We start from the raw sequence: 114,407 nt of genomic DNA, 5'->3' as shown, positions 1-114,407 counted from the left end.
GCGTGATGGCTTCGTGCTGTCCGATGGTGCCGGTGCCCTTGTGCTGGAAGAGCTGGAGCACGCCAAGGCGCGTGGCGCCACCATCTACGCCGAGCTGATCGGTTTCGGCATGAGTGGCGATGCCTATCACATGACTTCGCCGCCTGCCGATGGCGCCGGCGCCGCTCGCTGCATCGCCAACGCCCTGCGCGACGCCAAGCTCAATGTCGATCAGGTGCAATACATCAACGCTCATGGCACTTCGACCCCTGCCGGTGACCTGGCAGAAGCCGAAGCGATCAAGACGGTGTTTGGCGAGCACGCCTACAAGCTCGCAGTCAGCTCCACCAAGTCCATGACCGGTCACCTGCTGGGTGCTGCCGGGGCGATCGAGGCGATCTTCAGCGTGCTGGCCATCAATAGCCAGGTTGCGCCGCCCACCATCAACCTGGATGAGCCGGATGAGGGCTGCGACCTCGATTTCGTGCCGCACACCGCGCGCAGCATGGACATCGATGTGGTGCTGTCTAACTCCTTCGGCTTTGGTGGCACCAACGGCTCCCTGGTGTTCCGCCGGTTCTCCGAGTGATGCACTGCTGGGTCGACGGTCGGCCGGCTGACGCGCTGTCGCTCAAGGACCGCGGCCTGGCCTATGGCGATGGTCTGTTCGAGACCATCGCTGTCAGATCCGGGCAGCCGCAACTGTTGGAGCGGCACTTGCAGCGTCTGGCCGAGGGCTGTCGACGTTTGGCGCTGAATGCGGATCAGGCGCTGATTCGCCACGAAGTGCTGGCCTATGCGGCGGCGTTGGGGGAGGGCGTGCTCAAGCTGATCCTGACCCGTGGCGACAGTCTGCGGGGTTATGCTGCCGATCCGGCAGCCATGGCGCGACGCATTCTCCAGGGCGCTGCCTTGCCGGCCTATCCTGCGGCGAATGCCGAGCAGGGTATCGTGCTGTTTCCCTGCGCCACGCGTTTATCCGAGCAGCCGTTACTGGCGGGCCTCAAGCATCTCAACCGCCTCGAACAGGTGCTGGCTCGCGCCGAATGGCGTGATGCCGAACATGCCGAAGGCTTGATGCTCGATGGCGCCGGGCGAGTGATCGAGGCGGTGTTCAGCAATCTGTTCCTGGTCAGTCAGGGGCGCTTGCTGACAGCCGACCTGAGTCGTTGCGGGGTGGCCGGGGTGATGCGCGCGGAAATTCTGTTTCAGGCCGCGTCACTGGGAATTTCCGTGGAGGTTACGGATATCAGTCTCGATCAGTTGCAGCAGGCGGACGAAGTCTTCGTCTGCAATAGCGTCTATGGCATCTGGCCGGTGCGTGCCTGTGCCGGGATGCGCTGGTCGGCCGGACCGCTCACCCGTAAACTGCAGGGCATTACCCGCGCACTACTGGATGCTTGATTCGTGAGACGTAAATTACTGCTCCTGCTGGAAACCGGACTGGTCCTGGCAGGGCTGCTGCTGGGCGCGAGTGCCTGGAAACTGCACTCGGCCCTGGAACAACCGCTGAACCTCTCCCAGGAGCAGTTGCTGGATGTTCCCGCCGGTTCGACGCCCACCGGCACCTTCAATCGTCTGCAAGCCGATGGCGTGATCCGGGATGGGTTCTGGTTGCGTCTGTACTGGCGCTTCAATCTTCAGGGCCAGCCTCTGCACAGTGGCGAGTACCGCATGACGCCAGGCATGACGGCCGAAGGTCTGATCGGTCTCTGGCAGCGCGGCGAGGTGGTGCAGTACAGCCTGACCCTGGTGGAAGGCTGGAACTTCCGCCAGGTGCGCAATGCCTTGGTCAAGAGTGACAAGCTGCAGCAGACCCTGGCTGGCCTCAGCGACAGTCAGGTGATGGAGAAACTCGGCCACGGCGGGGTGTTTCCCGAAGGACGTTTCTTCCCCGATACCTATCGTTATGTAAAGGGCATGACCGACGCCGAGCTTCTGGAAAAAGCCTTCGACCGTCTGGACGATGTGCTGGCCAAAGAGTGGAGCAAGCGAGCTGATGACGCGCCTTACAACGACCCTTATCAGGCGCTGATCATGGCGTCGCTGGTGGAAAAGGAAACCGGCGTGCCACAGGAGCGTGGACAGATCGCCGGGGTTTTTGTCCGGCGCATGCAGATCGGCATGCTGCTGCAAACCGACCCGACGGTGATCTATGGTCTGGGCGAGCGCTATACCGGCAAACTGACCCGGGCCCATCTCAAGGAGGCCACGCCCTACAACACCTACGTGATTGCCGGGCTGCCGCCGACGCCGATTGCCATGGTCGGGCGCGAGGCGATTCACGCCGCCCTCAATCCGCTGCCGGGCAAGAGCCTGTATTTCGTTGCCCGGGGCGATGGCAGCCATGTGTTCTCCGATGACCTGGATGCCCATAACAGTGCCGTGCGCGAGTTCCAGCTCAAGCGCCGCGCCGACTACCGCTCCAGCCCGGCGCCGCTGGCCGCTCCGGCCACGCCTGAGAGCCCGACGCCAACCGTCACTCCGAGCCCGGACAGCGCGTCGCCAGCGCCCGCCGAAGCTCCCGTTGCGGTGGACCCGGCGCCCGCACCGAAAAGCCCGCAATGACTTTGATTAAGGACTGCCTGTGACTGGCTTGTTTATTACCCTGGAAGGCCCGGAAGGCGCCGGGAAAAGCACCAACCGCGAGTACCTCGCCGAGCGCCTGCGCGCCGCGGGCATTGAAGTGGTGTTGACCCGTGAGCCCGGCGGCACGCCCTTGGCCGAGCGGATTCGCGAAGTGCTGCTGACGCCGGGTGAGGAAGTCATGAATGCCGACACCGAGTTGCTGTTGGTGTTCGCTGCCCGTGCCCAGCATCTGGCCACGGTGATTCGCCCGGCACTGGCCCGCGGCGCGGTGGTCTTGTGTGACCGTTTCACCGATTCAACCTACGCCTATCAGGGCGCCGGTCGTGGCCTTAGCCTTGAGCGCATCGAGGCCCTGGAACGTTTTGTCCAGGGTGAGCTGCGCCCGGATCTGACCCTGGTTTTCGACTTGCCGGTGGATGTCGGCCTGGCCCGGGCCAGTGCCCGCGGTCGGCTGGATCGCTTCGAACAGGAGGGGCAGGCGTTTTTCCAGAAGGTGCGCCAGGCGTACCTGACCCGCGCAGCCGCCGCACCTCAGCGTTATTGCCTGGTGGATGCGGCGCAGCCCCTGGCCCTGGTCCAGCAGTCCCTGGATGCCCTGTTGCCGCAATTGCTGGAGCGCGCCCGTGGCTGAAGTCTTTCCCTGGCAGGACGGCCTCTGGCAGCAGTTGGCCGGGCGCACGCAACATGCCCACGCCTATCTGCTGCACGGCCCGGCGGGCATTGGCAAGCGAGCGCTGGCCGAACGCCTGATGGCGCGTCTGCTGTGCCAGCGCCCGAACGGGCTGGATGCCTGTGGCCAGTGCAAGTCCTGCCTGCTGCTCCAGGCCGGTAGTCATCCGGACAACTACGTACTGGAGCCCGAAGAGGCGGACAAGGCGATCAAGGTCGACCAGGTGCGTGAGTTGGTGAGCTTCGTGGTGCAGACCGCGCAGTTGGGGGGGCGCAAGGTGGTGCTGATCGAGCCGGTGGAGTCGATGAACATCAATGCGTCCAACGCCTTGCTGAAAAGCCTTGAGGAGCCTTCCGGGGATACCGTGCTGCTCTTGGTGAGTCATCAGCCGAGCCGCTTGCTGCCGACCATCAAGAGTCGCTGTGTCCAGCAGGCATGTCCCTTGCCCAGTGCGGCGATGAGCCAGCAATGGCTGGCCGGGGCCCTGCCCGAATGTTCCGATGAAGAGCGCTTGGAGCTGCTGACCCTGGCTGCCGGATCGCCGCTGGCCGCCGTCGGCTTGCAGGCCCAGGGGGTTCGCGAGCAGAGGGCGCTGGTGGTGGACGGGGTGAAGAAGTTGCTCAAGCAGCAACAATCGCCGACCCAGCTGGCCGAGGCCTGGAACGCCATTCCTCTGTTGCTGTTGTTCGACTGGTTCTGTGACTGGTCGAACCTGATCCTGCGTTACCAGTTGACCCAGGACGAGGATGGCCTGGGTTTGCAGGACATGCGCAAGGTGTTGCAGTACCTGGCGCAGAAGTCCGGCCAGGACAAAGTGCTGGCGATCCAGGACTGGATCCTGGCCCAGCGCCAAAAGGTCCTGAGCAAGGCTAACCTCAACCGCGTGTTGCTGTTGGAGGCGCTGTTGGTGCAATGGGCGGCGTTGCCGTCCCGGCACTGAGCGGCCTGTTCCTGAATCAGGCTGGTATCCGGTCGGACGACAATGCCCGGCCCTTTCATTGATCGGATGTAGTTGTAGGCTCCCATGCTCGTAGATTCCCATTGCCACCTTGATCGTCTCGACCTCGCCGCCCATGCCGGTTCCCTGGATGCGGCACTGGCCGCTGCCCGCCAGCGCGGTGTCGGGCACTTCCTGTGCATTGGCGTCAGCGGCGACAACGCCGCGGACGTCAAGGCCCTGGCCGAGCGTTACGACGATGTCGATTGCTCGGTAGGGGTGCACCCGCTGGACGTGCAGCCCGGCGCGGCGCCGGCCCTGGACTGGCTGCTGGAGGAGCTGAATCACCCGCGAGTGGTGGCCATTGGCGAAACCGGTCTGGACTATCACTACGAACCGGAAGCGGCCGAGCTGCAGCAGGCGTCTTTCCGTTTGCATTTGCAGGCCGCGCAGCAGACCGGCAAGCCGGTGGTGGTGCATACCCGCGGTGCTCGCGCCGACACCCTGGCGCTGCTGCGGGAGGCGGCATTGCCCAATGCCGGCGTGCTGCATTGCTTCACCGAGGACTGGGACATGGCCAGGGCGGCTCTGGATTTGGGGTTCTATATCTCGCTGTCGGGTATCGTCACTTTCCGCAATGCCGATGCCCTGCGCGATGTGGCTCGCCAGGTGCCTGCCGATCGGCTGCTGGTGGAAACCGATTCGCCGTACCTGGCGCCCATCCCGTATCGCGGCAAGCCCAACCTGCCGCAGTACGTGCGTGAAGTGGCGGAGTTCCTGGCGATGTTGCGTGGCGAAGCCTACGAGGCCTTTGCCGAACAGACCACGGCCAACTTCAAGCGCCTGTTTCCCCTGGCTCGAGTCAAGGGCGAGGCCTGAGCCGTTAGTGGATAGCCTGAATTTCAGGCAAAAAAAACCCGGGTTCTGGGGGGTGAATCCGGGTTAAGACCATTAGGAGTAAAACTAAGGCACGCGGTCCATCGGTACCTAAATCGGCGTTTCACTTGGGGGAGATGTCCCGCCGACAGTTGAAGTATTGATCACTATTGCAATCAGTCCAGCTGCCCTCGCTTGGTTTTTAAACAAATTTGGAATACGCGCGCTTCGCTTGGGTTCTCATTTTTCGAGGTTCAGCGCTTTTATTCCTGAAGTTCCGCTGTTTTTCACTGTTTTTGGCGCAGTTCAGGGTAAAGCGACGACTGTTGTCGCGCGTTTTGCACACAAGCTGTTGCAGTTTAGCCCAGCACCCAGGCTGATCCTGATCAATGGCAACGGCGTTTTCAGAATGTTCGCCCTTTCTCGATGTCTTTTTCGATGCTTTTCAGGGCTTTTTCCAATCCCGATAAAGCAACGAGGCTGACGAGTAATGACGTCATTGCGACTCATGAATGTGTTTTCGTCGAGTAGGGGGCATAGGTGGGGATCGGGTGCCCGTTATGGAAAAGGTCTAGACTTTGCGGTCTGATCTGAGCCTCGAAGCCCTTGGGCGTTTGCTATGTGAACCGTGCGCCGGCCCCGTATTCACGGGATTTCCCAGCTTTTGGCAACCCATTCAGGGGCGGGTGTCAGGCGTGCTTTTGCGCCAGAAACGGCTGCAACGAAGGATGATCCGTGCATTTTGGCGCAAGTTAGGCATAATACGCGGCTTCGATTTTGACCCCGAACAGACCTTTTCTTATGCAGAAAGAACCTCGTAAGGTCCGTGAGTTTCGTCGCCGCGAGCAAGAAATTCTCGATACCGCGCTCAAGCTGTTCCTCGAACAAGGTGAAGACAGTGTCACCGTCGAGATGATTGCGGATGCCGTGGGTATCGGCAAAGGGACCATCTACAAGCATTTCAAGTCCAAGGCGGAGATCTACCTGCGCCTGATGCTCGACTATGAGCGTGACCTGAACGAGCTACTGCACTCTGCCGATGTCGACAAGGACAAGGAAGCCCTGTCCAGGGCCTACTTCGAATTTCGCATGCGCGACCCGCAGCGCTACCGGCTGTTCGACCGCCTGGAAGAGAAGGTGGTCAAGGGCAATCAGGTGCCGGAAATGGTCGAGGAGCTGCACAAGATCCGCGCTTCCAACTTCGATCGCCTGACCTTGCTGATCAAGGGCCGCATCAGTGAGGGCAAGCTCGAAGACGTACCGCCTTACTTCCACTACTGCGCCTCTTGGGCGCTGGTGCATGGCGCGGTGGCGCTGTACCACTCGCCGTTCTGGAGCAATGTGCTCGAGGACCAGGAAGGCTTCTTCCAGTTCCTGATGGATATCGGCGTGCGCATGGGCAACAAGCGCAAGCGCGACCCCGACACCTCGAACAGCTAAGGCATTCAGCCGCTGTATTGCGCCATCGACCATCTGTATGGCGCAGTGTCCGAGGAATATACTCAGGCATGGGACTTGCCAGAACCTGATTTTTGAGTCAGGTTTTGGCCGGTTCTCCCTTCCTACGCCGGAGTCATCCATGATCGTTGATCGTCAAGGCAGGCGCTTTCGCAATTTGCGGATCAGCCTGACGTCCGCCTGCAATTACGCCTGTACCTACTGCGTGCCCAACGGCAAGCGGCTGGTAGCTGCCCAGGACGAGTTGTCGGCCGAGGCGATGGCTCGCGGCGTGGCGTATCTGATTGAAGCGGCCGGTATTGAACGACTGCGCATCACCGGCGGTGAACCGCTGGTCAGTCCCAAGCTGGAAACCTTCATGACCGCAGTCGGGCGCATGGGGCTGGAAGACATCAGCCTGACCACCAACGGCCAGTTGCTGGCACGCAAGCTGCCATTGCTGGTGGAGGCGGGGATCCGCCGGATCAATGTTTCTCTGGATACCCTGGATGCCGCGGCTTTTCGCAGCATCGCCCGGGGTGGCGATCTGGCCAGCGTGCTCGATGGCATGCAGCAGGCACGCGCGGCCGGGCTGAAGATCAAGGTCAACATGGTGCCGTTGCGCGGTCAGAACCTGGACCAGGTCATGCCCCTGCTCGATTACTGCCTGGAGCGTGGCTACGAGCTGCGCTTCATTGAACTGATGCGCATGGGGCACCTGGCCAGCGACGGCAATGCCTTCCTGCAGCAGTTTGTCAGTCTGCAGCAACTGCTGGAGATCATCGGCCAGCACTATGAGTACCTCCAGGCCGATGCCCCGCTGGATGCGACCGCGGTGCGCTACGAGATTCCCGGGCTCGGTCATTTCGGCGTGATTGCCAACGAAAGCGTGCCGTTCTGCCGGACCTGTTCGCGCCTGCGGCTGTCCTCTACCGGTTGGTTGCACGGCTGCTTGTCGTCAAGCAATCGCCACTATGTTGGCGACCTGCTGGACAAGCCGCGCCATCAAGCCTTGCCGGCGCTCCAGCGTTTGCTGGTCAAGGCCCTGGGCGACAAGCAGGACCTGGCCTTTTCCGGTGGCGCCACGGTGATGAAAATCATCGGCGGCTAGATCGGGTGGCGCTGGAGTTTCCTCCATTTGCCTAGCTGGCGCGGAAGCTGCATCTCGTGGCCATTCGCCGGTTTTCCGTCACCGGTTTTTGGAGGGTAGGATGCGTAGCCTGGTTTTGCTGCTGGCCTTTTTGGCACTCGGCGGCTGCATGAATGTCAGTGATATGGGCGAGGGGGTGCGCTATCACCTGAGCGATGCGGGAGTGCTCGATCACAGCGATACCCGGCGTACCAGTTCATTCCGCATTCAGCCGGATTCGTTCATTTTCATCGCCCAGGGACACTTTGTACCGCCGGGTGGTGCCTATCCTCGACCCAACGTGGTGGCCGAAGAGGCGTTCAACGGCTTTGTCGAGTATTTCCCCATGGTGCGCCGGGCCAAAGCGCCCGAAGGCTTGAACGAAGCCATGGCCGAAGCCCGGGAAGTGGGCGCCCACTATTTGCTCTACGCTCGTTTCGCCAAGGCCGACGATCGCATCGGCAACTCCGATGAGTGGCTGGATCAGGAGGCGGTGGATCGCCTTGGGGTCGATACCAGTACCATCCAGATCATGCTGATCGAAACCAGTACCCAATACCTGATCGATACGGCCCGTATTCGCAGTCGTGGCGGATTACTGACGCTCCACGACAACAAGCCCCAGGATCTGCTGGGCCCACCGCTGCAGCAATATGCTCGCGGTTTGCTGGGCCTGAGCGACTGATTGAACGAGGAGAGCGGTATGAGTGGTCCAGGCAAGGCCAACGACCTGTTGGCACAGATTCCCAAGGCCGAGAAGGGCCTGCCGCCGGTCCACCTGTGGAATCCCGATTTCTGTGGCGATATCGACATGCGTATCGCCCGTGATGGCACCTGGTACTACCTGGGCTCCCCTATCGGTCGCAAGCCGATGGTCAAGCTGTTCTCCACCATCATCCGCCGCGATGGCGACGACTACTTCCTTGTTACCCCGGTGGAGAAGGTGGGCATCAAGGTCGACGACGCCCCTTTCGTCGCCGTGACCCTGGAGGTCGAAGGGCAGGGTGAGGCACAGGTGCTGCGCTTCACCAGTAATGTCGACGAGCAGGTGGTGGCCAACGTCGAGCATCCGTTGCGGGTGGTGATCGATCCGCTGACCCAGGAGCCTGCGCCCTATGTTCTGGTACGAAACAACCTTGAGGCGCTGATCCATCGCAATGTGTTCTACCAGTTGGTGGAGCTGGCGCAGACTCGCGTTCTCGATGGCCAGCGCTGGCTGGGCGTGTGGAGTGCAGGGGTGTTCTTCCCCATTGGTCTTGAGCCCTGAAGACATTTCAATTTCGATTTCGAGATATTTCTTGATCTTGATCCCGGGTTTCATGTATCAAGCCGGACATGCCTAAACATGTTCGATTCGATAAGAAAACAAGAGTGGTCGACGAGCTGATCCGGCGCATTGAAAGCGGTCTGCTGGAAGACGGCTTCCAACTGCCTGGAGAGCACCAGTTGGCCGGGGAGTTTGGTGTCAGTCGAGGCACCTTGCGTGAAGCCCTGGCCGAGCTCAAGCGGCGCAACTACATCGCCACGCAGAGCGGGGTGGGGTCCATCGTCACCTTCGACGGCGTTGCCCTGGATCAGCATCACGGCTGGGCCCAGGCCCTGGCCGAGAGCGGTGCTTTGGTCAACACCGAGGTACTGCGCCTGGAGGCCGTGCGTCGACCGGAGCTCAAGCACCGCCTGGGCACCGAGCAGTTCATTGCCCTGGATCGCCGCCGGCGCAGTACCGACGGCAGGGTGCTGTCCCTCGAACGTTCCCTGATCCCGGCCTCCGGCGAGCTGGAAGGCTTGCCCCGGGTCGGCCTGATCGATGATTCCCTGACCATTACCCTGGCCGCCTACGGCTACATCGGCGAGCGCGGCGATCAATGGATCGGCGCCGAACCCCTGAACGCCGAAGATGCCCAACTGCTCGGGCGGGCGCCGGGAGATGTGTTTCTCAAGGCCCTGCGCACCACCTATGACCGCCAGGGGCGGTTCATGGAACAGGTCGAGAGCCTGCTGGATCCGCAGCATTTCCGCATGCACCTGCAATTCGGAGAGTCGCGGTGAGCCCGCTCCAGCGGGCACTTGGCGCTTTCTATGGTCTGGCCCTGGGCGATGCCCTGGGCATGCCGACCCAATCCTTGAGTCATGAACAGATTCACCAGCGTTTCGGTGTGATCCGCACGCTGGAAGATGCGGGCCCCGAGCAGCCGATTGCTGCCAACCTGCCCGCAGGTTCGATCACCGACGACACCGAACAAGCGATCCTGGTAGGTCGCCTGCTGGTTCAGGGCCAGGGTCGGATCGATCCGGCGGACCTGGCCCGGAGCCTGATCCAGTGGGAGGCGGCCATGCAGGCCAAGGGCTCCCAAGACCTGCTCGGCCCTTCCACCAAGCGCGCCATTGAAATGATCCTCGCCGGTGAATCGGTGGAGGAGGCCGGGCGCTATGGCACCACCAATGGCGCCGCCATGCGTATCACGCCGGTGGGCATCGCCGCCGATGTCGCCAGCGCTCAAGGCTTTGTCCAGGCGGTGGTCGAAGCCTGCCAAGTCACGCATAACACCAGCCTGGGAATCGCCAGCGCGGCGGCGGTAGCGGCGGTGGTGTCCGCCGGCATCAATGGCGCCTCGCTGATCGAGGCCCTGCCCCTGGGGGCACAGTTTGCCCGCCAGGCACAGGCTCATGGCCACTGGGTGGCCGGGGCCACCATCGCGGCGCGCCTGGAGTGGGCCGGCACCCTGAGGATTGAAGGCGACAAGCAAGCATTTGCACGAATGCTGTATGAACTGATCGGTACCTCGGTGGCCTCCCAGGAGTCGGTGGTGGTCAGTTTCGCCCTGGCCCGGCAGGTTGCCCTCGGGCAGCTTGAAGCCTTCGAGGCACTGTGCATGGCCGCCGGTCTTGGCGGCGACACCGACACCATCGCGGCGATTCTTGGCGCCATGCTGGGCGCCTGCCTGGGTTTGGAGGCCTGGCCCGCGGAGTTGATCCATCAGGTGCAGCAGGTCAATGAACTGGACCTGCTACCTCTGGTAGAAGCGTTGCTGGCGCTGCGTTAAGTCGTCGCGCCCAGTACCGAGCCCCAGGCTCGCTATACCTTTCGGCCATACTGCCGATCGCTAGGGAAAGCTGGAACACGGCCAGGAATGCCGGATTGTTCTGTGACTTCCGAAATTGCCAGCCCCCCCAATAACGGCAACAGGAGTTTCATTCATGAGTTCATCGACGGTCGGCTCAGGCGCCGGGCAACTGGAAACCCGCGGTATCGAGCCGGTTCCCGAGGCAGAGTGCAACGGTCATCCGTTGCAGCTGTTCTGGGTCTGGTTCGCGGCCAATATCAGCATTCTCGGCTTGCCCCTCGGGGCGACGCTGGTGGCGTTTCGTGGCTTGTCGATCTGGCAGGTGCTGCTGGTGGCGATCCTCGGTTCAGTGGGCTCGTTCGCCGTGGTCGGCCTGATCTCGGTGGCCGGCCGCCGCGGTCGGGCCCCCAGCCTGACCCTGTCCCGGGCGATCTTCGGCGTGCGTGGCAACATCGGGCCGACCCTGGTGTCGATGCTGTCGCGGGTCGGCTGGGAAACGGTGAATACCACCACGGCAGCCTTTGTCCTGCTGTCCCTGAGTTCGATCCTGTTCCAGACCCCGGCTTCGGCCAAGGACGCGCCGCTGCTGACCCTGCTGTTCATCGGCATCTTCGTGCTGATGACCCTGAGCGTCTCCGGCCTGGGCCACGCCACCTTGCTGGTGATCCAGAAGTGGGCCACTTACGGTTTTGGTGCGCTGAACGTCCTGGTGGGCGGTTTCCTCTGCGCCACCATCGACTGGACGGCGGTGTTCAATGCGGCGCCGGCCCCCGTGAGCGCAATGATCATCGGGGTCGGCACCATGGCGGCCGGTACCGGGATCGGCTGGGCCAGCTCCGGGGCCGACATGTCGCGCTACCAGCATCGCTCGGTGACGGCCGGACGCCTGGTGGCCTCGGCGGCGTTCGGCGCCGGTATCCCGCTGGTGCTGCTGATCACCCTGGGCGGCCTGCTGTCGGTGGGCAATGATCATCTGGCTTCGGCGGTGGACCCGATCATCGCGATCCGCGACATGCTGCCCACCTGGATGGCCGTGCCTTACCTGATCGCGGCCTTTGGTGGCCTGCTGCTGTCCAACAACCTGTCGGTGTATTCCGCCGGTCTCACCGCGCTGACCCTGGGCCTCAAGGTCAAGCGGGTCTATGCGGTGCTGGTGGATATCGTCGCGATCTTCCTCGGCTCGATCTACTTCATGCTGATTGCCGACAGCTTCTACGGGCCCTTTATCAGCTTCATTTCCCTGCTGGCGGTGCCGATCACTGCCTGGGTGGGGATCTTCGTGGTGGACCTGATCCATCGCCATTACTACAGCGCCGATGATTTGTTGAATGTCGGGCCGAGCAGTGCCTACTGGTATCAGGGCGGGATCGAGTGGCGGGCGTTCGGTGCCTGGGTGCTGGCGATCATTCTGGGATTCTGTTTCACCAGCATCGGCACCACCGCAGAAGACGTCTGGTTCACCGGGCCGCTGGCCGATTCCTGGCTGGGGCATAACGGCCTGGGCTGGATCGTCACCTTCCTGGTGGCCGGCGGTGGATACGCTCTGCTGGGCGGAGCCCGTGATCGGCGTGGAGCCTTTGTCGAGAATGCCAATGCCTAGGTTGCTCCATAGCGGGCAGGTGATCGTCGACCTGGTGATGGCCGTGGATCGTCTGCCGGCTGCCGGTGGTGATGTCCTGGCCCAGTCGGCGAGCTTCGAAGCTGGCGGCGGCTTCAATGTCATGGCCGCGGCGGCGCGCAATGGCTTGCCGGTGCTCTACCTGGGGCGCCACGGCCAGGGGCGCTTTGGCGATCTGGCCCGAGCGGCGATGCAGGCAGAAGGCATTGGCCTGAGCCTGCCGCCCAGCCCGGGCGCCGATACCGGTGTGTGCGTGGCCCTGACCGATGCCTCGGCCGAGCGCACCTTCATCTCCCATATCGGCGCCGAGGGTGAACTGTCGGCCGAGGATCTGGCAGAGGTCAGGGTCCAGGCGGATGACTATCTGTATGTCAGCGGCTACAGCCTGCTGCAGGCGAGCAAGGCTCAGGCCCTGGTCGACTGGCTGCTGGCATTGCCGCGCTCGGTGCCCGTGATGTTCGATCCGGGGCCTCTGGTGGACTCCCCCGACTCCCCCCTGATGGCGGCCCTGTTGCCGCGGATCGATATCTGGAGCAGTAACCGCGCCGAAGCCTTGGGCTTTACCGCCAGCTCGAGTATCGAAATGGCCTTGCAGCGGCTTGGCGCCTGGCTGGCCCCCACGGCTTTGCTGCTGCTGCGCGACGGTGCTCGGGGCTGCTGGATAGGACGCCAGGGGCAGCTGGCGCAGGTGGGCGGATTCAAGGTCCAGGCGCTGGACAGCAATGGCGCCGGCGACGCCCATGCCGGAGTCTTTGTCGCGGGGCTGGCGGCGGGGCTTGAGCCACTGGCGGCCGCCCGCCGAGCCAATGCCGCAGCGGCCATTGCCGTGACCCGCCGTGGTCCGGCCACCGCACCTGGCCATGCTGAAGTGGACGCGTTGCTGCAGGCTCAGGAACCCCAGTAAGTGCACGGCGCAGGCCGGCTCGGCTTGCGCGATGCCTCGAACGGCGCCTGGCGGAACGAACTCCGGCCCAGGCAATGAGTCAGGCCAAACACCACAGCAGGCTGTGGCCGAACCCCGGCGTTAGGGCAACCCCCGGGCTGGCCATCACTAGGAGGCAGACGAACACTGCCACCGAGCGGGCGGCGCCGAGCCAGTCCGAGAGGTGACGGGAGCCGACCATGGCGACGCCGGTTGCTTGTGTTCCTGGTGGTTTCAGGGTTAGCCGCCAGCGGAGTTGGCGTGCAGGCTCATTCGCCGATTTCCTCCAGCAATTCCTGCCTGAAGCGTTGCAGGCGCGCATGGCGGATCTGCGCCAGGCGGGCGCCGCAGGACGTTTGGAAACCTTCGGCCAAATGCAGCAGCTTGGTCTGGAAGTGATCCAGGGTGAAGCGTGCGTCATCGAGTTCGCGCTGCCGGGCCGTGGGATCGGCGGGGTCGTAGAGGGCCAGGCCCAGGCGGCCGGAAACGTAGAAGGTGCGCGCCACGCCCAGGGCACCGAGGGCATCGAGGCGGTCGGCGTCCTGCAGGATCCTGGCTTCCAGGGTGGCCGGGGCGAGGGCGGCGGAAAAACTGTGGGCGGCGATGGCGTGAGCGACCGCTTCGATCTCGGCGTCGCTCCAGCCCAGCCGGGCGAGAATTCCTCGGGCCTTGTCCGCCGACAAGCGTGAGGCCTGGGCGCGCAAGGGCGAGTTTTTTTCCACGCTCACGCAATCGTGGAGCAGGGTGGCGGCCAGCAGCACTCTGAGGTCGCCGCCTTCTTCGTCGACGATGCGTCGCACGTTGTGCCAGACCCGTTGCAGGTGGGACAGGTCATGGGAGCCGTCTTTGGCAGGTTCGAGGGCGTGGGGTAGTAAGGTTTCTGCCAGGTTGTGCAGGGGAGTAAAGTGCATTCGGCGGTCCAGTTTATCCAGTTCGGCGTGCTGCATGATCGGTGATTGGCCGATTCCCATAAATGCCCGTGCAAGTCTTTCGGCTGTCGTTCTAATATGACCGCCTGATTCCGCCATGAGAACCGTCGATGTCCGTCGAAATCCGTCCTGCACTGCCCAGCGATGCCCCGCAGATTCTTGCCTTTATCACCGAGCTTGCCGACTACGAGCGAGCACGTCATGAGGTGATTGCCAGTGTTGCCGACATCGAGCGCAGCCTGTTCAGCGAGGGTGCCACGGCCCACGGCCTGATTTGCCTGCGGGACGGGCAGCCGATCGGCTTCGCGGTGTTTTTCTTCAGTTACTCGACATGGTTGGGCAGCAACTGCCTGTACCTGGAGGATCTCTACATCACTCCGGAACAGCGCGGCGGCGGCGCGGGCAAGCAACTGCTGCGGCACTTGGCGCAGATCGCCTGTGACAACGATTGCGGACGCTTCGAATGGAGCGTGCTGGAGTGGAACGAACCGGCCATCCAGTTCTACAAGTCCCTGGGGGCTCAGCCCCAGGAAGAGTGGGTCAAGTACCGCATGGACGGTGAAGTACTACGCGCCTTTGCCCGCGGCTGATCACAGCCGCTGTTCGCGCATACCTGCGCGCAGGAGCCGGCTTGCCGGCCAAGGCCGCTCCATGGAGCGCCTGCCACCGCCAAGCCGGGTCTGCATGACGCCGGGATTCAGCTCTTCAGGCTCGCCATGTCGATCACGAAGCGGTACTTCACATCGCCCTTGATCATGCGCTCAAAGGCTTCATTGATCTGGCGGATGTCGAGCATTTCGATATCGCAGGTGATGCCGTGTTCGGCGCAGAAGTCCAGCACCTCCTGGGTTTCGGCGATGCCGCCGATCAGCGAGCCGGCCAGTACCCTGCGGCTCATCACCAGCTTGCCCGCGTGCAGCGCCGGGTCCACCGGCTCGATCAGGCCCACCAGAATGTGCACGCCATCAAAGCGCAGGGTATCGAGGTAGGGGTTGAGGTCGTGGGGCACCGGAATGGTGTCCAGCAGGAAGTCGAAATGCCCGGCCACCGACTGCATCTGCGCCGCGTCGGTGGACACGATCACGTGATCGGCGCCCTGGCGCCGCGCTTCTTCGGCCTTGCTCGCCGAGCGGGTGAACAGGGTCACTTCGGCGCCCAGGGCCTTGGCGAACTTGATGCCCATGTGGCCCAGGCCGCCCATGCCGAGAATTCCCACCTTGTCGCCGGGCTTGACCCCGTAGTGCTTGAGCGGCGAGTAGGTGGTGATGCCGGCGCAGAGAATCGGCGCGGCGCTGGCCAGGTCGAGTTTCTCGGGGATGCGCACGACAAAGTGCTCGCTGACCACGATGCTGTCGGAGTAGCCGCCCATGGTGTTGCTGCCGTCGACCCGGTCCGGGGTGGCGTAGGTCATGGTCGGGCCTTGCAGACAGTACTGCTCCAGATCCGCGGCGCAGGCTTCGCAGTGGCGGCAGGAATCCACCATGCAGCCGACGCCCACCAGGTCGCCGACTTTGTGCTTGCTGACGTTGGCGCCGACCGCGGTGACCTTGCCGACGATCTCGTGGCCCGGCATCAGCGGGTACACGGCGATGCCCCATTCGTTGCGGGCCTGGTGGATGTCGGAGTGACAGACGCCGCAGTAGAGAATCTCGATGGCAACGTCGTCCGGGCGCGGGCTGCGGCGCTGGAAGCGCATGGGGGCGAGGGGAGTGGTGGCCGACTGGGCGGCATAACCGATGGCGGTGTACATGATGGACCTCGCGAAAACGCTGACGATTGAGGCGGGGCATTCTCGGCGTCGAGCCCGGGGCCAACCATGGCGATTCCTCGGCATGTCATGCCTATTCCTCCGTCATTGGCGGTTTTCACACGGCATTGGCGGACAGACCTGCGATGATGTTTTCATCCCTTTTTCCGTGAAGTTTTTCCCATGCTGCTGACCCGTCATCTGGACGCCAATGCCACCCTGGTTTCGCTGATCCGGCCTCTTGCCAGCCGAGATGGTTTCGTGGCTACCGACTTGCCCGGAGTCCAGGTGCTGCGGGCCAGCTGCGATGTGGCGCGCGGCCCGCAGATCTATGAGCCGAGCCTGATGATCATTGTCCAGGGCAGCAAACTGGCCTATCTGGGCACGCGGACCCTGGAGTACGGCGCCGGGCACTACCTGATCCAGGCCCTGTCGGTGCCCTTCGAGTGTGAAACCTTCGCTATGCCTGATGCGCCGCTGCTGGGCATTTCCATCGCCATCGACCGGGCGGTCCTCAGCGAGTTGGTGCTGGCCATGGGCATCACCGAAGGCCGGGCCGCTTCGGCGCAGACCCTGGAGTCCATGACCTCGGCGGTGCTCGATGACAGCATGCGTGGTTGTGTGGAACGGCTACTGCGCTGTCTGCACGATCCTCTGGAGTGCAAAGTCATGGGCGCGTCCAGAGTGCGCGAGCTGCTCTTTGCTGCCCTGCGTGGGCCCCAGGCCGATGCCCTGCGGGCGCTGGTGGAGCAGCAGGGGCATTTCGCCCGGGTCGCGGCATCGCTCAATCATCTGCACGAGCATTACACCGAACCCCTGAGCGTCGAGACCCTGGCCCGTTGCGCCAATATGAGCACTTCGACCTTCCACGAGCATTTCAAGCGCAGCACCTTGCTGTCGCCGGTGCAGTACCTCAAGCGCCTGCGCCTGCTCAAGGCCCAGCAGTTGCTGCTGGGTGAAGGACTGGGCGTGGCCCAGGTAGCGCATCGGGTGGGCTACCAGAGCACCTCGCAGTTCAGTCGTGAGTACAAGCGCTACTTCGAACGCAACCCCGGCGAAGAGCGCGCGGCCTGAGTGCCAATCCCCTTGGCGCTGGCTGCAGGGTCGGCGAATGCCGGGCATGAAAAAGGCCCCCATATCGGGGGCCTCTTTCATGGCGTGGCGACTTACATGTTCGGGTAGGTCGGGCCGCCGGCGCCTTCCGGCGTGACCCAGGTGATGTTCTGGGCCGGGTCCTTGATGTCGCAGGTCTTGCAGTGCACGCAGTTCTGCGCGTTGATCTGGAAGCGCTTCTCGCCATCTTCCTGGGTGATCACCTCATACACGCCGGCCGGGCAGTAGCGTTGGGCCGGTTCATCGTACAGCGGCAGGTTGCGGCCCAGCGGGATGCTCGGGTCGGTCAGCTTCAGGTGGCACGGCTGTTCTTCTTCATGGTTGGTACCGGAGATGAACACCGAGCTCAATTTGTCGAAGCTGAGTTTGCCGTCGGGTTTCGGGTAGTCGATCTTCGTGCAGTCCTTGGCCAGCTTCAGGCAGGCATAGTCCGGCTTGGTGTCGTGCAGGGTGAAGGGCAGCTTGCCGCCAAAGATGTTCTGGTCCATCCAGTTGAAGCCGGCACCGATGATCGGGCCGAACTTGTGCATGGCCGGGCCGAAGTTGCGGCTGGCGAACAGCTCTTCATACAGCCAGCTGGATTTGAACGATTCGACGTAGCTCTTGAGTTCTTCGGCGCCTTCGGAGCCGGCGAACAGCGAGTCGGCCACGGCGTCGGCGGCCAGCATGCCGGACTTCATGGCGGTGTGGCTGCCCTTGATCTTGGCCACGTTCATGGTGCCCAGGTCGCAGCCGATCAGCGCGCCGCCCTTGAACACCATCTTCGGCAGCGAATTGATGCCGCCCTTGGCCAGTGCGCGTGCGCCATAGCTGATGCGCTTGCCGCCTTCCAGGTACTGCTTGAGCACCGGGTGATGCTTGAGGCGCTGGAACTCGTCGAACGGCGACAGGTAGGTGTTGGCGTAGGACAGGTCGACGATCAGGCCCACTACCACCTGGTTGTTCTCCAGGTGATAGAGGAAGGAGCCGCCGGTGTTCTCGTTGCTCATGATGTCCAGCGGCCAGCCGGCGGTGTGCACCACCAGGCCTGGTTGGTGCTTGGCCGGATCGATTTCCCAGATTTCCTTGAGGCCGATGCCGTAGTGCTGGGCGTCGGCGTCGCTGTCCAGGTTGAAGCGCTTGATCAGTTGTTTGCCGATATGGCCGCGGCAGCCTTCGGCGAACAGGGTGTATTTGCCGCGCAGTTCCATGCCGGGGGTGTACATGCCGTCTTTTGGCTGACCTTCGCGGTCGACGCCCATGTCGCCGGTCAGAATCCCGCGGACCACGCCGTTTTCGTCGATCAGGGCTTCCTGGGCGGCGAAGCCCGGGTAGATTTCCACGCCCAGGTTCTCGGCTTGCTGGGCCAGCCAGCGGCACAGGTTGCCCAGGGAGATGATGTAGTTGCCTTCGTTGTGCATGGTCTTGGGCACAAAGAAGTCGGGAACCTTGGTGGAGGTTTCGCCGCTGCGCAGGACATAGATGTCGTCGCGGGTCACTGGAGTGTTGAGCGGAGCGCCCAGTTCCTTCCAGTCCGGGAACAGTTCATTCAGGGCCCGTGGTTCGAACACGGCACCGGAAAGGATGTGAGCACCGACTTCGGAGCCTTTCTCGACCACGCAGACGCTGATTTCCTTGCCGGCTTCAGCGGCCTTCTGCTTAAGGCGGCAAGCGGCGGACAAGCCTGCGGGGCCGGCACCGACGATGACCACGTCGAATTCCATGTATTCGCGTTCCACTAGGCTATCTCCTACTCAAGGCTCAACGGTTTTTTCTAATTGGAGGTTTGGCATTGCATCCGCGCTTTCTCCCATCGCAAATGGCGGGAGGAGGGGGGATGGCCGACCTTTCTCTCTGGGCGGCGCATTATATCTACACCACTCTCAGCGTCCAATACAAACGTTTGTTTGAAATTGCTGCAGCCCAGATAAATCAAAGAAGCGCGGCTTATAAACGGCTATTTTGCCGTATTGACCAGAAAAGGCGTTCCGGTCAAGATACGGTCGGTTTTGCGCTCGCCGTAGGCTGACTGTTGGTTTCAAGAGCACCTCTAAAGACAGGGCAAAGGCAGTAAAGGTGATGCGCCGCGCAGCTTGAAAGTGCGCAGTTTACACGCCGCGATAATGAATGACTCGCCGGTCACCACTGACCAGCGGTCATCACTCCCGTGAGCAAGGTCATCCTTTATCGACGCCAGCGTTTTTGGAGGTGCCCTTGTGCCGATGAGCATCAACCGCCAGGTTCTCGCCTAGGCGACTTTCTTTTCACCGGAGAGTAACGAGGAATCCATGAAGGTTCTTGTAGCTGTCAAACGAGTGGTCGACTATAACGTCAAGGTTCGCGTCAAAGCGGACAACTCCGGCGTCGACCTCGCCAACGTCAAGATGTCGATGAACCCTTTCTGCGAAATCGCAGTGGAAGAAGCGGTACGCCTGAAAGAGAAAGGTGTAGCGACTGAAATCGTCGTCGTCTCCATCGGTCCTGCTACTGCTCAAGAGCAACTGCGTACCGCCCTGGCACTGGGTGCCGATCGCGCAATCCTCGTCGAGTCCGCTGAAGAGTTGAACTCCCTGGCCGTGGCCAAGCTGCTCAAGGCGGTGGTCGACAAGGAACAGCCACAGCTGGTGATCCTTGGCAAACAGGCCATCGATAGCGACAACAACCAGACCGGCCAGATGCTGGCGGCCCTGAGCGGTTACGCTCAAGGCACCTTCGCCTCCAAGGTCGAGGTGTCCGGCGACAAGGTCAATGTCACTCGCGAAATCGATGGCGGCCTGCAGACCGTTGCACTGAACCTGCCAGCCATCGTCACCACCGACCTGCGTCTGAACGAGCCGCGCTACGCGTCTCTGCCAAACATCATGAAAGCCAAGAAGAAGCCGCTTGAAACGCTGACTCCTGATGCTTTGGGCGTTTCCACCGCCTCCACCAACAAGACCCTGAAAGTCGAAGCGCCGGCTGCACGCAGCGCGGGTATCAAGGTCAAGTCGGTGGCTGAACTGGTCGAGAAACTGAAAAACGAAGCGAAGGTAATCTGATCATGACTATCTTGGTAATCGCCGAACACGATAACAAGGCGCTGGCTCCGGCCACCCTGAACACCGTTGCCGCCGCCGCCAAAATCGGTGGTGACATTCATGTGCTGGTCGCCGGTCAGGGCGTTGGCGCTGTGGCTGAAGCCGCGGCCAAAGTCGCTGGCGTGGCCAAAGTGCTGGTGGCCGACAATGCCGCCTACGCTCACCAACTGCCGGAAAACGTTGCGCCGCTGGTCGCCGAACTGGGCGCTGGCTACAGCCACATCCTGGCTGCCGCGACCTCCAACGGCAAAAACATCCTGCCGCGGGTTGCCGCCCAGCTGGACGTTGACCAGATCTCCGAGATCATCTCGGTCGAAAGCGCCGATACCTTCAAGCGTCCGATCTATGCCGGTAACGCCATCGCCACTGTGCAGTCCTCGGCTGCGGTGAAAGTCATCACCGTGCGTGCCACCGGCTTCGACGCCGTTGCCGCTGAAGGTGGTTCGGCTGCTGTCGAAGCCGTTGGCGCCGCTCACGATGCAGGCAAGTCGAGCTTCGTTGGCGAAGAGCTGGCCAAGTCCGATCGTCCTGAGCTGACCGCTGCCAAGATCGTCGTTTCCGGCGGTCGCGGCATGCAGAACGGCGACAACTTCAAGCACCTGTACGCCCTGGCCGACAAGCTGGGTGCTGCTGTCGGCGCTTCCCGCGCGGCAGTGGACGCAGGCTTCGTGCCGAACGACATGCAGGTCGGCCAGACCGGCAAGATCGTTGCGCCACAGCTGTACATCGCGGTCGGTATCTCCGGCGCGATCCAGCACCTGGCCGGCATGAAAGACTCCAAAGTGATCGTTGCGATCAACAAGGACGAAGAGGCGCCGATCTTCCAGGTGGCCGATTACGGCCTGGTGGCGGACTTGTTCGAAGCCGTACCCGAGTTGGAGAAGCTGGTCTAATCCGGCGTCTTAACTTATAAAGAGCCCGGCCTTTTGGCCGGGTTTTTTTATGGGTGTTTTTTGTTGGGGGAGGGTATCGCCATGGATCTGCACCGCATGGGGGGCTGGGCAGTGCTGTTGAGCCTGGCGTTGTCGCCAGCGCTGTCACTGGCAGCAGGCAAGTGCGAGCGTCTGGTGGTGACCGGCAGCCCGGACGCGCCGCCGTACCTGTGGCAAGACCCGCAGAACCCCAAGCACCTGATGGGGGCCAGCGCCGACCTGCTGCAGCAAGTGGCGGGGGAGCTGGGACTCAAGGTCGAGTTGTTGTACGCCGGCAAACGTTCCGAAGCCCTGGATGAAGTTCGTAGCGGGCGCATGGACCTGCTGGCCGATGCGCCACTGACCTTCAATGAGCTGGAGTCTCTGGACTACATCCACCCGGCGCTGGTGCAGAACGACTATCTGGTGTGGACGCGCAAGGACTCGACCCTGAGCTACACCCAGGTGGCGGACCTTGCCGGTCATCCGGGAGCGGTTTCGGAAAAGGCCCGCTTGACCCAGCCCTTTCAGCTCGTGGCCAAGGAGCACTTGCAACTCAAGCGCCTGCCGAACCTGACCCAGGTCTTCCAGACCTTGCTGCTGGGGGAAGTGGACTATGTCCTGGCACCGCGCTATGCGGGCATGGCCATGGCCCAGTCCCTGGGGATGGCGGCGGATCTGCAGGCGTTTCCCCAGGCCATCGACAAACCGGGACTGTTTCTCGCGCTGTCCCACAACTCCGCCTGCAATGACCCATGGTTGCGCGGACAGCTGGCAAAAAAGATGACAGAATTGCCCGCGTCCGGTCTGACGGAGGCCTTGCTGCAGCGCAATCTGGAGCGCTGGAAGGCCCAGTTGCAGCAACCCGTCAGCAGCCCAAAACCGTAGGAATCACGTGTGACTATTCGACCTCTTTTCCCTGCCCTGGCCCTGTTGGCCATGGCGGGTTGTGCAACCGATCCGGCGCCCACCGAGCAAATGCGCCTCACTGCCCAGGCACTGGAGCAAGCCAAGGCCGTGGGAGCCTCGGCCGAGGCGATGCCTGAGTTGAAACTGGCCGAAGACAAGTTCTCCCGGGCTCAGGGCAATATGCAGGATGAGTCCTACAAGAAGGCGCGGATGCGTGCCGAACAGGCAGAACTGGATGCTCGGCTGGCCGAGGCCAAGGTCCTGACCCAGAAGAGCCAGGAACAGGTGAACGAGCTCAACACCCGCATCACCCGCCTGCGCAAGCAACTGGGAGATGCCCAATGAGCCTGTCGACCCGGATCTTCGGTGGCGCGTTGCTGTTGGCCTGCGCCGGTCTCTATGGTTGTGCCGGCCAGCACAGCGAGGAAGCCCTGCAGCAAGCCGGTGCCGACTTCCAGAAGGTCAAGGAGGACTCCAATGTGTTGCGGATCGCGCCCAAGGACGTGATACGCGCCGGAGAATCCCTGGCCCGTGCCGATCGGCTGTCGACCTACTGGGGCAGCGGTGCCGATGTGGAGCACTATGCCTACCTGAGTCGTCGCTACAGCGAGATTGCCCGGGAGCACACGGATCAGGCGTTGAACCAGGAGCGCGCCGCCAAGCTCGAACTGGAACGACAACGCCTGCAACTGGCCCTGCGTGAGGCCAAACTGTTGAGTGTGCAACAGCAGGGCAAGTGGCTGGAGGAGCAGATCATCAGCCTGGCGACCACCCAGACCGACCGTGGCCTGGTGATGACACTGGGCGACGTGCTGTTTGACACCGGCGAGGCCGAATTGAAGAACTCGGCCAATCGCACTGTGCTCAAGGTGGTGCAGTTTCTGCAACTGAACCCAAAGCGTGTCGTGCGCATTGAGGGCTACACCGACAACACCGGTGAACGTCAGAACAATCTGCAGCTGTCGCGCGATCGAGCCCAGGCCGTGGCAGACGTGTTGGTGGATCTGGGGATCGACGAGAAGCGGATCCAGGTCGAAGGATACGGTGACGACTACCCGGTGGAAGCCAATGCCTCCGAGCGTGGCCGGGCGCAGAACCGGCGGGTGGAGATCGTCTTCTCCGACGAAAAGGGCCAGCTGGGCGCCGCTCGCTGAAACGCCTCTTGTCCCCGAAAAACCCGACGTCCGCTAGGCGTCGGGTTTTTTTATGTCTGCCAAGGTGCTCACAAAAACCCTACAGTTCTACTTTTCACTGCCCGGTGTCCTCGACTATTGTAGGAACTGTCCCAGTACACTTCTAAACTGTGCCGGTATTGTTTCACACAAGAATAAAACGCCGTGAAATCGAGTGCTGTGCCATGACCAATCTCTTGCTCTATCAACGTATCGCTCAGCAGCTGGCTGAGGATATTCGCCGTGGTGTCTACCAGCCGGGGGAGCGCGTGCCGTCGGTACGCAAGATGAGCTCGCAGCTCAACGTCAGCCACGCCACGGTGCTCCAGGCCTATGCCAACCTCGAGGACCAGGGGCTGATCCGCGCGCGTCCCCAGTCCGGTTACTACGTGCACCAGACGCCGGCGCTGACTGCGCCCACGCCGGACATCGCCCGGGTCGAGCGTCCGGGGCTGGTGACCCGCAGCAGCATTATCCAGCAGGTGTTGGTGGAGTCCCGTCGCGAAGGGGTCTTTCCTCTGGGGGCGGCAGTGCCCAGCGTCGACTACCTGCCGGTGCGGGCATTGCACCAGCAATTGGCCAAGGTCACGCGGTTTCACAGCCCACGGGCGTTCAGCTACATGTTCAGTCCCGGCTTCGAGCCACTGCGACGCCAGGTGGCGATTCGCATGCGTGACGCCGGGGTGGTGGTCGACCCTTCGGAAGTAGTGATCACTCACGGATGTGTCGATGCCCTGCAGATGTCGCTGCGGGTCCTGACCCGGCCGGGAGATCTGATTGCCGCGGAATCGCCGACCTATTACGGATTGCTGCAACTGGCGGACTTGCTGGGGCTCAAGGTCATCGAGATTCCCAGCGATCCTTCCACCGGGATGAGCCTCGAAGCGCTGCAACTGGCGGCCAACCAGTGGTCGATCAAGGCCCTGGTCCTGACGACGCGTCTGAGCAACCCCCTGGGCGGCACCATGCCGGAGGAACGGCAGAAGCAGTTGCTGCGTCTGGCATCGGACTTCGATATCCAGGTGGTCGAGGACGATATCTACGGCGAGTTGATGTTCGAGGTAGGGCGCACCAAGGCCCTCAAGGCCTATGACCGCCTGGACCGGGTGATCTACTGCTCGAGTTTCTCCAAGACCCTGTCACCGGGGGTGCGCATCGGCTGGATGATCGCTGGCAAGTACCAGCAGGAGATCCAGCGCCTGCAGACCTTCAGTACTCATTCGGCGTGCAGCGTGACCCAGATGGGCGTTGCGGCGTACCTGGAGAACGGCGGCTATGACCGGCATTTACGCTACATCCGCCAGGAATACCGCAAGAACCTCAGCGCCTTTCAACTGGCGGTGCAGCAGTACTTTCCGGAAGGCACGCAGATTACTCGGCCCAATGGCGGTTTCATTCTCTGGGTCAGCCTGCCTGGGCGGGTCAACACCCAGGAACTGCATGTGCGGGCCCTGCAACAGGGCATCAGCATTGCCCCGGGGTTGATCTTCAGTAACACCGAGCAGTTCAACCACTGCGTGCGGCTCAATTGCGGCACCCCCTGGAATCGTGAGGCCGAGCGGGCCTTGATGACCCTGGGCATGCTCGCCAGCCAGTTGTGCCAGGAGGCAGCCGGCGGTTTTTAAACAATGCGGCCCTGTGCTTGTCATGGGGCTTGCAACAAGCGAGCATAGGAAACCTTTTGTCGATCTACCTGCCTTTATGAATGCCTTTTTTCCTGCCATCTGGTTATCTGCCTGCCTGTTGGGAGTTGTCGCTGTCACGCCTGTCCAGGCAGCCTCGGCCACCGATAAACCGGCTGCCAGCAGCACCCACCCGAGCAAGCCAGCTACCGCCAAGCAGACCTCGGCGAGCAAGGCCAAAGCCCAGGCCAGCGCTGGCAAGAGCAAGCCGGCAAGCAAGAAGGCAGCAGCCAAGCCCAAATCCAAGTGGGCCTATCAAGACATCAAGACGCCGTTGAAGAGCCCCAAGCTGGACCTGAGCCTGCCGCCGGAAATGGTCAAGCATCTGCAACCTGTCGGCAGTGTGCCATTGCCCAAGCGCGAACCTTTGCTGCCGCAGATGTTTGGCGAGAAGCCCAAGGAAAGCAGTCCGTTCCAACTCAATGGTCGCTTGCTGAGCAACGAAATGCAGTTGCAGTTGCGCAATGAGGAGCGTCGTGAAATCGAAGGCGCGGCCCTGGATTTCGAATTCAAGCAGTAAATTCTTCAACCTGTTTGTGACTGGCTGCAGCGACGCTTTGTCGGAGACTGATCAGTCACGCACGGTTGTGCGTCAAATCCGTTCTTTGAGTAATTTTAAACGGCTGTTTTAGCGGTTACTCTTGTCCGGCGTCATTCAACACTATGCTTGTCGCGAGGAGCTTTCGTCATGAAATGCCGTGAAGGTTGTGGCGCCTGCTGCATTGCCCCTTCCATCAGCTCACCGATCCCCGGAATGCCCAATGGCAAGCCGGCGGGAGAACGTTGCCTGCACCTGTCTGTCGAACACCTGTGTGGCTTGTTCGGTAGGCCGGAGCGGCCAGCGGTGTGCGGCGCGTTTCAGGCAGATCCCGAGGTGTGCGGCGAAAGCCGGGAAGATGCCATCCGCTTGCTCGGATGGTGGGAACAAGTGACAGCGGCTTAGAGTGTTCTTAATGAACGGAACTTCAACAATAAGGAATAAGACAATGGGTTCGCTGTATCGAATGGCTGTGCTCTGTGGCTTCACCGTGCTGTTGTCGGCAACGGCCCACGCCGAAGACTGGCAAACGGCGAAGGACGAAGACGGCATCAAGATTTCCTTGAGTGAAGTGGCCGGCTCCAAATACAAGGCCTACCGTGGTGTTACCACCATGAAGACCTCCATCGGCAAGCTGCGTGCATTGCAGGAAGACGTGGTGGGTGCCTGCGCCTGGATCCATGAGTGCAAGACCCAGAAACTGCTCAAGCACGAAGGCGATCAAACCTGGACCTACACCCAGTTCAACACGCCTTGGCCGGTCACTGCGCGTGACTCGGTGCTGCACATCACTACCAGCGAAGCCGCAGACGGCAGCCTGACCCGCAAGCTGGAAGGTGTGCCGACCTACATCCCGGAAGAGAAAGGTTTCGTGCGCGTATCCCAGGTCGAGGGTTACTGGAAGTTCGTGCCCAAAGGTGCCGATCAGGTCGAAGTGACCTATCAGGTGCACACCGAGCCTGGTGGCAGCGTGCCGTCCTGGTTGGCCAACAAGTTCGTGGTGGACGCCCCTTTCAACACCCTGAAGGCGCTCAAGACCCGTGCCGAAAAGCCGTGACCGGCTGACGGTCCAAGGGTTCGATCAAGGCCGCCTCCGAGCGGCCTTTTTCTTGGCTGGCCTGCCCGTGTCGCGGAACGTTTGCCTCTGGCTCAAGGTCGAGATGCTGTAGGCCCACTGACAGGGCTATCGAGGAGGCGCTGATGCAAAAGTGGCAAGTCACTTTCGTGGATGATCATGGTGTCCAGTCCGTCGAGGACTTCGATTGCGAGCAGGAGCCGACGCTGGAGCGGGCCGCGCAGCTGGTTAGGGCCAAGTTGCTGCCGGTCAGTGCCGAACTGGATCTGAATGATCTGGACGGACGTATCGAAGCCCCCACTCTCAAGAGCCTGAAAGAGCAGAACAGCATTCAGATTCTGCGCATCACGCCGATCTAGAGACGACAGAGATTGCTTGCGCAGCTATTTCTGGCGGCGCCCAGACGTTGGCGCTAATCTGCAAACGAGATCAGCAAATTCTTCGCCTAGCTCTGATCTTGTCAGCTCCATGCTTGTTTCCTGACGGCCCGCCCCCGGGTCGTGATGCCGATCACTGTGGTCGGCGAGTCGGGAAGCGCGGAAAGTCTATCCATCGGTTTGAGGAGGACGTTTCATGAGCACAGCCGTTCAAGAAGACCTCAGCAGCAGTGTGCTGCGCCGCATGAAAGAAGGCGGTTTTGATTTTTCACGATTCCATCCCATCGAGTTCTACGCCATTTTTCCGGACGAGGAGCGGGCGCGCAGGGCGGCAGGACAGTTTCGCGGTGAATCCTTGAACGCCCAGGTCAGCGTGCGTGATGACGGCGCCTGGTATCTGGAACTGAGCAAGGTGATGTACGCCACCCATGGCGGCATCGGGGATTTTGAGCAGGACTTCGAGGCCGTGGTCGAGCCTCTGGGCGGCATCATTGAAGGATGGGGGGTGAAGCAGGAGATTCGCGGGCGCCTGGTATAACCCGGCGTCATTGGCATCAAGATCGACAATTGGCTGGCCCTCGGGTCGGCCAATTGCGTTTCAAGGGCGCTCAAAGTTAAAAAAAGCCACCCAAGAGGGTGGCTAAAAGGGAAGACCGGTCAGGAGAGGGAACCGGTCGGGAGAGCCCGGACCCGGTTGTCATCGGCGTCATCAAGGTTGCAGCAGCGACTTCATCAGGCTTGGCGAAGTGTTTGCTCGATGGGCGCGATTATCCGCCGGCCTGGCCGGACCGTGAAATCAACTCTGGCTATCCAGGCGATAGGCAACACCCGGATCAGCTCAAGGCAACTGCTTGCGCCCCGCCATGTGCCGCAGATAGCCCAGCAACAACTCCAGCTCTTGATCCGGCAACACGCTGCTGTCGAACCCGGGCATCTTGGCCTGGGGCCAGTGCCTCAGGCTCTGCGGATCGCGGATGTAGCGCTTGAGAAAGTCGCCACTGAAATACTCGGTAGGGCTGTAGGGAATGTTCAAGTCCGGCCCGAACTGCGAGTCACCGGCGGCATTCAGGCGGTGGCAGGCCAGGCAGTTCTTCTGGAACAGGCTGAAGCCCTGGTTGACCGGATCATTGCTTGCCAGCTTCGGGTCCGGAGCCAGGGCCGGAAAACGCTCCGCCACCGGCGCCAGGCGCTGGATGCGCGCCACCTGGAATGGCCATTGCTCGGGGCTGATATGCCCGGCTTGCGGGTCCGTCCACACCAGGTAGAAAGGCCCGGCGCCGGGTTTGTCCGCGGCGAGTCGAGGCCAGGGTTTGTCCGGGTCTTCGATGGCCAGCCAGGCCTGGGAGCCCTGGGTGTCGAGCAGAGGCGCGGCGTTCAGTTCGGCGGCGAAGCCGTCCAGGGCCACGGCCTGCACATGGTCATCGGTCTTGAGTCCCTTGAGCAGGGCCGCCATGGGCACGGCCCGGTATTGCATGTCGCGGTGGTAGGACACATCGTCCTTGATCTTGATGGTCTGCGCTGCGGGGTGCTTGAGCAGTTCTTCGGTCTGCCAGGTGCGGCTGCCGGAGCCCAGGTCGATCAGCAGTTGGGCGGCGTACAGCGGGCTGCTGGTCAGGAGGGCAGCGCAAAGGAGGAGAGCTTTCAATGGATGGCCGTCGGATCTTCGTCAGTGGGGGAGGCTTCACCGGGCTGCAGGTCTTAGGGTGGCGACACTGGGTCGACCAGGCGTCCCGGAGTTCTTCGTGTTTGGCGTGGTTCAAGATACCGAAATAGTCGCGCTTGGCTAGCGGGTCTTGGCCCTCCCGCACGAGCGGGTCGGTGGCGACATGAATCCTCCTCCTTGCCGTGGCTCAGCAATATGGGCAGACGACAGCGTGCCCCCGGCGAGAACCGGGGGCTGGGTGCTGGTCGGTTGGTCGAGCAACCACGTATCAGCCGATCACTCTGGTGAGGTTCGGCAAGATCAACAGCAATGTGGTTGCGAAGAGGATGAGCCCCGCCTGACGTACTTTCGAATGTTTGAACATGGCTGAATGCCTTTTGTTGTTATTCCTGAGCATCAATGCATGCCGGTCCTGAAGATGATTGTGGGCCGGTTATGTGTCCTTTTTTTGACCTGTCCCGATGCAGAGTCCGTCCGGGACTTCCTACAGTTTCTACCTTAGGGGCCTTGAATCCTCTGGCTTAGATCCAATTTGCGGATTTCGGTGAACGTGACCGAGCGTTTCGCTAATACGTGACCGGTGCTTCCACCCCGGTTGCGCGGGTTCTGGATTGTAATCGCATCGGTCACGATGCGGCTTGTTCCTCGGCTTTTTTTCGGCGCAGCGACTCGCCTTTCATCGTCAGTCGGTAGGCGTTGTGCACCAGGCGGTCGAGGATGGCATCGGCCAGGGTCGGGTCGTTGATCCAGCCGTGCCAGTGCTCGATGGGCAGTTGGCTCGTCAGGATGGTGGAGCGGCTGCCAGCGCGGTCGTCGATCACCTCCAGCAGGTCATGCCGGGCTCCTTCCTCCAGCGGGGCTAGCGCCCAGTCGTCCAGCACCAGGACGTCGACCTTTGCCAGCTGTTGCAGGGTACGGCCGAAGCTGCCGTCGCCATGAGCGATGCGCAGTTGTTCCAGCAGGCGCGGGGTGCGCAGGTACAGGGTGCTATAGCCCTGGCGGCAGGCCTGGTTGCCCAGGGCGCAGGCCAGCCAGGTTTTGCCGGCACCGGTCGGGCCGGTCAGCAGCAGGTTGTGCTGCTGGCGGATCCAGTCGCCACTGGCCAGGGTGGCGATCAGACGCTCGTCCAGGGCGCGTCCGGTGCGGCGGTCGAGATCTTCCAGGCAGGCGTTGGCGTACTTGAGCTTGGCCTTCTTGCGCAGCCGTACCAGGCGCTGGTTGTCACGCCAGGCCAGTTCGCGGTCGAGCAGTAGGCCGAGGCGTTCATCGAAGCTCAGGCTGTGGCTGGCCGGCAGCGTCCATTGCTCTTCCAGGGCGCGGGCCATGCCGTCCAGGCGTAGCTGGTGCAGTTGATTCAGGGTGTGTTGCGGCATCATCGAACAGCTCCTGTTGCGGGGGTTGGTAGTAGTCGGCGCCACGGACGTTCTCGTGGTCGCCGGGTAAGGTCGTTTCGGCGGCACGCTGGGGCAGCGGCTGTTGATCCAGGCCTTGCTGGAGCAGGTTGCGCACGCTGCGCCCGGTGAAGGCGCGCAGGTGTACGGCACGTTCGGCAGCGGCTTCCAGGCGTGCATTGCCATAGCGCCGGGCCAGCGAGAGCAGGCCGAGGCAGGCGCGGTAGCCCATCTCCGGGTGCGGCTTGTGGGTCAGTTGGTGATCGATCAGTTGGCGCGTGTAGGGGCCGATCCGCGCGCCCCAGTCGAGCAGGCGTTGTGGCGTCCATTCGCGATGCGCCTGGTGCGCCGCGGGCATGTGCTCGCGCTGGGTACTGTAAGCGCCGCGTCGCCCCAGCAGCAGGTGGCTGGCCACCCGCCGGTTGCCATGCAGCACTTCCAGGGTGTGTGCCGTCAGTCGCACGTCCACGTTCTGCCGGGCCAGGGCGGAGGGCACGCTGTAGAAGCTGCCATTGACCTCGATGTGGTAGTCGATGCTGACCTTGCAGCGCTTGAAGGTGGCGACCTCGTAGGGATGCACCGGCAGCGCTCGCAAGGCCGGGCGATCCAGGCGCTCGAACCAGTCGCGCCGGCAGCCATCGAGCCGCTTGAACGGGCGCCGATTCAGATCCTCCAGCAGCTCGGCGATGGCCTGGTTAAGCGCATGCAGGCTGAAGAACTGCCGATGGCGCAGCCGCGCCATGATCCAGCGCTCGACCACCTGCACCGCCACCTCGGCCTTGGCCTTGTCCTGAGGCTTGCGTGGCCGTGCCGGCAGGATCACCGTCTGGTAATGACGCGCGCACTCCAGCGTGGCCCGGTTCAGGCCCGGCTCGTAGCGATCCGGCTGGGCGACCAGGGCGCGCGGATTGTCCGGCACAACCATTTCCGGCACGCCGCCAAAGTAGGTCAGAGCCTGGCCCAGCGAGGTCAGCCAGTCCACCTGGGTTTCGCCTGGCGTCGCGCAGGCATAGGTGTAATTCGAGGCGCCCAGGGCGGCGACGAAGATGTGCGCCCGGCGCACTTCGCCGGTGGCCGGGTCGACCACCGGCAGCGTCGGCCCGGCATAGTCGATGAATAGCTTCTCGCCCGCACGGTGCAGCTGACGCATCGAACGTTTGAGCGTCTGGGCGTAGCGCCGGTAGTGCTCGACGAACTGGGTGTAGCGGTAGGTCGGCTGGCCCGCATGCGCGGCGAGATATTCCTCCCACAGCAGCTGCAAGGTCACGCCCTTGCGTCGCAACTCGCGGTGGATGCTCAGCACATCGGGCAGCACTCGCTCACCGCGCGGCTTGTTCGTCGACGTCGGTGCAAACAAGGCGGCCGCCAGCGCGGCCTCGTCCATGGCCACCAGCGCCGGCCAGTCCAGCCCGGCCACCCGCGCCGCCGCGATGTACTTGCTAACCACGCCCTTGGACAGCTGCAAGGCACGGGCAATCTTCTCGTGGGACAAGCCGGCCTCAAACTTGAGGCGCAGACATTCTTTGATGTTTCGCATGGCTACTCGCGGCGCCGCCATCTTCCTCTCCCGAAATCGGTCGAGGATGGCGGCGCATCAGGTCATGCGCAACGAAGGGGAAGGCTTTCGCTAAGTCGTGACCGGCGATTTCGGTAAGCCGTGACCACCTGTTTCGGAACAGGCGGAAAATCGGTCACGTTGCTACCGAAATGAGCGGTCACGCGTTAGCGAAATGACCGGTCACGATCAACCGAAACGGCCGGTCACGGTGCTCCGAAATCCGCATCCAATTCGTATGAAGTTATAGCTGCAATCCCTGAAAACGCTATAAATCCACTGACATACAGGGTGGTCGCCCTTTGGCTAGACAGCTCGCGACCCTTCATCGGGCGATCGCTTAGCTGCCTACCGTTCGTCTGAGCGTCAGCGTCAAGGCGGCTGAGCGCATCGGTCATTGAATCCACGGCTGTCGCGCCTAAGGTGAGGGCTCGACATTTTCCCCTGCACAGCGGTTCGAGGACGTCATGACCCAAGCGTTGATATTCGATGCATTACGCACGCCCCGTGGTAAAGGCAAGGCCGATGGCGCCTTGCACAGCGTGAAACCGGTGAACCTGGTGGGCGGCCTGTTGCGGGCGCTGCAACAGCGTTGCGAACTGGACACCAGCCAGGTGGACGACGTGGTCCTGGGTTGCGTGACGCCCATCGGCGATCAAGGGGCCGATATCGCCAAGACCGCCGTTCAGGCCGCGGATTGGGATGTGAGCGTGGCCGGCGTGCAGATCAATCGCTTCTGCGCCTCGGGGTTGGAGGCGGTCAATCTCGGTGCGATGAAGGTGCGCTCGGGGTTCGAGGAGCTGGTGGTGGTCGGTGGCGTCGAGTCCATGTCCCGGGTGCCCATGGGCAGCGATGGTGGGGCCTGGGTGCTGGACCCGGAAACCAATATGCACAGCCATTTCACCCCCCAGGGCATTGGCGCGGACCTGATCGCGACCCTGGAGGGCTTCTCCCGCGAGGAGGTCGACCGCTTCGCCCTGCAATCCCAGCAGAAGGCGGCCCGGGCCCGGACCAGCGGTGCCTTCGCCAAGTCCCTGGTGCCGGTGCAGGACCAGAACGGCATCGTCTTGCTGGAGCATGACGAGTTCATCCGCGCCGACTCGACCCTGGAAGGCCTGGGCAGCCTCAAGCCGAGTTTCGAAATGATCGGGCAGATGGGCTTCGACGCTACCGCGCTACGGGTCTACAGCCATGTCGAACGCATCAACCACGTGCACACCCCGGGCAACAGTTCGGGCATCGTCGACGGTTCGGCGCTGATGCTCATCGGTTCAGAGGCCAAGGGCCGGGAGCTGGGGCTCAAGCCCCGGGCGCGGATCGTGGCCACGGCGGTCACCAGCACCGACCCCACCATCATGCTCACCGGCCCGGCGCCGGCCACCCGCAAGGCCCTGGCCAAGGCCGGGCTGCGGGTCGAGGACATCGATCTGTTCGAGGTCAACGAAGCCTTTGCCTCGGTGGTGCTCAAGTTCATCAAGGACATGGCCATCGATCCGGCCAGGGTCAACGTCAACGGTGGCGCCATTGCCCTGGGCCATCCGCTGGGCGCCACCGGCTGCGCGATCCTCGGCACCTTGCTCGACGAACTGGAAAGCCGGCGCCAGCGCTACGGCCTGGCGACCCTCTGTGTCGGCGGCGGCATGGGTATCGCCACCATCATCGAACGCCTCTGAGCCCCGTCTTCAAGGAATCATCTTCATGACCGATGCCATCCGTTACGAAAAGGGCCAGGACCAGATCGTCGTCCTGACCATCGATATGCCGGGCCAGAGCGCCAACACCATGAACGAGCTGTACCGCGAGGCCATGGCCGGCGTCGTGGCGCGCCTGCAGGCCGAGCAGCAAGCGATTGCCGGGGTGATCATCACCTCGGCGAAAAAGACCTTCTTTGCCGGCGGCGACCTCAACGAGCTGATCAAGGTCGACAAGCCCCAAGCCAAGGCGTTCTACGACAGGGTGCTGGCCCTCAAGGGCCAGTTGCGGGCTCTGGAAACCCTGGGCAAGCCGGTGGTCGCGGCAATCAATGGCGCTGCCCTGGGCGGCGGCTGGGAAATCTGCCTGGCCTGCCATCACCGGGTGGCCCTGGACGATAAATCGGTACAGATCGGCCTGCCGGAAGTCACCCTGGGCTTGTTGCCCGGCGGCGGTGGGGTGGTGCGTATGGTGCGCATGCTGGGCCTGGAAAAGGCGCTGCCGTATCTGCTGGAAGGCAAGAAAGTGCGCCCGCAGCAGGCGCTGCAAGCTGGTCTGATCGATGCCCTGGCGACGGATCGCGATGAGCTGCTGGCCAAGGCTCGGGCCTGGATCCTCGCCAACCCGGCGGTCCAGCAACCCTGGGATGTGCGCGGTTATCAGATCCCCGGCGGCACGCCGGCCAACCCGAAAGTGGCGCAGATGCTGGCCATCGCCCCGTCGATTCTGCGAGCCAAGACCCAGGGCTGTTTCCCCGCGCCGGAAAAGATCCTGTGCGCCGCGGTCGAAGGCGCACAGGTGGATTTCGCCACCGCGCAACTGATCGAGACTCGCTACTTCACCGAGCTGGCCACCGGCCAGGTGGCGAAGAACATGATTGGCACCTTCTGGTTCCAGCTCAATGAAATCAATGCCGGTGGCTCGCGCCCTCAAGGCATCGCGCCGCAGACCACGAAAAAGCTCGGGGTGCTGGGGGCCGGGATGATGGGGGCGGGGATTGCCTACGTCAGCGCGGTGGCGGGCATCGAGGTGGTGCTCAAGGACATCAGCGTCGAGGCGGCAGAGAAGGGCAAGGCCCACTCGGCGGCGCTGCTGGAGAAAAAGCTGGCGCGCGGACAACTGAGCCGCGAGCAGCGTGACGCGACCCTGGCGCGAATCCGTACCACCGCCGAGGACGCCGACCTGGCCGGTTGCGACCTGATCATCGAGGCTGTGTTCGAGGATCGCGAGCTCAAGGCCAGGGTGTCACGGGCCGCGCAGCAGGTGGTCGGCGGTGAAGCGGTGATTGCCTCCAACACGTCGACCCTGCCCATCACCGGGTTGGCCACGGCGGTGCCGAATCCGGACAAGTTCATCGGCCTGCACTTCTTCAGTCCGGTGGACAAGATGCCCCTGGTGGAGATCATCAAGGGCGCGCAGACCAGCGCCGCGACCCTGGCCCGTGGGTTCGACTTCGTGCTGCAGATCAACAAGACCCCGATCGTGGTCAACGACAGCCGCGGATTCTTCACCTCCCGGGTGTTCGGCACCTTCACCAATGAAGGGATTGCCATGCTCGGCGAAGGCGTTTCGGCGCCGATGATCGAAACCGAGGCGCGCAAGGCCGGGATGCCGGTAGGGCCGCTGGCGATTTCCGATGAAGTCTCCCTGAGCCTGATGAGTCACATCCGTCAGCAGACCGCCAAGGACCTGCAGGCTGAAGGCAAGCCGCCGATCAAGCATCCGGCGTTTGCCGTGATCGACCAGTTGCTCAATGACGACAAGCGTGCGGGCAAGGCCGCTGGTGGCGGTTTCTACGACTACCCGGCCGGCGGCCAGAAGCACTTGTGGCCAGAGTTGCACACGCGCTTCTATCGCGCCGATGGACAGATCTCGCCCCAGGACGTGCGCGACCGCCTGCTGTTCATCCAGGCCATCGAAACCGTGCGTTGCCTGGAGGAGGGGGTGTTGCAGTCCACGGCGGACGCCAATATCGGCTCGATCTTCGGCATCGGTTTCGCTGCCTGGAGCGGCGGCGCCCTGCAGTTCATCAATCAGTACGGGGTGAAGGATTTCGTCGCCCGGGCGCAGTACCTGGCGCAACAATACGGAGAACGATTCGCCCCGCCGACCCTGCTCCTGGAGAAGGCTCGCCAGGGCCAGTGGTTCTGAGGTTGACGGACGCTCAATGAGTGGCCCCGGGGCTTGCCTTGCCGTGGTATTTCAAGGCAGGCTCTGGGCTGTTCATTATTGCCATCACCTTGTCAGGAATTTTTTATGTCGCTACGCATCTGCATTCTTGAAACCGATATCCTGCGTCCCGAGTTGGTCGATCAATATCAGGGTTACGGGCAGATGTTCCAGCGCCTGTTTTCCCAGCAACCCATTGCCGCCCAGTTCAGCGTCTACAACGTGGTCCAGGGCGATTATCCCAGCGACGATCTGGAGTTCGACGCTTACCTGGTGACCGGCAGCAAGGCCGACTCCTTTGGCACCGATCCCTGGATTCAAACCCTCAAGACCTACCTGCTGGGCCGCTACGAGCGCGGCGACAAGCTGCTGGGCATCTGCTTCGGCCATCAGTTGCTGGCGTTGCTGCTGGGGGGCAAGAGCGAGCGGGCGACTCAAGGCTGGGGCGTTGGCACCCATAGCTACAAGCTGGCCGCCAAGGCGCCGTGGATGAGCCCGGTGGTGGAGGAACTGACACTGTTGATCAGCCACCAGGATCAGGTCACCGCGCTACCGGAAAACGCCACAGTGATCGCCTCCAGCGATTTCTGCCCTTATGCCGCGTATCACATCAATGACCAGGTCCTGTGTTTCCAGGGGCACCCTGAGTTCATCCACGACTACTCCCGGGCGCTGCTGGATCTGCGCCAGGAGTTTCTCGGCGAGAAGATCTACCAGAAGGGCCTGGCCAGTCTCGAACACGAGCACCACGGCACCACCGTTGCGGAATGGATGATGCGTTTCGTCGCCCACAAACCCGAGGCCGCATGACCTGCATGGGCCCAGGCGTCCGCGCCCGGGGCCCATTCCCTCAGAGCCAGCCGGAACGCTTGAAGCTGGCCCACAGGCCGACACAGCCGACACTGATAAAACCCAAGACACCGAAGTAGCCGTAGTGCCAGCTCAGCTCCGGCATGTTCTGGAAGTTCATCCCGTAGATCCCCGCCACAGCGGTGGGAAACGCCAGAATCGCCGCCCAGGCGGCGAACTTGCGCTGCACGATGCTTTGCCGTGAAGCCTCCAGCAGCACACCGATCTCGATGGTCTGGCTGGCGATATCGCGCAGGGTCGACAAATCCTCCATCTGCCTGGTGACGTGAATCTGCACGTCACGGAAATACGGCCGCATGTTCTTGTCGATGAACGGAAAGCTGAGTTTCTGCAGCTCCTCGCTGATCTCCACCATGGGCGCTACATAGCGGCGCAGGCGCAGCACGTCACGGCGCAGGCCGTGGAGGTTCTGGATATCCCGCTCGTTCAGCGAATTGCACAGGACGTTGCGTTCCAGTTCGTCGATTTCGCCATGGATGGCCTCACTGACCGGCTGGTAGTTCTCGGTGACGAAATCCAGCAGCGCATAAAGGACGAAGTCCTCGCCGTGCTCCAGCAGCAGGGGACGCGCCTCGCAACGCTGGCGTACATAGCCATAGGAGGCCGAGTGACCGTTGCGTGCGGTGATGATGTAGCCGTTGCCGGCAAAGATGTGGGTTTCGATGAACTCCAGCTTGCCCTCGGTGCGCACCGGTGAATAAGTGACGATGAACAAGGCGTCGCCGAAGGTTTCCAGCTTGGGGCGGCTGTGCTTTTCCAGGGCGTCTTCAATGGCCAGTTCATGCAGGTTGAACTGGCGTTGCAGATTGGCCAGTTCGTGGGCATTGGGTTCCTCCAGGCCGATCCACACGAAGTGGCCGGGTTTCGCGGCCCAGGCAGCCCCTTCGTCAAGGCTGATATCGGTGACTTTCTTTCCGCCGCTGTACACGGCGGCAGCAACAACTCTACCCATGGCTCTGCTTCACTTCTTCTTATCAATGGGGCGGTTACAAATCAGCAGCTTAGCCTGCAATGCAGCATCAGAGTCACTGCCGGAGCTGGAGTTCGCAGACAAATTAAAGCCCGCACGGAGCGGGCTTGCAGGCAGTGGGGGCGGGCTCGCGGTTCAGGCGGCTTGCAGTTGGCGATCCATGTGGGCGATGCATTCGCGCATCTGCTCGCGACACTGGGCGATCAACCGCGGCATGTCGTCCATGGTCAGCCCGGCGGTGGGAATTGCCGGCAGCGAACGGATCAGGATCTTGCCGCTGTTCCAGCGGTTCAGGCGCATGTGCTTGATGTAGCTGCTGACACACACCGGCACGATCGGCACGCCGGCGGCGATGGCCATCTGGAACGCGCCCTTCTTGAATGGCAGCAGATCCTCGCCGAGGTTGCGGGTGCCTTCGGGGAAGACCCAGATCGAGGTGTCCTTGTGTTGCAGCGTATGGGTGGTGGTGAGCATGGAGCGCCGCGCCTTGTGCGGGTTGCCGCGATCGATCAGGACATTGCCCGCCAGCCAGAACAGCTGCCCGAACAGCGGCACCCATTTCAGGCTCTTCTTGCCGATGCATACCGTGCGTCGCGGCACTACATTGCCGAACACGAACAAATCGTAATTGGACTGGTGGTTGGCGATGATCACGCAGCTTTCAGGTTTGTCCATCAGCGGCCCGACTTCGGCCTTGACCCGCAGGCGCAGGATGCACATCGCCGGCCAGGCGTAGAGGCGGGCGCACAGGCGACTGTTGTCCGGGTTGAATGGACGACACAGTCCAAGCAGCAGGCCCAGGCTTCCGGCAAGGATAAAGTGCAGGCCCATCAGCGACATACGAAACAGATACAGCATCTAAACGGCCCACCGGGGACAAAAGGTGGCGCAGTGTACGGATGTGCACTGTTTTCGGCAATTGCCGCTCTCAGCCGGGAGATGGGCGATGTTTAAGTGCATGTTTCCGCTAACCGGTGTCAGCGGCGCTCTAGAGGCTTTTGTCTGTGCATTTCGGCCAGGCAAGAAAAAGCCCGACACGCAGGTCGGGCCGATTCATTCCACACGGGCGACTCAGCCCATGTGTTCCTGGTCGAGGATGATGGCGTTGTTGAGGGTGTCCAGCAGGGCCTTGCGCACCTTCAGCTTGGTGTTCTTGTGGGCCAGCATGTTGATCTTCTTCAGCTGGCGTGCGGCGGCCAGGGCCGTGCCTTGCAGTTCCTCGGCGCTCACCACCTTGTCGAGGAAGCCGGCATCCACCGCGCCTTGCGGGTCGAACATCTCGCCATTGATCACCGAACGATGGAAGGCCGAACGTCGCAGGCGGTCGCGGGCCAGCTCGATGCCGGCATGGTGCATGGTCATGCCGATCTGCACTTCGTTAAGACCGATGCTGAAGGGGCCGTCGACGCCGATACGGTAATCCGCCGACAACAGCAGGAAGGCACCCTTGGCCACCGCGTGACCCGGGCAGGCGACGATCACCGGGAAAGGGTGGGACAGCAGGCGGCGGGCCAGGGTCGAGCCTTGGGTTACCAGCGCCACTGCTTCTTTGGGACCGGCTGTCATCACCTTCAGGTCGTAACCGCCGGAGAGAATGCCCGGCTGACCGGTGATGATCACCACGGCGCGATCGGCGGTGGCCTGATCCAGCGCGGCGTTGAAAGCGGCGATCACGTCCGGGGAGATGGCATTGACCTTGCCATTGCTCAAGGTCAGGGTCGCGATACCGTCTTCGAGATGGTAGGAAATCAACTCACTCATGACGCAATTCCTTGTATTGAAGTGCAGCAGAAGTTACTCACCACGACCGATCTGGTAAAGCGCCGTGGCTGACTGATGAGTCAGGTGCAAGGTCGGGCATTGGCCTGCGCGGCGCCGCCGGCCTTGCCTGCTTTCTTCTATATGGCCAGAGGCAAGGCTGAAGAATGGCCGGTTTGCCTTGTTGCCGCAGGGCCCGAGTCCCCTGCAACGACGGATCGATCTTAAGCGCATGAAAATTCTGAAAAAAAAGTTTGCCATCTGAAAAGCTATCGACTACATTAGCGCGCCTCGACAGACTGAATCGGTTTGACGAGATACGGTGAAGTGTCCGAGTGGCTTAAGGAGCACGCCTGGAAAGTGTGTATACAGGAAACTGTATCGAGAGTTCGAATCTCTCCTTCACCGCCAAATTCGATGTACAGAAAACCCCTGGTTTCCGCGAGAAGCCAGGGGTTTTTTGCATTCTGGCCCTGTCCGTTGCACATGTTGTGGCCCGTGCGTGCAGGCTTGCTCTGGTCCTGTGGCCGTTGACGATTTCTGTGAGTCTCGTCGACCGGCTCTGCCACCGCCCCGGTTGTGTGCGAAAGATTGTCCTGGATCAGCTTTGCTTCTGGTGTCTTGGCCGCTCGTCGGTGTCCGGCGATTTTGAACGGCAGGTCGGTAAATGACTGTCTAGTCTGATGTGCCGTGACGGTCAGTATTTTCCAGGCAATCAGGAGCTTGCCGGTACTGATCGGTTGTTGGAGGGAGCTGGGAAATGAGGAGTCTTGCCTATATCGAAGACAACGGGGATGAGTTCCCAATCAACAACTTGGTGCGTTGCGGTCAGGCCGCATTTGAAGTGGAAGATCAATCCCGGGTCAGCGTGAGTAACAGGAAAAAAACTGCACCGCTGCCGGTCGCCAGTAATACGATGTTTTTCCCCAAGGCATTGCCGAAGAGAAAGTAAAATTCAGTTATAAGAGCCCCGCCAGATGCGGGGTTTTTTATTGTCCGCGAAATATCGATGACAGATGTTGAAAGACCTGACGTTTCAATGGAGGCGTGCGGAGGGTGTGTTCAGGGTGCGACGTTGGCAAGGGCGGGGCGGATAAGCTGTTTACCGGAGTCGGGAGGCGTTTCCCAGGCGCTGCGGTGCCGTGGGCAAGAGCCATCAGCAGGTCGGGTTCAACGGTGTTGCAGGTCAGGAGCATGCTTCAGTGGCAGGGTAGTTTGTGTATTAAATTTTTTATTGAGTTTGAGTAGCCGTATTAATTGTTTATCGCCAGTGCGAAGAGGTCAGTAAAGAAGGTTCTGTTGTGATTTGGGAATCCTCTTATCTCAATTGGCTATAACTGGCGATATGTTCCTTGTCCCGATCAAAGCGGGGCTGTGCATCCAGCGATGATGCCTATAAATGAAAAGCGATAAGGAAATAAACGTGAAAGCTATTTTCAAACTCTTCGCCCTGTCTGCCCTCGTAGCCGCCGCCACCGGCTGCACCAGCTACAACATCAGCCAACCATCGGCGCCTATCGACAGTCAGGTCAAGGCTGACCTGAAGGCGGACGTGGCAGTGGGCGAGGCGATCTCGGGTCAGTCGTCGGTGAACATTCTGTTTGGCTTCCTGCAGTTTGGCGGCGATAGCCAGTTTGCTGACGGTGTTGCTTACGGCGGTGATGGTGGTGGTGCGTTGGGTGGCCTGGGTCTGGACCCGGTCAGCTCGGTCAAGTCCGCAGCGGCCTACAAGGCCGTCAAATCGTCGGGTGCCGACCTGATCGTTGCTCCGCGTTATGAAGTGAACGAAGAAAACTACTTTGTCTTCAAGAAAGTCTCGGTCACGGTCAAAGGCAATAAAGGCAACATCCGCAGCATTCATTGATTCGCGCTGCGCATGAGCGTCTTGGGTGGAGGTCGGATCGTTGCAGCAGCAGTCTTCCAAGGGGCTGTTGGCCGCCGATCTGGCCTGAACATCTTCAGTCAGGTGAGCTGAAGTTGCCGCGGGATCTGTGAGTTGAAGGAACTGTCGGTGTCGCTCCCAGCGGTAGTGTCTTTTCACAGAATCTTCACATCTGCCTGAGTACGCTCAGACCATCCGTTAAACGCAATACCCCTAGCCCGTTCCCCAGCGGGCTTTTTTTTGCGCGCTGATAAAACTCTTTTAAAATCAGCTGTCCAAGCCACCGGAAAGCAACCCGGTGTTGCTGTGACGCCGCCTCTGGAGCGGTGCAGCGCTGGTCTTACAAGTCGGTTCCATAGTCTTATTTTGAGGTTCAAGTCATGCGTTCAACTTTACCTGCCCTGGTTGTGGGACTTCTGCTGGCTCAAGGCGCAATGGCCGGCGATGGCACCGCAGCCATCGGTGGTGGCCTCGGCGGTGCGCTGGGCAACGTAGTCGGCCAGCAGCTCGGTGGCAGTACCGGGGCAGCCATTGGTGCGGGTGTGGCCGGGGCGGCCGGCAGTGCGGCAGGCGCGCGCAAGGGTAGCCGGGCCAAAGCGGCGATTGGCGGTGGCCTGGGTTCGGCAGGTGGGTCGCTGATCGGTAACCGTCTGGGCGGCAGCACCGGTTCCACCGTGGGCGCCGGTATCGGCGGCGCGGCGGGCGGCGCCCTGGGTAGCAGCATGGGTCACAAGAAACGTCATTGATCGTCGCGTTGTGCAAAGAAACCCGGCCCTGTGCCGGGTTTTTTGTGCGCGCAGGTCCAGGCTTCACCATACTCAACGGTGCCAATCGCGATATTCCAGGAGACGATCATGTCCCGCGAGACTCCAGGCACAACTCAGCCACCCTGCGTAGAACCGCAGGTAATCAATGACCCGGGCAACGAAGATCCGGGCTCCTTGATGGACGATGCGCAAGTGCCGTTGCTAGAGGCGCCACCAGCGCAGGAGGACGACTCTTCGGACGATGCCTGATGCCATCCCCTCAACCTTGGCCGTGCTCCTTGGTTGCTCCTGACCCAGCCCCGCCGCTATGCTGCTGAACCCTTTAATTGACGCGTTGCCAAGAACACGGGCCGTATCTGAGCCGCTCCCTGGAATGTACCTTTGCTAACGGATCCGATGTGATGAATGCACAGTTGAATGATTTGGGGCCGATCAAGGCGGTGATTTTCGACATGGATGGCCTGCTTCTCGACACCGAGGGCATCTACACCGAGATCACCCAGATGATCGCCGAGCGTTATGGCCGCACCTACGACTGGACCATCAAGCAGAACATCATCGGTCGCGGGGCCGCTGATCTGGCGCGCTACGTGGTGCAGGCCCTGGACTTGCCCATCAGTGCCGAGGAGTTCCTGGTCATGCGCGAGCCGTTGATGCGTGAGCGCTTTCCCCGCGCCGAAGCCATGCCGGGTGCCCAGCAGCTGGTGCGCCACTTGAAGGATCACCGGATCCCCATTGCCGTGGGCACCAGTTCGTCGCAGATGTCCTTTGGCGAGAAAACCACCCGTCATGGCGACTGGTTCGCCCTGTTCGACACCATCGTCACCGCCGATGATCCGGAAGTCACGGCGGCCAAGCCGGCGCCGGACATTTTCCTCACCGCCGCCCGACGCCTGGGCGTGGCGCCCCAGGAATGCCTGGTCTTCGAGGATTCGCCGTTTGGCGTGACCGCTGCCCGGGCTGCGGGCATGAGCGTGATCGCGGTCCCCGATCCGGCCATGGCCGATGCCAAGTTTGCTCATGCCGACAGGATTCTGCGTTCGCTCAAGGGTTTTGAACCTGTGACCTGCGGTTTGCCCCATCTGATCTGGGACTGAGCGGGCGAGAGTGACACTTGTGCGCTGGAAGTCGGGCATTGCCGGGCCTCTTCCAGCCGCAAGCTACTAGGGAGCCGGGCCACCTGAGATGGGTGGCCCGGCTTTTTTCTGCCCGCGGCCTTCAGGCGCTGAAACCACCGTCGATGGTCAAGCTGGCACCGGTGATGTAGGCCGCTTCGGGGCCGGCCAGGTAGGCCACGAAACCGGCGATCTCTTCGGCACGGCCGTAGCGACGCACAGCCATGAGATCCAGCAGGCTTTCGGCAAAGTCGCTGTTGGCCGGGTTCATGTCGGTGTCCACCGGGCCGGGCTGGACGTTGTTGATGGTGATGCCCCGTGGTCCCAGGTCCCGCGCCAGGCCTTTGGTCAGGCCTACCAGCGCGGCCTTGCTCATGGCGTAAGGGCCACCACCGGCGAAGGGCATGCGCTCGGCGTTGGTGCTGCCGATATTGATGATGCGTCCGCCTTCGCCCATGTGCCGCGCGGCTTCCTGGGTGGCGATGAACACGCTGCGTATGTTGATGGCCAGGGTCTGGTCAAAGTCTTCCAGCTTGAACTCGTCCAGCGGGGCGATTGCCAGCACGCCGGCATTGTTGACCAGGATGTCGAGGCGGCCGAAGGCCTGGACGGTACGTTGCACGGCCTCCCGAATGGCTTCGGCATCAGCGCTGTCAGCCTGGATCGCCAGCGCCTTGCCACCCTTGGCGAGGATGCCGTCCTGCAGGGCCTGGGCCTTGCTCGCGGAACTGACGTAGGTGAAGGCGACGCTGGCGCCTTCGGCGGCCAGGCGCTCGACGATGGCGGCGCCGATACCGCGGGAACCGCCTTGGATCAAGGCCACTTTGCCGCTGAGGTTGTGCTTGCTCATGTGTTTCTCCAGAGATTCAAGGCCGGGTTGCCTTGTGCTTGGTGTCGAGTATCGACCGCGGATTGGCCGCTGTGTAGCGGGTAATTCCTATACTCTGTGTAAACCAGAAGTTTAGAGTGACGGGGTATGGAAGCTTTCAGCAGTATCGAATGTTTTGTCCGCAGCGCTGAAGTCGGCAGCTTTGCCGAGGCGGCGCGGCAGCTCGGATTGACTCCGGCAGCGGTGGGCAAGAGTGTCGCCAAGCTAGAAACCCGGGTGGGTGTCCGGCTGTTCCAGCGTAGCACCCGGCGTTTGACCCTGACTGAGGCTGGACGCTTGTTCCTGGCAGAGGTCAGCGACAGCCTGCAGACCATTCAGAACGCCGTGAGCAGCTTGTCCACCGTCCAGGGGCGCCCGGCAGGCACGCTCAAGGTCAGCATGGGAACGCTGTTCGGCTGTCTATACATCGTGCCGATGCTGGGAGCGTTCCTGCAGCGCTACCCGGACATCCAGCCAGACTGGCATTTTGATAATCGCCAAGTGGACCTGATCGGTCAGGGCTTTGATGCTGCCATCGGCGGCGGTTTCGAGCTGCCTCAGGGGGTGGTCGCCCGCCGCCTGTCACCGGCCCATCGGGTGTTGGTGGCCAGCCCGACCTATCTTGCAGCCCAGCCGCCGATTCGCGATCCGGAGGATCTGCAGCGTTGCCGGGGGATTCTGATCCGCTCCCCGCAGACCGGGCGCATCCGCTCCTGGCAATTGACTGGCCGTACAGGTGGCGTGCGCCCGCTGGAACTCAAGGCCAGCATGACCATGAGCGATTCCGAGGCGGCCTGCATTGCTGCCACCCAGGACCTGGGGCTGGCCCTGGTGAGCATGCCGTTTGCCGTCAACTACCTGCGTTCCGGCGCGCTGCAACGGGTCCTGCCGGATTGGTACGTCGATGATGGCTACACCTCGATCTACTACGCCGAGCACAAGATGCTCCCGGGCAAGACCCGGGCATTCGTCGACTTCGTCATCGAGCAATTCGCCGAGCAAGGCCTGGCGCAAACCTTCAGTGCCCTGTAGGAGCCGGCTTGCCGGCGAACCCAAGCACCGCCGGCCTCAGCGCCCCAGGTGCAGCGGCCAGCCAACCACCCGTTTCGGCCGCGGCGTCGCGTAGGTCCGCACCTTCGAGGTGGACAGCCCCAGGCGCACCAGGGACTCGGCAACGGTCACCGCCGCCGTGACCCCATCCACCACCGGCACCCCGGTACGCTGGCGAATCTGTTCATCCAGCCCGGCCATGCCGCCACAACCCAGGCAGATCACCTCGGCCTTGTCCTCGGTCACCGCCCGTTCGGCCTGGCGCACGATGGCTTCCACCGCCCGCAGCGGGTCTTCCTCCAGCTCCAGCACCGCCAGGCCGCTGGCCCGCACCGAAGCGCAGCGCTCATAGAGACCGGACAGCTTGAGCCGGTCCTCGATCAGCGGCACGGTGCGATCCAGGGTGGTCACCACCGAGTAGGCGTGGCCGAGAAACATCGCCGTGCTGGCGGCGGCGTCGGTGATGTCCACCACCGGGACATTCAGCAACTCCTGCAGGCCTTCGCGGCCGTGCTCGCCATAGCCGGCCTGGATCACTGCGTCATAGGGCTGGTCGTAGGCCAGCACCCGATCCATCACGGCGATGGCCGCCAGGTAGCTTTCGAAGTTTCCTTCCACCGATTCGGCGCCGAAGTAGGGGGTCAAACCGACGATTTCCGTTCCCGGCGCCGCCACGCTTTGCGCCTGGCGGGCGATGGCCTGGGTGATGGAGTCGGTGGTGTTGACGTTGACCACGAGAATACGCATGGGGGTTCCTTGCAGGTTGGGCAGTTCAAGGCCCGGCGCACCGGGCCGTTCAGGTTCAATGACTGGCGTTGTCCACGGCGATGGATTCGCCGCTGACGTCGGCGTATTCGGGCTGGCGCTTGGCGATGATCAGGTACAGCAAGCCGGCGATACCGGCGCCGATCAGCCAGGAAAACGGCGAGACGCTGGCAAAACCCGGCACCAGGGCCAGCACGATGGCGATCAGCGCCGCCGGCACGAAGGCCGCCAGCGCGCGCAGATTGACTCCGCGGCTGTAGAAGTACGCGCCTTGCGGGTCTTCGCTGTACAGCTGCGGTACATGGATCCGGGCTTTGCGCAGGATCCAGTAGTCCACCATGATCACCCCGTACAGCGGGCCGAGCAGGGCGCCGAGGCCGGAGAGGAAGTACACGATCACCAGCGGGCTGTTGTACAGGTTCCACGGCAGGATCAGCACCGCCAGCGCCGCACTGATCAGCCCGGCGCGGCGGAAGGTCAGGTACTTGGGCGCCAGGTTGCTGAGGACGAAGGCCGGGGCGACGAAGTTGGCCATGATGTTCACCGCCACGGTGACGATCAGGAATGCCAGGCAGCCCAGCACCAGGAACAGCGTGTTGGGGATCGAAGCGATGATCTGGGTCGGGCTTTCGATGACCTGGCCGTTGATCTGGAACTGCGCGCCGCACAGCAGCACGGTGATGCTGGCGAACACCAGGATGTTCACCGGCAGGCCCCAGAAGTTGCCGACCTTGATGGTCTTGCGGCACGGCGAGGAGCGGGCGAAGTCGCAGAAGTTGAGAATCAGCGTGCCGTAGATCGCCAGCCACAATGCGCCGCCGGCGAAGATCTGCCGCCACATTTCGCCGCCGGTCAAAGGTTCGCGGATCGACCAGGCAATCTGCCCGTCGGCCTGGGTGTACATCCACCCGGCGAGGCAGGCCACGGTCAGCAGAATGATCGGCCCGGCGAAGGCTTCGTAGCGGCGGATCATCTCCATGCCGTAGGCGAGGATGACCAATTGCACCAGCCAGATCACCACGAAACAGGCCCAGCCCAGGCTCGACAGGCCGAGGATCGAGTCGTGGTCGTAGTCGGCAAACCCCGGATGAATGGCCGTGAGCAGTACGCGAAATACCACCGAGGCCAGGTAGGTCTGGATGCCGAACCAGGCGATGGCGATCACCGCGCGGATCAGCGCCGGTATCTGCGCGCCGTGGATGCCGAAGCTGATACGGCTGATCACTGGGAACGGCACCCCGGTCTTCTGCCCCATGTAGCCGGACAGGTTCATGAAGAAATACACCAGCGCCGCGCCGATTCCCAGGGATAAGAGGATCTGCCAGCCGCCCAGGCCCAGGGCGTAGAGGCCGATGGCGAAGGAGTAGTTGGCGATGTTGTGCACATCGTTGGTCCACAGGGCGAAGATGCTGTAGCCGCCCCAGCGGCGGCCTTCGACCTTGGTCGGGGCCAGATCCCGGTTGTGCAGGCGTGGGCTGAGGAGGATGCGCTCCGGATCGGTTGCGGTGATGGGCTGCTGCAGGTTGTGCGAGTGCGGCGAGGAGGGCAGATCCAGTGCGATGTTGTTGGAAGGGCTGGTGTGCATTCCGGCGGCTCCTGATTCCGGCCCCGGATGACTGTGCTTGAGCGCAGGCTCGACAATCTTCGTCGCAGGGGAGGAATCACTGGGTTCGGGGCATCTGCAGCTTGAGTCATGGATCAGGCGTGCGGACGGTTAGTGTATGTATGTTTTGATATTTTTGTATACAAAACTTAGATCGACTAAAGCCACTTCTGTGCCAATTCCGGAGCTATGAAATTGGCTGCTGATTTCGTTTTGTTATGAGTTGTCCCTAACTGTATGAAACAGCGGGATTAAAAATTGACCGATTGAACAGGTATTTATTTTTCGGCGCGCGCAATCGGCTGCCGCATGAATATTGACCGCAGAAAGGGCTGTCACTTTTTGGGGCGAAAGGCGATTAAAGTGCACACAAAAATGGCACCGTTAGTGACATTCGTGTGTACAAGTTATGCGGTGCGGGTGGCGCTCCGTTTGCCGGCGAAGGCGTCCTCGGGGGCGAGGGCTCATTCGCCGGCAAGCTGGCTCCTACGGAAGAAGGGAGGGGTCAGGCTTTGCTGATGATGTTGCCGGCGTGCAGGCCGCATTCCTTCTGGGTGGCTTCTTCCCACCACCAGCGGCCTTCGCGCTCGTGCTGGTTGGGCAGTACCGGACGGGTGCAAGGCTCGCAGCCGATGCTGATGAAACCGCGCTCATGCAGGCTGTTGTACGGCAGTTCGAGCATGCGGATGTAGCCCCAGATCTCCTCGCTGCTCATCTGTGCCAGCGGGTTGAACTTGTACAGGGGGCGCTCCGGGGTGGAGAAGGCGCTGTCGATTTCCAGCACCGCCACCTGGCTGCGGGTGCCCGGGCTCTGGTCGCGGCGCTGGCCGGTGGCCCAGGCGCTGACGGTGGACAGTTTACGGCGCAGCGGCTCGATCTTGCGGATGCCGCAGCATTCGCCGTGGCCGTCCTTGTAGAAGCTGAACAGGCCCTTTTCCTTGACGAAGGGTTCGAGCTTGCTGTGGTCCGGCGAGATCAGTTCGATGGCGATCTTGTAGTGCTCACGCACCTGATCGATGAAGCGGTAGGTTTCCGGGTGCAGGCGCCCGGTGTCGAGGCTGAACACCTTGACGTTCTTGTTCAGCTTCCAGGCCATGTCCACCAGCACCACATCCTCGGCGCCGCTGAAGGAGATCCACAGGTCATCACCGAACTGGGCGAAGGCCAGCTTGAGAATGTCCTGGGCGGATTTGTTGGCATAGGTCGCGGCGAGTTCAGCGACGTCGAACGATGGGTTCATCAGGGCGGTTTCCTGCAGGTCGGTGGCGCTGTGCGCTCTGTAGGGGTGCGATCTTAACAAAATCCGCCCGGCCCTGGCGCGCTCCTCTGCGTTGCGCCTGCCGGGACGAGTCGCTAGAGTTCGGCAGTCCTTTTGCTTGCTCAACGTCAATAATCAGAACCAATGGGAGTGTCTTGTGGAAATTGCCTGTCTCGATCTGGAAGGTGTGCTGGTCCCGGAAATCTGGATCGCCTTTGCCGAAAAAACCGGGATTGAATCCCTCAAGGCAACCACCCGGGATATTCCCGACTACGACGTATTGATGAAGCAGCGCCTGCGGATTCTCGACGAGCACGGCCTGAAGCTGTCGGACATCCAGGAAGTGATCGCCACCCTCAAGCCCCTGGACGGCGCGGTGGAGTTCGTCGAGTGGCTGCGCGAGCGCTTCCAGGTGGTGATCCTGTCCGACACCTTCTATGAGTTTTCCCAGCCGCTGATGCGCCAGCTGGGCTTCCCGACGCTGCTGTGTCACCGCCTGATCACCGATGACGGCGGTCGGGTCACCGGTTATCAACTGCGTCAGAAAGACCCCAAGCGCCAGTCGGTGCTGGCCTTCAAGAGCCTGTACTACCGGGTGATCGCCGCGGGAGATTCCTACAACGACACGACCATGCTCGGCGAGGCTGATGCCGGCATTCTGTTCCATGCCCCGGACAACGTGATCCGCGAGTTCCCGCAGTTCCCCGCGGTGCACAGCTTCGCCGAGCTGAAGCAGGAATTCATCAAGGCTTCCAACCGCACCCTGAGCCTGTAAAGCGGTTCGCCGGCGAAGGGGGTCTTTGGATTTTGCGCAAATCCTGTCGACGCCTTCGCTGGCAAGCCAGCTCCTACGGGGGGAGAGCGACGTGCACTTGTAGGAGCCGGCTTGCCGGCGAAGGGGCCCTTGGATTTTTCACAAATCCTGTCGACGCCTTCGCTGGCAAGCCAGCTCCTACGGGTGAGAGAACGACGTACGCTTGCCGGCGAAGACGCCCTAAAGCCCCTGCAACGTCTCCAGCAACACCCGCACCTTGGTGATGGATTCCTGGTACTCCGCCTGCCAGTCCGAATCCGCGACTATCCCGCCGCCGCCCCAGCAACAGATCTGTCCGTCCTTGGCCAGCAGGCTGCGGATGGCGATCGAGCTGTCCATTTCCCCGCGCACGTCCAGGTACAGCAGCGAGCCGCAGTAGAGCGCCCGGCGTGTGGGCTCCAGTTCGTCGATGATCTGCATCGAGCGAATCTTTGGCGCGCCGGTGATCGAGCCACCAGGGAAGCTGCCGGCAATCAGGTCCAGGGCGTCCTTGCCGGGGGCCAGTTCGCCGGTGACGCTGCTCACCAGGTGATGCACGTTGGGGTAGCTTTCCAGGCTGAACAGCTCCGGCACGCGCACTGAGCCGGTGCGGCAGGTGCGCCCCAGGTCGTTGCGCAGCAGGTCGACGATCATCAGGTTTTCCGCGCGGTCCTTGGGGCTGGACAGCAGCTCGGCGGCGTTGGCCGCGTCTGTGGTCGCGTCCCGATCGCGAGGGCGGGTGCCCTTGATCGGCCGGGTTTCCACTCGGCCCTGGCTGACGTGGACGAAGCGCTCCGGGGACAGGCTGAGCACCGCAGCGCCGTCCGGCAGGCGCTGAAAGCCGGAGAAGGGCGTTGGACACGCCGCGCGCAACGCGCAGTAGGCGATCCAGGGATCGCCCTGGTACTGGCCGCGAAAGCGCTGGGCGAAGTTCACCTGGTAGCAGTCGCCGGCCTGGATGTACTGCTGGATACGCTGGAATGCCTGGCGGTAATCCTCGGCACTCAGGTCGGCCTGCATGGGCCGGCTGAGTTTGAACGAGCCTGCTGCCATGGCAGGTGGTTGGCTGAACAGCAGGATCAGGCGCCGCCGCTCTGCCTCTTCCAGGCTGGGGTGGAACAGCAGCTGGCTGGTGCCCGCCTGGTGGTCATTGATCAGCGCCCAGGCGTACAGGCCAAAGCGCGCCTCCGGCAGGTGCAGGTCATCCCGGGCCAGGCTCGGCAGGCGCTCCAGATGGCGGCCGAAATCGTAGCTGAGGTAGCCGATCAGACCGCCGGCGAAGGGCAGCTCATGGGGCGCCGGGACCTGGGCCGGGCCCAGTTGCTGCAGGTTGTGCCGCAGACGCTGGAGGAAGTCGCCGCCGCTTTCCTCGGCGGCCACTGTCAGCTCGGCCAGCGGCCAGGCGCTGAGCAGGTCGTAGCGACCGCGCTCGGCAGTGGGCCGGCCGCTGTCCAGTAGCACGGCGCCGGGGGCGTGTTCGATTGCCGCGAAATACTCGGCGGGGTTGGCGCGATAGGGGAGCGGGTGTACGGAACAGGTCAACATGCGGGGCAGATCAGCCATCGGAGCGCGGTTGGCGATTGTATGCCTGTGCAGGAGTTGCTCCTAGAGGGGATGTCGGCGATTGCCCGATTCACGGCGCATTCAGCGACCGGTAGCCGCTGGCGCAGGCGGCGAAAAACTCCGCAGTGCTTTCAGTCGGGGCGGATCCGCGCGCAGGTCGCGCGGATCCGCCTGTCTGGCGGCAATCGCTATCAGCCTTCCACCGGGGGGATGTGACCGAACAGCTCCTGGGCGAAGCGTACCCGCTCTTCGACGCTTTCCACGATGCCCCGGGCCTTGAGTGTCTCAAGGTGGGCTTCAATGGCGTGGGTGCGCTGGGTCAGGCCGCAGTCGTTGGCGATCTGGATGTTCAATCCGGGCCGGGCGTTGAGTTCGAGAATCAGCGGGCCCTTGTCCTGGTCCAGGACCATGTCCACGCCGATGTAGCCCAGGCCGCAGAGCTCGTGGCAGCCGGCCGCCAGCTTCATGAAACCGTCCCAGTAGGGCAGTTGCACGCCATCCACGGCGTTGGTGGTGTCCGGGTGCTTGGCGATGATGTTGTTCAGCCAGGTGCCGCGCAGGGTCAGGCCGGTGGCCAGGTCGACGCCGACGCCGATGGCGCCCTGGTGCAGGTTGGCCTTGCCCCCGGACTGGCGAGTCGGCAGGCGCAGCATGGCCATCACCGGGTAGCCCATGAGCACGATGATGCGGATGTCCGGCACGCCTTCGTAGCTGATGCTCTTGAAGATCTGGTCCGGGGTCACCCGGTACTCGATCAGCGCCCGGTCGCGGTGGCCGCCCAGGGAGTACAGGCCGGTGAGGATGCTGGAAATATGGTGCTCGAGTTCCTCGTGGCTGATGATCTTGCCCGACACCGTGCGATAGCGGCCCTCGAAGCGGTCGGCGATGACGATGATGCCGTCACCGCCGGCGCCCTGGGCCGGCTTGATCACGAAGTCGTTGCGCTCGCCGATGATCGCGTCGAGCTTGTCGATTTCCTTCTCGGTGGAAATCACCCCATACAGTTCCGGCACATGGATGCCGGCCTTGATCGCCCGTTCCTTGGTGATGATCTTGTCATCGACGATGGGGTACAGGCTGCGCTTGTTGTACTTGAGCACGTAGTCGGCGTTACGCCGGTTGATGCCCATGATTCCCCGCGCTTCCAGGGCTTTCCAGGTCTTCCACAGGCCGAACATCAGGAGTCGGCCTTGACGAAGGCTTTGAAACGCACCAGCTCGGTCAGGCGGTAGCCGCGATAGCGTCCCATCGCCAGCATGAAGCCCACCAGGATCAGCAGCATCGCCGGGAAGGTGAAGACGAAGTACGTCAGCTCCGGCACGCTCATGATCAGGTGCGCCAGGGAGGCGGCGAACAGGGTGCCGATGGCGACTTTCATCGCATGGCCGCCGCCACGCTCCTCCCAGGTGATGGACAGGCGTTCGATGGTCATGGTCAGGATCACCATCGGGAACAGCGCCACCGACAGGCCGCGTTCCAGGCCCAGCTTGTGGCTGAACAGGCTGATGGTGGCGATCAGCACCACGACGAAGGTCAGCACCACCGACAGCCGCGGCAGCATCTGCAGCTTCAGGTGTTCCAGGTAGGAGCGCAGCGACAGCCCGAGCGCGGTGATCACCGTGAACAGCACGATGCCGAAGCCCAGCTGGGTTTCGCGGAAGGCCAGGGCGATCAGTACCGGGGTGAAGGTGCCCAGGGTCTGCAGGCCGATCAGGTTGCGCAGTACCAGGATCACCAGCACGCCGATGGGGATCATCACCATGATCATGAAGGTCTGCTGGGTCTGCAGCGGCAGGCCGTAGAGCGAGTATTCGAGGAAGTTGGCGTCGGTGTTCTCGTCGGTCAGCTTGGCCAGGCGAATGGCGTTCATCTCGCTGTTGTTCATGCTGAAGGTGACGTTGGCTTTCTTGCCGCCATCGACGGTGATCAGGTTGTCGTCACCGGTCCACCACAGCAGGCGGTCGCTGGGCATGCCCTGCTCGCCGGTTTCCGGGTTGAAGTACAGCCAGTCGGTGCCGTTGAAGCTGCGCAGCCAGAGCTCCGGGGTCTGCGGCTGGTCGGCCACCAGGCGGATGGTGTGGACCTTCTCCATCGGCACGTGGGCGATGGACAGCAGCAGCTCGACGATCTTGGCCTTGTTGGCGCTGGACGAGTCGCCGGCCAGCAGCAGCTTGGCGTTGTCGTCATTGGCGTTGTTGACGCGCTTGATGGCCTCGCTGATGAAGGTCTCGACGTCCGCCGAATGCTGGCGGATCGGCGCCAGCAAGGCGTCGGCGGCGATTTTTTCCGGGCCTTCCACGGCCATGCTGTCGCGGAAGGTCGGGCCCTTGACCTTGGATTTCTCGGCGCTGTAGCGCTTGGTCAGCACCAGGCGGTAGTACAGGGTCTGGTTGCCCTTGGCCCGGCGCGCCGACCAGGTGACCTTGCGGTTGCCGTCGACGCGGTTCACCGCCACGCCGTAGTTGTTGGAAATGAAGCTCTCGTTGAGGCTCACGTAGTCGCGGCTCAGGGGTGGCACGAACATCTGGATCTTGATCGGGTCCTTGCCGTTGGCGACGAATTCGACCTTGGCATCGATGTTCCACAGATCGTCGGTGGCGTCTTCGGTCACCGGAATGCCCAGCACGAAGATCTGATAGGCCGTGATCGAAATGCCCAGCACCACCAGGATGGCGATCAGGACTTTCAGATGAAGGGTAAGAGAGCGCATTGGAATTACTCTGCGGTATGAGCGTCGGTGGCGCAGGCGGGTTTGCCAGCAGCGTATTTAAGACTGGGGTCGACCAGCGCATCGAAGCGTTTCAGGGCTTCGGAGCCAATCAGCAGCGGGTATTGGAAGGTGCTGCGGTCGGTCAAGTTCACTTCGATGCTGCGCAAGGCGCTGCCCATGCACACCGCCAGGGCGATGACCGGCCGGGCGGTGTAGTTCTTGTCTTCATCGGGGTCATAGTCGCCGGCGCGGCGCTTGATCTTGCTGACCCGGGCCAGAGGCCGCTCGATGGGGTGGCTGTGGGCGGTGTCGATGGCCAGGTAGAAGCGTACCCAGGACTCGCCGTTGCGCTTGAAGCGCTTGATGTCGCGAGCACTCAGGGACGCGGTCTTGGCGCCGGTGTCGAGCTTGGCCGCGACTTCCAGGTCAATGTCCGACAAGCGTGCATATTCATTCAAACCGTAGACAGTCTTGCCAGCGGCGGCGCTGATGCCCGGCAGGGCTAACAGGCAGAGGAGGAGGGGGAGGGCCTTGAGTCTCATAGATCCTGATGGGCATGGGTTCTTCAATTCAAGGCGACCGGCATTGCTGCGCAAGCTCCCTCGTGTGCGTGCCATAAAAAGATGACAGGCCAATGCGGGCGGCATTCTAGCATGCTGGTTTTATGGCGCCAGCGCCGGGGCGGGGCCTTTTGTCTCGTTTTGGTGCAAGGGGTTATTAGACGATTGTCGACAATCTCTATTTTTCCTTTGACTGATCTCGCCGTATTGGCTAGTTTTTGCCTCAATGATTTTAAAGGTGTCGACAATATGCTGGAGCAACTCGAACACCCGATACCAGCGCAGGACGATTCTGAAACCCTGTCCGAAAACGTCTTCCGGCGTATCCAGGCGGCCATCGTCAAGGGCGAGATCGCCCCGGGCAGCAAGATCTCCGAGCCTGAGCTGGCGCGCACCTACGGCATCAGCCGTGGCCCGTTGCGCGAGGCCATTCACCGTCTGGAAGGCCAGCGCCTGCTGGTGCGGGTGCCCCATGTCGGCGCCCGGGTGGTGTCCCTGAGTCACGCCGAGCTGATCGAACTCTATGAAATCCGCGAATCCCTGGAGGGCATGGCCTGTCGCCTGGCGGCGGAGCGCATGACCACCGAGGAGATCGACGAACTGCGCCGGGTGCTCGATACCCACGAGCGCGATGCGGCGTTCCAGGCCGGGGTCGGCTATTACCAGCAGGAAGGGGATTTCGACTTCCATTACCGGATCATCCAGGGCGCGGGCAACCGCACCCTGACACAGATGCTCTGCGGCGAGCTGTATCAACTGGTGCGCATGTACCGCATCCAGTTTTCCGCGACCCCCAATCGCCCGCACCAGGCCTTTGCCGAACACCACCGGATTCTCGATGCCATTGCCGATCGCGACGGCGAACTGGCCGAGTTGTTGATGCGCCGCCACATTGGCGCCTCGAAACGCAATATTGCGCGTCACTACCAGGACAGCGCCCATCAGACAGCCACTCCACGAGGTGAGTCATGAGTTCCAACAAGAGCACTCCAGGCCAGCGTTTCCGCGATGCGGTCGCCAGCGAACAGCCGTTGCAAGTGGTCGGCGCGATCAATGCCAACCACGCCCTGCTGGCCAAGCGCGCCGGTTTCAAGGCCATTTACCTGTCCGGTGGCGGGGTCGCCGCAGGCTCCCTCGGCGTGCCGGACCTGGGCATCACCGGCCTCGATGACGTCCTCACCGACGTGCGCCGCATCACCGATGTCTGCGACCTGCCGCTGCTGGTGGACGTGGACACCGGTTTCGGATCCTCGGCCTTCAACGTGGCGCGCACCGTCAAGTCGATGATCAAGTTCGGCGCCGCGGCGATTCATATCGAAGACCAGGTCGGCGCCAAGCGCTGCGGTCACCGCCCCAATAAAGAGATCGTCTCCCAGCAGGAAATGGTCGACCGCATCAAGGCCGCGGTGGATGCCCGTACCGACGACAGCTTCGTGATCATGGCGCGCACCGATGCCCTGGCGGTGGAAGGCCTGGAGTCGGCCCTGGAACGCGCCGCGGCGTGCATCGAGGCCGGCGCCGACATGGTGTTTCCGGAAGCCATCACCGAGCTTGAGATGTACAAGATCTTCGCCGATCGGGTGAAGGCGCCGATCCTGGCCAACATCACCGAATTCGGCGCGACCCCGCTGTACACCACCGAACAGTTGAAATCCGCGGATGTTTCCCTGGTGCTGTACCCGCTGTCGGCGTTCCGTGCCATGAACAAGGCGGCGGAAAACGTCTACACCGCGATCCGTCGCGACGGCACCCAGCAGAACGTGATCGACACCATGCAGACCCGCATGGAGCTCTACGAGCGCATCGACTACCACAGCTTCGAGCAGAAGCTCGACGCACTGTTCGCGCAGAAGAAAGGCTGAATCAATCCTTGTGGGAGCGAGCTTGCTCGCGATGGCCGTCGACGCTAATGGGCGAGCCTGGATCGCGAGCAAGCTCGCTCCTACAGTGGCGGGGTGAGTCCCGACCAATGAAGTTGCCAAGTCCCTAACAAATTCAAGATTGGAGAGAGCAATGGCCGAAGCAAAAGTATTGAGTGGTGCAGGTCTGCGCGGTCAGGTCGCCGGGCAAACCGCGCTATCCACCGTGGGCCAGGCCGGTGCCGGATTGACCTACCGTGGCTATGACGTGCGCGAACTGGCGGCCGATGCACAGTTCGAGGAAGTCGCCTACCTGCTGCTGTACGGCGACCTGCCGACCAAGGAACAACTGGCCGCCTACAGCGCCAAGCTGAGCAAGCTGCGTGACCTGCCCCAGGCCCTGAAGGAAGTGCTGGAGCGGATTCCGGCCCAGGCCCATCCGATGGATGTGATGCGTACCGGCTGCTCGTTCCTCGGCAACATCGAGCCGGAGCAGGATTTCTCCCAGCAGCACGACGTCACCGACCGCCTGCTGGCGGCCTTCCCGGCGATCATGTGTTACTGGTACCGCTTCAGCCATGAAGGCGTGCGCATCAACTGCGTCAGCGACGAGCAGACCATCGGTGGTCACTTCCTGCACCTGCTGCATGGCAAGAAGCCCAGCGACTTGCACGTCAAGGTGATGAACGTCTCGCTGATTCTCTACGCCGAGCACGAATTCAACGCTTCGACCTTCACCGCCCGGGTCTGCGCCTCGACCCTGTCGGACCTGTATTCGTGTGTCACCGCGGCCATCGGCTCGCTGCGCGGGCCGCTGCACGGTGGCGCCAACGAGGCGGCCATGGAACTGATCGAGCGCTTCCACAGCCCTGAAGAGGCGACCGCCGAGTTGCTGCGGATGCTGGAGCGCAAGGACAAGATCATGGGCTTTGGCCATGCGATCTACAAAGACAGCGACCCGCGCAACGAGGTGATCAAGGGCTGGTCGAAGAAGCTGGCCGACGAAGTCGGTGACAAGGTGCTGTTCCCGGTTTCCGAAGCCATCGACAAGACCATGTGGGAGCAGAAGAAGCTGTTCCCCAACGCCGACTTCTACCATGCCTCGGCTTACCACTTCATGGGCATCCCGACCAAGCTGTTCACCCCGATCTTCGTCTGCTCGCGCCTGACCGGCTGGGCCGCCCACGTGTTCGAGCAGCGCGGCAACAACCGCATCATCCGTCCAAGCGCCGAGTACATCGGCGTTGAACAGCGCAAGTTCGTGCCAATCGAACGCCGCTGACCGGGAGGGCGCCGGCACCGCGGCTTGAATGCACCACGAACCTGTAGGAGCGAGCTTGCTCGCGATCGCGATGGACCAGCCGACGGCGATGCCCGATCGGCTTCAGTCTTCGCGAGCAAGCTCGCTCCAACCAGGGCAGGTGCCCATTCAACCCGGAGCCGGACGCTCCCTTTGAAACTACCGTGATCGAGTCCCCTGACCATGAACACTGAATTTCGCAAGACGCTGCCCGGCAGCCAGCTGGACTATTTCGACGCCCGCGCGGCGGTCGATGCGCTGCAACCCGGTGCCTACGACAGCCTGCCCTACACCTCCCGCGTACTGGCGGAAAACCTGGTGCGGCGCTGTGATCCGGCGACCCTCAACGCCTCCCTCGGGCAACTGATCGAACGCCGCGACGACCTGGACTTTCCTTGGTTCCCGGCCCGCGTGGTGTGCCACGACATCCTCGGCCAGACCGCGCTGGTGGACCTGGCCGGCCTGCGCGACGCCATCGCCGACCAGGGCGGTGACCCGGCCCTGGTCAACCCGGTGGTGCCGACCCAACTGATCGTCGACCACTCCCTGGCCGTGGAGTGCGGCGGCTTCGACCCGGACGCCTTCGACAAGAACCGCGCCATCGAAGACCGGCGCAACGAAGACCGTTTCCACTTCATCAACTGGACCAAGAAGGCCTTCAAGAACGTCGACGTGATTCCGCCGGGCAACGGCATCATGCACCAGATCAACCTGGAGAAAATGTCCCCGGTGATCCAGGTGCGCGACGGTGTGGCTTTCCCCGATACCTGCGTCGGCACCGACAGCCACACCCCGCACGTCGATGCCCTGGGGGTGATCGCCATCGGCGTCGGCGGCCTGGAAGCCGAGAACGTCATGCTCGGCCGCGCTTCGTGGATGCGCCTGCCGGAAATCATCGGCGTCGAGCTCACCGGCAAGCTGCAACCCGGGATCACCGCCACCGACATGGTGCTGGCGCTGACCGAGTTCCTGCGCAAGCAGAAAGTGGTAGGGGCCTGGCTGGAGTTCTTCGGCGCAGGCGCCGCGGCACTGACCCTGGGCGACCGCGCCACCATCTCCAACATGGCCCCTGAATACGGCGCCACCGCGGCGATGTTCTACATCGACCAGCAGACCATCGACTACCTCAAGCTCACCGGTCGTGAAGACCAGCAGGTGCGTCTGGTCGAAAGCTACGCCAGGCACACCGGCCTGTGGGCCGACAGCCTGAAGAGCGCGCGCTACGAGCGCGGCTTGCAGTTCGACCTGTCGTCGGTGGTGCGCAACATGGCCGGGCCGAGCAACCCCCACGCCCGGGTCGCCACCAGCGACCTGGCGGCCAAGGGCATTGCCGGGCAGTGGTCCGAAGTGCCGGGGCAGATGCCCGACGGCGCGGTGATCATCGCCGCCATCACCAGCTGCACCAACACCAGCAACCCGCGCAACGTGATCGCCGCCGGCCTGCTGGCGCGCAACGCCAACAAGCTGGGGCTGACCCGCAAGCCGTGGGTCAAGTCGTCCCTGGCCCCGGGTTCGAAAACCGTGGCCATGTACCTGGAAGAAGCCGGCCTGGGCCATGAGCTGGAGCAACTGGGCTTTGGCGTGGTGGCCTTTGCCTGCACCACCTGCAACGGCATGTCCGGCGCGCTGGACCCGGTGATCCAGAAAGAGATCATCGACCGCGACCTGTACGCCACCGCCGTGCTCTCGGGCAACCGCAACTTCGACGGGCGCATCCACCCTTATGCCAAGCAGGCCTTCCTGGCTTCGCCGCCGCTGGTGGTGGCCTACGCGATTGCCGGCACCATCCGTTTCGATATCGAGAAGGACGTGCTGGGCCTGGACGCCAACGGCCGGGAAATCCGCCTCAAGGACATCTGGCCGAGCGACGAAGAGATCGACGCCGTGGTCAAGGCCGCGGTGAAGCCCGAGCAGTTCCGCAAGGTCTACATCCCGATGTTCGCCATCCACGAAGACACCGGGCCGAAAGTCGAGCCGCTGTACGACTGGCGTCCGCAGAGCACCTACATCCGCCGTCCGCCTTACTGGGAAGGGGCCTTGGCCGGGGAGCGCAGCCTCAAGGGCATGCGCCCGCTGGCGGTGCTGCCGGACAACATCACCACCGACCACCTGTCGCCGTCCAACGCCATCATGCTGGACAGCGCGGCCGGCGAGTACCTGGCAAAAATGGGCCTGCCGGAAGAGGACTTCAACTCCTACGCGACCCACCGTGGCGACCACCTGACCGCCCAGCGCGCGACCTTCGCCAACCCGAAACTGTTCAACGAAATGGTCCAGGAGAACGGCAAGGTCAAGCAGGGCTCCCTGGCGCGGATCGAGCCGGAAGGCAAAGTCACGCGGATGTGGGAAGCCATCGAAACCTACATGCAGCGCAAACAGCCGCTGATCATCATTGCCGGCGCCGACTATGGCCAGGGCTCGTCCCGCGACTGGGCAGCCAAGGGCGTGCGCCTGGCGGGTGTGGAAGCGATCGTCGCCGAAGGCTTCGAGCGCATCCACCGTACCAACCTGGTGGGCATGGGCGTGCTGCCGCTGGAGTTCCTTGCCGGCACCGACCGCAAGACCCTGGGCATCGACGGCACTGAAACCTACGACGTGATCGGCGAACGCACGCCACGGGCGCAGTTGACCCTGGTGATCCATCGCCGTGACGGCGAGCGGTTGGAGGTGCCAGTGACCTGTCGCCTCGACACCGCCGAAGAAGTGTCGATCTACGAGGCGGGCGGGGTGCTGCAACGCTTCGCCCAGGACTTCCTGGAATCGGCCGTAGCCAGCTAAGCAACGTACCGGGGGCGGGCCGCAAGGCACCGCCCCCGGTCATTATCGGGACCTGAAATTCATGGCATTCGTAGCGCAAATCAAGATTCCCGCCACCTACATGCGTGGCGGCACCAGCAAGGGTGTGTTCTTCAACCTCAAGGACCTGCCCGAGGCCGCGCAGCTGCCGGGCGCGGCCCGCGATGCCCTGCTGTTGCGGGTGATCGGCAGCCCCGATCCCTATGACAAGCAGATCGACGGCATGGGCGGCGCCACCTCCAGCACCAGCAAGACGGTGATCCTGTCCAAGAGCATCAAGGCCGATCACGACGTCGACTACCTGTTCGGTCAGGTGGCCATCGACAAGGCCTTCGTCGACTGGAGCGGCAACTGCGGCAACCTCTCGGCGGCGGTCGGCTCGTTTGCCATCAGCAGCGGCCTGGTGGACCCGGCGCGCATTCCGCAGAACGGCGTGGCGGTGGTGCGTATCTGGCAGGCCAATATCGGCAAGAGCATCATCGCCCACGTGCCGATCACCAACGGCGAGGTTCAGGAAACCGGTGATTTCGAGCTGGACGGCGTGACCTTCCCGGCGGCCGAAGTGCAGCTGGAGTTCCTCGATCCGGCGGCCGAGGAAGAGGGCGCCGGCGGTTCGATGTTCCCCACCGGCAACCTGGTGGACGATCTGCAAGTGCCCGGTGTCGGGACCTTCAAGGCGACCCTGATCAATGCCGGGATTCCCACCATCTTCATCAACGCGGCGGACATCGGTTATCGCGGCACCGAGCTGCAGGGCGACATCAATGGCGACCCCAAGGCCCTGGCGATGTTCGAAACCATCCGCGCCCACGGTGCTCTGCGCATGGGCCTGATCCAGCACCTGGACCAAGCCGCCCAGCGCCAGCACACGCCGAAAGTGGCCTTTGTCGCGCCCCCTGCGGATTACCAGGCTTCCAGTGGCAAGACGATCAAGGCCGGGGATGTCGACCTGCTGGTGCGCGCTCTGTCCATGGGCAAGCTGCACCACGCGATGATGGGCACCGCGGCGGTCGCCATCGGCACCGCGGCGGCGATTCCCGGGACCCTGGTCAACCTGGCGGCCGGCGGCGGTGCGCGCAGCGCGGTGCGTTTTGGTCACCCATCGGGCACCTTGCGCGTCGGCGCCGAAGCCACTCAAAGCGACGGTGACTGGACCGTGGTCAAGGCCATCATGAGCCGCAGTGCGCGGGTGCTGATGGAAGGCTGGGTGCGCGTGCCCGGCGACTGCTTCTAAGCAGCAAGCGCTGGCGGTGGTAGGGCTCTCCACCACCGCCGGCGTGACCTTGTCATCCAATCGCTGAGCAACGCCCCTTGCTCGCGATGAATCTCAACGCGGACTCGCTGATCAGGTGCGGCATCCTTAGAGCCTTCGCGAGCAAGCTCGCTCCTACAGAATTTCTTTACCCGTCTTTCTGGACAGCCATTTATCCAGCGGCAATTTGGTGATGGCGAAGCCGCCGAGCAGGGTCGAGGCATACAGCAGCAGGTCGCTGGACAGGCTCAGGCCTTCGTACCAGGCACCGATGATCACCGCGAACACCGGGAAGATGATGAAGACGAAGGACAGGATCACCGGATTCAGGCGCTTGAGCAGGAAGAAGTAGACGATAAAACCGCCCACCGAGGCGACCAGCCCCAGGTACAGCAGGGCGCCCCAGGAGCGCGGGCTGATGGCCGAGAAATCCGGGGTTTCCATCCACAGGCCGGCCAGGCACAGCAGCAGGCCGGCGATGCCGATCGGCAGGGCGTTGTAGGTGATGACGCTAATGGCATTCCCGTGTTTCTTGGTGACGACGTAGCACAAGGCATGCAGCAGCGCCGCGCCGAGAATCGCCAGCACTCCCGAGAGTTCGTTGTGATCGTTGAGCAGGCCCTGGCCGCGAATGATCTGGAACAGGCTGGCAAAACCGACGGCGATGCCGAGTATCTGTGCCAGGTGGATTTTTTCCCGCAGCAGCAGGGCGGAAAAGATCAGGATGAACACCGGCATGCAGCTGAACAGCAGGGCGGTCAGCCCCGAGGACACGTGCACCTCACCGTAGTTGAGCAAGGTATAGGGCAGGCTGAAGTAGCACAGGGTGACGAACAGCAGGAAACCGCGGCTGCCCTTGGGAAACATCAGCGGTTCGCGGCGCAGCCAGGCGAAGCAGGCAAACAGCGGAAAGGCGATCAAAAAGCGCAGTCCGGCTGCGGTCAGGGGCGGCGTGCTGGCCACGGCGACCTTGATCCCCAGCCAGGTGGTGCCCCAGCTCAGGCAGACAATCAGGAACAGGGTGCAGGTCACCAGCGTGGCGAGCCAGGGGCGCGAAGGCGCTTGGGTGATAGGTGCTGCCGTGGTGCTTGTGGTCACGCTGACACTCCTTTCGTGATCGGTAATTGACCCCTATATTGAGCGAGTCATTTCCGGTTATTGAACCTGTAAAGCACGTTATTGGGGTAAATGATGGCTGTCAAAGTAAGTATTGGCATGGTGTCAATGTTGCATTCCGCCTTGCGCGAAGGGGCGGGGCCCAAGTACAAGCGCCTGGCCGACGCACTGGATCAGGGCATTGAGCAAGGGCTGCTGGCCCCTGGCAGCAAGCTGTTTCCCCATTGGCACCATCAGTCGCGCCTATGCCGAGCTGGAGCGCGTGGGGCAGGTGGTGGCGCGGGTCGGTGATGGCACCTACGTGCGTCAGGATGATTTGCAGCGCCCGCGCGACGTGGGGTTTCGCCACGTCGGGGAAGAGTCGCCCGCGATGTTCGACATGAGCCGCAATACGCATATCCCCGGGCCGGAGAGCCGTTTCATCGCTCAGGGCCTACGGGCGCTGGCGGACGATCCCGAGGGGTTGCTGGAGGTGGCGCGCTACAGCCCGGAGGCCGGGCTGGCGCGCTATCGCGAGGCCGGTGCGCGCTGGTTGACCCAGGAAGGGTTGCAGGTCGATGCCTCGCAGGTGATTTGCGTCAACGGCGCCCAGCACGGCTTGCATGTTGCCCTGCTGGCGCTGCTCAAGGCCGGGGATACCCTGGCCACCGAGCACCTGACCTATCCGGGCCTGATCAGTACCGCCCGTATGCAGGGAATCAAGTTGCTGGGCCTGCCCATGGATGAGCAGGGGCTGCTGCCCGAAGCGCTGGAGGAGGCGTGCCGGCACCACCGGCTGGCGGCCCTGTATTGCACGCCGACCTTGCAGAACCCCAGCACTGCGGTGCAGTCCGTGGCGCGCCGGGAGGCGATCGCTGAGGTCTGTCGGCGGCACAACCTGTTGATTCTGGAAGATGAAACCCACGCGGTGCTGATGGCCCGGCGGCCGGCGCCGTTGGCGCATTTTGCCCCTGAGCGCACGGTGCTGATCAGCAGCCTGAGCAAGGCCGTGGCGGCGGGGTTGCGGGTCGGCTTCCTGTGCGGGCCGCCAGCGCTGGTGGGGCGATTGGCCGCAGCGCTGCGGGCGACCTGCTGGATGGCCACGCCGTTAACCCTGGAATTGGCTGCCGGTTGGATCGACAACGGTATTGCCGAACGCCTGCGTCAGCAGCAAATGCTCGAGATCACCCGGCGCAAGGGGCTGGTGGCGGGTCTATTGCAAGGGTTGCAGTGGCGCAGTCCAGAGACTTGCCCGCATTTCTGGATCCGTGTTCCCGAACCCTGGCGGGCCTCGGAGATCGAGGTGCACTTGAAGCAACAGCACTACCTGGTGGCCACTGCCGAGACCTTTGCCGTGGGCCAGGCGGCGGTGCCGCAGTTCATTCGTGCCAGTGTCTGCAACACCACGGCCGATGATCGGAAGCTGACCGAGGGCTTTGCTGCCCTGGCCACGGCGTTGCGCCAGGAGCGCGGATTGCCGGGATGGTGACGGGGTGATGAGGGCAAGCCTCGTGGCAGGGATGACTCCTTGCCACGTCGGGCTGCTTGAAGTTGTGGCGCGGCCTACTTGAAGCGGCGCTCCACGCCTTTTTCCACGAGGATCTTGGCCGAGATCTCTTCCACCGAGAAATGCGTGGAATTGATATGGGGAATGTTCTCGCGGCGGAACAGGTTTTCCACTTCGCGCACTTCGAATTCGCACTGGGCGTAGCTGGAGTAGCGGCTGTTGGGCTTGCGCTCGTTGCGGATCGCGGTGAGGCGGTCGGGGTCGATGGTCAGGCCGAACAGCTTGTGCTTGTGGGCGCGCAGGGCATTGGGCAGTTGCAGGCGTTCCATGTCTTCTTCGGTCAACGGGTAGTTGGCCGCGCGGATGCCGAATTGCATGGCCATGTACAGGCAGGTCGGGGTCTTGCCGCAGCGCGACACGCCCACCAGGATCAGGTCGGCCTTGTCGTAGTAGTGGGTGCGGGCGCCGTCGTCGTTGTCCAGGGCGAAGTTCACCGCCTCGATCCGCTCCATGTAGTTGGAGTTGTGGCCAATGGAGTGGGATTTGCCGACGGAGTAGGAAGAATGCTCGCTGAGTTCCTGTTCCAGGGGCGCGAGGAAGGTCGAGAAGATGTCGATCATGAAACCATTGGAGGTGGCGAGAATCTCACGAATATCCTGATTGACGATGGTGTCGAAAATGATCGGGCGATAGCCGTCTTTTTCGGCGGCCATATTGATTTGCTGTACCATGGCCCGCGCTTTTTCCATGCTGTCGATGTACGGCCGCGTGATTTTGCTGAAGGTAATGTTTTCGAACTGCGCCAACAGGCTCTGGCCGAGGGTTTCCGCTGTGATACCGGTACCATCGGAAATAAAGAAAGCAGATCGTTTCATTTGCGGCTTGGGCCTTAAGCTAGTGACGATTCTTGGATATGATAGGCGCGATTTGTCGGCCGGGAATGGCCCGCATTCTCACTTATTTTCCAGGTCCAGGCCATATAGCGGGCAATCGCTCCCCCGAGCAGCCGGCTTCTGAGCTTTTCCAACACAGTTAGTGGAGAGATCACCTTGGTAGAGTACGTAGTTTCCCTCGATAAGCTCGGCAAACACGATGTTGAGCATGTGGGGGGCAAGAACGCATCCCTGGGCGAGATGATCAGCAACCTCGCAGGTGCGGGCGTATCGGTCCCTGGTGGCTTCGCCACGACAGCTCAGGCTTATCGTGATTTTCTTGAGTTGAGTGGCCTGAACGACCAGATCCACGCGGCACTCGATGCGCTGGATGTCGATGATGTCAACGCCCTGGCCAAGACCGGCGCGCAGATCCGTCAATGGATCATGGAGGCCGAGTTCCCCGAGCGCCTCAACACCGAGATCCGCAGCGCATTCGCCGCCTTGTCGGCAGGCAACCCGGACATCGCCGTAGCCGTGCGTTCCTCGGCCACCGCCGAAGACTTGCCGGATGCCTCCTTTGCCGGCCAGCAGGAAACCTTCCTCAACATCCGTGGCGTGGACAACGTGATCCGCGCGGCCAAGGAAGTGTTTGCCTCGCTGTTCAACGATCGCGCCATTTCCTACCGCGTACACCAGGGTTTCGACCACAAGCTGGTGGCCCTGTCTGCCGGTGTGCAGCGCATGGTGCGCTCGGAAACCGGCACCGCCGGCGTGATGTTCACCCTCGACACCGAATCGGGCTTCCGTGACGTGGTCTTCATTACCGGTGCCTACGGCCTGGGTGAGACCGTGGTCCAGGGCGCGGTCAACCCGGACGAATTCTACGTCCACAAGAACACCCTTGAAGCCGGCCGCCCGGCCATCCTGCGCCGCAACCTGGGCAGCAAGGCGATCAAGATGATCTACGGCGACGAGGCCAAGGCCGGTCGCTCGGTGAAGACCGTGGACGTGGACGCGGCCGATCGCGCACGTTTCTGCCTCACCGACGCCGAAGTCAGCGAGCTGGCCAAGCAGGCGATGATCATCGAGAAGCACTACCAGTGCCCGATGGACATCGAGTGGGCCAAGGATGGCGACGACGGCAAGCTGTACATCGTCCAGGCCCGTCCGGAAACCGTGAAGAGCCGTACCCAGGCCAACGTCATGGAGCGTTACCTGCTCAAGGAAACCGGCACCGTGCTGGTGGAAGGTCGCGCCATCGGCCAGCGCATCGGCGCCGGCAAGGTGCGGATCATCAAGGACGTGTCCGAGATGGACAAGGTCCAGGCCGGTGACGTGCTGGTTTCCGACATGACCGACCCGGACTGGGAACCAGTGATGAAGCGCGCCAGCGCCATCGTCACCAACCGTGGCGGTCGTACCTGCCACGCGGCGATCATCGCTCGTGAATTGGGGATTCCGGCGGTAGTGGGTTGCGGCAACGCCACCGAGCTGTTGAAGGATGGCCAGGGTGTGACCGTTTCCTGCGCCGAAGGCGACACCGGTCTGATCTTCGAAGGCGAGTTGGGCTTCGACGTCAAGCAGAACTCGGTAGACGCCATGCCGGAACTGCCGTTCAAGATCATGATGAACGTCGGCAACCCGGACCGCGCCTTCGACTTCGCTCAACTGCCGAACGCCGGCGTGGGCCTGGCCCGCCTGGAATTCATCATCAACCGCATGATCGGCGTGCACCCCAAGGCGCTGCTGAACTACGCCGGGCTGCCGCAAGAGATCAAGGACAGCGTCGACAAGCGTATTGCCGGCTACCACGATCCTGTGGATTTCTACGTCGACAAGCTGGTTGAAGGCATCAGCACCCTGGCCGCGGCGTTCACGCCGAAGAAGGTCATCGTACGTCTGTCGGACTTCAAGTCCAACGAATACGCCAACCTGATCGGCGGCAAGCTCTACGAGCCGGAAGAAGAGAACCCGATGCTGGGCTTCCGTGGCGCCTCGCGCTACATCAGCGAATCCTTCCGTGACTGCTTCGAGCTCGAATGCCGTGCGCTGAAACGCGTGCGCAACGAGATGGGCCTGACCAACGTCGAAATCATGGTGCCGTTCGTGCGTACCTTGGGCGAAGCCAGCCAAGTGGTTGATCTGCTGGCTGAAAATGGCCTCAAGCGCGGCGAAAACGGTCTGCGCGTGATCATGATGTGCGAACTGCCTTCCAACGCCATCCTGGCTGAGGAGTTCCTCGAGTACTTCGATGGTTTCTCCATCGGCTCCAACGACCTGACCCAGCTGACCCTGGGCCTGGACCGTGACTCGGGGATCATCGCCCACCTGTTCGACGAGCGTAATCCTGCGGTCAAGAAGCTGCTGGCCAATGCCATCGCCGCCTGCAACAAGGCCGGCAAGTACATCGGTATCTGTGGCCAGGGCCCTTCGGACCACCCGGACCTGGCCAAGTGGCTGATGGAGCAGGGCATTGAAAGCGTCTCGTTGAATCCGGACTCGGTGCTGGAAACCTGGTTCTTCCTGGCCGAAGGTCAGGGCGCGGTGTAATCGGTGAACGAAGAGCCGGTTGCGCCTGGGCGGACCGGCTCTTGAAGATTCAAGCAGGGCGTGCTTCTTCTGGATGCCGCCCTTTTTTGTGCAAGAAGAATATGCAAAGCAGCAGCAACCTATTTCCCGTCGCCTTGATCAGTGCCGAGCGTCGAGGCGACCTCAGCGAAGATGTCTATCGCTTGAAACCCGGCAACAGTCCGGACCCTTCGGTCGAACTGGCCGTGACTCGCCTGGGGTTGGCCGATGAGCCAGAAGCCCGGGGCGTGCCTGTGGTTCTGCTCCACGGCAGCTTTTCCAACCGGCGCTTCTGGTATTCGCCCAAGGGCGTGGGCCTTGGTGCCTACCTGGCTCGTGCCGGTTTCGATGTATGGATTCCCGAGATGCGCGGCCATGGCTTGTCGCGCCGCAATGCCGACTACCGCAAGAACCGGGTGGCCGACTACGCGCGCTATGATCTGCCGGCGATTGCCGCCTTTGTCCGTGAGCAAAGCGCTCAGATTCCTCACTGGATCGGTCATTCCCTGGGGGGAACGACCTTGGCGGCGGCGCTGGGCGGGCAGTACCTGGGGGAGGCCGGGGTAGCTTCGGCGGCGTTTTTTGGAACCCAGATCAGCCGTACCTACTGGCCGTTGAAAATCCCCATGGTGGAATGGGGCGGGCGCCTGCTCATCAAGCGCTTTGCCCAGTTGTCCGGTTCGCGGCTCAAGCGCGGCCCGGAGGACGAGCCCATTGGCCTGGCCCTGGAAAGCATGCGCTGGCATGGCCTGTTCGGCCGCTTTGGCGATGCCGACAAGGACTGGTGGGCCGGGCTGGCGGAAGTCAGGGTGCCGGTACTGGCGGTCAGCGCCGCGGGGGATCATCAGGATCCGACCTGGGCCTGTCGCAAGCTGTTCGATCAACTGGCCAGTGAGCAGAAACAATTTGTCTGCCTGGGGCGTGAGCTAGGGTTCAGCAGCAATTTTGGCCATGTCGAGATGCTGGTGAGCAAGCCGGCGCAAGCCGAGGTCTGGCCACTGGTGGCGCGCTGGCTCCAGGATCAGCACACGCCGTTGCTGGCTTCCGCTGCCGAGCAGGTGGCTGAGGTTTGAGGCGAGGGCTCTGACAAGGGCATTTCGTTGGATAGCGCTTGCGGCTAAGATATGACGCGTTGCGCTGTTCTGGTCACATTCGGTTATTGAGTCGACTTTCCGTTCAGGTGGCATGGCTGCAGATGCGCGTCAGGCCGATCTGCTCCTTGGAGGAGCAGGTTAAACCTCGGCCTGCCAGACTCGTATGCCCAGAATGGCCCCTGAAATGGCCGATACCTTCGATCGTGTTCTTTCTGCTACAGGAGTTTCTCGATGAACCATTACCTCACTCCCGACCTGTGCGATGCCTATCCGGACCTGGTGCAGGTGGTTGAACCCATGTTCAGCAACTTCGGCGGTCGCGACTCCTTTGGTGGTGAAATCGTCACCATCAAGTGCTTCGAGGACAACTCGCTGGTCAAGGAGCAAGTGGAGCTCAAGGGACACGGCAAGGTGCTGGTGGTCGACGGCGGCGGCTCTCTGCGCCGTGCGCTACTGGGGGACATGCTGGCCGAGAAGGCAGCGAAAAATGGCTGGGAAGGCCTGGTGATCTACGGCTGCATCCGTGATGTGGATGTCATCGCCCAGACCGATCTCGGGGTTCAGGCCCTGGCCAGTCATCCGATGAAGACCGACAAGCGCGGCATCGGCGATCTCAATGTGGCAGTGACCTTTGCCGGTGTGACTTTCCGCCCGGGTGAATATGTCTATGCCGACAACAATGGCGTCATCGTGTCGCCAAGCCCACTGAAGATGCCTGAATAAGCCATTGGCCTGACAAGGGATGAGGATGTTCGAGGAAGACAACGCGCAATGGGGGCTGGTGCATGCCCTGGTGCTGGATGGTCAAGGTGGTGCGCGTTCGATAGCCCGGACTGAGCTCGACGATCTGCAGCTGCAGGCCCATGAAAGCCTGTGGCTGCACTGGGATCGCAGTCATCCGCAAACCCAGACCTGGCTGCGCCGTTCCAGCGGCCTGAGCGAGTTCAGCTGTGATCTGCTGCTGGAGGAAAATACCCGGCCGCGCCTGCTGTCCTTGCCGGATTCGGAGCTGCTGCTGTTTTTGCGTGGCATCAACCTCAATCCGGGGGCCGAGCCTGAGGATATGGTGTCGGTGCGGATCTTCGCGTCTTCCCAGCGGGTGATTTCCCTGCGTCTGCGGCCTTTGCGCGCCACTGATGAGCTTTTGCTGCAACTGACTGAAGGCAAGGGGCCGAAAACCGCTGCCGAACTGCTTCTTTATATGGCCGAGTATCTGACGCATAAGGTGCAGCATCTGGTCAGTGACCTGTCTGAAGTGGTCGATATCGAAGAAGAAAAACTGGATGCCGACGAACGGTATACCCCGGAGCACGGGAGCATTTTGCAGATCCGCCGTCGGGCTGCCGGGTTGAAGCGGTTCCTGGCTCCACAACGGGATATTTTTGCCCAGTTGAGTCGTATAAAGCTGCCCTGGTTCGCCGTCGACGATGGCGACTACTGGAATGAGTTGCACAACAGCCTGACCCGTTACCTGGAAGAGCTGGAACTGGCCCGAGAGCGCGTGGGGCTTGTGCTGGAGGCCGAAGACCGCCGCTTGAGCGTGCGCATGAACCGCACCATGTATCGCTTCGGGATCATCACCGGGATCTTCCTGCCCATGAGTTTTCTCACCGGTCTTCTGGGGATCAACGTCGGCGGGATTCCATTCTCCGCGAGCCCCTACGGATTCATCATCGCCTGCCTGCTGCTGGTGGCGGTGGCCCTCGGGCAATGGTGGTTGTTCCGCCGTTTGCGCTGGGTGTGATGATGCGTCATGTGACCCGAATAAATCTGACCGCGTCTTTTCCAGACATCACCAGAGGTGCGTATGCACGATCCGTTTGAACAGTCTTTGCGTGACATGCTCAAAGCCTCGCCATCGAGCCGCGATGATGACGCCTGCCTGGGCCGCGTACTGAAAACCGCCAACCGCCAGGTTGGGGCGGGAGATCTGTTCAGCCTGCTGGGCCGCTGGCTGCCGGCGCTGATGATCGCCTTGAATAATGGATCGGCCCATATCGCGCCGGTATCCCGTCGTAAATCTTCTGCTCGCACTGCTGATAAGGCTGATTGAATATGGAACTTGATCTCTGGACGCAGAGCCTCGTCACGGCAATGACAGCCTTGTGGACCAAGGTGGCGAACTTCATTCCGAACCTGTTCGGCGCGCTGGTGGTGCTGTTGCTGGGCTTCGTGGTGGCCAAGCTGCTGGACACCCTGTTGTCGAAATTGCTGGCCAAGCTGGGCCTTGACCGTCTGATGGGCGGTACTGGCTTGACCAAGTTGCTGTCCCGCGCGGGCCTGCAAGTGCCGATCTCGACCTTGATCGGCAAGATTGTCTACTGGTTTGTCCTGCTTATATTTCTGGTTTCTGCTGCTGAATCCCTGGGTCTTGAGCGAGTGTCAGCTACGCTCGACATGCTTGCGCTGTATTTGCCGAAGGTTTTTGGTGCTGCGCTGGTGCTGTTGGTGGGGGTTCTGCTGGCGCAACTGGCCAATGGCCTGGTGCGTGGAGCGGCTGAAGGCGTGGGCCTGGATTACGCCAGTGGCCTGGGGCGCATTGCCCAGGGGCTGGTGATCATCATTAGTATTTCCGTGGCGATCAGTCAGTTGGAGGTCAAAACCGACCTGCTCAACCATGTGATCGTGATCGTATTGATTACCGTTGGTCTGGCCGTTGCGCTAGCCATGGGTTTGGGAAGCCGGGAAATTGCCGGGCAGATTCTTGCGGGAATCTATGTGCGTGAGTTGTACCAGGTTGGGCAACAAGTACGTGTTGGTGAGGTCGAAGGCCAGATCGAAGAGATCGGCACGGTTAAAACTACATTGCTGACCGAGGAGGGTGAGCTAGTCTCTCTGTCCAATCGGATCCTGCTGGAGCAGCATGTAAGTAGCCGCTAACCCGGCAAACCCTGCTAATGTATGCCGCCGCAAAATGCCCTCACCGGGCAGCGGCGGACATTGACCTGACTGTCGGCACGACTCGTTTTGAATAAAACCCAATCGTTATCCACGCGCTATGACCCCCGTGAGCTCTCTGATGAGGAGTTGGTTGCGCGCTCACATACGGAGCTGTTTCACGTAACACGCGCCTATGAAGAGTTGATGCGACGCTATCAGAGGACCCTATTTAATGTTTGCGCACGTTATCTAGGGAACGATCGGGATGCGGATGATGTCTGTCAGGAAGTGATGTTGAAGGTGCTGTATGGCCTTAAGAACTTTGAGGGTAAATCGAAGTTCAAGACGTGGCTATATAGCATCACGTACAACGAGTGCATCACGCAGTATCGCAAGGAGCGGCGCAAGCGTCGGTTGATGGACGCTTTAAGTCTTGACCCCCTCGAGGAGGCCTCTGAAGAGAAGGCACCAAAACCAGAGGAAAAGGGCGGACTTGACCGCTGGTTGGTGCATGTGAACCCGATTGACCGGGAAATTCTGGTGCTACGATTTGTCGCAGAGCTGGAGTTCCAGGAGATCGCAGACATCATGCACATGGGGTTGAGTGCTACGAAAATGCGTTACAAACGTGCTCTTGATAAATTGCGTGAGAAATTTGCAGGCATTGCTGAAACTTAGTTCGGCGCAAATATCTCTTACGTCTAGGTGAGTTCTGATAGACTTACCGCCGAGTTGTCCCCCGGTATGTGGGACTGCTTTACAATCACCAGATGGGGATTTAACGGATGAAACTGAAAAACACCTTGGGCATTGCCATTGGTTCTATTGTTGCCGTGACTTCGTTCGGCGTTCTGGCGCAAGGCCAAGGCGCGGTCGAGGGTGAACTGTTTTACAAAAAACAGTACAACGACAGCGTTAATCACGTTGAAGACGGCTTCAACCCAGGCGCATCGATCGGTTACTTCCTGACCGACGACCTGTCGTTGAACGCTACCTACGACAAGACCAACCACACCCGTTCTAACGACGGTACTGGTAACCAGAAGATCAAAGGCGACAACTTCGGCCTGAACGCTCAGTACCACTTTGGTTCTGTGGGTGACGCTCTGCGTCCATACGTTTCCGGCGGTGTTGCTCACAAGAGCATGACCAACGTGATCGCTGACGGTCACAGCGGCCGCGACCAGTCGACTTTCCTGACTGCAGGCGCTGGTGTTAAGTACTACTTCACCGACAACCTGTTCGCCCGTGCCGGCGTTGAAGCTGACTACAAGCTGGACAACGGCAAGTGGGACTACGCTCCTACTATCGGTCTGGGTGTGAACTTCGGTGGCAGCGGCGGCAAAGTTGCTCCAGCACCGGCTCCAGTACCGGCTCCAGCTCCAGAACCAGCTCCAGAAGCTCCAGTTGCTGAAGTTGTTCGTGTTGAGCTGGACGTGAAGTTCGACTTCGACAAGTCGGTCGTTAAGCCTAACAGCTACGCTGACATCAAGAACCTCGCTGACTTCATGAAGCAGTACCCACAGACCACCACCGTTGTTGAAGGTCACACTGACTCCGTCGGTCCTGACGCTTACAACCAGAAGCTGTCTGAGCGTCGTGCAAACGCCGTTAAACAAGTTCTGGTCAACCAGTACGGCGTTGGCGCTAACCGCGTTCAATCCGTTGGTTACGGTGAGTCCCGCCCAGTTGCCGACAACGCAACTGAAGCTGGTCGCGCTATCAACCGTCGCGTAGAAGCCTCGGTTGAAGCTCAAGCTAAGTAATTAGCCTTGTAGCTTGGAAAAACCCGGCCTAGGCCGGGTTTTTCTTTGCCTGCGATTTGTCCGGCCAGAGCCTCGACTCAGGCTTGGCCGACGCAGGCTTCAAGGGCGGACGCCGTGGCTGCCACGGCCCCAATCACCAGGATCGCCGGGCTCTTGAGCGCAAAGCGCTGGGCATCCCGTTCCATCCCCGCCAGATCGCTGCGACATTCCCGCTGTTCAGGCAGCGAAGCGTTTTCAATCATCGCCACCGGCGTATCGGCCGCCAGGCCGCCTTCACGCAATTGCCCGGCAATCTCCGCCAGCTTCGCCACGCCCATGTAGATCACCAGGGTCGTGCCGCTTTGCGCCAAGGCCTGCCAGTTCAGGCGGCTGTCATCCTGAGTGTGCGCGGTGACCAGGGTCACCCCCCGGGCGACGCCGCGCAGGGTCAGGGGAATCTCGCAGCGCGTGGCGCCCGCCAGCCCAGCCGTGATGCCGTTGACCAGTTCCACCTCGATGCCCCGTTCCTTCAGCCACTGGGCTTCTTCGCCGCCGCGACCAAAGATGCACGGATCGCCGCCCTTGAGGCGCACCACGCAGCGGCCCTGACGGGCATAGCGCAGCATCAGGCGATGAATGAAGGCTTGGGGCGTAGAACGGCATCCTCCTCGTTTGCCGACTGCAATGACCCGTGCCCCAGGGCAGTGCGCCAGCACGGCGTGGTTCACCAGATCATCGATCAGCACCACCTCGGCCTCGCCAAGGGCACGCACCGCCTTGAGGGTCAACAGCTCCGGATCCCCCGGCCCTGCGCCAACCAGCCAGACTTTTGCACTCATATTCATTCCTCACACAGGGAGGCTGGCAGGTTGCACTGCCGCCGCCAGCAGACGCTTGATCTCCGGCACGCAGGAGCCACATTGGCTACCGCAGCCCAATTGCTGTTGCAGTTGTTCAAGGTCCAGGCCTTCAGCGATACCGGCCCCTACCGCCTGATAGCTGACGTTCTTGCAGTTGCACAGGGTTCGTTGCCGTGTTCCGCCCAGGCCGCTGGCCTGCGGCGGGGCGCTCATCGGCGCCAGCAGCCAGCGGCGCAGTTGCTCATCGGCGCGGCCTTCGAGCCACAACTGCTGCAACCAGTGCTGGGCCAGGGTTTCCCCGGCCAGTCGGATCGCGGTGATCCGTCCTTGTTCGATACGCACGCGCTTGCCGATGGCCCGGCGCGGATCGTCGTAGGCCAGGACCGGCCCACCTTCCAGCCCCAACTGCTGGTCGATCAGCTTGAGCAATGCCGGCAGCGGCGCTTCCTGGTGGGCGGCGCGGATCACCAGGGCCGGGCGCTCACGACCGCTCAGGCTGAAACTGACATAGGCAAAGGCTTCGCACAGCGGACGCAGAACCTTGAAGTGGGCCTGTACCTCGCCTTCGATCAGGGCGAACAACTGCCAGGGCAGTTGCACCGGTTCCAGGCGCACGCCGCTGTGCTTGAGCTCCGGCTGTTTGGACAGGGGATCGAAGGCCGATTGAGTCACGGCGTTGACCCCGCCCTTGAGGAAGCGATCGCCCCAGTGCATGGGCAGGAACGCCTGGCCGGGGCGCACGCCGTCATCACGGGCGACGGCGACAATCACGCTGCCACGCCGGCTTTTCAGGCTCACCAGATCGCCCTCGCGCAAGCGTTGCCGGCGCAACTCGTCCGGATGCAGGCTCAACAGCGCCTCGCTGACGTGACCAAACAGCTGCGCCGCAGTGCCGGTGCGGCTCATGCCGTGCCACTGGTCACGCAGCCGACCGGTGATCAGGGTCAGAGGAAAACGCGCGTCTCGCTGTTCCTTGGCGGCCACATAGGGATCGGCGATAAAGCGTGCACGGCCAGAGGCAGTGGGAAATACACCGTTGCCATACAAGCGTGGCGTGCCTTGTGTCACACCGTTGGGGAAGGGCCATTGCTGCGGGCCGAGGCGGTCGATCAGCTGGTGACTGAGGCCGGACAGATCCAGATCGCGGCCCTGGGTCAGGCCTTTGTACTCATCGAACAGCTGGGCGGCGCAAGTGAAGTCAAACAGGCTCGGCAGGCCGGGACGCAGGCGGCGCTCCAGGCGTTGGGCGAAGTCCAGGGTAATGGCCCAGTCAGGCCGCGCCTCGCCGGGCGCGGGCACCGCCTGGCGCACGTGAGAAACCCGGCGTTCCGAGTTGGTCACCGTGCCTTCTTTCTCCCCCCAACTGGCGGCGGGTAGCAGCAGGTCGGCAAAGGCTGCGGTTTCCGTGGTGGCGAAGGCTTCCTGCAGGACCACGAAAGGGCAGGCCTGTAGCGCCGCCCGCACCGTATTCTGGTCCGGCAGCGATTGTGCCGGGTTGGTGCAGGCGATCCACAGGGCCTTGATCCGGCCGCTGGGCAACTGTTCAAACAGCTCGATGGCGCTCAATCCGGGGTGGGCGGGCAACTGCTCCACGCCCCAGTAGGCGGCGACCTCTGCGCGATGCTCGGGATCGGCGGCCTCCCGGTGCCCGGGGAGCAGGTTGCTCAGGCTGCCGGTTTCGCGCCCGCCCATGGCATTGGGCTGGCCGGTGAGCGAGAAGGGGCCGGCGCCGGGGCGGCCGATCTGCCCGGTGGCCAGGTGCAGATTGATCAGCGCGCTGTTTTTTGCGCTACCGGCGCTGGACTGATTCAACCCCATGCACCACAGGGACAGAAAACTCGCCGCGTTGCCGATCCATTGCGCGCATTGCTGCAAGTACTCGACGCTGATCCCGCACAACTGCGCCACCATCGGCGGGGTGTAGTCGCGGACCAGGGCTTTCAACTCGGCCAGGCCCTCGGTGTGTTCGCGGATGAAGTCTCGGTCGATCCAGTCTTCCCACAGCAGTAAATGGAGGATGCCGTGGAACAGGGCCACGTCGGTCCCGGGCAGGATCGCCAGGTGCAGGTCGGCCAGATCGCAGGTATCGGTGCGACGCGGGTCGATCACCAGCACTTTCATCTGCGGACGCTGGCTTTTGGCCTGTTCCAGGCGCCGGAACAGCACCGGATGGGCGTAGACCATGTTGCTGCCGACGATCATCACGCAATCGCTCAGCTCCAGGTCCTCATAGCTGCAGGGCGGCGCATCGGCCCCCAGGCTGCGCTTGTAGCCCACCACCGCCGAGGACATGCACAGCCGCGAATTGCTGTCGATGTTGTTGGTGCCCACCAGGGCCCGGGCCAGCTTGTTGAAGGCGTAGTAGTCCTCGGTCAGCAATTGCCCGGAGATATAGAACGCCACGCTGTCCGGGCCGTGCTCGGCAATGGTTTGGGCAAATATCCCAGCGGCGTGTTCCAGGGCGCTGTCCCAGTCGCAGCGGCTGCGGGGCAGATCCTTGCCCAGGCGCAGCTCCGGGTACAGGGCGCGGGCACCGGGGTCGCCGGTCAGGTGCAGGCTGGCGCCCTTGCTGCACAACTTGCCGAAGTTGGCCGGGTGCGCCGGATCGCCACTGACCCCGAGGATCTGCCTGTCGTCATGCTCGATCAGCACGCCGCAGCCAACCCCGCAGTAGCAACAGGTCGAGGCCGTGCTCTGGCGCGGCATCACCCGGCATCCCGCAAGATCAGTTGCACCCGGCCCGCTAGCACCCTGGCCTGATGCCGGTGGGCACAGCCGACGTCCGGCGCCTGGGCCTCGCCGGATTCCAGGTCGATCTGCCAGTTGTGCAAGGGGCAGGCCACGCGCCTGCCGTAGATCAGCCCCTGGGACAGCGGGCCGCCCTTGTGCGGACAGCGATCGTCCAGGGCGAAGACCTGATCGTCGCCGGTACGAAAAATCGCGATATCGCCCCGGGGCCCCTTGATGACGCGCGAACCCAGGGCGTTGATCTCTTCCAGGGCGCAGATATCCAGCCAGTTCATGCCGGCACCTCCAGGTGTTTCAGGGGGATCGATTCGTACTCTTTTTTCAGCTGCGGCTCGGCCAGGCGCTGTTGCCACGGGTCTTGCTCGAAGGACAGGGCGAACTGCAAGCGCTGGTTCAGCGCCTTGCGCCGTTCGGGGTCTTCCAGCACGGCCTTTTTCACGTGCTCCATGCCGACCCGTTGCAGGTAGTGCACGGTGCGTTCGAGGTAGAAGGCCTCTTCACGGTACAGCTGGAGGAACGCGCCGTTGTACTCGCGCACTTCTTCGGCGGTCTTGAGCTTGACGAAAAACTGCGCCACCTCGGTCTTGATCCCGCCGTTGCCGCCGATGTACATCTCCCAGCCGGAATCGACGCCGATGATCCCGACATCCTTGATCCCGGCTTCCGAGCAGTTGCGCGGGCAGCCGGACACCGCCAGCTTGACCTTGTGCGGCGACCACATGTTGAACAGGTCGTGTTCCAGCTCGATGCCCAGCTGGGTGGAGTTCTGCGTGCCGAAGCGGCAGAACTCGCTGCCGACGCAGGTCTTCACGGTGCGGATGGACTTGCCGTAGGCGTGGCCGGAGGGCATGTCCAGGTCCTTCCAGACCCCGGGCAAGTCCTCCTTGCGAATGCCCAGCAGGTCGATGCGCTGGCCGCCGGTGACCTTGACCATGGGCACCTGGTACTTGTCGGCGACGTCGGCGATGCGCCGCAGTTCGGAGGGATTGGTCACCCCGCCCCACATCCGTGGCACCACCGAATAGCTGCCGTCCTTCTGGATATTGGCGTGGGCCCGCTCGTTGATCAGCCGCGATTGCGGATCGTCCCGGGCCTCTCCCGGCCAGGTGGAAATCAGGTAGTAGTTCAGCGCCGGGCGGCAAGTGGCGCAGCCGTTGGCAGTGCGCCAATTGAGGTAGCTCATGGTGCCGGCGACAGTCAGCAGGTGTTGTTCGCGGATCGCCTGGCGGATCTGGCCGTGGTTCAGGTCGCTGCAGGCGCAGATGGCTGTTTCGCTTTTCGGCTTGACGTCCGCCGCACCACCCACGGTATTGATCAGGATCTGCTCCACCAGGCCGGTGCAGGAGCCGCAGGAGCTGGCGGCCTTGGTGTGTTTCTTGACCTCGTCGACGCTGAACAGCCCGTGCTCCTGGATGGCCTTGACGATGCTGCCCTTGCACACCCCGTTGCAGCCGCAGACTTCGGCGCTGTCGGCCATGCTCATGGCCTTGTCCTGGCCCTGGTGGCCGACGTCGCCAAGAGCGTTCTCGCCGAACATCAGGTGGTCGCGAATGGCGTCGATGGCCTGCTGCTCGCGGATCTGCCGGAAGTACCAACCGCCGTCCGCGGTGTCGCCGTACAGGCAGGCGCCCACCAGCACGTCGTCCTTGATCACCAGCTTCTTGTAGACCCCGCCAATGGGGTCGGCGAGGGTGATGGTTTCGGTGCCGTCGCCGCCCATGAAATCCCCGGCGGAAAACAGATCGATACCGGTGACCTTCAACTTGGTCGAGGTCACCGAGCCCTGGTAGCGGGCGAAGCCCAGCTGGGCCAGGTGATTGGCGCAGACCTTGGCCTGTTCGAACAGCGGCGCCACCAGGCCGTAGGCGATGCCCCGGTGACTGGCGCACTCGCCAAGGGCGTAGATGCGCGGGTCGAAGGTTTGCAGGGTGTCGTTGACCAGGATCCCGCGGTTGCAGGGCAGGCCGGCCCGTTCCGCCAGCTCGGTGTTGGGGCGGATGCCGGCAGCCATCACCACCAGGTCGGCGGGGATGATCTCGCCATTATTGAACTGCACCGAACCGACCCGGCCGTCGCCGGCATCGATCAGCGCCTGGGTCTGCTCGCTGAGGCGGAATTTCAGGCCGCGGCTTTCCAGGGCGCTCTGCAGCAACTGGCCGCTGGTCTGGTCCAGTTGTCGCTCCAGCAGCCACTGGCCAATGTGCACCACGGTCACGTCCATGCCCCGCAGCTTGAGGCCGTTGGCGGCTTCCAGGCCCAGCAGGCCGCCGCCGATCACCACCGCGTGCTGGTGGGTCCTGGCGGCGTCGATCATGGCCTGGGTGTCGGCGATATCGCGGTAGCCGATCACACCCTGCAGGTCCTTGCCGGGGATCGGCAGGATAAAGGGGGTGGAGCCGGTGGCGATCAGCAGCCGGTCGTACTCGGCTTGGCTGCCGTCGTCGGCGATCACCCGGCGTTTGATCCGGTCGATTTCCACCACCTTGCGATTGAGCAGCAGCTTGATGTCGTGCTCCAGGTACCAGTCCAGGTCGTTGAGGACGATGTCTTCGAACGTCTGTTCGCCAGCCAGCACCGGCGACAGCAGGATGCGGTTGTAATTGGTGTGGGGCTCGGCGCCGAACACGGTGATGTCGTACAGCTCGTCGCTCAGCTTGAGCAACTCTTCCAGGGTGCGGACCCCAGCCATGCCGTTGCCGATCATCACCAGTTTGAGTTTTTTCATGGGCTTCTCCGGAGCTCAGGCAGGGTCAGTGCGGCCTGGCTCGACAAATTGCGCGCAAACAAAAAAGGCGTCCCGTCAGTGGCCTGACGAGGACGCCTTTGTCCGATCCCGTTCTCTCGGGAAGCCGGCCTTCGTCGTTGAAGGCCAGGCTTGATGTCTGTTGCCTGATCTCATGCAGCGCTTGTGCCAGGTTGTCCGGGGCGCGGTTTTATCGGGCCCTGGTGGCGTTTCTGTTCCGGCCGAGTCCGGCTGTTGCACCGAATCAAGGCGTCGTGCCCGCTTTCGGCTCTTTGCGGGCGCTGCTGGGGGCGATGAACGGCCTGGGGGATCGCCGCAGGGTCCTGCGGACCCTTGCGCAGCCTCGCCGTGACTCGACAGCAGCTACAGGTCTGCAGGCCGAGGGTTGCATAGCCGTTGTCGCAGGCTGCGAACCGCTGCGCAGAAGGCGCCAGGGAGACTGAGATATCTGCTGGCTTCAGCGATGCAGCAGTGCCAGCAGCAACATCAGGTTCAGCAGCAGGGCGAGCAGGGCAATGCCGCGCCAGACCTTCAGCGGCTCCCGCTCCAGCAAGGGCCGCGGGCGGGGGCTCAGGCTGCGGCGCTCACCCTGTTCCAGCGCCAGCAGCCATTCTTCCGCCGTTTCATAGCGCTGGGCCGGGTCGGCACAGACGCCGCGCTCCAGGCTTTGCTCCAGCCAGTGCGGCAGGTCCGGGCGGTAGCGACCGGGAGGCACCGCAGCGCCGAAGCGCGGGCGCTGGAAGGCTTCGATCTCGCCATGGGGATAGTGCCCGGTCAGCAGGTAATACAGGCTCACACCCACCGCATAGAGGTCCTGTTGCGGGCTCGGCTGGGCGCCGGTGAAGGCTTCCGGGGCGATATAGCCCGGAGTACCGGGTAGCAGGTGCGCCGGGTCCGCCGACAAGCCCGGGCAGTAAGCCAGGCCGAAATCCAGAATCCGCAGTTCGCCGTCGTCCCCCAGCAGCAGGTTGTCCGGCTTGATGTCGCGGTGCAGGATCTGCCGGCGATGCAGCAGGCCAACGGCCCGCAGCAGGCGCTCGGCCAGGGACTGCCACTGGTCCAGGGGCAGGGGGCCGTTGTGGCGAAACAGCTGTTGCAGGGTGCGCCCGGGGTACTCGCGCATCAGGTAATACAGGTACTGGCGCGACGTGCCGCCGTGCACTTGGGGAAAGTGCCGCCCGGCCACGCGGCGCAGCAACCACTCTTCGGACAGCAGCCCCTGGCAGGCCGCCCGGTCGTTGTGCAGGGCCGCCGGCAGGGTTTTCAGCAGCCAGGCCTGTTGCTGTTCGTCACGCACGCGGTATAGCAGCGATTGCTGGCTCTGGCTGAGCAGCGCCTCGACCTGCCAGCCCTCGAACAGCTGCCCCGGTTTCAGCGGCGGTGGCAGGGGCCATTGCCGCAGGTGCAGCAGGGCATCGCCGATGCTGGGTTCACCCAGCGCGTCGACCCGTACCAGCAGTGCGCTGGCGTTGTCCTGGCTGCCGGCCAGGTGCGCGGCGCTGACCAGGGTCGCGACCGCGCTGTCCAGGTCCGGTTGGTCGCGCAGGATGGCGGCGATGGCGCTGTCGCCGAGGGTGGCCCAGACCCCGTCGCTGAGCATCAGGAAGCTTTCGCCCTGGCGCAGTTCGCCATCGAGAAAGTCCACCACCAGGTGCTGGTCCAGGCCCAGGGCGCGTTTGAGCACATGCCGCATGCCCGACTGTTCCCAGACATGGTCCTGGGTGATGCGTTGCAGTTGCTGCTGATGCCAGCGATAGACCCGGCAGTCGCCGACATGGGCCAGGGTGAAGTGCTGCCCCCGCAACACCAGGGCGCTGAGGGTGGTGAGCAGCGGCTGGCCGCCGCCATTGGCCTGGAGCCAGCGATTCTGCGCGCTCAGCAGGCGTTCCAGGGCTTCGGCCACGGCCCAGGTCTGCGGGGTGGCGTAGTAGTCCAGGGCCAGGGCCTGCAGGCTGGAACGCGCGGCGAGGCCGCCATCGGCACATTGGCTGACGCCATCGGCGATGGCGAACAGCAGCCCTTTGCTGGCGGCCAGCTCCGGCACCGGGGTGACCCGGCGCAGGGCGTCCTGGTTTTCCGCTCGCGGGCCGCTGGCGCTGGCCTCGGCGTGGCTCAGTTGCAAGCCCATGGCGTGCTCAGACCCGCGCTGCGGTGATAGCGGCGGCGCCCCAGGTGGTTCTCCAGCGGCGCTTGACCCCATGCAGGCCGAACCAGGCCAGGACCCCGAGGCTGGCGAACAGCCACAGGGCCAGCTGATAGCTGCCGCTGCTCTGCTTGATGGCGCCCATGCCTGCGGCCAGGGCGAAGCCGCCGATGCCCCCGGCCATGCCGATCAGCCCGGTCATGACCCCGATTTCCCGGCGAAAGCGCTGCGGCACCAGCTGGAACACCGCGCCATTGCCCGCGCCCAGGCCGAGCATGGTGCAGACGAACAAGGCCAGGGCGGCGTAGGAATTGGGCAGGTTGAAGCCGACGGCGGCGATGCACACCACGGCCACGCCGTACATCGCCAGCAAGGTACGGATGCCGCCAAAACGGTCGGCCAGGGCACCGCCCAGGGGGCGCATCAGGCTGCCGCCGAAGACGCAGGCGGCGGTGTAGTAGCCGGCGGTCACCGGGCTCAGGCCGTACTGGTCGTTGAAGTAGCCGGGCAGGGCGCTGGCCAGGCCGATGAAGCCGCCGAAGGTCACGCTGTAGAAGAACATGAACCACCAGCTATCGCGGTCGCCCAGGGCCTTGAAGTAGTCGCCCATGGACTTGGCGCGAGGTCGCTCTGGAGCGTTGCGCGCCAGCCAGGCGAACAGCGCCAGGGTCAGGATCAGCGGGATCAGGGCAAAGCCGAAGACATTGCTCCAGCCGAAAGCCGCCGCCAGCAGCGGGGCGATCAGGGCGGCGAACACGGTGCCGGAGTTGCCGGCCCCGGCGATGCCCATGGCCTTGCCCTGGTGTTGCGGCGGATACCATTGTGAGGCCAGGGGCAGGGCCACCGCGAAGGAGGCCCCGGCCATGCCGAGGAACACCCCGAGCAACAAGGCTTGTTCATAGCTGTGGATGCCCAGTTTCCAGGCCACGAACAGGGCGCCGATGACAATCACCTGGCCGATCAGGCCGGCGGTTTTCGGTGACAGGCGGTCGGCCAGCAGGCCCATGATGAAGCGCAGCAGCGCGCCGGCGAGGATGGGCGTGGCCACCATCAGGCCGCGTTGCTGGGTGCTCAGGTGCAGATCGGCGGCGATCTGCACCGCCAGGGGGCCCAGCAGGTACCAGACCATGAAACTCAGGTCGAAATACAGGAAGGCTGCAAACAGGGTCGGGGTATGGCCGGATTTCCAGAAGCTTGAATTCATCGCGCACCTCAGCTGATAGGGGTCGTTGGAGCCGTCATGAGCCTGCAGGTGGAGCGCCGTGTGGCCGCGCCACCGGCCCCGTTCAGTGGGGCCAGAACGACAAAGACGTCGGCGCCCGGCTCGCGGTGGGCGAGCAGGGCGCGCGACGTCTTTGTCGTAGGTGGGCAACCGCCGTTGGTTACCGGTGTGGATCTGGTAGCAAGAGCCGCGCCAACCCCTGTCGCAGGAGCAGGCTGTAGGAGCTGGCTTGCCAGCGAAGGCCCCCTCAAGACTGGCGCAAGGTTCAGCGGCCCATTCGCCGGCAAGCCGGCTCCTACGGGAGGAGGCTCAGCCGAGGAGTTCCTGCATGGCGATGATCTGTTCCGCCACCTGGATCAGTTTCTGCTGTCTGCTCATGGCCTGGCGGCGCATCAGGGTATAGGCCTGTTCTTCGTCGCAGTCCTTCATTTTCATCAGCAGACCCTTGGCCAGTTCGATGCGCTTGCGTTCGGCCAGTTGCTGCTCCCGGGCCTGGAGCTGCGCGCGCAGGGCCTGGTCGCTTTCAAAGCGCGCCATGGCCACGTCGAGGATGGGTTGCAGGCGCTGGACCTGGATGCCTTCGACGATGTAGGCACTGACCCCGGACTTGATCGCCTGGCGCATGACCCCCGGATCGTGTTCGTCGGTGAACATCACGATGGGCCGGGGCTGGTCGCGGCTGACCAGCACCACTTGCTCCATGACGTCGCGGCTGGGTGACTCGGTATCGATCAGGACCACGTCCGGACGCAGCGTTTCGACGCGTCCGGGCAGATCGATGGTCAGGCCGGATTCGTCGATCACCTCGAAGCCGGCCTCGCTGAGTGCGGCCTTGAGCCGGCCGACTTTCTTCGCGGTGTCGTTGATCAGCAGGATACGCAGCATGGTGGCGGGCTCCGGTCAGCGCTGGGCGACAAGGCAAGGTGAGTCGTTGAGAGCGTGCAGGCGGAAGCTGCGGGCATAGGCGGCAGGCTGTGAGCCGTCCCAGACCTTGCCGTCGATCAGTTGGCTACTGCGCATGTCCTGGTTCCGGGCGGCGATGCCCAGCGCGCTGGCGGCTTCGCGGTACAGCTGCAGTTGTTGCACCTGGCGCGCGACGCCGAGGTAGTCCGGGTCCTCGCGCAGCAGGCCCCAGCGGCGGAACTGGGTCATGAACCACATGCCGTCGGACAGGTAGGGCAGGTTGACCGCGCCGTTTTGGTGAAAGCGCAGGGCATGAGGGTCCTGCCAGCGATTGCCCAGCCCGTCGGCGTAGTCCCCCAGCAGTCGCGGTTCGATGCAGGCCAACGGGGCATTCAGGTAGTCGGCGGCGCTCAGCAGCTGGGCGGTGCTGCGGCGGTTTTCCGGACTTTGCTCGATGAAGCGGCTGGCTTCGAGGATCGCCATCACCAGGGCGCGGGCGGTGTTGGGGTATTGCTCGACGAAGGCGCGGGTGCAGCCGAGGACCTTTTCCGGGTGGTCGGGCCAGATCGCCTGGCTGGTGGCCAGGGTGAAGCCCAGGTCCTGCTGCACCGCGCTGGCGCTCCAGGGTTCACCGACGCAGAAACCGTCGATGCGCCCGGCCTGCAGGTGGGCCACCATCTGCGGCGGCGGTACCACCACGCTGTCGACGTCCAGCAATGGATGAATGCCCTGGCTGGCCAGCCAATAGTACAGCCACATGGCGTGGGTGCCGGTGGGGAAGGTCTGGGCGAAGGTCAGGCGCGCCCGGCTTTGGTGCACGTGGCGGTCGAGTGCTTCAGGGCTGGTCACCTTGAGCGCCTGCAGTTCGCGGGACAGGTTGATGCTCTGGCCATTCTGGTTCAGGCCCATGAGCACCGCCATGTCGCAAGGGCTGGTGCCGCCGATGCCCAGGTGCACCGCGTAGATCAGGCCGTACAGGCTGTGGGCGGCATCCAGTTCACCGCTCACCAGCTTGTCCCGCAGGCTGGCCCAGGAGCTCTGGCGCTTGAGGTTCAGGGTCAGTCCGTAGGGCTGGGCAAAGCCCTGGGTGGCGGCGACCACCACCGAGGCGCAATCGGTGAGGGCCATGAAGCCCAGGTCGATGGCGGACTTTTCCGGGGCATCGCTGCCATTGACCCAGGCCAGCGGGGTGTTGGGGCGTTCAGTCATGACGGGGCACCTTGCATAAAAAAGCGTCGTACCCGCAGGCCGGGCCTAGCCCGCGCAGGTGACGACGCCGTTGTCCTTGAACCCGGACCGCCATTGGCTCGGGTTTGATGCTCAAAGGGGTGCAAGGCATATGCCATTGCCGGGGATTTGCTTCTGCGCCTCGCCTGCAAGCCCCGGGCGCGGCTATAATCGGCGGCCAATTTCGCCGCCAACCGAGTTCATCCCGCCCATGTATACCCTGGCCCGCCAGCTGCTGTTCAAACTCTCCCCGGAAACCTCCCACGATCTGTCCCTGGACCTGATCGGTGCGGGCGGGCGTTTGGGGCTTAACGGCCTGCTGTGCAAGGCGCCGGCCCAGTTGCCGGTCAAGGTCATGGGCCTGGAGTTTGCCAACCCGGTGGGTCTGGCCGCTGGCCTGGACAAGAATGGTGCGGCCATCGACGGCTTTGCCCAGCTGGGCTTCGGTTTTGTCGAGATCGGCACCGTCACTCCGCGTCCGCAACCGGGCAACCCCAAGCCGCGGATCTTCCGCTTGCCCCAGGCCGAAGCCATCATCAATCGCATGGGCTTCAACAACCTGGGGGTCGACAACCTGCTGGCGCGGGTTGCCGCCGCGTCATACAAGGGCGTGCTGGGGATCAATATCGGCAAGAACTTCGATACTCCGGTGGAGCGGGCGGTGGACGACTACCTGATCTGCCTGGACAAGGTCTACGCCCATGCCAGCTATGTCACGGTCAACGTCAGTTCACCCAACACGCCGGGCCTGCGCAGCCTGCAATTTGGCGAGTCGCTCAAGCAGCTTTTGTCGGCCCTGAGCCAGCGCCAGCAGGAACTGGCGGTTATCCACGGCAAGCGGGTGCCGCTGGCGATCAAGATCGCTCCGGACATGAGCGACGAGGAAACCGTGGAAGTGGCCCGTGCCTTGCTGGAAACCGGCATGGATGCGGTGATCGCCACCAACACCACCCTGAGTCGCGAAGGCGTCGAAGGCCTGGAGCACGGTGACGAGGCGGGCGGTCTGTCCGGCGCGCCAGTGCGCGACAAGAGCACCCACACGGTCAAGGTGCTGGCCGCCGAACTGGCCGGCCGTTTGCCGATCATTGCCGTGGGCGGCATCACCGAGGGCAAGCACGCGGCTGAGAAAATCGCCGCGGGCGCGAGCCTGGTGCAGCTGTATTCGGGTTTCATCTACAAGGGCCCGGCGTTGATTCGCGAGTCGGTGGACGCGATCGCGGCCATGGGCTGAGAGGGGAAGGACGGCAGGCATAAAAAAGGGCTCCTCGAAGGAACCCCTGGGCCGAAGCCCGCCGCCCGGATGGGGCGTGCGTGGTTAAGTCGTCATCTATTCAAGTTGTAGGTGTCGGAATGTGCCCTGATCAGCCGACAGCGCGAAGTTCGTTGAGTCTGTGGATGCCCGCAGTGCCTGTCATACCGTCCCAGTTGTCGCCGCGTCCTTCGCGCCAGCCGTTGATCCAGGCTTGGCGTACTGACGGTAGAGTAAATGGGCAAAGCTCACGGGACTTGCCATTAACGCCATATTGATATCCGCGTAAAAACGCTCTTTCCAACGGATCACGCTTTAGTCTTCTCATAGGGTGTTTCCCTCACTTGTTGACTGCTTTATGTCCCGTCGACCTTCTTCTGAGGTCGGGCAGAATGTCTCTGCCGTTGGTGCTCGCTGCCGGCGTGGCGAGCCTTGATGTTGGCGCCATTGCGGCGCCAACCTGTGTTGAGTTCTAACCAATAGGTCACAGCAAGTGAATGATCGTTTTGTCATAAGGACGTAACGATATTGCTGTCCAGGCCATAAGCCGAGGGTGGTTTTGTATCCTGTTTGTCAGGCAAAGCCCGCTGTGATCAGCCTCTGACTAGATGATGAGGTTAATGCTTTAGTGAGAATGTCGAACGGTTGCACTCAACTACTATTCGACGAAGGGTCGACTTATGTCATTTTGTTGCCCTGACTTTTTATCTGTCCCGGCCTCAAAGCTCTTTTGCCCTGCAAGAAAGCCTGCCTGCTGGGGTGGGACGGCACAGATTCGTGCCACACGAGCGCTCTTGAAGAAAAGCGCTTGATTGAAAACCGAGCGGGCGATGCGTTGCCCGTTCACTTATTGCCAAAGGCTCTGGTACTCCCATGTCGGATCGTTACGAACTCTTCCTCACCTGCCCCAAAGGCCTTGAAGGCCTGCTGATCGAGGAAGCCGTCGGGCTTGGCCTTGAGCAAGCGCGTGAGCACACTTCTGCCGTGCGCGGCATGGCCGACATGGAGACGGCCTATCGTCTGTGCCTGTGGTCGCGCCTGGCCAACCGGGTGCTGCTGGTGCTCAAGCGCTTCCCGATGAAGGATGCCGAGGACCTCTATCACGGCGTGCTGGATGTCGACTGGCAGGACCATATGTTGGCTGACGGCACTCTGGCGGTGGAATTCAGCGGCCATGGTTCGGGGATCGACAACACCCACTTCGGCGCCTTGAAGGTCAAGGACGCCATCGTCGACAAACTGCGCACCCCGACCGGCGAGCGTCCTTCGGTGGACAAGCTCAACCCGGACCTGCGCATCCACCTGCGCCTGGATCGTGGCGAAGCCATTCTCTCCCTGGACCTGTCTGGCCATAGCCTGCACCAGCGCGGCTACCGTTTGCAGCAAGGCGCCGCGCCACTCAAGGAAAACCTGGCGGCGGCGATCCTGATCCGTGCCGGTTGGCCACGTATTGCCGCCCAGGGCGGCGCCCTGGCCGACCCGATGTGCGGTGTCGGCACCTTCCTGGTGGAAGCGGCGATGATCGCCGCCGACATCGCGCCCAACCTCAAGCGCGAGCAGTGGGGTTTCACCGCCTGGCTTGGTCATGTGCCGGCGCTGTGGCGCAAGCTGCATGATGAAGCGCTGGCCCGGGCCCAGGCCGGCCTGGCCAAGCCACCGCTGTGGATCCGTGGCTACGAGGCCGATCCGCGCCTGATCCAGCCGGGGCGCAACAACGTCGAGCGTGCCGGCCTGAGCGATTGGATCAAGATCTATCAGGGCGAAGTCGGCACCTTCGAGCCGCGTCCGGACCAGAACCAGAAAGGCCTGGTGATCTGCAACCCGCCTTACGGCGAGCGCCTGGGTGATGAAGCCAGCCTGCTGTACCTCTACCAGAACCTCGGTGAGCGCCTGCGTCAGGCCTGTCTCAACTGGGAGGCGGCGGTGTTCACCGGCGCCCCGGACCTGGGCAAGCGCATGGGCATCCGCAGCCACAAGCAGTACTCGTTCTGGAACGGCGCCTTGCCGTGCAAGCTGCTGCTGATCAAGGTCCTGCCGGATCAGTTCGTCACCGGCGAGCGGCGTACCGCCGAGCAGCGCCAGGTGGAACGCGAGCAGGCCCAGGCCGCGGCGGACGAGGCGCCAGTGCGCCAGTTCAACAAGAATGGCAATCCGATCAAGCCGGCTCCGGCCCCGGTGGTCGAGCAGGCACGCCTGAGCGAAGGCGGGCAGATGTTCGCCAACCGCCTGCAGAAGAACCTCAAGCAACTGGGCAAATGGGCCAAGCGCGAAGGCGTCGAGTGCTACCGGGTCTACGATGCCGACATGCCGGAATACTCCCTGGCCATCGATCTGTATCAGGACTGGGTGCACGTGCAGGAGTACGCGGCGCCCAAGTCGGTGGACCCGGAGAAGGCCCAGGCTCGTCTGTTCGACGCCCTGGCGGCGATTCCCCAGGCGCTGAACGTGGACAAGAGCCGGGTGGTGATCAAGCGTCGCGAGCGTCAGAGCGGCACCAAGCAGTACGAGCGCCAGAGTGCTCAGGGCCAGTTCACCGAAGTCCGCGAAGGCGGGGTCAAGCTGCTGGTGAACCTGACCGACTACCTGGATACCGGGCTGTTCCTCGATCATCGGCCCATGCGCATGCGGATTCAGCAAGAAGCCGCCGGCAAGCGCTTCCTCAACCTGTTCTGCTACACCGCCACGGCCAGCGTGCATGCGGCCAAGGGCGGGGCGCGCAGCACCACCAGTGTCGACCTGTCGAAAACCTATCTGGACTGGGCGCGACGCAACTTCTCCCTCAACGGTTTCTCCGACAAAAACCGCCTGGAGCAGGGCGACGTGATGGCCTGGCTGGAGAGTTGCCGCGACGAGTTCGACCTGATCTTCATCGACCCGCCGACCTTCTCCAATTCCAAGCGCATGGAAGGGGTGTTCGACGTACAGCGTGATCAGGTGCAGTTGCTGGACCTGGCCATGGCGCGCCTGGCCCCGGGCGGTGTGCTGTATTTCTCCAACAACTTCCGCAAGTTCCAGCTGGATGAGAACCTCGCGACCCGTTATCAGGTCGAAGAGATCACGGCAAAAACCATCGACCCGGATTTTGCCCGTAACAGCAAGATTCACCGGGCCTGGAAAGTCACCGCCCGCTGATGGCCGGATAAGTCCCCCAAGGCCCGATTTTTCGGGCTTAGGGGGCTGTTTAGCGCTGGTCAAATTAATGGCTAATGGCTATAACTCTCACTTGATCCGGATGACACCCAAACTCGCTGGCGTGATGAGTTCTACTTATGCCGTTGCATGTGGTACGCCCGAAAATCCTGGGTTTCATTAGTGAAGATGTTTCGGCCTGGTTGGTGGCGGTGCTGGTGTTGCTCGCGGGCAGCATTCTCACCGGGCTCTTGGCCTGGTCCACCTACAACCTGAACCAGCAGCAGTTGCGCCAGCGCTTTCAGTTGCTGGCCAGCGAACGCTACAGCCGCATCGAAGAGCGCTTTCAAGACCAGGAGCAACGCCTGGACGGCTTGCGGCGTTTCTTTGTCAATTCCGATCATGTAACTCGCTACGACTTCGAGGGGTACGCCAAGCCTCTGCTGCGTCGGACTCAGGCCTATGCTTTTGCGCCGCTGGTCAGTCGTGCCCAGCGGGCGGATTTCGAGCAGGCGGTGCGCCGTGAGGGGCAGCCCGGATTCGCCATCGTGCAGCTCAATGCGGCGGGGCAGATGGAGCCGGCCGGTGATCAGGATGACTACGCGCCGGTGCTCTATAGCCAGACCCAGAGCCCGTTGGGCTCGCCCCTGGGGTATGACCTGCTGGCCCAGCCGCTGCGTCGGGCCACGCTGGAGCGTGCCCGGGTACTCAATGGCCTGGCGGTTTCGCCGCCCATGCATCTGGTGGCGGTGGATCCGGCCTATGCCCGCGGGGTGCTGCTGGCGGCGCCGGTCAGGCGCGCCCAGGATGACCCTTCGCCCCAGGCCAGGCCCTATGGTTTTGTGCTGGCGGTGATCAGCCTGCGGCAGCTGGTGGCGGACGGCTTGCCGGCCTCGGCCAGTGACAACCTGTCGGTGCGGATTCTCGATCTGTCCACCGAGGGCCAGCATGAGGTGCTGTATGAATCGAACAACCTGCCGGTCACCAGTCACCTGGGTGCCAGCCGTCTGCTGCGTCTGGCAGACCGGGATTATCAAGTGGAAATCCGCCCCAGCGCGGCGTTCCTGCATGCCAATCATTCTTCACTGACCAGTCTGGTGATCCTCGGCAGCTTGCTCAGCCTGCTGCTCAGCGCCTTGCTCTACGTGCTGGTGAGTCAACGGCAACGGGCCTTGGCCCTGGTCGAACAGCGCACCCGGGAGTTGCGCAGTCGCGAGCAGGAGCTGCGCGGAACCCACAGCCAGTTGCGCAGCGTGCTCAATGCCGCTACCCAGGTGGCGATCATCGCCACCGACCTGCGCGGGGTCATCAGCACCTTCAATGCTGGCGCCGAGCAGATGCTGGGTTACCGCAGCAGCGAAGCGGTGGGCCACCTGACCCTGGAAAGCCTGCACCTGCCTCAGGAGCTGGAAGCGTGGGCCCATAGCCTCAGTCAGCGCTATGGCAAGCCCATCGAGGTGTCCCGGGCGATGCTGGTGGAAGAGGGCATGGCCGGTGGGCATGAGGCCCGGGAATGGACCCTGGTGCGACGCGACGGCAGCCACCTGCAAGTGAACATGCTGGCGACTCCGGTGCTGGATGACCAGGGGCTGTGGATTGGCCATCTGGCCATCTGCATCGACATCACCGAGCGTAAGCGGGTGCATGAAGCCCTGGCGGCCAGGGACCGGTTGTTGAAAAAGCTCAGTGCCCATGTTCCCGGTGGCATCTACCAGTTCAAGCTGGATGCCGATGGCCATGCCAGCTTTACCTACGCCAGCGATGGCATTCGCGAGATCTACGAGATCGAGCCGCAGGTGCTGCAGGAGAATGCCGCAGCGGTGTTTGAGCGGATCCATCCCGAGGATGTGCAGCGGGTACGCGAGTCGATCCGGATTTCCGCCCAGCAGTTGAGTCCCTGGCGCGAGGAATACCGAGTCTGCCTGCCGCAACGCGGGCTGCGCTGGATGCGCGGGGCGGCGACCCCGGAAAGCCTGAGTGGCGGCGGGGTTCTGTGGCACGGCTATATCTCGGACATCTCCGATCTCAAGCGGGTCGAGGAGGAACTGCGGGCCTTGTCGGTCACCGACTCGCTGACCGGGATTCACAACCGGCGCTATTTCCAGGAGCAGTTGCAGAACGAAATGCAGCGCCTGGAGCGCGGCGGGGGCGAAATGGCGGTGATCATGCTGGATGTCGATCACTTCAAGCGGATCAACGACCAGTACGGTCACGGCGTCGGCGATCAGGTGCTGCGCGGGCTGTGCGAGCGCATTGGCCGGCGGCTGCGACGCACCGATGTGTTCTGCCGTCTGGGGGGCGAGGAGTTCATGGTTCTGTGTCGGGACACCAACGCCCGACAGGCGCTGGTCCTGGCCGAGGAACTGTGGCAGGGCTTGCGCAGTTCGCCGATCGCGCCGGTGGGCAGGGTCACCGCCAGTTTCGGTGTTGCCAGCTGGCGCGAGGGCGAGGGCGCGGATGGCCTGCTGTTGCGGGCCGACTCCGGGGTCTACGCCGCCAAGCAGGCCGGTCGCGACCGGGTTCAGGCCGAGTTGCCCTGAACGGCGACGGCGGCGCGGGGCAGCCGCCGTCGGCCCGGGGCGTTACAGCGGCGAAGCGCTGGTGGCCAGTTTTGGTTGGCGATACAGATCCAGCAGTACCTGATCCAGCACCGAAGAGGCACCGAACGGCCGTGGATCATTGAGGATGGCAACCACCGCCCAGGTGTTGCCGTTGTCATCGCGGCTGTAGCCGGCAATGGCGCGGACGGTGTTCAGGGTGCCGGTCTTGATGTGGGCTTCACCGGACATGGCGGTGCGCTTGAGGCGCTTGCGCATGGTGCCGTCCATGCCGGCAATCGGCATCGAACTGATGAATTCGGCGGCGTAGGGACTCTTCCACGCGGCTTGCAGCAGGCCGGCCATTTCCCGGGCGCTGACCCGCTCGGCGCGGGACAGGCCGGAGCCGTTCTCCATCACCAGGTGCGGCGCGGTGATGCCTTTCTTCGCCAGCCACTGGCGCACTACGCGCTGGGCAGCCTTGGCGTCATCGCCATCGGCTTCATTGCGGTACTTGGCGCCCAGGCTCAGGAACAACTGCTGGGCCATGGTGTTGTTACTGTACTTGTTGATGTCGCGGATGATTTCCGCCAGGTCCGGAGAAAAGGCCCGGGCCAGCACCTTGGCGTCCTTGGGCACCACCGCCAGGCGGTCCTGGCCCTGGATGCTGCCGCCCAGTTCGCTCCAGATCGCCCGCACCGCGCCGGCGGTGTAGGTGGCGTGGTCCAGCAGCGACAGGTAGGTCTGCGAGCTGCAGCCATCGCCCAACTGACCGCCGACGGTGACGATCACGCTGCCATCGGCCTGGGTCACCGGGTTGTAGCGCACGTCACCGGTGCATTGCTTGGTGTTGACCGCCTTGACCTGATTGTCGATGCGAATCTTGGCGATCGGCGGCTCCACCGATACCAGCACCCGCCCGGAATCGTTGCGGGCAACGAAGCGCAGGGCCTTGAGGTTGACCATCAGCGCATCGGGCTTGACCAGGAACGGTTTGTTCTCGTCGTTGCCGTCGTCATTGAATTCCGGCAGTTGCGGTTGCACGAAGTAGTTGCGATCCAGCACCAGGTCGCCGGTGACTTGCTGCACGCCATTGGCTCGCAGGTCGCGCATCAGCAGCCAGAGCTTTTCCATGTTCAGCTTGGGGTCGCCGCCGCCCTTGAGGTACAGGTTGCCATTGAGGATGCCGCCGCTGAGGGTGCCGTCGGTGTAGAACTCGGTCTTCCACTGGTGGGTCGGGCCGAGCATTTCCAGGGCCGCGTAGGTGGTGACCAGCTTCATGGTGGAGGCCGGGTTGACTGACACATCGGCGTTGAAAATCGTCGGGGTGCCCGGGCCGTTCAGGGGAATCATCACCAGCGACAGGGCGTTGTCCGGGAGTTTGCTGGCTTTGAGTGCTTGTTGGACCTTGGGTGTCAGGGTGGTATTGACCGGAGCCGCGGAGGCAGGGAAGGCCAGGGGGAGGAAAACACTGGCCAGCAGAAGAGGACGCAACGATTTGATCATGTGAAATGGAACCCTGCAGTCGAGGGGAAAAAAGGCGAGGGCATGCAGATAAAATCCCTCAGTGGTCATGAAAGTGTCGGCATTATGCCCCAAGGTATAGCGGCTTGTGCCGTGCCACGGGCCGCCGGGGCGGTATTTTTTTTACCAATGGCACGACCGCGTCCTCATAGAGTCAGGCAATCGCCCGCCTAAACTGGTAAAGTGCCGCCCGTTATTACTTATGAGGATTGTTCCATGGCCACTAACCGTTCCCGCCGTCTGCGCAAAAAACTCTGCGTAGATGAATTTCAGGAGCTGGGTTTTGAGCTGAACCTGGATTTCAAAGAAGATCTGGCTGACGAAGCTATTGACGCTTTCCTCGACGCATTCCTCAAAGAAGCGATGGAAGCCAACGGCCTGGGCTATGTAGGCGGCGACGACTTCGGTCTGGTTTGCCTGAGCAAGCGTGGTTCCGTGAGCGAAGAGCAGCGCGCCACCGTTGAAGCCTGGCTCAAGGCACGCACCGAGCTGACCAACGTTGAAGTCAGCCCGCTGCTGGACGTCTGGTACCCGGACAACGCGATCAACCCAGTCGCGTGATGTCATGCATGAGCGGCCCGTCCGGGCCGCTCATGCGTTGCTGTCCTGCCTGGGCGGCCTGTCGAATTTTCCCTTGTGTTTCTTGCCTCTGCCACGGGCCAGCCCCGGGTTTTGTCGTGGGCGCTATTGGCCGGTGAAGCCCTTCAGGCACTGCGCCAATTCAGAATCATCAAGGTGATCACCCCGGCGACAATCCCCCAGAACGCCGAGCCAATGGAAAACAGCGTCAGCCCCGAGGCCGTGACCATGAAGGTGATCAGCGCCGCCTCGCGCTCCTTGACTTCACTCATGGCAATGCTCAAACCGTTGATGATCGAGCCGAACAGGGCCAGGGCGGCGATGGACAGCACCAGCTCCTTGGGCAGGGCCGCGAACAGCGCGGCCAGGGTCGCGCCGAAGACCCCGGCAATGCCGTAGAAAACCCCGCACCACACTGCCGCGGTGTAGCGCTTGGCGTGATCTTCATGGGCATGGGGCCCGGTGCAGATGGCGGCGCTGATGGCCGCCAGGTTGATGCCGTGGGAGCCGAATGGCGCCAGTAGCAGCGAGGCAAGGCCGGTGGCGGTGATCAGCGGTGAGGCCGGAACCTGATAGCCGTCGGCCCGCAGCACGGCGATCCCGGGCATGTTCTGCGAGGTCATGGCCACTACGAACAGTGGGATGCCGATGCTGATGGTAGCGGCCAGGGAAAAGTGCGGCGTGGTCCAGACCGGGGTCGCCACTTCCAGATGAAAGCCGCTGAAGTCCAGCAAGCCCATGGCGCCCGACAGGGCCGTGCCGATCAGCAGCGCCGCCAGTACCGCGTAGCGTGGCGACAGGCGCTTGACCACTAGGTAGGTGAAGAACATCCCCAGGACCAGACCAGTGCGATGCTGGGCGGCGACGAAGATCTCGCTGCCGATCTTGAACAGGATCCCCGCCAACAGTGCGGCCGCCAGGGAGGCGGGGATCCTTTTCACCAGGCGCTCGAAGCTGCCGGTGAGCCCGCACAGGGTCACCAGCACGGCGCAGGTGATGTAGGCGCCGGCGGCTTCGCCGTAGGTGACGCCGGACAGGCTGGTGATCAGCAGGGCGGCGCCCGGTGTCGACCAGGCAATGGTGATCGGGGTGCGATAGCGCAGTGACAGGCCGATGCTGCAGATCGCCATGCCAATGGAAATGGCCCAGATCCACGAAGAAATCTGACCGCTGGTCAGGCCGGCGGCTTGTCCGGCCTGGAACATCAGCACCAGCGAACTGGTGTAGCCGGTCATCATGGCGATGAAACCGGCCACGATGGCTGAGGGCGAAGTGTCCGCCAGGGGGCGTAATTGCGCGGGGGTGGCGTCGGACATTACTGCTATTCCTTGTTCTTGAAAGACACAAAACCCACGTCCAGCGAACATCGCTCGAATCATGCGCGAGCAATGGGCCAGTGAAGGGGTTCAGGGTTCAAGCCTAAACTTAAAAGCAACTTTGCATTGCAATACAGCCGTGACTACAAATAGCCGTACAGTCGCTGAAAGAGTGCGGGGATCCTTAACACTTTTTATTAATGATCCCCAGTGGTTGTGTACAATGTGCCCCTGTTTTAACGCGATACTTGCCAGCGACCCACCGTGGCGTATTACAGTCACGCCGAAATCGCCGCAGTCCTCCCGACCCGAGTGCCCATGAACGAACAGTTGCAACCTCTCAAGAAACAACCGCGAGCAGGCAAAGCCGGTCGCAGCGGAACCCAGGACGATATTGTCTACGCGCACATCTTTGAGGCCATCCTCGAGCAGCGCCTGGCGCCCGGCACCAAGTTGAGCGAGGAGGCGTTGGGAGAAATATTCGGAGTCAGTCGGACCATCATCCGTCGCGCCCTGTCGCGCCTGGCCCACGAAGGCGTGGTGCTGCTGCGGCCCAATCGTGGCGCGGTGGTAGCCAGCCCGAGTGTCGAGGAAGCCCGTCAGGTGTTTCTCGCCCGGCGCCTGGTGGAGCGGGCCATCACCGAGCTGGCGGTGCAGCACGCCACCGCCGAGCAACTGCTGGAGTTGCGGCAGATGGTCAACGAGGAGCGCGACAGCTTTTCCCGGGGTGATCGTGGCGCCGGCATCCGCCTGTCCGGGGAGTTCCACCTGAAGCTGGCCGAGGCGGCGAAGAATGCACCGCTGATCAGCTTCCAGCGCAGCCTGGTGTCCCAGACCTCGCTGATCATCGCCCAGTATGAAAGCGGCAACCGCTCCCATTGTTCCTACGATGAGCACACGCAACTGATCGACGCCATCGAAGCCCGGGATGGCGAGCTGGCGGTGAACCTGATGATGCATCACATGGATCACATCGACAGCAAGCTCAATCTCGACGAGGAAAGTGCCTCGGACGACTTGCACGCGGTGTTTTCGCACCTGCTGCAGACCAAGAAGCCGGGACGTCCAAGCGCCAAGCTGTAGCCTGGATCCGCTCTGAAAATCCCCCGCTGCGCGGCTCGCGCAGCGGGGGATTTTTGTTTGGCCTCGGGTTTGCCGGTGGATTCGGCAGATTGTTTTAACTTTGCTAAAGTATTGTATACAGTGCCTGCTTCAATGCGCATGGCAGGCGAGCCCGTGCGCCTCTGGTCCTGCGCAAGGAGCCTGCGGCATGAGCGGCAGAACGCTACGTATTCATTCCTCCGCCATCCATTACTTCGACATGGTGCGGCGCTGCCATTCGATTCGCGAGGCGGCCCGGCGTCTGAATGTCGCGTCTTCGGCGGTGAACCGGCAGATTCTGAAGATCGAGGATGAAATCGGGGCGCCGCTGTTCGAGCGGTTGCCCGGTGGCCTGCGCCTGACCCTGGCCGGAGAGATCCTCAGTCGCCACGTCAATCTGGTGTTGCAGGATCTGGAGCGAGTGCGCCTGGAGTTCGATGCCCTGCGTGGCTTGCGCAGCGGGCACGTCGAGATCGCCACCGTGGAGGGCGCCACCGTGGACTTGCTGCCCTCGGTGCTCAAGCGCATGCGCGAGCACTATCCGCAGGTGACCATCGGCGTCACGGTGCAGGGGTCGCAATCGATACCCCTGGCCTTGATCAACAGTCGTGCCGACCTGGGACTGGCCTTTGCCTTGCCCCGCGCACCGGAGATTCGCCAGTTGAGTGTCGGGCATTTTCGTCTCGGGGCCCTGGTCAGTCCCGACCATCCCCTGGCGGAGCGGGGTAGCGTCAACTTCGCTACCTGTGCCGAGCACGGGCTGATCCTGGCCAAGAGCGAGCTGTCGATCCATCACCTGCTGGCGCCGCTGCACAAGCGCCTGGGGCTGCTGGACAAGCCGCCGTTGCAGAGCAACTCCATGGAGCTGGCGCGGCAGATGGCCCGGCACAACATGGGCGTGGCGTTCCAGACCCGGGTCGGGGTCGAGGCCGACCTGGGCAAGGGCGAACTGGTGCACATCCCCCTGAGCGATCAGGGCGGGATCTACAGCGACCTGGGACTCTACGCCCGCAGCGGGCGCGAACTGCCCAGCGCGGTGGAGGCACTGGCTCATCTGCTCAGCGAAGAGATCGCCATTCGCGAACGGGCCGAGCGGGTCTTTGGCCAGCCGGTGCTCTGAGTCCATGGTTACAGGTGCTGTTGCCGTTTTGGCAGCGCCCTGGTCGATATTCTGTTCTTTGGGCCCTGTGGCGCTTGTGCCGATACTGCGTGCGGTCGGCAGCCAGCGAAGCTGCCTAACGCCACACCGCCACAGGACATAATAAAAATGAAAAAGGCATTACAAGGCGCAACCCTGCTGATGACATTGATTGGAGCAGGGGAAGCGGCCGCCCTGGAGTGGATGAACAACAGCGTCGGCTTTCGGTACGGCAAGGAGTTCACCAACCCGAACAACCCGCACTACATCAGCAAGCGCATCTACAGCTTCACCCACGCCAGCGGTTACCAGTACGGCAGCAACTACCTGCACCTGGACGTGCTGCTCTCCGATAGCGACGATCCGCGCAAGGGCACCAACAAGGGCAGCAGCGAAGTCTACGGCGTCTACCGCCACCAGCTCTTTGCCTCCCGGGTCCTGGATACGCCCCTGGGCACCGGCCTGATCAAGGACTACGCGCTGACCCTGGGCTTTGACGCCAGCCGCAACAACAACCTGGGATCGGCGAAGAAGCGCGCCCTGGTCTTCGGTCCGACCCTCAAGTTCAACACCGTCGGCGTGCTTGACCTGAGCTTGCTGTACTACAAGGAAAGCAACCATTCCGGCATCCCCGGTGCCAAGGATCCGGACCACACCTTCGATGACACCTACCTGCTGAACCTGGCCTGGATGCGACCTTTCGAAGTCGGCAGTCACGCGGCCAAGTTCCAGGGTTTCATCAACTACACCGGGGAAAAGGGCCACGACTACAACTACCGCGATACCGCTCCGGAAACCCTGCTGCGCAGTTCGCTGATGGTCGCCGTGCTGCCGGGCAAGAGCGTCAAGCCCAACCTCTATCTGGGCGTCGGGTACGAGTACTGGCACAACAAGTTCGGGGTGGACGGCGGACGGGGGACGCGCACCAGCGCGCCGACCCTGAACATGGAAGTGACCTTCTAGCCGACGCTGCATCGCGGTTCGGCCAGGCATGAAAAATCCCCCGTTCGCGGATTGGCGAGCGGGGGATTTTTTGTGCACGGGCTTAGCGTTGGTGGACTTGCCGACCGGCGGCGTAGGTCTGCAGCACCGTGCGGTCATCCCCCAGGGTCATCAGCACGAACAGGGTTTCGGCGATGTTGTTGGTCTGCTTCAGGCGGTAGCTGAGCAGCGGCGTGGCGTGGTAATCGAGGACCACGAAGTCGGCGTCGGTGCCAGGGTGCAAGGTGCCGATCCTGTCCTCCAGGCGCAACGCCCGAGCGCCGCCCAGGGTTGCCAGGTACAGCGATTTGAACGGGCTCAGGCGGGCGCCTTGCAGTTGCATGACCTTGTAGGCTTCGTTGAGGGTCTGCAGCAGCGAGAAGCTGGTGCCGCCACCGACGTCGGTGCCCAGGCCGACGTTGAGCTTGTGCTTTTCCGCCATCGGCAGGTTGAACAGGCCGCTGCCGAGGAAGAAGTTCGAGGTCGGGCAGAAGGCCACGGCCGAGCCGGTCTGCGCCAGGCGCGCGCATTCCTCGTCGCACAGGTGCACGCCGTGGGCGAACACCGAGCGCTCACCCAGCAACTGGTAGTGGTCGTAGACGTCGAGGTAGCCCTTGCGCTCCGGGAACAGTGCCTTGACCCATTCGATTTCCTGCAGGTTTTCACTGATGTGGGTCTGCATGTAGAGGTCGGGGTACTCGGTCAGCAACTGGCCGGCCAGGGTCAGTTGCTCCGGGGTACTGGTCGGCGCGAAGCGCGGAGTGACGGCGTAGTGCAGGCGGCCCTTGCCGTGCCAACGCTCGATCAGTGCCTTGCTTTCCTGATAGCTGGATTCGGCGGTGTCGGTCAGGTAGTCCGGGGCGTTGCGGTCCATCATCACCTTGCCGGCGATCATCCGCAGGTCGAGTTTCTCGGCGGCTTCGAAAAACGCGTTGACCGACTGCGGGTGCACGCTGCCAAACACCAGGGCGGTGGTGGTGCCGTTGCGCAGCAGCTCCTTGATGAAAATCTCCGCCACTTCATCGGCGTGGGCCTGGTCGGCGAACTGGCTTTCGCAGGGGAAGGTGTAGGTGTTCAGCCAGTCCAGCAATTGCTCGCCGTAGGCACCGACCATGCCGGTTTGGGGCAGGTGGATGTGGGTGTCGATGAAGCCAGGAGTGATCAGGGCATCCGGGTAGTGCTCGACCTGCACCTGGGCGGGCAACGTGGCCAGCAGTTCGCTGGCGTGGCCGAGGGCACTGATCCGGCCGTCCTCGACCACCAGCAGGCCGTCTTCGAAATACTCGTAGGAGGCTTCGATGCCGACTTCGGCCGGGTCGGCGATGCTGTGCAGGATGGCGGCTCGGTAGGCTTTGCGCGTTAAAGGCATGGGGATTCTCGGTGTGTGGCGTTTCAGTTCGAGGCCTGACTGCGGCGCGAAGCCGGCAGCAGTTTGGCAATGGGTTCGGCGCTGGCGCTGGGCTGGCCGAAATGGGCGTTATAGGTGGCGATGATCTCACCGGCGATGGAGATGGCGATTTCCACGGGCAACTTGCCTTTGACCTCACCCAGGCCCATCGGGCAGCGCATGCGTTGCAGGGTGGCGGCGTCAAAACCGCGGTCGCGCAGGCGATGCTCGAACTTGACCCGTTTGGTCTTCGAGCCGATCAGGCCGAAATAGGCAAAGTCGTTGCGCTTGAGCAGGGCGGCGGTCAGCTCCAGGTCCAGTTGGTGATTATGGGTCATGACGATGCAGTAGCTGCCCGGAGGCAGGTTGTCGATTTCTTCCACCGGCTCTTCACTGACGATCTTGTGCACGCCTTGGGGAATCTGTTCCGGGAACTCCTGTTCCCGGGAATCGATCCAGCGCACCCGGCAGGGCAGGCTGGCCAGTAGCGGCACCAGGGCGCGGCCGACGTGTCCAGCGCCGAACACGGCGATCTGCGCCTGTACCTGGCCCATGGGTTCGAACAGCAGCACCGTGGCGCCGCCGCAGCATTGGCCGAGGCTGGCGCCGAGGCTGAAGCGCTCCAGGTGGGTGGCCTGCTTGCCGGCGGCGAGCATCTCCCGGGCGATCTGCATGGCTTTGTATTCCAGGTGGCCGCCGCCGATGGTGTCGAAGGCCCGGGTGGCGCTGACGACCATCTTCGAGCCGGCATTGCGCGGCGTCGAACCGAGCTCTTCGATGATGGTCACCAGCACGCAGGGTTCTCCCAGGGTCTGCAGGTCGGCGAGGGCGCTGATCCAGTTGTACATGTTCACCTCGACATCTTGGTGTCTGTCCGGGTCTTCGCGGGCAAGCCCGCCCCCAAGGCTGTTGCAGGAGCAGGCTTGCCCGCGAAGGCCATTACAGCGGTGCCAGTTCGGCTGGCTGCTCCGCGGCGCTGGTTGCCTGCAAGCGGCGCATCTGCTCGCAGCCCCACAACACCCGTTCCGGAGTCGCCGGTGCATCGATCTGGGGCTGGTGACGGTAGTCGCCGAGGCTGGCCACCGCGTCCTTGATCGCGCACCAGGCGGCGATGCCAAGCATGAACGGCGGTTCGCCCACGGCCTTGGAGTGGAACACCGTGTCTTCCGGGTTCTTGCGATTTTCCACCAGCTTGACCCGCAGGTCCGCTGGCATGTCCGCCACCGCCGGGATCTTGTAGCTGGCCGGGCCACAGGTCATCAGCTTGCCCTTGGCGTTCCACACCAGCTCCTCGGTGGTCAGCCAGCCCATGCCCTGGATGTAGCCGCCTTCCACCTGGCCGATGTCGATGGCCGGGTTTAGCGAGGCGCCGACGTCATGCAGGATGTCGGTGCGCAGCATCTTGTACTCGCCGGTCAGGGTGTCGACTATCACTTCGGCACAGGCCGCGCCGAAGGCGTAGTAGTAGAACGGCCGGCCCCGGGCCTGGGCGCGATCGTAGTAGATCTTCGGAGTCTTGTAGAAGCCGGTGCTGGACAGCGACACCTGGGCGAAGTAGGCCTGCTGGATCAGCTCCTCGAAGGTCAGGATATGCTCGCGGACCCGCACGTGGCCGTTGTGGAACTCTACGTCTTCCTCGCTGACCTGATACTTGCGCGCGGCGAATTCCACCAGGCGGTTCTTGATGGTCTGCGCGGCATTCTGCGCGGCCTTGCCGTTGAGATCGGCGCCACTGGAAGCGGCGGTGGGCGAGGTGTTGGGCACCTTGTCGGTGTTGGTGGCGGTGATCTGTACCCGCCCGATGTCCACCTGGAACACCTCGGCCACCACTTGCGCCACCTTGGTGTTCAGACCCTGGCCCATTTCCGTGCCGCCGTGGTTCAGGTGGATGCTGCCGTCGGTGTAGACGTGGATCAGCGCGCCGGCCTGATTGAGGAAGCTGGCGGTGAAGGAGATGCCGAATTTCACCGGGGTCAGCGCCAGGCCCTTTTTCAGGATCGGGCTGTTGGCGTTGTACAGGCGGATGGCTTCGCGGCGTTCAGCGTACCGGCTGCTGGCTTCCAGTTCGGCGGTCATTTCCTCGAGCATGTTGTGCTCGACGGTCTGGTAGTAGTGGGTGACGTTGCGCTCGGTCTTGCCGTAATAGTTGGCCTTGCGCACTGCCAGCGGGTCCAGGTGCAGGTGGCGGGCAATGGCGTCCATCACCTCTTCGATGGCGACCATGCCTTGCGGGCCGCCGAAGCCGCGGTAGGCGGTGTTCGACGCGGTGTTGGTCTTGCAGCGATGGCCGTTGATGGTGGCGTCGCCCAGGTAGTAGGCGTTGTCGGCGTGAAACATCGCCCGGTCGACAATGGACGCCGAGAGGTCCGGCGAGCAGCCGCAGTTGCCGGCCAGTTCCAGCTGGATGCCGTGCAGGCGCCCGTTGCTGTCAAAACCCACGTCGTATTCGATGTAGAAGGGATGGCGCTTGCCGGTCATCAGCATGTCTTCGACCCGCGGCAGGCGCATCTTGGTGGGCTGGCCGGTGAGGCGGGCGATCACTGCGCACAGGCAGGCGGGGCTGGCGGCCTGGGTTTCCTTGCCGCCAAAACCGCCGCCCATGCGCCGCATGTCGACCACGATCTTGTTCATCGACACGTCGAGCACTTCCGCCACCAGCTTCTGTACTTCGGTGGGGTTCTGGGTCGAGCAGTAGACGATCATGCCGCCGTCTTCGGTGGGCATCACCGAGGAAATCTGGGTTTCTAGGTAGAAGTGTTCCTGGCCGCCGATATGCAGGGTGCCCTGGATACGGTGTTCGGCGCTGGCCAGGGCGCCGGCCGAGTCGCCGCGTTGATGGGTGTGGCTGTCCAGCACGAAGTGGCGCTTGCGCAGGGCTTCGACCACATCCAGTACCGGCTCCAGGTCTTCATATTCGATGATCGCGGCCATGGCCGCCTTGCGCGCGGTTTCCAGGTCGCGGGCGGCTACCGCCAGCACCGGCTGACCGACGAACTGCACGGTATCGATGGCCAGCAGCGGGTCGCCGGGCAGCAGCGGGCCGATGTCCTTGAGGCCGGGAATGTCTTCATGGGTAATGGCGATGCGCACGCCCTCGAAGGCGTAACAGGGGGCGGTATCGATGCTGATGACCTTGGCGTGGGCCCGGTCCGACAGCCGCGCGTAGACGTGCAACTGATTGGGGAATTCCAGGCGGTCATCGATGTACACGGCTTCACCGGACACGTGCTTGTCGGCGCTGTCGTGTTTGACGCTGCGGCCAACGCCGGTGCTTAGGTCCTGTTGAAACAGGGCGCTCAGTTCGGCTTGAGTCTGCTCGACCTTGTGATGATTAGACATAAGCGGTCACCCGGGTTTCGATGTGCGGTGTTTGCAGTTCGACGAAGTATTTGCGCAGCAGGTTCTGTGCGCTCAACAGGCGGTATTCCTTGCTCGCGCGAAAGTCCGAAAGCGGTGTGAAGTCTTGCGCCAGCGCGGCACAGGCACGTTCGACCGTGGCCTGGTTCCAGGGGGCGCCCAGCAGTGCGGCTTCACAGCTTCGGGCGCGCTTGGGAATGGCCGCCATGCCGCCGAAGGCGATGCGCACATCGCTGACCACGCCGTTGTCGATGCGCAGGTTGAAGGCGGCGCAGACCGCGGAAATATCATCGTCCAGGCGCTTGGACACCTTGTAGGCGCGGAACAGTCGCTCGGCGCTGGCCCGGGGCACGATGATCTTCTCGATGAACTCGCTTTCCTGGCGGGCGGTGACCCGGTAGTCGATGAAATAGTCTTCCAGGGCCAGGGTGCGCCGCACTTCGCCCTTGCACAGAACGATCTGCGCGCCGAGGGCAATCAGCAGCGGCGGCGAGTCGCCGATGGGCGAGGCGTTGCCGATGTTGCCGCCCAGGGTGCCCTGGTTGCGGATCTGCAGCGAAGCGAAGCGTTGCAGCAATTCGCCGAAGTCCGGGTATTCGGCGCGCAGGGCGTCGTAGCAGTCGGTAAGGGCGGTGGCGGCACCGATTTCCAGGCGATCGTCGAAGCGTTCGATGCGCTTCATCTCGGCAATGTTGCCGACGTAGATCATCACCGGCAGGGTGCGATGGAACTGGGTCACTTCCAGGGCCAGGTCGGTGCCGCCGGCCAGCAGCCGGGCTTGTGGGTAGGCGTCGTAGAGGTCGGCCAGGTCGGCCACGGTCAATGGCACCAGGCAGCGTTTGTCGCCGCTGTTGAGCTCGCCGGTGTCCTTGGGGGTGATGGCCTTGAGGCGGCTGATGGTTTCGGCCTGGCGCGCGTCGAACTGGTCGCTCTGCCCGGCGCCGCAGGCCTGCTCGGCGGCAGCGAGGATTGGCCGGTAGCCGGTGCAGCGGCACAGGTTGCCGGCCAGGGCTTCATGGGCCTTGTGGGCGTCGGGCTGGCTGCTGTTTTTTTGCAGGGCGAACAGCGACATGACGAAGCCCGGGGTGCAGAAGCCGCATTGCGAGCCATGGCAGTCGACCATGGCCTGCTGCACGCTGTGCAGTTGCCCCTGGTGCTTGAGACCCTCGACGCTGATCAGTTGCTTGCCGTGCAGGGCGGAGACGAAGGTCAGGCACGAGTTGAGGCTGCGATAGCGAATGCTTTCGCGGCCTTGCGCATCCGTCTGCAACTCGCCCACCACCACGGTGCAGGCGCCGCAGTCGCCGCTGGCGCAGCCTTCCTTGGTGCCGGATTTGCCCAGGTGCTCGCGCAGGTAGTTGAGCACGGTGAGGTTCGGGTCCAGGGCGTGCTCGCTACGGAGTTCCTGGTTGAATAAAAACTGGATCACGGAAGGCCTCGCAGACTCTTTATTGTTGTTAAGCGAACTGAGCCGAATTTAGTCATGTCTGACTTTTCGGTCAATGATTTTCTGACTTTCAGGTCAGGAATTTTCCATGCTCAACATTCCAAGTATGAACGGCATTTGAGAAACCCCTTGATTGGCATCCTTCTGCTTGTTTCATGCCAAATTCCCCTGTCGAGGCACTCCGCGATGATGTAGCAATTGCGCTACACTTCGCCGCTTGTGCCGATTAAAGATTTTGAAGGAAAACCATGACGTTCAAGGCGCCGGACAGCCTCGCCGAGCAGATTGCTCACCACCTCGCCGAACGTATCATTCGCGGGGATCTCAAGCCTGGGGAGCGTATCCAGGAACAGAAGGTCACCTTGGCCCTCAATGTCAGCCGTGGTTCGGTCCGCGAGGCCTTGCTGATTCTCGAGCGTCGCCATCTGATCGCCATCCTGCCGCGTCGTGGCGCCCATGTGACCGAGCTCACCGAGCACAAGGTCCGCAGTCTGTGCACCCTGATGAGCGAGCTGTACATCCTGCTGGGCAATTCCGTGGCCAGCGGCTGGGTGCAGCAGAGCGACATGGCGCCGTTCCTGCAGATCCAGCAGCGTCTGGAGAGTGCCTACGAGCGCCAGGACATCCGCGCTTTCGTCGAAGACAGCTTCAGCGTGATGCGGGCGGCCTATCCCTTTGCCAACAATCCGTACCTGCAGGAAACCGTCGAGAACCTGCAGCCGGCGATGAGCCGGGCCTATTACCTGGCACTGGATCAGCGCAAGGCCTCGATGAGCGAGTACCTGGCGCTGTTCGAGCAGTTGCTGGCTGCGGTACTGGCTCGTGATCTGCAGGAGATCCGCCAGGTGTTGACGGCCTACGCCCAGCGCAGCAGCGATCTGGTGGTGTCTGCGTTGGCGGATGCGTAAACGTGCGACTCAAGTGCATCAAGCTGGCGGGATTCAAGTCCTTCGTCGATCCGACCACGGTGAACTTCCCCAGTAATATGGCGGCGGTGGTCGGGCCCAATGGCTGCGGCAAGTCGAACATCATCGACGCCGTGCGCTGGGTGATGGGCGAGAGTTCGGCGAAGAACCTGCGCGGCGAGTCGATGACCGACGTCATCTTCAACGGCTCCACCAGCCGCAAGCCGGTGAGCCAGGCCAGCATCGAGCTGGTGTTCGACAACTCCGACGGCACCCTGGTGGGGGAGTACGCGGCCTATGCGGAAATTTCCATCCGCCGCAAAGTGACCCGCGACAGCCAGAACAGTTACTTCCTCAACGGCGCCAAGTGCCGTCGGCGCGATATCACCGATATCTTCCTTGGCACCGGCCTGGGGCCACGCAGCTACTCGATCATCGAGCAGGGCATGATCTCCAAGCTGATCGAGGCCAAGCCCGAGGACCTGCGCAACTTCATCGAAGAGGCCGCAGGCATCTCCAAGTACAAGGAGCGCCGGCGCGAAACGGAAAACCGTATCCGCCGCACTCACGAGAACCTTGCCCGCCTGACGGACCTGCGCGAAGAGCTGGAGCGCCAGCTCGAACGCTTGCATCGCCAGGCCCAGGCTGCCGAGAAGTACCAGGAATACAAGGCCGAGGAGCGTCAGCTCAAGGCGCAATTGTCGGCCCTGCGCTGGCAGGCATTGAATGAACAGGTGGGCCAGCGCGAGTCGGTGATCGGCAGTCAGGAGGTCAGCTTCGAGGCGTTGGTGGCCGAGCAGCGCAACGCCGATGCCGCCATCGAACGCTTTCGCGACGGGCACCACGAATTGTCCGAACGCTTCAATCTGGTGCAGGGGCGCTTCTATTCGGTGGGCGGCGATATCGCCCGGGTCGAGCAGAGCATCCAGCATGGGCAGCAGCGTCTGCGGCAGTTGCAGGACGACCTCAAGGAGGCTGAGCGCGCACGCCTGGAGACCGAGTCCCATCTGGGCCACGATCGCACCTTGCTGGCGACCCTGGGGGAAGAGCTGGCCATGCTCGAACCCGAGCAGGAAGTCACCGCCGCCGCGGCCGAGGAGGCTGCCGCGACCCTGGAAGAAGCCGAAGCCACCATGCACGGCTGGCAGGAGCAATGGGACGCCTTCAACCTGAGTTCCGCCGAGCCGCGACGCCAGGCGGAAGTGCAGCAGTCGCGCATCCAGCAGCTCGAAGGCAGCATGGAGCGCCTGTCTGAGCGTCAGCGGCGTCTGGCCGAGGAGCGCGAGCTGCTCTCGGCGGATCCGGAAGATGCGGCGATTCTTGAACTCAACGAACAACTGGCCGCCAGCGAAGCGACCCTGGAAGACCTGCAGGCCAGCGAAGAGTCCCAGGTCGAGCGCCTGGAACAGCTGCGTCAGCAATTGCAGCAGGCCACTCAGGCTCAGCAGCAGGCCCAGGGTGAACTGCAACGGCTCAATGGTCGGCTGGCTTCCCTGGAGGCCTTGCAGCAAGCGGCGCTCGACCCGGGCACCGGTACCGCGCAATGGTTGCGTGAACAGCAACTGGCCGAGCGTCCGCGCCTGGCCGATGGCATGCACGTGGAGCCGGGTTGGGAGCTGGCGGTGGAAACCGTGCTGGGCGCCGATCTGCAAGCGGTGTTGGTGGACGATTTCTCCGGCATCGATCTGGCCGGTTTTCAACAGGGCGATCTGCGTCTGCTGAGCCTGCAAGGGGATGTTTCGCGCATGCCTGGCAGCCTGCTGGACAAGGTTGAATCCCAGGTCGATTTGGCGCCCTGGCTGGCTCAGGTCAAGCCGGTGGACAGCCTGGAGCAGGCCCTGGCCTTGCGCGGGCAACTGAGTGCCGGGCAGAGCCTGATCAGCCGTGATGGCTACTGGGTTGGCCGGCATTTCCTGCGGGTGCGTCGCGCCAGCGAAGCGGAAAGTGGCGTATTGGCTCGGGGCCAGGAAATCCAGCAACTGACCCTGGAGCGCGATGAGCGCGAAGCCAGCGTCGAGGCCCTGGAAAGCCAGTTGCTCAACCTGCGGGCCCAGCAGCGTCAGCAGGAGAACGGTCGCGAACATTTGCGCCGCTTGTTGCAGGACGAAGCCCGCCAGCAGGGTGAGTTGAAAGCCAAGTTGTCCGCGGGCAAAGCCAAGGCCGAACAGCTGAACCTGCGCCGCACCCGTCTTGATGAAGAATTGGTCGAGCTGGGCGAGCAGCGTGAGCTGGAGCACGAACAGGTCGGCGAGGCGCGTCTACAGTTGCAGGAAGCTCTGGACAGCATGGCCCTGGATACCGAGCAGCGCGAGCTGCTGCTGGCCCAGCGTGACAGCCTGCGCGAGCGCCTTGATCGGGTGCGCCAGGAGGCGCGCCAGCACAAGGATCACGCTCATCAACTGGCAGTGCGCATGGGCTCCCTCAAGGCTCAGCACGATTCCACTCGTCAGGCCCTGGAGCGCCTGGAGCTGCAATCCGAGCGTCTGACCGAGAAGCGCGAGCAGCTCAGCCTCAATCTGGAGGAGGGCGAAGCGCCGCTGGAAGAGTTGCGCCTGAAGCTCGAAGAGCTGCTGGAAAAGCGCATGACCGTGGATGTCGAGCTCAAGACCGCGCAGATCGCCCTGGAGGATGCCGACCGCGAACTGCGTGATGCCGAGAAGCGCCGCAACCAGGCCGAGCAGCAATCGCAGCTGATTCGCGGCCAGCTGGAACAGCAGCGCATGGAATGGCAAGCCCTGACCGTGCGCCGCAAGACCTTGCAGGAGCAGCTACTGGCCGATGGCTACGACCTGGATGGCGTGCTGGCGACCCTGACCGCCGAAGCCTGCGAGCAGGCCGCCGAAGAGGAGCTGGAGCGGATTGCCGCGCGGATCCAGCGCCTGGGCGCGATCAACCTCGCGGCTATCGATGAGTATCAGCAGCAGTCCGAGCGCAAGCGTTATCTGGACGCCCAGGACGCCGACCTGGTGGAAGCCCTGGAAACCCTGGAGAACGTGATCCGCAAGATCGACAAGGAAACCCGTAATCGCTTCAAAGATACCTTTGATCAGATCAACGGTGGTTTGCAGGCACTCTTTCCAAAGGTTTTCGGTGGCGGCAGCGCTTATTTGGAACTGACGGGCGAAGATCTACTCGATACAGGGGTGACGATCATGGCTCGTCCTCCAGGGAAGAAGAACAGCACCATTCATTTGCTCTCGGGTGGTGAAAAGGCGCTGACTGCATTGGCCCTGGTATTTGCCATCTTCAAGTTGAATCCGGCGCCGTTCTGCATGCTCGACGAAGTTGACGCCCCGCTGGATGACGCTAACGTTGGACGCTATGCAAAATTGGTTAAAGAGATGTCGCAGACAGTGCAGTTCATCTATATCACCCACAACAAGATCGCTATGGAAATGGCTGATCAGTTAATGGGCGTGACGATGCACGAACCCGGATGTTCGCGCCTGGTAGCCGTGGATGTCGAGGAGGCGATGGCGATGGTGGACGCTTGAGTCCGTGCGACTGAGGCGCTAGTTGGGGGCAAGTCGGGGAATTTTCCCTATTGCCAACCTGGCCAGCCGGCATATTGGCCGTAACCGTTGCGACAGACGGTGTAAAGTTGCCTTTGGTCGTGCTAGTTTAATGTCAATTTTTCCTATGCGTGGGCAAAACGCCATTCAGAACATAGAGTTGGCGCCACGTTTTAAAGCGGTTTGCAGATTGTAAGCCCCTTATTTTTCAGCATTTTTCATAGAGGCACGGGATTACATGGAAATCGGTCTGCGCGAGTGGCTGATCGTCATCGGCATTATTGTTATCGCCGGTATTCTTTTTGATGGCTGGCGACGTATGCGCGGCGGCAAGGGGAAGTTGAAGTTCCGTCTTGATCGAAGTCTGTCCAACCTGCCGGATGACGAAGGCAGTGCCGAACTCCTGGGGCCGCCCCGGGTGCTGGATACTCATAAAGAGCCGCAACTGGACGAGCATGACCTGCCGTCGGTGAGCATGCCGGCCCGCGAGCCTCGGGAGAGTTCGTCTTCCAAGCGCGGCAAGCGTGGCGGCGAGCCTCACCAGGGCGACCTCAATCTGGATCTGGACCTGGACAACGGCCCAAGCTTCAGCAGCCGCGACGATGATTTCCCGGCAGACGAAGGCAACAAGGCGGCCAGTCACAGCGACAAAGAACAGCCGCAAGCCGAAGAGGTGCTGGTGATCAGCGTGATCTGCCGCGATGCCGCCGGTTTCAAGGGGCCGGCGTTGCTGCAGAACATCCTCGAAAGCGGCCTGCGCTTTGGCGAGATGGATATTTTCCATCGTCACGAAAGCATGGCCGGCAACGGCGAAGTGCTGTTCTCGATGGCCAACGCCGTCAAGCCGGGGGTATTCGACCTGGACGATATCGACCACTTCAGCACCCCGGCAGTGAGCTTTTTCCTCGGCCTGCCAGGTCCGCGTCACCCGAAACAGGCGTTCGATGTGATGGTGGCCGCGGCGCGCAAGCTGTCTCAGGAACTCAATGGCGAGCTCAAGGATGACCAGCGCAGCGTTCTGACTGCCCAGACCATCGAGCACTACCGTCAGCGCATCGTCGAGTTCGAACGTCGCGCCCTGACCCAAAAGCGCTAAGCTTCCACAGCCGGCTCCTCCCGCAGGAGCTGGCTTGTGTAGGCGCTGGTTTGTGTAGGAGCTGGCTTGCCAGCGAAACCCACGCCCCCCAATTTCAGATCGAGCAGCCTAGGCTGCTCTTTTGCTTTATGAGAGAACCCCATGACCGCCGCTGAAACCCGCATTCTTGAGCTGCGCGCCGAGCTGGACCAACACAACTACCGCTACCACGTACTGGACGAGCCGAGCATTCCTGACGCCGAGTACGATCGCCTGTACCACGAGCTCAAGGCCCTGGAAGCCGAGCATCCCGAGCTGGTCACCAGCGATTCTCCAACCCAGCGGGTCGGCAGTGCGGCGCTCTCGGCCTTCACCCAGGTACGCCACGAGATCCCCATGCTCAGCCTGGGTAACGCCTTCGAAGAAGTCGACATGCGCGAGTTCGATCGTCGGGTCGTCGAGGGGCTGGACCTGCCGGCGGGAGATCTGTTCGGTGCTGGCGCCGCGGTGGAGTACAGCTGCGAGCCCAAGCTCGATGGCCTGGCGGTGAGCCTGCTGTACCAGGACGGCGTGCTGGTCCGCGGCGCCACCCGGGGCGACGGCACCACGGGCGAAGACATCAGTGTCAACGTGCGTACCGTGCGCAACATTCCGCTCAAGCTGCAAGGCAGCGGTTGGCCGGCGACCCTGGAAGTGCGGGGTGAAGTCTTCATGTCCAAGGCCGGCTTCGAGCGATTGAACGAGGCGCAACTGGCTTCGGGCGGCAAGACCTTCGCTAACCCGCGCAATGCTGCGGCGGGCAGCCTGCGTCAGCTGGACTCGAAGATCACCGCCAGCCGGCCCTTGGAATTCTGCTGCTACGGTCTGGGCCAGGTCAGCGCCGACATCGCCGACACTCACATCGGCAATCTGCAGCAGCTCAAGCAGTGGGGGCTGCCCATCAGTCGCGAGTTGCGTCTGGCCAAGGGCATCGACGAGTGCCTGGATTACTACCGCGAAATCGGCGAACGCCGGAACGCACTGGCCTATGAAATCGACGGCGTGGTGTTCAAGGTCAACAGCATCGCCTCCCAGCGTGAGCTGGGCTTCCGTGCCCGCGAGCCGCGTTGGGCCATCGCCCACAAGTTTCCGGCCATGGAAGAACTGACCGAGCTGCTGGATGTGGAATTCCAGGTCGGCCGCACCGGCGCGGTCACCCCGGTAGCCCGTCTGAAACCGGTGAAAGTGGCGGGCGTTACAGTGTCCAACGCCACCTTGCACAACATGGATGAAGTGGCGCGGCTGGGGCTGATGATTGGCGACACGGTGATCATCCGTCGTGCTGGCGATGTGATTCCGCAAGTGGTGCAGGTGGTCGTCGAGCGCCGTCCGCAGGACGCCCGGCCAGTGCAGATTCCCGAAAGCTGCCCGGTCTGCGGTTCACATGTCGAGCGCACCCAATTGGTCAAGCGCAGCAAGGGGCGGGAAACCGTCAGCGAGGGCGCGGTGTATCGCTGTGTCGGTCGCCTGGCCTGCGGTGCCCAGCTCAAGCAGGCGATCATTCACTTTGTCTCCCGTCGCGCCATGGACATCGAAGGCCTGGGGGACAAGACCATCGAGCAACTGGTGGACGAACAGCTCATTGCTTCGCCCGCGGATCTCTACCAGCTCAAGTACGAACAGATCATCGACCTGGAAGGCTTCGCTGAAGTCTCCAGCAACAAGCTGCTCAAGGCCATCGAGGACAGCAAACGTCCGGCCCTGGCACGCTTCATCTATGCCCTGGGCATTCCCGATGTCGGTGAGGAAACGGCCAAGGTCCTGGCGCGCTCCCTGGGCACTCTGGAGCGTGTCCAGCAGGCCTTGCCGCAGGTTCTGACCTACCTGCCGGATGTGGGGCTGGAGGTGGCTCACGAGATCCACAGCTTTTTCCAGGACAGCCATAACCGCCAGGTGATCGGTACCTTGCTGGCCGCGGACCAATGCGGCCTGCAACTGCAGGATCAGGGTGAGCTCGGGGCCGAGTTCGCCGCCAGTACCACCCTGGGTGGAATGCTCGACAAGCTCAATATCCCCTCGGTGGGCCCTGGGGCGGCGCAGAAGCTGGCGGACAAGTTCGGCTCCCTGCAAGGCGTGATCGATGCGGACTGGCTGGACATGCGCCAGGCCCTGCCGGAGAAACAGGCCAAGGCGGTGCGCGAGTTCTTCGACAACCCGGCCAATGCCCAGTTGGCCCGGGCCATCGAAGACCAGCTCACGGCGTTTGGCATGCACTGGCTGAGTGAGAAGAAGGTGGTCGAAGGCCTGCCCCTGGCTGGCAAGACCTGGGTGCTGACCGGCTCGCTGGAACTGATGAGCCGCGATGTGGCCAAGGAAAAGTTGGAAAGCCTGGGGGCCAAGGTGGCGGGATCGGTTTCGGCGAAAACCCACTGCGTGGTAGCAGGGCCCGGCGCCGGCTCCAAGCTGGCCAAGGCCAATGAGCTGGGGCTCAAGGTTCTGGACGAAGCTGCCTTCGTGGCCTTTCTCAGCGAGCACGGCGTTCCCATTCCGGCCTGATCCGTGGCCGCCGACTTGCCCGCAATGGCAAATCGGTCGGTTGGCGCCTGCCAGACCGAGGGAACGATAGGGCAGTCAGGATGATCTAGTCCTGGCAGGCCCCACGGAGGATGCGCCATGTACCGTTTCTTCGATCAGCTCAGTTCCCGCATCGCCGCGCCCTTTGTCGGTGATCGTTCACGCAGTGGCAAGCTCTGGGCCTGTCGCTGCGGGCAGTCGCTGTTCTTTCGCAACAGCCAATGCCTGGCCTGCGTGGCCGTGCTCGGTTATGCGCCGCAATTGGGCCTCTTGTCTTCCCTGCGGCCCGGCCCTGTGGCGCAAACCTGGGTGCTCGATGCCGAGCCCGAGGCCGGCGCTTTCAAGCGCTGCGCCAATCTGGATACGGCGGCGGCCTGTAACTGGCTGCTGCCCGCGCACCTGACCGGCAGTCTGTGTATAGCTTGTCGCCTGAACCGCACCATTCCCGACTTGTCCGTCCCTGAGAACCCCGAGCGCTGGCGTAAGGTGGAAGTTGCCAAGCGCCGCTTGGTGGCGCAGCTGCTTGCCCTGGGGTTGCAGCTGATTCCCAAGAGTGACGATGAAGAACGGGGTCTGGCCTTCGATTTTATTGGTGTCGATCTTGAGGGCAGGGCGCCCATGACCGGGCACGCCGGTGGCCTGATCACCCTGGATATCAAGGAGGCCGACGATGCCCATCGCGAGCAGGTGCGCACGCAGATGCGCGAGCCCTATCGCACCCTGCTTGGGCACTTTCGTCATGAAGTGGGGCACTACTATTGGGATCGGCTGATTGCCGACAGCCCCTGGCTACAGCCGTTTCGCCGCCTGTTCGGCGACGAGCGCGGCAGTTATGCCCAAGCCCTGGAACGTCACTATCAGAAAGGCCCACCGAGCGATTGGCAGCAAAGCCACATCAGCGCCTACGCCACCATGCATCCCTGGGAAGACTGGGCGGAAACCTGGGCTCATTACCTGCACATGATGGACGCGGTGGATACGGCCCTGGGTTTTGGCATGAGTGCCCGAGACGTCGATCTCGATTACCAGCCGTTTCCCCTGAGCAGTCTTTATGACCCGCAGCATCCTGACGGTCCGGCGTTCCTGGCCTTCGTCAATGCCTGGATCGAACTGGCGGGCATGCTCAACGAACTGTCCCGCAGCATGGGGCAGGCGGATTTCTATCCCTTCATCCTGCCATCGGCGGTGATCGGCAAATTGCACCTCATCCATCTGGTGATCCAGCAGCAAGGTGGTCGCGCCGAAGACGTGCTGTCCCTGGACGGATGATCCCTCCACGCTGTAGGAGCGAGCTTGCTCGCGAAGGCAATGAGCTGATTTACCTGATCCTGCGGAACATGCTGGCTTCAGCGGTAGCGGGCGGCTGGGTCGGGCTTGCACCTCGGAGCACATCCAAGTGCTTGAAGCTCATCGGATTTTTTAATCTGCAACGAGCGGTTGTAAGTTCGACTCAGATAGGTACAATGGCGCGGCTCGCCGACAGGCGAGTGTCGTTATGGTGACCCCATCGGTCCCCCCGCAACGATTACCCGTGAACCTGGTCAGAGCCGGAAGGCAGCAGCCACAGCGGGAACATTGTGTGCCGGGGTGTGGCTGGTGGGGTCGCCTCCAATCTTTCAAGCGATTGATTCTTAACGGTTTTTTCACCCTTTACCCGTTGGTGGTACAAGGAGTGAGGCAGCCGTGTCGATTTCCTCCTCCTTCTATCTGTTGTTGTCTCGCAAGGCCGGTCTAAAGCGGCACGAATCGTCGTGCGTTTCGCGTTCCTCATGAATAGTTCGGCTGCGTAGCTGTGGTACGCCAATGCCTATCGCGGGTAAGCTCTCGCGCTTTTTCACCAGGGACGGAGTGCCGATGGCGCTGACCAGTAAAATCTGTGCATACGAGAATCGCTGGCCTGCGGCCTTCGGTGCCGAGCGAGCGCGCATCGTCCATGGCTTCGGCGCCGAGCTGATGGATGTTCATCATGTGGGCAGCACCGCTGTTCCGGGGTTGGCGGCCAAGCCGGAAATCGATCTTTTGCTGGTGGTCATGGAGCACCGGGATGAGGCAGCGCGCAATGCCTAC

At 62.6% G+C, this 114,407-nt stretch carries 98 protein-coding genes, 1 tRNA gene, 1 other RNA gene and 2 pseudogenes (2 of these 102 only partly in view); 67 read left to right on the top strand and 35 right to left on the bottom strand.

What is annotated here, in order from left to right:
• From fabF to BLV47_RS21205, 15 genes are all read left to right on the top strand, one after another.
• Window positions 1–568: the 3' end of a beta-ketoacyl-ACP synthase II gene (fabF, locus tag BLV47_RS21270; RefSeq protein WP_092316795.1), read on the top strand. 677 nt of this gene lie to the left of the window's left edge; the window shows 568 of its 1,245 coding nt (coding positions 678–1,245); its start codon lies beyond the left edge, outside the window; its stop codon occupies window positions 566–568.
• Window positions 568–1,383, top strand: a complete 816-nt coding sequence (pabC, locus tag BLV47_RS21265; protein ID WP_092316793.1) for an aminodeoxychorismate lyase — start codon at window positions 568–570, stop codon at window positions 1,381–1,383. The genes fabF and pabC overlap by 1 nt, the downstream gene beginning before the upstream one ends.
• Window positions 1,384–1,386: 3 nt before the next feature.
• Complete coding sequence (gene mltG / locus BLV47_RS21260; RefSeq protein ID WP_092316791.1) at window positions 1,387–2,547, top strand: endolytic transglycosylase MltG; 1,161 nt, start codon at window positions 1,387–1,389, stop codon at window positions 2,545–2,547.
• A 19-nt stretch (window positions 2,548–2,566) separates the two neighbouring features.
• Window positions 2,567–3,199: a dTMP kinase gene (gene tmk, locus BLV47_RS21255; RefSeq protein ID WP_092316789.1), complete on the top strand. Its 633-nt coding sequence runs from the start codon at window positions 2,567–2,569 to the stop codon at window positions 3,197–3,199.
• The gene (locus BLV47_RS21250) at window positions 3,192–4,178 is read left to right on the top strand and encodes a DNA polymerase III subunit delta' (RefSeq protein ID WP_092316786.1); all 987 of its coding nucleotides are present in this window, start codon (window positions 3,192–3,194) and stop codon (window positions 4,176–4,178) included. The genes tmk and BLV47_RS21250 overlap by 8 nt, the downstream gene beginning before the upstream one ends.
• 84 nt (window positions 4,179–4,262) lie before the next feature.
• Window positions 4,263–5,054 carry a TatD family hydrolase gene (locus tag BLV47_RS21245; protein ID WP_092316784.1) on the top strand — a complete coding sequence of 264 codons (792 nt, stop codon included), beginning with the start codon at window positions 4,263–4,265 and terminating at the stop codon, window positions 5,052–5,054.
• A gap of 157 nt (window positions 5,055–5,211) precedes the next feature.
• The gene (locus BLV47_RS36260) at window positions 5,212–5,535 is read left to right on the top strand and encodes a hypothetical protein (RefSeq protein WP_167365677.1); all 324 of its coding nucleotides are present in this window, start codon (window positions 5,212–5,214) and stop codon (window positions 5,533–5,535) included.
• Window positions 5,536–5,852: 317 nt separating this feature from the next.
• Window positions 5,853–6,491 (top strand): TetR/AcrR family transcriptional regulator, encoded by a 639-nt coding sequence (locus BLV47_RS21240; protein WP_092316782.1) that lies wholly within the window; start codon window positions 5,853–5,855, stop codon window positions 6,489–6,491.
• Between the two features lie 139 nt (window positions 6,492–6,630).
• Window positions 6,631–7,599 (top strand): GTP 3',8-cyclase MoaA, encoded by a 969-nt coding sequence (locus BLV47_RS21235; protein ID WP_092316780.1) that lies wholly within the window; start codon window positions 6,631–6,633, stop codon window positions 7,597–7,599.
• A gap of 100 nt (window positions 7,600–7,699) precedes the next feature.
• A complete protein-coding gene (locus BLV47_RS21230; RefSeq protein ID WP_092316778.1) occupies window positions 7,700–8,302 on the top strand; it encodes a DUF4823 domain-containing protein in 603 nt (200 codons plus the stop codon).
• An 18-nt stretch (window positions 8,303–8,320) separates the two neighbouring features.
• Entirely contained in the window at window positions 8,321–8,884 is a 564-nt protein-coding gene (locus BLV47_RS21225) for a DUF1285 domain-containing protein (protein ID WP_092316776.1), read from the top strand.
• A gap of 68 nt (window positions 8,885–8,952) precedes the next feature.
• Window positions 8,953–9,666: a GntR family transcriptional regulator gene (locus BLV47_RS21220; RefSeq protein WP_092316774.1), complete on the top strand. Its 714-nt coding sequence runs from the start codon at window positions 8,953–8,955 to the stop codon at window positions 9,664–9,666.
• Window positions 9,663–10,661 carry an ADP-ribosylglycohydrolase family protein gene (locus BLV47_RS21215; protein ID WP_092316772.1) on the top strand — a complete coding sequence of 333 codons (999 nt, stop codon included), beginning with the start codon at window positions 9,663–9,665 and terminating at the stop codon, window positions 10,659–10,661. The genes BLV47_RS21220 and BLV47_RS21215 overlap by 4 nt, the downstream gene beginning before the upstream one ends.
• A 154-nt stretch (window positions 10,662–10,815) precedes the next feature.
• On the top strand, window positions 10,816–12,282 hold the full coding sequence (locus tag BLV47_RS21210; protein ID WP_092316770.1) for a purine-cytosine permease family protein: 1,467 nt from the start codon (window positions 10,816–10,818) through the stop codon (window positions 12,280–12,282).
• A complete protein-coding gene (locus tag BLV47_RS21205; protein WP_092316768.1) occupies window positions 12,275–13,204 on the top strand; it encodes a PfkB family carbohydrate kinase in 930 nt (309 codons plus the stop codon). The genes BLV47_RS21210 and BLV47_RS21205 overlap by 8 nt, the downstream gene beginning before the upstream one ends.
• 91 nt (window positions 13,205–13,295) lie before the next feature.
• Here BLV47_RS21205 and BLV47_RS36585 read toward each other — a convergent pair.
• Both BLV47_RS36585 and BLV47_RS21195 read right to left on the bottom strand, forming a co-directional pair.
• Window positions 13,296–13,439 (bottom strand): annotated as a pseudogene (locus BLV47_RS36585) (MFS transporter); the annotation flags it as partial.
• 52 nt (window positions 13,440–13,491) lie between these two features.
• Window positions 13,492–14,133 carry an HD domain-containing protein gene (locus tag BLV47_RS21195; protein ID WP_092317348.1) on the bottom strand — a complete coding sequence of 214 codons (642 nt, stop codon included), beginning with the start codon at window positions 14,131–14,133 and terminating at the stop codon, window positions 13,492–13,494.
• Window positions 14,134–14,261: 128 nt separating this feature from the next.
• On the opposite strand from BLV47_RS21195, the gene BLV47_RS21190 reads away from it, so the two are divergent.
• Window positions 14,262–14,741 carry a GNAT family N-acetyltransferase gene (locus BLV47_RS21190; protein ID WP_016964463.1) on the top strand — a complete coding sequence of 160 codons (480 nt, stop codon included), beginning with the start codon at window positions 14,262–14,264 and terminating at the stop codon, window positions 14,739–14,741.
• Between the two features lie 107 nt (window positions 14,742–14,848).
• Here the strand turns inward: BLV47_RS21190 and BLV47_RS21185 are convergent, their stop codons facing one another.
• Window positions 14,849–15,901, bottom strand: coding sequence for an NAD(P)-dependent alcohol dehydrogenase (locus BLV47_RS21185; protein ID WP_092316764.1), 1,053 nt, complete (start codon window positions 15,899–15,901; stop codon window positions 14,849–14,851).
• A gap of 180 nt (window positions 15,902–16,081) precedes the next feature.
• Here BLV47_RS21185 and BLV47_RS21180 point away from each other — a divergent pair, with 180 nt between their 5' ends.
• Window positions 16,082–16,972, top strand: coding sequence for an AraC family transcriptional regulator (locus BLV47_RS21180; protein ID WP_092316762.1), 891 nt, complete (start codon window positions 16,082–16,084; stop codon window positions 16,970–16,972).
• Window positions 16,973–17,064: 92 nt separating this feature from the next.
• On the opposite strand, the gene BLV47_RS21175 is transcribed toward BLV47_RS21180, so the two are convergent.
• Window positions 17,065–18,729: an electron transfer flavoprotein-ubiquinone oxidoreductase gene (locus tag BLV47_RS21175; RefSeq protein WP_092316760.1), complete on the bottom strand. Its 1,665-nt coding sequence runs from the start codon at window positions 18,727–18,729 to the stop codon at window positions 17,065–17,067.
• A gap of 98 nt (window positions 18,730–18,827) precedes the next feature.
• Between BLV47_RS21175 and BLV47_RS21170 the strand changes: the two genes are divergently transcribed.
• The 12 genes from BLV47_RS21170 to BLV47_RS21115 all read left to right on the top strand — a co-directional run bounded on the left by BLV47_RS21170 (window position 18,828) and on the right by BLV47_RS21115 (window position 27,269).
• A complete protein-coding gene (locus tag BLV47_RS21170) occupies window positions 18,828–19,019 on the top strand; it encodes a hypothetical protein (protein WP_016964459.1) in 192 nt (63 codons plus the stop codon).
• 259 nt (window positions 19,020–19,278) lie between these two features.
• Complete coding sequence (locus tag BLV47_RS21165) at window positions 19,279–20,028, top strand: electron transfer flavoprotein subunit beta/FixA family protein (protein WP_015634720.1); 750 nt, start codon at window positions 19,279–19,281, stop codon at window positions 20,026–20,028.
• A 2-nt stretch (window positions 20,029–20,030) separates the two neighbouring features.
• The gene (locus BLV47_RS21160; protein ID WP_047302861.1) at window positions 20,031–20,960 is read left to right on the top strand and encodes an electron transfer flavoprotein subunit alpha/FixB family protein; all 930 of its coding nucleotides are present in this window, start codon (window positions 20,031–20,033) and stop codon (window positions 20,958–20,960) included.
• Window positions 20,961–21,041: 81 nt separating this feature from the next.
• Complete coding sequence (locus tag BLV47_RS21155) at window positions 21,042–21,866, top strand: substrate-binding periplasmic protein (RefSeq protein WP_092316758.1); 825 nt, start codon at window positions 21,042–21,044, stop codon at window positions 21,864–21,866.
• Between the two features lie 9 nt (window positions 21,867–21,875).
• Entirely contained in the window at window positions 21,876–22,232 is a 357-nt protein-coding gene (locus BLV47_RS21150; RefSeq protein WP_016964456.1) for a DUF4398 domain-containing protein, read from the top strand.
• Window positions 22,229–23,041, top strand: a complete 813-nt coding sequence (locus BLV47_RS21145; protein WP_092316756.1) for an OmpA family protein — start codon at window positions 22,229–22,231, stop codon at window positions 23,039–23,041. Before BLV47_RS21150 ends, BLV47_RS21145 begins: the two co-directional genes overlap by 4 nt.
• Before the next feature lie 203 nt (window positions 23,042–23,244).
• On the top strand, window positions 23,245–24,684 hold the full coding sequence (locus BLV47_RS21140) for an aminotransferase-like domain-containing protein (RefSeq protein ID WP_011060145.1): 1,440 nt from the start codon (window positions 23,245–23,247) through the stop codon (window positions 24,682–24,684).
• Window positions 24,685–24,760: 76 nt separating this feature from the next.
• On the top strand, window positions 24,761–25,261 hold the full coding sequence (locus BLV47_RS21135; RefSeq protein ID WP_016964985.1) for a hypothetical protein: 501 nt from the start codon (window positions 24,761–24,763) through the stop codon (window positions 25,259–25,261).
• Between the two features lie 168 nt (window positions 25,262–25,429).
• The gene (locus tag BLV47_RS21130) at window positions 25,430–25,684 is read left to right on the top strand and encodes a YkgJ family cysteine cluster protein (protein WP_082729197.1); all 255 of its coding nucleotides are present in this window, start codon (window positions 25,430–25,432) and stop codon (window positions 25,682–25,684) included.
• Between the two features lie 43 nt (window positions 25,685–25,727).
• Window positions 25,728–26,336, top strand: a complete 609-nt coding sequence (locus BLV47_RS21125) for an START domain-containing protein (RefSeq protein WP_092316754.1) — start codon at window positions 25,728–25,730, stop codon at window positions 26,334–26,336.
• Window positions 26,337–26,479: 143 nt separating this feature from the next.
• Window positions 26,480–26,713 (top strand): hypothetical protein, encoded by a 234-nt coding sequence (locus BLV47_RS21120; protein WP_092316752.1) that lies wholly within the window; start codon window positions 26,480–26,482, stop codon window positions 26,711–26,713.
• Window positions 26,714–26,927: 214 nt separating this feature from the next.
• Window positions 26,928–27,269: a ribonuclease E inhibitor RraB gene (locus tag BLV47_RS21115; protein ID WP_016964989.1), complete on the top strand. Its 342-nt coding sequence runs from the start codon at window positions 26,928–26,930 to the stop codon at window positions 27,267–27,269.
• A 300-nt stretch (window positions 27,270–27,569) separates the two neighbouring features.
• Here the strand turns inward: BLV47_RS21115 and BLV47_RS21110 are convergent, their stop codons facing one another.
• From BLV47_RS21110 to istA, 3 genes are all read right to left on the bottom strand, one after another.
• Window positions 27,570–28,376 carry a c-type cytochrome gene (locus tag BLV47_RS21110; protein ID WP_092316750.1) on the bottom strand — a complete coding sequence of 269 codons (807 nt, stop codon included), beginning with the start codon at window positions 28,374–28,376 and terminating at the stop codon, window positions 27,570–27,572.
• A gap of 644 nt (window positions 28,377–29,020) precedes the next feature.
• Window positions 29,021–29,770, bottom strand: a complete 750-nt coding sequence (gene istB, locus BLV47_RS21105; RefSeq protein WP_062838242.1) for an IS21-like element IS1474 family helper ATPase IstB — start codon at window positions 29,768–29,770, stop codon at window positions 29,021–29,023.
• Window positions 29,658–31,343, bottom strand: coding sequence for an IS21 family transposase (gene istA, locus BLV47_RS21100; RefSeq protein ID WP_062838241.1), 1,686 nt, complete (start codon window positions 31,341–31,343; stop codon window positions 29,658–29,660). The genes istB and istA overlap by 113 nt, the downstream gene beginning before the upstream one ends.
• A 464-nt stretch (window positions 31,344–31,807) precedes the next feature.
• On the opposite strand from istA, the gene BLV47_RS21095 reads away from it, so the two are divergent.
• The 3 genes from BLV47_RS21095 to BLV47_RS21085 all read left to right on the top strand — a co-directional run bounded on the left by BLV47_RS21095 (window position 31,808) and on the right by BLV47_RS21085 (window position 36,011).
• Window positions 31,808–33,013, top strand: a complete 1,206-nt coding sequence (locus tag BLV47_RS21095) for an acetyl-CoA C-acetyltransferase (protein WP_092316748.1) — start codon at window positions 31,808–31,810, stop codon at window positions 33,011–33,013.
• 25 nt (window positions 33,014–33,038) lie between these two features.
• Entirely contained in the window at window positions 33,039–35,183 is a 2,145-nt protein-coding gene (locus BLV47_RS21090) for a 3-hydroxyacyl-CoA dehydrogenase NAD-binding domain-containing protein (protein ID WP_092316746.1), read from the top strand.
• A 105-nt stretch (window positions 35,184–35,288) separates the two neighbouring features.
• On the top strand, window positions 35,289–36,011 hold the full coding sequence (locus BLV47_RS21085; RefSeq protein ID WP_092316744.1) for an amidotransferase: 723 nt from the start codon (window positions 35,289–35,291) through the stop codon (window positions 36,009–36,011).
• A gap of 40 nt (window positions 36,012–36,051) precedes the next feature.
• Here BLV47_RS21085 and BLV47_RS21080 read toward each other — a convergent pair whose 3' ends face one another.
• The 3 genes from BLV47_RS21080 to BLV47_RS21070 all read right to left on the bottom strand — a co-directional run bounded on the left by BLV47_RS21080 (window position 36,052) and on the right by BLV47_RS21070 (window position 38,802).
• Window positions 36,052–37,023 carry a magnesium and cobalt transport protein CorA gene (locus tag BLV47_RS21080; protein ID WP_092316742.1) on the bottom strand — a complete coding sequence of 324 codons (972 nt, stop codon included), beginning with the start codon at window positions 37,021–37,023 and terminating at the stop codon, window positions 36,052–36,054.
• 153 nt (window positions 37,024–37,176) lie between these two features.
• Window positions 37,177–37,899 carry a lysophospholipid acyltransferase family protein gene (locus BLV47_RS21075; RefSeq protein WP_060842876.1) on the bottom strand — a complete coding sequence of 241 codons (723 nt, stop codon included), beginning with the start codon at window positions 37,897–37,899 and terminating at the stop codon, window positions 37,177–37,179.
• 213 nt (window positions 37,900–38,112) lie between these two features.
• Window positions 38,113–38,802 carry a crotonase/enoyl-CoA hydratase family protein gene (locus BLV47_RS21070; protein WP_092316740.1) on the bottom strand — a complete coding sequence of 230 codons (690 nt, stop codon included), beginning with the start codon at window positions 38,800–38,802 and terminating at the stop codon, window positions 38,113–38,115.
• Window positions 38,803–39,120: 318 nt separating this feature from the next.
• Between BLV47_RS21070 and BLV47_RS21065 the strand changes: the two genes are divergently transcribed.
• The 5 genes from BLV47_RS21065 to BLV47_RS21045 all read left to right on the top strand — a co-directional run bounded on the left by BLV47_RS21065 (window position 39,121) and on the right by BLV47_RS21045 (window position 42,545).
• Window positions 39,121–39,210 (top strand) — tRNA-Ser (locus tag BLV47_RS21065).
• A 349-nt stretch (window positions 39,211–39,559) separates the two neighbouring features.
• Window positions 39,560–39,751 (top strand): hypothetical protein, encoded by a 192-nt coding sequence (locus BLV47_RS21060; RefSeq protein ID WP_016964335.1) that lies wholly within the window; start codon window positions 39,560–39,562, stop codon window positions 39,749–39,751.
• A gap of 447 nt (window positions 39,752–40,198) precedes the next feature.
• The gene (locus tag BLV47_RS21055; protein WP_371920271.1) at window positions 40,199–40,663 is read left to right on the top strand and encodes a hypothetical protein; all 465 of its coding nucleotides are present in this window, start codon (window positions 40,199–40,201) and stop codon (window positions 40,661–40,663) included.
• A 398-nt stretch (window positions 40,664–41,061) separates the two neighbouring features.
• A complete protein-coding gene (locus BLV47_RS21050; RefSeq protein ID WP_047302868.1) occupies window positions 41,062–41,427 on the top strand; it encodes a glycine zipper domain-containing protein in 366 nt (121 codons plus the stop codon).
• Between the two features lie 422 nt (window positions 41,428–41,849).
• Window positions 41,850–42,545 (top strand): HAD-IA family hydrolase, encoded by a 696-nt coding sequence (locus tag BLV47_RS21045; protein ID WP_092316736.1) that lies wholly within the window; start codon window positions 41,850–41,852, stop codon window positions 42,543–42,545.
• A 121-nt stretch (window positions 42,546–42,666) separates the two neighbouring features.
• Here BLV47_RS21045 and BLV47_RS21040 read toward each other — a convergent pair whose 3' ends face one another.
• The gene (locus BLV47_RS21040; protein ID WP_092316734.1) at window positions 42,667–43,413 is read right to left on the bottom strand and encodes a 3-oxoacyl-ACP reductase family protein; all 747 of its coding nucleotides are present in this window, start codon (window positions 43,411–43,413) and stop codon (window positions 42,667–42,669) included.
• Window positions 43,414–43,539: 126 nt separating this feature from the next.
• On the opposite strand from BLV47_RS21040, the gene BLV47_RS21035 reads away from it, so the two are divergent.
• The gene (locus BLV47_RS21035; protein ID WP_092316732.1) at window positions 43,540–44,463 is read left to right on the top strand and encodes a LysR family transcriptional regulator; all 924 of its coding nucleotides are present in this window, start codon (window positions 43,540–43,542) and stop codon (window positions 44,461–44,463) included.
• A gap of 36 nt (window positions 44,464–44,499) precedes the next feature.
• Here the strand turns inward: BLV47_RS21035 and BLV47_RS21030 are convergent, their stop codons facing one another.
• The 3 genes from BLV47_RS21030 to BLV47_RS21020 all read right to left on the bottom strand — a co-directional run bounded on the left by BLV47_RS21030 (window position 44,500) and on the right by BLV47_RS21020 (window position 48,092).
• Window positions 44,500–45,228, bottom strand: coding sequence for an aspartate/glutamate racemase family protein (locus BLV47_RS21030; protein WP_092316730.1), 729 nt, complete (start codon window positions 45,226–45,228; stop codon window positions 44,500–44,502).
• Window positions 45,229–45,283: 55 nt separating this feature from the next.
• The gene (locus BLV47_RS21025; protein WP_092316728.1) at window positions 45,284–46,831 is read right to left on the bottom strand and encodes an NCS1 family nucleobase:cation symporter-1; all 1,548 of its coding nucleotides are present in this window, start codon (window positions 46,829–46,831) and stop codon (window positions 45,284–45,286) included.
• Window positions 46,832–47,354: 523 nt separating this feature from the next.
• A complete protein-coding gene (locus BLV47_RS21020) occupies window positions 47,355–48,092 on the bottom strand; it encodes a phosphoadenylyl-sulfate reductase (protein ID WP_256596330.1) in 738 nt (245 codons plus the stop codon).
• Window positions 48,093–48,264: 172 nt separating this feature from the next.
• Here BLV47_RS21020 and thrH point away from each other — a divergent pair, with 172 nt between their 5' ends.
• The gene (thrH, locus tag BLV47_RS21015) at window positions 48,265–48,882 is read left to right on the top strand and encodes a bifunctional phosphoserine phosphatase/homoserine phosphotransferase ThrH (protein WP_092316724.1); all 618 of its coding nucleotides are present in this window, start codon (window positions 48,265–48,267) and stop codon (window positions 48,880–48,882) included.
• Window positions 48,883–49,101: 219 nt separating this feature from the next.
• On the opposite strand, the gene pabB is transcribed toward thrH, so the two are convergent.
• From pabB to rloA, 4 genes are all read right to left on the bottom strand, one after another.
• A complete protein-coding gene (gene pabB / locus BLV47_RS21010; RefSeq protein WP_092317345.1) occupies window positions 49,102–50,445 on the bottom strand; it encodes an aminodeoxychorismate synthase component I in 1,344 nt (447 codons plus the stop codon).
• Window positions 50,446–50,654: 209 nt separating this feature from the next.
• Window positions 50,655–51,641 carry an alpha-L-glutamate ligase-like protein gene (locus BLV47_RS21005; protein ID WP_092316722.1) on the bottom strand — a complete coding sequence of 329 codons (987 nt, stop codon included), beginning with the start codon at window positions 51,639–51,641 and terminating at the stop codon, window positions 50,655–50,657.
• Complete coding sequence (gene rloB, locus BLV47_RS21000; RefSeq protein WP_092316720.1) at window positions 51,641–53,173, bottom strand: osmotic stress tolerance membrane protein RloB; 1,533 nt, start codon at window positions 53,171–53,173, stop codon at window positions 51,641–51,643. Before rloB ends, BLV47_RS21005 begins: the two co-directional genes overlap by 1 nt.
• A 5-nt stretch (window positions 53,174–53,178) precedes the next feature.
• Window positions 53,179–53,715, bottom strand: a complete 537-nt coding sequence (gene rloA / locus BLV47_RS20995; RefSeq protein ID WP_092316718.1) for a retropepsin-like aspartic peptidase RloA — start codon at window positions 53,713–53,715, stop codon at window positions 53,179–53,181.
• Window positions 53,716–53,982: 267 nt separating this feature from the next.
• On the opposite strand from rloA, the gene BLV47_RS20990 reads away from it, so the two are divergent.
• The 5 genes from BLV47_RS20990 to prpF all read left to right on the top strand — a co-directional run bounded on the left by BLV47_RS20990 (window position 53,983) and on the right by prpF (window position 60,922).
• Window positions 53,983–54,705 carry a GntR family transcriptional regulator gene (locus BLV47_RS20990; RefSeq protein ID WP_092316716.1) on the top strand — a complete coding sequence of 241 codons (723 nt, stop codon included), beginning with the start codon at window positions 53,983–53,985 and terminating at the stop codon, window positions 54,703–54,705.
• Complete coding sequence (gene prpB / locus BLV47_RS20985) at window positions 54,702–55,595, top strand: methylisocitrate lyase (RefSeq protein ID WP_092316714.1); 894 nt, start codon at window positions 54,702–54,704, stop codon at window positions 55,593–55,595. Before BLV47_RS20990 ends, prpB begins: the two co-directional genes overlap by 4 nt.
• A 151-nt stretch (window positions 55,596–55,746) precedes the next feature.
• Entirely contained in the window at window positions 55,747–56,874 is a 1,128-nt protein-coding gene (gene prpC, locus BLV47_RS20980; RefSeq protein ID WP_092316712.1) for a bifunctional 2-methylcitrate synthase/citrate synthase, read from the top strand.
• Window positions 56,875–57,075: 201 nt separating this feature from the next.
• Complete coding sequence (gene acnD, locus BLV47_RS20975) at window positions 57,076–59,670, top strand: Fe/S-dependent 2-methylisocitrate dehydratase AcnD (RefSeq protein ID WP_092316710.1); 2,595 nt, start codon at window positions 57,076–57,078, stop codon at window positions 59,668–59,670.
• A gap of 61 nt (window positions 59,671–59,731) precedes the next feature.
• Window positions 59,732–60,922, top strand: a complete 1,191-nt coding sequence (gene prpF / locus BLV47_RS20970; protein ID WP_092316708.1) for a 2-methylaconitate cis-trans isomerase PrpF — start codon at window positions 59,732–59,734, stop codon at window positions 60,920–60,922.
• A gap of 153 nt (window positions 60,923–61,075) precedes the next feature.
• On the opposite strand, the gene BLV47_RS20965 is transcribed toward prpF, so the two are convergent.
• Window positions 61,076–62,038 (bottom strand): DMT family transporter, encoded by a 963-nt coding sequence (locus BLV47_RS20965; RefSeq protein WP_244168921.1) that lies wholly within the window; start codon window positions 62,036–62,038, stop codon window positions 61,076–61,078.
• Window positions 62,039–62,131: 93 nt separating this feature from the next.
• Between BLV47_RS20965 and BLV47_RS20960 the strand changes: the two are divergent.
• Window positions 62,132–63,524: pseudogene (locus tag BLV47_RS20960) on the top strand (aminotransferase-like domain-containing protein).
• Between the two features lie 74 nt (window positions 63,525–63,598).
• Here BLV47_RS20960 and ppsR read toward each other — a convergent pair.
• Window positions 63,599–64,417: a posphoenolpyruvate synthetase regulatory kinase/phosphorylase PpsR gene (gene ppsR, locus BLV47_RS20955; RefSeq protein WP_092316706.1), complete on the bottom strand. Its 819-nt coding sequence runs from the start codon at window positions 64,415–64,417 to the stop codon at window positions 63,599–63,601.
• Between the two features lie 174 nt (window positions 64,418–64,591).
• On the opposite strand from ppsR, the gene ppsA reads away from it, so the two are divergent.
• From ppsA to BLV47_RS20915, 8 genes are all read left to right on the top strand, one after another.
• Window positions 64,592–66,967, top strand: a complete 2,376-nt coding sequence (ppsA, locus tag BLV47_RS20950; protein ID WP_092316704.1) for a phosphoenolpyruvate synthase — start codon at window positions 64,592–64,594, stop codon at window positions 66,965–66,967.
• 101 nt (window positions 66,968–67,068) lie between these two features.
• Window positions 67,069–68,058: an alpha/beta fold hydrolase gene (locus BLV47_RS20945; RefSeq protein ID WP_092316702.1), complete on the top strand. Its 990-nt coding sequence runs from the start codon at window positions 67,069–67,071 to the stop codon at window positions 68,056–68,058.
• A gap of 252 nt (window positions 68,059–68,310) precedes the next feature.
• Complete coding sequence (gene rraA / locus BLV47_RS20940; RefSeq protein WP_009042919.1) at window positions 68,311–68,802, top strand: ribonuclease E activity regulator RraA; 492 nt, start codon at window positions 68,311–68,313, stop codon at window positions 68,800–68,802.
• 25 nt (window positions 68,803–68,827) lie between these two features.
• Window positions 68,828–69,823, top strand: coding sequence for a zinc transporter ZntB (locus tag BLV47_RS20935; protein ID WP_092316700.1), 996 nt, complete (start codon window positions 68,828–68,830; stop codon window positions 69,821–69,823).
• Between the two features lie 63 nt (window positions 69,824–69,886).
• A complete protein-coding gene (locus BLV47_RS20930) occupies window positions 69,887–70,132 on the top strand; it encodes a hypothetical protein (RefSeq protein WP_011060193.1) in 246 nt (81 codons plus the stop codon).
• 2 nt (window positions 70,133–70,134) lie between these two features.
• Window positions 70,135–70,959, top strand: a complete 825-nt coding sequence (locus tag BLV47_RS20925; RefSeq protein ID WP_016964357.1) for a mechanosensitive ion channel family protein — start codon at window positions 70,135–70,137, stop codon at window positions 70,957–70,959.
• A gap of 87 nt (window positions 70,960–71,046) precedes the next feature.
• Entirely contained in the window at window positions 71,047–71,637 is a 591-nt protein-coding gene (gene sigX / locus BLV47_RS20920; protein ID WP_011060195.1) for an RNA polymerase sigma factor SigX, read from the top strand.
• A gap of 107 nt (window positions 71,638–71,744) precedes the next feature.
• The gene (locus tag BLV47_RS20915) at window positions 71,745–72,725 is read left to right on the top strand and encodes an OmpA family protein (RefSeq protein WP_092316698.1); all 981 of its coding nucleotides are present in this window, start codon (window positions 71,745–71,747) and stop codon (window positions 72,723–72,725) included.
• A gap of 77 nt (window positions 72,726–72,802) precedes the next feature.
• Here BLV47_RS20915 and cobA read toward each other — a convergent pair whose 3' ends face one another.
• From cobA to BLV47_RS20875, 8 genes are all read right to left on the bottom strand, one after another.
• Complete coding sequence (gene cobA, locus BLV47_RS20910; RefSeq protein ID WP_092316696.1) at window positions 72,803–73,543, bottom strand: uroporphyrinogen-III C-methyltransferase; 741 nt, start codon at window positions 73,541–73,543, stop codon at window positions 72,803–72,805.
• A 9-nt stretch (window positions 73,544–73,552) separates the two neighbouring features.
• Window positions 73,553–76,270, bottom strand: a complete 2,718-nt coding sequence (locus BLV47_RS20905) for a nitrate reductase (protein WP_092316694.1) — start codon at window positions 76,268–76,270, stop codon at window positions 73,553–73,555.
• Window positions 76,270–76,587: a nitrite reductase small subunit NirD gene (gene nirD / locus BLV47_RS20900; protein WP_092316692.1), complete on the bottom strand. Its 318-nt coding sequence runs from the start codon at window positions 76,585–76,587 to the stop codon at window positions 76,270–76,272. Before nirD ends, BLV47_RS20905 begins: the two co-directional genes overlap by 1 nt.
• Complete coding sequence (gene nirB / locus BLV47_RS20895; protein WP_092316690.1) at window positions 76,584–79,037, bottom strand: nitrite reductase large subunit NirB; 2,454 nt, start codon at window positions 79,035–79,037, stop codon at window positions 76,584–76,586. The genes nirD and nirB overlap by 4 nt, the downstream gene beginning before the upstream one ends.
• 475 nt (window positions 79,038–79,512) lie before the next feature.
• The gene (locus tag BLV47_RS20890; protein ID WP_092316688.1) at window positions 79,513–81,183 is read right to left on the bottom strand and encodes a bifunctional protein-serine/threonine kinase/phosphatase; all 1,671 of its coding nucleotides are present in this window, start codon (window positions 81,181–81,183) and stop codon (window positions 79,513–79,515) included.
• Between the two features lie 7 nt (window positions 81,184–81,190).
• Entirely contained in the window at window positions 81,191–82,402 is a 1,212-nt protein-coding gene (locus BLV47_RS20885; protein WP_092316686.1) for a nitrate/nitrite transporter, read from the bottom strand.
• Window positions 82,403–82,729: 327 nt separating this feature from the next.
• Window positions 82,730–83,305 (bottom strand): ANTAR domain-containing response regulator, encoded by a 576-nt coding sequence (locus tag BLV47_RS20880; RefSeq protein WP_092316684.1) that lies wholly within the window; start codon window positions 83,303–83,305, stop codon window positions 82,730–82,732.
• 15 nt (window positions 83,306–83,320) lie between these two features.
• Window positions 83,321–84,532: a CmpA/NrtA family ABC transporter substrate-binding protein gene (locus BLV47_RS20875; RefSeq protein WP_092316682.1), complete on the bottom strand. Its 1,212-nt coding sequence runs from the start codon at window positions 84,530–84,532 to the stop codon at window positions 83,321–83,323.
• Window positions 84,533–84,761: 229 nt separating this feature from the next.
• Here BLV47_RS20875 and BLV47_RS20870 point away from each other — a divergent pair, with 229 nt between their 5' ends.
• Window positions 84,762–85,781, top strand: a complete 1,020-nt coding sequence (locus BLV47_RS20870) for a quinone-dependent dihydroorotate dehydrogenase (protein ID WP_092316680.1) — start codon at window positions 84,762–84,764, stop codon at window positions 85,779–85,781.
• Between the two features lie 130 nt (window positions 85,782–85,911).
• Here the strand turns inward: BLV47_RS20870 and rmf are convergent, their stop codons facing one another.
• Complete coding sequence (rmf, locus tag BLV47_RS20865; protein WP_016965693.1) at window positions 85,912–86,127, bottom strand: ribosome modulation factor; 216 nt, start codon at window positions 86,125–86,127, stop codon at window positions 85,912–85,914.
• A 545-nt stretch (window positions 86,128–86,672) separates the two neighbouring features.
• Here rmf and rlmKL point away from each other — a divergent pair.
• On the top strand, window positions 86,673–88,931 hold the full coding sequence (gene rlmKL, locus BLV47_RS20855) for a bifunctional 23S rRNA (guanine(2069)-N(7))-methyltransferase RlmK/23S rRNA (guanine(2445)-N(2))-methyltransferase RlmL (protein ID WP_092316678.1): 2,259 nt from the start codon (window positions 86,673–86,675) through the stop codon (window positions 88,929–88,931).
• Window positions 88,932–89,068: 137 nt separating this feature from the next.
• Complete coding sequence (locus BLV47_RS20850) at window positions 89,069–91,468, top strand: sensor domain-containing diguanylate cyclase (protein ID WP_092316676.1); 2,400 nt, start codon at window positions 89,069–89,071, stop codon at window positions 91,466–91,468.
• 42 nt (window positions 91,469–91,510) lie between these two features.
• On the opposite strand, the gene dacB is transcribed toward BLV47_RS20850, so the two are convergent.
• Window positions 91,511–92,971: a D-alanyl-D-alanine carboxypeptidase/D-alanyl-D-alanine endopeptidase gene (gene dacB / locus BLV47_RS20845; protein ID WP_060838302.1), complete on the bottom strand. Its 1,461-nt coding sequence runs from the start codon at window positions 92,969–92,971 to the stop codon at window positions 91,511–91,513.
• 234 nt (window positions 92,972–93,205) lie between these two features.
• On the opposite strand from dacB, the gene BLV47_RS20840 reads away from it, so the two are divergent.
• A complete protein-coding gene (locus tag BLV47_RS20840; protein ID WP_047284881.1) occupies window positions 93,206–93,550 on the top strand; it encodes a YggL family protein in 345 nt (114 codons plus the stop codon).
• A gap of 143 nt (window positions 93,551–93,693) precedes the next feature.
• On the opposite strand, the gene BLV47_RS20835 is transcribed toward BLV47_RS20840, so the two are convergent.
• Window positions 93,694–94,884 (bottom strand): benzoate/H(+) symporter BenE family transporter, encoded by a 1,191-nt coding sequence (locus BLV47_RS20835; RefSeq protein WP_092316674.1) that lies wholly within the window; start codon window positions 94,882–94,884, stop codon window positions 93,694–93,696.
• A 318-nt stretch (window positions 94,885–95,202) separates the two neighbouring features.
• Between BLV47_RS20835 and BLV47_RS20830 the strand changes: the two genes are divergently transcribed.
• The 3 genes from BLV47_RS20830 (at window position 95,203) to BLV47_RS20820 (ending at window position 98,086) form a co-directional block, all read left to right on the top strand.
• A complete protein-coding gene (locus BLV47_RS20830) occupies window positions 95,203–95,967 on the top strand; it encodes a GntR family transcriptional regulator (protein WP_011060203.1) in 765 nt (254 codons plus the stop codon).
• A 187-nt stretch (window positions 95,968–96,154) separates the two neighbouring features.
• The gene (locus BLV47_RS20825) at window positions 96,155–97,105 is read left to right on the top strand and encodes a LysR family transcriptional regulator (RefSeq protein ID WP_092316672.1); all 951 of its coding nucleotides are present in this window, start codon (window positions 96,155–96,157) and stop codon (window positions 97,103–97,105) included.
• 147 nt (window positions 97,106–97,252) lie between these two features.
• On the top strand, window positions 97,253–98,086 hold the full coding sequence (locus BLV47_RS20820) for a nucleoside-binding protein (protein WP_092316670.1): 834 nt from the start codon (window positions 97,253–97,255) through the stop codon (window positions 98,084–98,086).
• A gap of 82 nt (window positions 98,087–98,168) precedes the next feature.
• On the opposite strand, the gene guaD is transcribed toward BLV47_RS20820, so the two are convergent.
• The 4 genes from guaD to xdhA all read right to left on the bottom strand — a co-directional run bounded on the left by guaD (window position 98,169) and on the right by xdhA (window position 104,277).
• A complete protein-coding gene (guaD, locus tag BLV47_RS20815) occupies window positions 98,169–99,473 on the bottom strand; it encodes a guanine deaminase (protein ID WP_092316668.1) in 1,305 nt (434 codons plus the stop codon).
• A 23-nt stretch (window positions 99,474–99,496) separates the two neighbouring features.
• Window positions 99,497–100,339, bottom strand: coding sequence for a xanthine dehydrogenase accessory protein XdhC (gene xdhC, locus BLV47_RS20810; RefSeq protein WP_092316666.1), 843 nt, complete (start codon window positions 100,337–100,339; stop codon window positions 99,497–99,499).
• 91 nt (window positions 100,340–100,430) lie between these two features.
• Window positions 100,431–102,830 (bottom strand): xanthine dehydrogenase molybdopterin binding subunit, encoded by a 2,400-nt coding sequence (gene xdhB / locus BLV47_RS20805; protein WP_092316664.1) that lies wholly within the window; start codon window positions 102,828–102,830, stop codon window positions 100,431–100,433.
• Window positions 102,823–104,277, bottom strand: coding sequence for a xanthine dehydrogenase small subunit (xdhA, locus tag BLV47_RS20800; RefSeq protein WP_092316662.1), 1,455 nt, complete (start codon window positions 104,275–104,277; stop codon window positions 102,823–102,825). The genes xdhB and xdhA overlap by 8 nt, the downstream gene beginning before the upstream one ends.
• Before the next feature lie 266 nt (window positions 104,278–104,543).
• Here xdhA and BLV47_RS20795 point away from each other — a divergent pair, with 266 nt between their 5' ends.
• From BLV47_RS20795 to BLV47_RS20765, 7 genes are all read left to right on the top strand, one after another.
• A complete protein-coding gene (locus BLV47_RS20795; RefSeq protein ID WP_092316660.1) occupies window positions 104,544–105,203 on the top strand; it encodes a GntR family transcriptional regulator in 660 nt (219 codons plus the stop codon).
• Window positions 105,204–105,205: 2 nt separating this feature from the next.
• Entirely contained in the window at window positions 105,206–108,694 is a 3,489-nt protein-coding gene (gene smc / locus BLV47_RS20790; protein ID WP_092316658.1) for a chromosome segregation protein SMC, read from the top strand.
• Between the two features lie 256 nt (window positions 108,695–108,950).
• The gene (gene zipA / locus BLV47_RS20785) at window positions 108,951–109,808 is read left to right on the top strand and encodes a cell division protein ZipA (protein ID WP_092316656.1); all 858 of its coding nucleotides are present in this window, start codon (window positions 108,951–108,953) and stop codon (window positions 109,806–109,808) included.
• Between the two features lie 141 nt (window positions 109,809–109,949).
• Window positions 109,950–112,322, top strand: a complete 2,373-nt coding sequence (gene ligA / locus BLV47_RS20780; RefSeq protein WP_092316654.1) for an NAD-dependent DNA ligase LigA — start codon at window positions 109,950–109,952, stop codon at window positions 112,320–112,322.
• Between the two features lie 117 nt (window positions 112,323–112,439).
• Window positions 112,440–113,609 (top strand): zinc-binding metallopeptidase family protein, encoded by a 1,170-nt coding sequence (locus BLV47_RS20775; protein ID WP_092316652.1) that lies wholly within the window; start codon window positions 112,440–112,442, stop codon window positions 113,607–113,609.
• 236 nt (window positions 113,610–113,845) lie between these two features.
• Window positions 113,846–113,942: signal recognition particle sRNA small type (ffs, locus tag BLV47_RS20770), an RNA gene on the top strand.
• Between the two features lie 252 nt (window positions 113,943–114,194).
• On the top strand, window positions 114,195–114,407 hold the 5' end (the start) of the coding sequence (locus BLV47_RS20765) for a GrpB family protein (protein ID WP_092316650.1). It continues 288 nt past the right edge of the window; the window shows 213 of its 501 coding nt (coding positions 1–213); its start codon is at window positions 114,195–114,197; its stop codon lies beyond the right edge, outside the window.

It is taken from the genome of Pseudomonas saponiphila, from assembly GCF_900105185.1.
GTDB lineage: Bacteria > Pseudomonadota > Gammaproteobacteria > Pseudomonadales > Pseudomonadaceae > Aquipseudomonas > Aquipseudomonas saponiphila.
Note: the sequence above shows the minus strand (reverse complement) of the source record. Positions and strands in the feature narration are given on the sequence as shown.

Excerpts from the sequence above, each read along its gene's own strand:
- BLV47_RS20835 (WP_092316674.1), bottom strand. The coding sequence starts at position 94,884 with ATGTCCGACGCCACCCCCGCGCAATTACGCCCCCTGGCGGACACTTCG.
- BLV47_RS21130 (WP_082729197.1), top strand. The coding sequence starts at position 25,430 with ATGAAATGCCGTGAAGGTTGTGGCGCCTGCTGCATTGCCCCTTCCATC.
- prpC (WP_092316712.1), top strand. The coding sequence starts at position 55,747 with ATGGCCGAAGCAAAAGTATTGAGTGGTGCAGGTCTGCGCGGTCAGGTC.
- BLV47_RS21035 (WP_092316732.1), top strand. The coding sequence starts at position 43,540 with ATGGAAGCTTTCAGCAGTATCGAATGTTTTGTCCGCAGCGCTGAAGTC.
- BLV47_RS21245 (WP_092316784.1), top strand. The coding sequence starts at position 4,263 with ATGCTCGTAGATTCCCATTGCCACCTTGATCGTCTCGACCTCGCCGCC.
- BLV47_RS21045 (WP_092316736.1), top strand. The coding sequence starts at position 41,850 with ATGAATGCACAGTTGAATGATTTGGGGCCGATCAAGGCGGTGATTTTC.
- BLV47_RS21185 (WP_092316764.1), bottom strand. The coding sequence starts at position 15,901 with ATGTACACCGCCATCGGTTATGCCGCCCAGTCGGCCACCACTCCCCTC.
- BLV47_RS20930 (WP_011060193.1), top strand. The coding sequence starts at position 69,887 with ATGCACGATCCGTTTGAACAGTCTTTGCGTGACATGCTCAAAGCCTCG.
- xdhB (WP_092316664.1), bottom strand. The coding sequence starts at position 102,830 with ATGTCTAATCATCACAAGGTCGAGCAGACTCAAGCCGAACTGAGCGCC.
- BLV47_RS21225 (WP_092316776.1), top strand. The coding sequence starts at position 8,321 with ATGAGTGGTCCAGGCAAGGCCAACGACCTGTTGGCACAGATTCCCAAG.
- BLV47_RS21135 (WP_016964985.1), top strand. The coding sequence starts at position 24,761 with ATGAATGCCTTTTTTCCTGCCATCTGGTTATCTGCCTGCCTGTTGGGA.
- BLV47_RS20775 (WP_092316652.1), top strand. The coding sequence starts at position 112,440 with ATGTACCGTTTCTTCGATCAGCTCAGTTCCCGCATCGCCGCGCCCTTT.
- dacB (WP_060838302.1), bottom strand. The coding sequence starts at position 92,971 with ATGATCAAATCGTTGCGTCCTCTTCTGCTGGCCAGTGTTTTCCTCCCC.
- BLV47_RS20820 (WP_092316670.1), top strand. The coding sequence starts at position 97,253 with ATGAAAAAGGCATTACAAGGCGCAACCCTGCTGATGACATTGATTGGA.
- BLV47_RS20905 (WP_092316694.1), bottom strand. The coding sequence starts at position 76,270 with ATGCCGCGCCAGAGCACGGCCTCGACCTGTTGCTACTGCGGGGTTGGC.
- pabC (WP_092316793.1), top strand. The coding sequence starts at position 568 with ATGCACTGCTGGGTCGACGGTCGGCCGGCTGACGCGCTGTCGCTCAAG.
- BLV47_RS21090 (WP_092316746.1), top strand. The coding sequence starts at position 33,039 with ATGACCGATGCCATCCGTTACGAAAAGGGCCAGGACCAGATCGTCGTC.
- BLV47_RS21165 (WP_015634720.1), top strand. The coding sequence starts at position 19,279 with ATGAAGGTTCTTGTAGCTGTCAAACGAGTGGTCGACTATAACGTCAAG.
- BLV47_RS20880 (WP_092316684.1), bottom strand. The coding sequence starts at position 83,305 with ATGCTGCGTATCCTGCTGATCAACGACACCGCGAAGAAAGTCGGCCGG.
- BLV47_RS21195 (WP_092317348.1), bottom strand. The coding sequence starts at position 14,133 with ATGCACTTTACTCCCCTGCACAACCTGGCAGAAACCTTACTACCCCAC.
- BLV47_RS20840 (WP_047284881.1), top strand. The coding sequence starts at position 93,206 with ATGGCCACTAACCGTTCCCGCCGTCTGCGCAAAAAACTCTGCGTAGAT.
- BLV47_RS21160 (WP_047302861.1), top strand. The coding sequence starts at position 20,031 with ATGACTATCTTGGTAATCGCCGAACACGATAACAAGGCGCTGGCTCCG.
- BLV47_RS21060 (WP_016964335.1), top strand. The coding sequence starts at position 39,560 with ATGAGGAGTCTTGCCTATATCGAAGACAACGGGGATGAGTTCCCAATC.
- BLV47_RS20890 (WP_092316688.1), bottom strand. The coding sequence starts at position 81,183 with ATGGGCTTGCAACTGAGCCACGCCGAGGCCAGCGCCAGCGGCCCGCGA.
- cobA (WP_092316696.1), bottom strand. The coding sequence starts at position 73,543 with ATGAGTGCAAAAGTCTGGCTGGTTGGCGCAGGGCCGGGGGATCCGGAG.
- BLV47_RS21055 (WP_371920271.1), top strand. The coding sequence starts at position 40,199 with ATGAAAAGCGATAAGGAAATAAACGTGAAAGCTATTTTCAAACTCTTC.
- BLV47_RS21040 (WP_092316734.1), bottom strand. The coding sequence starts at position 43,413 with ATGAGCAAGCACAACCTCAGCGGCAAAGTGGCCTTGATCCAAGGCGGT.
- BLV47_RS21210 (WP_092316770.1), top strand. The coding sequence starts at position 10,816 with ATGAGTTCATCGACGGTCGGCTCAGGCGCCGGGCAACTGGAAACCCGC.
- rloB (WP_092316720.1), bottom strand. The coding sequence starts at position 53,173 with ATGCGCTCTCTTACCCTTCATCTGAAAGTCCTGATCGCCATCCTGGTG.
- BLV47_RS20945 (WP_092316702.1), top strand. The coding sequence starts at position 67,069 with ATGCAAAGCAGCAGCAACCTATTTCCCGTCGCCTTGATCAGTGCCGAG.
- ligA (WP_092316654.1), top strand. The coding sequence starts at position 109,950 with ATGACCGCCGCTGAAACCCGCATTCTTGAGCTGCGCGCCGAGCTGGAC.
- BLV47_RS20830 (WP_011060203.1), top strand. The coding sequence starts at position 95,203 with ATGAACGAACAGTTGCAACCTCTCAAGAAACAACCGCGAGCAGGCAAA.
- istB (WP_062838242.1), bottom strand. The coding sequence starts at position 29,770 with ATGATGCCGCAACACACCCTGAATCAACTGCACCAGCTACGCCTGGAC.
- xdhC (WP_092316666.1), bottom strand. The coding sequence starts at position 100,339 with ATGTACAACTGGATCAGCGCCCTCGCCGACCTGCAGACCCTGGGAGAA.
- BLV47_RS21075 (WP_060842876.1), bottom strand. The coding sequence starts at position 37,899 with ATGCTGTATCTGTTTCGTATGTCGCTGATGGGCCTGCACTTTATCCTT.
- BLV47_RS20925 (WP_016964357.1), top strand. The coding sequence starts at position 70,135 with ATGGAACTTGATCTCTGGACGCAGAGCCTCGTCACGGCAATGACAGCC.
- BLV47_RS21235 (WP_092316780.1), top strand. The coding sequence starts at position 6,631 with ATGATCGTTGATCGTCAAGGCAGGCGCTTTCGCAATTTGCGGATCAGC.
- nirB (WP_092316690.1), bottom strand. The coding sequence starts at position 79,037 with ATGAAAAAACTCAAACTGGTGATGATCGGCAACGGCATGGCTGGGGTC.
- BLV47_RS20990 (WP_092316716.1), top strand. The coding sequence starts at position 53,983 with ATGCTGGAGCAACTCGAACACCCGATACCAGCGCAGGACGATTCTGAA.
- BLV47_RS21080 (WP_092316742.1), bottom strand. The coding sequence starts at position 37,023 with ATGGGTAGAGTTGTTGCTGCCGCCGTGTACAGCGGCGGAAAGAAAGTC.
- BLV47_RS21125 (WP_092316754.1), top strand. The coding sequence starts at position 25,728 with ATGGGTTCGCTGTATCGAATGGCTGTGCTCTGTGGCTTCACCGTGCTG.
- BLV47_RS21140 (WP_011060145.1), top strand. The coding sequence starts at position 23,245 with ATGACCAATCTCTTGCTCTATCAACGTATCGCTCAGCAGCTGGCTGAG.
- BLV47_RS21025 (WP_092316728.1), bottom strand. The coding sequence starts at position 46,831 with ATGCACACCAGCCCTTCCAACAACATCGCACTGGATCTGCCCTCCTCG.
- BLV47_RS21170 (WP_016964459.1), top strand. The coding sequence starts at position 18,828 with ATGGCCGACCTTTCTCTCTGGGCGGCGCATTATATCTACACCACTCTC.
- BLV47_RS20915 (WP_092316698.1), top strand. The coding sequence starts at position 71,745 with ATGAAACTGAAAAACACCTTGGGCATTGCCATTGGTTCTATTGTTGCC.
- prpF (WP_092316708.1), top strand. The coding sequence starts at position 59,732 with ATGGCATTCGTAGCGCAAATCAAGATTCCCGCCACCTACATGCGTGGC.
- BLV47_RS20850 (WP_092316676.1), top strand. The coding sequence starts at position 89,069 with ATGCCGTTGCATGTGGTACGCCCGAAAATCCTGGGTTTCATTAGTGAA.
- BLV47_RS21220 (WP_092316774.1), top strand. The coding sequence starts at position 8,953 with ATGCCTAAACATGTTCGATTCGATAAGAAAACAAGAGTGGTCGACGAG.
- rraA (WP_009042919.1), top strand. The coding sequence starts at position 68,311 with ATGAACCATTACCTCACTCCCGACCTGTGCGATGCCTATCCGGACCTG.
- BLV47_RS21180 (WP_092316762.1), top strand. The coding sequence starts at position 16,082 with ATGCTGCTGACCCGTCATCTGGACGCCAATGCCACCCTGGTTTCGCTG.
- zipA (WP_092316656.1), top strand. The coding sequence starts at position 108,951 with ATGGAAATCGGTCTGCGCGAGTGGCTGATCGTCATCGGCATTATTGTT.
- BLV47_RS20935 (WP_092316700.1), top strand. The coding sequence starts at position 68,828 with ATGTTCGAGGAAGACAACGCGCAATGGGGGCTGGTGCATGCCCTGGTG.
- nirD (WP_092316692.1), bottom strand. The coding sequence starts at position 76,587 with ATGAACTGGCTGGATATCTGCGCCCTGGAAGAGATCAACGCCCTGGGT.
- rmf (WP_016965693.1), bottom strand. The coding sequence starts at position 86,127 with ATGAGAAGACTAAAGCGTGATCCGTTGGAAAGAGCGTTTTTACGCGGA.
- BLV47_RS20825 (WP_092316672.1), top strand. The coding sequence starts at position 96,155 with ATGAGCGGCAGAACGCTACGTATTCATTCCTCCGCCATCCATTACTTC.
- guaD (WP_092316668.1), bottom strand. The coding sequence starts at position 99,473 with ATGCCTTTAACGCGCAAAGCCTACCGAGCCGCCATCCTGCACAGCATC.
- rloA (WP_092316718.1), bottom strand. The coding sequence starts at position 53,715 with ATGAGACTCAAGGCCCTCCCCCTCCTCCTCTGCCTGTTAGCCCTGCCG.
- BLV47_RS21145 (WP_092316756.1), top strand. The coding sequence starts at position 22,229 with ATGAGCCTGTCGACCCGGATCTTCGGTGGCGCGTTGCTGTTGGCCTGC.
- BLV47_RS21070 (WP_092316740.1), bottom strand. The coding sequence starts at position 38,802 with ATGAGTGAGTTGATTTCCTACCATCTCGAAGACGGTATCGCGACCCTG.
- BLV47_RS21155 (WP_092316758.1), top strand. The coding sequence starts at position 21,042 with ATGGATCTGCACCGCATGGGGGGCTGGGCAGTGCTGTTGAGCCTGGCG.
- BLV47_RS21085 (WP_092316744.1), top strand. The coding sequence starts at position 35,289 with ATGTCGCTACGCATCTGCATTCTTGAAACCGATATCCTGCGTCCCGAG.
- BLV47_RS20875 (WP_092316682.1), bottom strand. The coding sequence starts at position 84,532 with ATGACTGAACGCCCCAACACCCCGCTGGCCTGGGTCAATGGCAGCGAT.
- BLV47_RS21120 (WP_092316752.1), top strand. The coding sequence starts at position 26,480 with ATGCAAAAGTGGCAAGTCACTTTCGTGGATGATCATGGTGTCCAGTCC.
- BLV47_RS21190 (WP_016964463.1), top strand. The coding sequence starts at position 14,262 with ATGTCCGTCGAAATCCGTCCTGCACTGCCCAGCGATGCCCCGCAGATT.
- BLV47_RS21230 (WP_092316778.1), top strand. The coding sequence starts at position 7,700 with ATGCGTAGCCTGGTTTTGCTGCTGGCCTTTTTGGCACTCGGCGGCTGC.
- ppsR (WP_092316706.1), bottom strand. The coding sequence starts at position 64,417 with ATGAAACGATCTGCTTTCTTTATTTCCGATGGTACCGGTATCACAGCG.
- BLV47_RS21240 (WP_092316782.1), top strand. The coding sequence starts at position 5,853 with ATGCAGAAAGAACCTCGTAAGGTCCGTGAGTTTCGTCGCCGCGAGCAA.
- prpB (WP_092316714.1), top strand. The coding sequence starts at position 54,702 with ATGAGTTCCAACAAGAGCACTCCAGGCCAGCGTTTCCGCGATGCGGTC.
- istA (WP_062838241.1), bottom strand. The coding sequence starts at position 31,343 with ATGGCGGCGCCGCGAGTAGCCATGCGAAACATCAAAGAATGTCTGCGC.
- rlmKL (WP_092316678.1), top strand. The coding sequence starts at position 86,673 with ATGTCGGATCGTTACGAACTCTTCCTCACCTGCCCCAAAGGCCTTGAA.
- BLV47_RS21115 (WP_016964989.1), top strand. The coding sequence starts at position 26,928 with ATGAGCACAGCCGTTCAAGAAGACCTCAGCAGCAGTGTGCTGCGCCGC.
- BLV47_RS20870 (WP_092316680.1), top strand. The coding sequence starts at position 84,762 with ATGTATACCCTGGCCCGCCAGCTGCTGTTCAAACTCTCCCCGGAAACC.
- BLV47_RS21030 (WP_092316730.1), bottom strand. The coding sequence starts at position 45,228 with ATGCGTATTCTCGTGGTCAACGTCAACACCACCGACTCCATCACCCAG.
- BLV47_RS21005 (WP_092316722.1), bottom strand. The coding sequence starts at position 51,641 with ATGTTCGGCCTGTGGAAGACCTGGAAAGCCCTGGAAGCGCGGGGAATC.
- BLV47_RS20885 (WP_092316686.1), bottom strand. The coding sequence starts at position 82,402 with ATGAATTCAAGCTTCTGGAAATCCGGCCATACCCCGACCCTGTTTGCA.
- acnD (WP_092316710.1), top strand. The coding sequence starts at position 57,076 with ATGAACACTGAATTTCGCAAGACGCTGCCCGGCAGCCAGCTGGACTAT.
- BLV47_RS20795 (WP_092316660.1), top strand. The coding sequence starts at position 104,544 with ATGACGTTCAAGGCGCCGGACAGCCTCGCCGAGCAGATTGCTCACCAC.
- BLV47_RS21050 (WP_047302868.1), top strand. The coding sequence starts at position 41,062 with ATGCGTTCAACTTTACCTGCCCTGGTTGTGGGACTTCTGCTGGCTCAA.
- BLV47_RS21205 (WP_092316768.1), top strand. The coding sequence starts at position 12,275 with ATGCCTAGGTTGCTCCATAGCGGGCAGGTGATCGTCGACCTGGTGATG.
- pabB (WP_092317345.1), bottom strand. The coding sequence starts at position 50,445 with ATGTTGACCTGTTCCGTACACCCGCTCCCCTATCGCGCCAACCCCGCC.
- BLV47_RS21095 (WP_092316748.1), top strand. The coding sequence starts at position 31,808 with ATGACCCAAGCGTTGATATTCGATGCATTACGCACGCCCCGTGGTAAA.